This window comes from Arenibacterium halophilum, from assembly GCF_005938225.1.
Classification (GTDB): domain Bacteria; phylum Pseudomonadota; class Alphaproteobacteria; order Rhodobacterales; family Rhodobacteraceae; genus Arenibacterium; species Arenibacterium halophilum.
The window spans coordinates 622586-737928 of sequence record NZ_VCPC01000003.1 but is presented as its reverse complement, the minus strand read 5'-3'; the positions used below and the strand labels follow the sequence as shown (position 1 = coordinate 737928).

Annotated in this window: 98 protein-coding genes and 1 pseudogene (2 of these 99 running past the window's edge); 58 read left to right on the top strand and 41 right to left on the bottom strand. The window is 64.8% G+C overall.

What is annotated here, in order from left to right; genetic code table 11:
• Window positions 1–11: the start of a DUF4864 domain-containing protein gene (locus tag FGK64_RS16770; RefSeq protein WP_138864967.1), read on the bottom strand. Its footprint begins 403 nt before the window's first position; 11 of the gene's 414 nt are visible here — the first part of the coding sequence; its start codon is at window positions 9–11; its stop codon lies beyond the left edge, outside the window.
• Window positions 12–82: 71 nt separating this feature from the next.
• Window positions 83–1657, bottom strand: a complete 1575-nt coding sequence (locus FGK64_RS16765) for a lysine--tRNA ligase (protein WP_138864966.1) — start codon at window positions 1655–1657, stop codon at window positions 83–85.
• Between the two features lie 175 nt (window positions 1658–1832).
• Here FGK64_RS16765 and FGK64_RS16760 point away from each other — a divergent pair, with 175 nt between their 5' ends.
• On the top strand, window positions 1833–2210 hold the full coding sequence (locus tag FGK64_RS16760; protein WP_246057803.1) for a tellurite resistance TerB family protein: 378 nt from the start codon (window positions 1833–1835) through the stop codon (window positions 2208–2210).
• Here the strand turns inward: FGK64_RS16760 and dacB are convergent.
• The gene (gene dacB, locus FGK64_RS16755) at window positions 2207–3712 is read right to left on the bottom strand and encodes a D-alanyl-D-alanine carboxypeptidase/D-alanyl-D-alanine endopeptidase (RefSeq protein WP_171054114.1); all 1506 of its coding nucleotides are present in this window, start codon (window positions 3710–3712) and stop codon (window positions 2207–2209) included. The genes FGK64_RS16760 and dacB overlap by 4 nt on opposite strands.
• 86 nt (window positions 3713–3798) lie before the next feature.
• On the opposite strand from dacB, the gene FGK64_RS16750 reads away from it, so the two are divergent.
• Complete coding sequence (locus FGK64_RS16750) at window positions 3799–4626, top strand: DMT family transporter (RefSeq protein ID WP_138864964.1); 828 nt, start codon at window positions 3799–3801, stop codon at window positions 4624–4626.
• Here the strand turns inward: FGK64_RS16750 and FGK64_RS16745 are convergent.
• On the bottom strand, window positions 4576–5220 hold the full coding sequence (locus FGK64_RS16745) for a nicotinate-nucleotide adenylyltransferase (protein WP_138864963.1): 645 nt from the start codon (window positions 5218–5220) through the stop codon (window positions 4576–4578). The two genes, FGK64_RS16750 and FGK64_RS16745, sit on opposite strands and share 51 nt — an antisense overlap.
• 120 nt (window positions 5221–5340) lie before the next feature.
• Between FGK64_RS16745 and FGK64_RS16740 the strand changes: the two genes are divergently transcribed.
• A complete protein-coding gene (locus FGK64_RS16740; RefSeq protein WP_138864962.1) occupies window positions 5341–6111 on the top strand; it encodes a hypothetical protein in 771 nt (256 codons plus the stop codon).
• Window positions 6112–6183: 72 nt separating this feature from the next.
• A complete protein-coding gene (gene ettA, locus FGK64_RS16735) occupies window positions 6184–7839 on the top strand; it encodes an energy-dependent translational throttle protein EttA (protein ID WP_138864961.1) in 1656 nt (551 codons plus the stop codon).
• A 313-nt stretch (window positions 7840–8152) separates the two neighbouring features.
• On the opposite strand, the gene FGK64_RS16730 is transcribed toward ettA, so the two are convergent.
• The 5 genes from FGK64_RS16730 to FGK64_RS16710 form a co-directional block, all read right to left on the bottom strand.
• Window positions 8153–8374: a DUF4287 domain-containing protein gene (locus FGK64_RS16730; RefSeq protein WP_138864960.1), complete on the bottom strand. Its 222-nt coding sequence runs from the start codon at window positions 8372–8374 to the stop codon at window positions 8153–8155.
• 11 nt (window positions 8375–8385) lie between these two features.
• Complete coding sequence (locus tag FGK64_RS16725) at window positions 8386–8853, bottom strand: SRPBCC family protein (RefSeq protein ID WP_138864959.1); 468 nt, start codon at window positions 8851–8853, stop codon at window positions 8386–8388.
• Complete coding sequence (locus FGK64_RS16720) at window positions 8850–9191, bottom strand: ArsR/SmtB family transcription factor (RefSeq protein WP_138864958.1); 342 nt, start codon at window positions 9189–9191, stop codon at window positions 8850–8852. Before FGK64_RS16720 ends, FGK64_RS16725 begins: the two co-directional genes overlap by 4 nt.
• Before the next feature lie 142 nt (window positions 9192–9333).
• Window positions 9334–10413 (bottom strand): calcium-binding protein, encoded by a 1080-nt coding sequence (locus FGK64_RS16715; RefSeq protein WP_138864957.1) that lies wholly within the window; start codon window positions 10411–10413, stop codon window positions 9334–9336.
• Window positions 10414–10561: 148 nt separating this feature from the next.
• A complete protein-coding gene (locus tag FGK64_RS16710) occupies window positions 10562–11533 on the bottom strand; it encodes a response regulator (RefSeq protein ID WP_171054113.1) in 972 nt (323 codons plus the stop codon).
• A gap of 362 nt (window positions 11534–11895) precedes the next feature.
• Between FGK64_RS16710 and FGK64_RS16705 the strand changes: the two genes are divergently transcribed.
• Both FGK64_RS16705 and FGK64_RS16700 read left to right on the top strand, forming a co-directional pair.
• Complete coding sequence (locus tag FGK64_RS16705) at window positions 11896–12453, top strand: L,D-transpeptidase (protein WP_138864955.1); 558 nt, start codon at window positions 11896–11898, stop codon at window positions 12451–12453.
• A gap of 235 nt (window positions 12454–12688) precedes the next feature.
• On the top strand, window positions 12689–12898 hold the full coding sequence (locus FGK64_RS16700) for a cold-shock protein (protein WP_138864954.1): 210 nt from the start codon (window positions 12689–12691) through the stop codon (window positions 12896–12898).
• Between the two features lie 246 nt (window positions 12899–13144).
• Here FGK64_RS16700 and FGK64_RS16695 read toward each other — a convergent pair whose 3' ends face one another.
• Complete coding sequence (locus FGK64_RS16695; RefSeq protein WP_171054112.1) at window positions 13145–13786, bottom strand: arylesterase; 642 nt, start codon at window positions 13784–13786, stop codon at window positions 13145–13147.
• A 50-nt stretch (window positions 13787–13836) separates the two neighbouring features.
• Between FGK64_RS16695 and FGK64_RS16690 the strand changes: the two genes are divergently transcribed.
• Both FGK64_RS16690 and FGK64_RS16685 read left to right on the top strand, forming a co-directional pair.
• Window positions 13837–14532 carry an ABC transporter ATP-binding protein gene (locus tag FGK64_RS16690; RefSeq protein WP_138864952.1) on the top strand — a complete coding sequence of 232 codons (696 nt, stop codon included), beginning with the start codon at window positions 13837–13839 and terminating at the stop codon, window positions 14530–14532.
• Window positions 14529–17057: an ABC transporter permease gene (locus FGK64_RS16685; protein WP_138864951.1), complete on the top strand. Its 2529-nt coding sequence runs from the start codon at window positions 14529–14531 to the stop codon at window positions 17055–17057. The genes FGK64_RS16690 and FGK64_RS16685 overlap by 4 nt, the downstream gene beginning before the upstream one ends.
• A gap of 9 nt (window positions 17058–17066) precedes the next feature.
• On the opposite strand, the gene FGK64_RS16680 is transcribed toward FGK64_RS16685, so the two are convergent.
• On the bottom strand, window positions 17067–17498 hold the full coding sequence (locus FGK64_RS16680) for an RrF2 family transcriptional regulator (RefSeq protein ID WP_138864950.1): 432 nt from the start codon (window positions 17496–17498) through the stop codon (window positions 17067–17069).
• A 95-nt stretch (window positions 17499–17593) separates the two neighbouring features.
• Here FGK64_RS16680 and FGK64_RS16675 point away from each other — a divergent pair, with 95 nt between their 5' ends.
• Window positions 17594–18166 carry a gamma-glutamylcyclotransferase family protein gene (locus FGK64_RS16675; RefSeq protein WP_138864949.1) on the top strand — a complete coding sequence of 191 codons (573 nt, stop codon included), beginning with the start codon at window positions 17594–17596 and terminating at the stop codon, window positions 18164–18166.
• A 244-nt stretch (window positions 18167–18410) separates the two neighbouring features.
• Here the strand turns inward: FGK64_RS16675 and gltX are convergent, their stop codons facing one another.
• The 3 genes from gltX to wrbA all read right to left on the bottom strand — a co-directional run bounded on the left by gltX (window position 18411) and on the right by wrbA (window position 21811).
• The gene (gene gltX / locus FGK64_RS16670) at window positions 18411–19736 is read right to left on the bottom strand and encodes a glutamate--tRNA ligase (protein ID WP_138864948.1); all 1326 of its coding nucleotides are present in this window, start codon (window positions 19734–19736) and stop codon (window positions 18411–18413) included.
• Window positions 19737–19801: 65 nt separating this feature from the next.
• Window positions 19802–21133 carry an NAD(P)/FAD-dependent oxidoreductase gene (locus tag FGK64_RS16665; RefSeq protein WP_138864947.1) on the bottom strand — a complete coding sequence of 444 codons (1332 nt, stop codon included), beginning with the start codon at window positions 21131–21133 and terminating at the stop codon, window positions 19802–19804.
• A gap of 87 nt (window positions 21134–21220) precedes the next feature.
• Window positions 21221–21811 (bottom strand): NAD(P)H:quinone oxidoreductase, encoded by a 591-nt coding sequence (gene wrbA / locus FGK64_RS16660; RefSeq protein ID WP_138864946.1) that lies wholly within the window; start codon window positions 21809–21811, stop codon window positions 21221–21223.
• Window positions 21812–21964: 153 nt separating this feature from the next.
• Here wrbA and FGK64_RS16655 point away from each other — a divergent pair, with 153 nt between their 5' ends.
• Window positions 21965–22357: a metallopeptidase family protein gene (locus FGK64_RS16655; protein WP_138865035.1), complete on the top strand. Its 393-nt coding sequence runs from the start codon at window positions 21965–21967 to the stop codon at window positions 22355–22357.
• 189 nt (window positions 22358–22546) lie between these two features.
• Here the strand turns inward: FGK64_RS16655 and FGK64_RS16650 are convergent, their stop codons facing one another.
• Window positions 22547–24205, bottom strand: a complete 1659-nt coding sequence (locus FGK64_RS16650) for an NAD+ synthase (protein WP_138864945.1) — start codon at window positions 24203–24205, stop codon at window positions 22547–22549.
• Between the two features lie 163 nt (window positions 24206–24368).
• Between FGK64_RS16650 and FGK64_RS16645 the strand changes: the two genes are divergently transcribed.
• Window positions 24369–25769, top strand: coding sequence for an MORN repeat-containing protein (locus FGK64_RS16645; RefSeq protein WP_138864944.1), 1401 nt, complete (start codon window positions 24369–24371; stop codon window positions 25767–25769).
• Between the two features lie 171 nt (window positions 25770–25940).
• On the opposite strand, the gene FGK64_RS16640 is transcribed toward FGK64_RS16645, so the two are convergent.
• Window positions 25941–27767 carry a sensor histidine kinase gene (locus FGK64_RS16640; RefSeq protein WP_171054111.1) on the bottom strand — a complete coding sequence of 609 codons (1827 nt, stop codon included), beginning with the start codon at window positions 27765–27767 and terminating at the stop codon, window positions 25941–25943.
• Window positions 27768–28186: 419 nt separating this feature from the next.
• Between FGK64_RS16640 and FGK64_RS16635 the strand changes: the two genes are divergently transcribed.
• From FGK64_RS16635 to FGK64_RS16605, 7 genes are all read left to right on the top strand, one after another.
• Complete coding sequence (locus FGK64_RS16635) at window positions 28187–29761, top strand: 2-isopropylmalate synthase (RefSeq protein ID WP_138864942.1); 1575 nt, start codon at window positions 28187–28189, stop codon at window positions 29759–29761.
• 192 nt (window positions 29762–29953) lie between these two features.
• Complete coding sequence (locus tag FGK64_RS16630) at window positions 29954–31000, top strand: rod shape-determining protein (protein ID WP_138864941.1); 1047 nt, start codon at window positions 29954–29956, stop codon at window positions 30998–31000.
• Window positions 31001–31062: 62 nt separating this feature from the next.
• Window positions 31063–31971, top strand: coding sequence for a rod shape-determining protein MreC (mreC, locus tag FGK64_RS16625; RefSeq protein WP_138864940.1), 909 nt, complete (start codon window positions 31063–31065; stop codon window positions 31969–31971).
• Window positions 31964–32503, top strand: coding sequence for a rod shape-determining protein MreD (locus FGK64_RS16620; protein WP_138864939.1), 540 nt, complete (start codon window positions 31964–31966; stop codon window positions 32501–32503). Before mreC ends, FGK64_RS16620 begins: the two co-directional genes overlap by 8 nt.
• On the top strand, window positions 32500–34443 hold the full coding sequence (gene mrdA, locus FGK64_RS16615; RefSeq protein ID WP_138864938.1) for a penicillin-binding protein 2: 1944 nt from the start codon (window positions 32500–32502) through the stop codon (window positions 34441–34443). Before FGK64_RS16620 ends, mrdA begins: the two co-directional genes overlap by 4 nt.
• On the top strand, window positions 34440–35588 hold the full coding sequence (gene rodA, locus FGK64_RS16610; protein ID WP_138864937.1) for a rod shape-determining protein RodA: 1149 nt from the start codon (window positions 34440–34442) through the stop codon (window positions 35586–35588). The genes mrdA and rodA overlap by 4 nt, the downstream gene beginning before the upstream one ends.
• A 20-nt stretch (window positions 35589–35608) precedes the next feature.
• Entirely contained in the window at window positions 35609–36541 is a 933-nt protein-coding gene (locus tag FGK64_RS16605) for a 2-hydroxyacid dehydrogenase (RefSeq protein WP_138864936.1), read from the top strand.
• Between the two features lie 112 nt (window positions 36542–36653).
• On the opposite strand, the gene FGK64_RS16600 is transcribed toward FGK64_RS16605, so the two are convergent.
• From FGK64_RS16600 to FGK64_RS16575, 6 genes are all read right to left on the bottom strand, one after another.
• Window positions 36654–38666 (bottom strand): M3 family metallopeptidase, encoded by a 2013-nt coding sequence (locus tag FGK64_RS16600; RefSeq protein ID WP_138864935.1) that lies wholly within the window; start codon window positions 38664–38666, stop codon window positions 36654–36656.
• Between the two features lie 53 nt (window positions 38667–38719).
• Complete coding sequence (locus tag FGK64_RS16595) at window positions 38720–39763, bottom strand: HesA/MoeB/ThiF family protein (protein ID WP_138864934.1); 1044 nt, start codon at window positions 39761–39763, stop codon at window positions 38720–38722.
• A complete protein-coding gene (gene dut / locus FGK64_RS16590) occupies window positions 39763–40218 on the bottom strand; it encodes a dUTP diphosphatase (RefSeq protein ID WP_138864933.1) in 456 nt (151 codons plus the stop codon). Before dut ends, FGK64_RS16595 begins: the two co-directional genes overlap by 1 nt.
• A gap of 43 nt (window positions 40219–40261) precedes the next feature.
• The gene (gene coaBC, locus FGK64_RS16585) at window positions 40262–41455 is read right to left on the bottom strand and encodes a bifunctional phosphopantothenoylcysteine decarboxylase/phosphopantothenate--cysteine ligase CoaBC (RefSeq protein ID WP_138864932.1); all 1194 of its coding nucleotides are present in this window, start codon (window positions 41453–41455) and stop codon (window positions 40262–40264) included.
• A gap of 72 nt (window positions 41456–41527) precedes the next feature.
• Entirely contained in the window at window positions 41528–42313 is a 786-nt protein-coding gene (locus FGK64_RS16580) for a ChaN family lipoprotein (RefSeq protein WP_138864931.1), read from the bottom strand.
• Entirely contained in the window at window positions 42310–43188 is an 879-nt protein-coding gene (locus FGK64_RS16575; RefSeq protein ID WP_138864930.1) for an RNA polymerase factor sigma-32, read from the bottom strand. The genes FGK64_RS16580 and FGK64_RS16575 overlap by 4 nt, the downstream gene beginning before the upstream one ends.
• Window positions 43189–43290: 102 nt before the next feature.
• On the opposite strand from FGK64_RS16575, the gene cobU reads away from it, so the two are divergent.
• The 4 genes from cobU (at window position 43291) to FGK64_RS16555 (ending at window position 46685) form a co-directional block, all read left to right on the top strand.
• A complete protein-coding gene (gene cobU, locus FGK64_RS16570; RefSeq protein ID WP_138864929.1) occupies window positions 43291–43800 on the top strand; it encodes a bifunctional adenosylcobinamide kinase/adenosylcobinamide-phosphate guanylyltransferase in 510 nt (169 codons plus the stop codon).
• Window positions 43797–44375, top strand: a complete 579-nt coding sequence (locus tag FGK64_RS16565) for a histidine phosphatase family protein (protein ID WP_138864928.1) — start codon at window positions 43797–43799, stop codon at window positions 44373–44375. Before cobU ends, FGK64_RS16565 begins: the two co-directional genes overlap by 4 nt.
• Before the next feature lie 58 nt (window positions 44376–44433).
• Window positions 44434–45114: a glutathione S-transferase gene (locus tag FGK64_RS16560; protein ID WP_138864927.1), complete on the top strand. Its 681-nt coding sequence runs from the start codon at window positions 44434–44436 to the stop codon at window positions 45112–45114.
• 65 nt (window positions 45115–45179) lie between these two features.
• A complete protein-coding gene (locus FGK64_RS16555) occupies window positions 45180–46685 on the top strand; it encodes a YifB family Mg chelatase-like AAA ATPase (protein WP_138864926.1) in 1506 nt (501 codons plus the stop codon).
• Here FGK64_RS16555 and gshB read toward each other — a convergent pair.
• From gshB to rsmI, 3 genes are all read right to left on the bottom strand, one after another.
• Window positions 46682–47626, bottom strand: coding sequence for a glutathione synthase (gene gshB, locus FGK64_RS16550; RefSeq protein WP_138864925.1), 945 nt, complete (start codon window positions 47624–47626; stop codon window positions 46682–46684). The two genes, FGK64_RS16555 and gshB, sit on opposite strands and share 4 nt — an antisense overlap.
• A 61-nt stretch (window positions 47627–47687) precedes the next feature.
• Complete coding sequence (locus tag FGK64_RS16545) at window positions 47688–48062, bottom strand: YraN family protein (protein WP_171054110.1); 375 nt, start codon at window positions 48060–48062, stop codon at window positions 47688–47690.
• Window positions 48059–48919, bottom strand: a complete 861-nt coding sequence (gene rsmI, locus FGK64_RS16540; protein ID WP_138864924.1) for a 16S rRNA (cytidine(1402)-2'-O)-methyltransferase — start codon at window positions 48917–48919, stop codon at window positions 48059–48061. Before rsmI ends, FGK64_RS16545 begins: the two co-directional genes overlap by 4 nt.
• An 83-nt stretch (window positions 48920–49002) precedes the next feature.
• Between rsmI and FGK64_RS16535 the strand changes: the two genes are divergently transcribed.
• On the top strand, window positions 49003–50175 hold the full coding sequence (locus FGK64_RS16535; protein ID WP_138864923.1) for a penicillin-binding protein activator: 1173 nt from the start codon (window positions 49003–49005) through the stop codon (window positions 50173–50175).
• A complete protein-coding gene (locus tag FGK64_RS16530; RefSeq protein ID WP_138864922.1) occupies window positions 50135–52963 on the top strand; it encodes a [protein-PII] uridylyltransferase in 2829 nt (942 codons plus the stop codon). Before FGK64_RS16535 ends, FGK64_RS16530 begins: the two co-directional genes overlap by 41 nt.
• A 152-nt stretch (window positions 52964–53115) precedes the next feature.
• Here FGK64_RS16530 and FGK64_RS16525 read toward each other — a convergent pair whose 3' ends face one another.
• Complete coding sequence (locus FGK64_RS16525; protein WP_171054109.1) at window positions 53116–54153, bottom strand: Hint domain-containing protein; 1038 nt, start codon at window positions 54151–54153, stop codon at window positions 53116–53118.
• A 235-nt stretch (window positions 54154–54388) separates the two neighbouring features.
• On the opposite strand from FGK64_RS16525, the gene murJ reads away from it, so the two are divergent.
• Window positions 54389–55933, top strand: a complete 1545-nt coding sequence (gene murJ / locus FGK64_RS16520) for a murein biosynthesis integral membrane protein MurJ (RefSeq protein ID WP_138864920.1) — start codon at window positions 54389–54391, stop codon at window positions 55931–55933.
• 2 nt (window positions 55934–55935) lie between these two features.
• Here murJ and FGK64_RS16515 read toward each other — a convergent pair whose 3' ends face one another.
• The gene (locus FGK64_RS16515; protein ID WP_246057792.1) at window positions 55936–56622 is read right to left on the bottom strand and encodes a rhomboid family intramembrane serine protease; all 687 of its coding nucleotides are present in this window, start codon (window positions 56620–56622) and stop codon (window positions 55936–55938) included.
• A gap of 91 nt (window positions 56623–56713) precedes the next feature.
• On the opposite strand from FGK64_RS16515, the gene trpS reads away from it, so the two are divergent.
• Complete coding sequence (trpS, locus tag FGK64_RS16510; RefSeq protein ID WP_138864918.1) at window positions 56714–57736, top strand: tryptophan--tRNA ligase; 1023 nt, start codon at window positions 56714–56716, stop codon at window positions 57734–57736.
• Between the two features lie 12 nt (window positions 57737–57748).
• On the opposite strand, the gene dnaE is transcribed toward trpS, so the two are convergent.
• Window positions 57749–61264, bottom strand: a complete 3516-nt coding sequence (gene dnaE / locus FGK64_RS16505; RefSeq protein WP_138864917.1) for a DNA polymerase III subunit alpha — start codon at window positions 61262–61264, stop codon at window positions 57749–57751.
• A 330-nt stretch (window positions 61265–61594) separates the two neighbouring features.
• On the opposite strand from dnaE, the gene xdhA reads away from it, so the two are divergent.
• The 18 genes from xdhA (at window position 61595) to cysG (ending at window position 86258) form a co-directional block, all read left to right on the top strand.
• Entirely contained in the window at window positions 61595–62959 is a 1365-nt protein-coding gene (gene xdhA, locus FGK64_RS16500; protein WP_138864916.1) for a xanthine dehydrogenase small subunit, read from the top strand.
• Window positions 62956–65364 carry a xanthine dehydrogenase molybdopterin binding subunit gene (gene xdhB, locus FGK64_RS16495; protein WP_138864915.1) on the top strand — a complete coding sequence of 803 codons (2409 nt, stop codon included), beginning with the start codon at window positions 62956–62958 and terminating at the stop codon, window positions 65362–65364. The genes xdhA and xdhB overlap by 4 nt, the downstream gene beginning before the upstream one ends.
• A complete protein-coding gene (xdhC, locus tag FGK64_RS16490) occupies window positions 65361–66305 on the top strand; it encodes a xanthine dehydrogenase accessory protein XdhC (RefSeq protein ID WP_138864914.1) in 945 nt (314 codons plus the stop codon). Before xdhB ends, xdhC begins: the two co-directional genes overlap by 4 nt.
• Window positions 66302–67819: an ABC transporter ATP-binding protein gene (locus FGK64_RS16485; protein ID WP_138864913.1), complete on the top strand. Its 1518-nt coding sequence runs from the start codon at window positions 66302–66304 to the stop codon at window positions 67817–67819. The genes xdhC and FGK64_RS16485 overlap by 4 nt, the downstream gene beginning before the upstream one ends.
• 66 nt (window positions 67820–67885) lie before the next feature.
• Window positions 67886–68968 carry an ABC transporter permease gene (locus tag FGK64_RS16480; protein WP_138864912.1) on the top strand — a complete coding sequence of 361 codons (1083 nt, stop codon included), beginning with the start codon at window positions 67886–67888 and terminating at the stop codon, window positions 68966–68968.
• Entirely contained in the window at window positions 68968–69888 is a 921-nt protein-coding gene (locus FGK64_RS16475; RefSeq protein WP_138864911.1) for an ABC transporter permease, read from the top strand. The genes FGK64_RS16480 and FGK64_RS16475 overlap by 1 nt, the downstream gene beginning before the upstream one ends.
• A gap of 132 nt (window positions 69889–70020) precedes the next feature.
• On the top strand, window positions 70021–71106 hold the full coding sequence (locus tag FGK64_RS16470) for a BMP family ABC transporter substrate-binding protein (protein ID WP_138864910.1): 1086 nt from the start codon (window positions 70021–70023) through the stop codon (window positions 71104–71106).
• Window positions 71107–71258: 152 nt separating this feature from the next.
• The gene (locus FGK64_RS16465; RefSeq protein ID WP_138864909.1) at window positions 71259–71843 is read left to right on the top strand and encodes an ANTAR domain-containing response regulator; all 585 of its coding nucleotides are present in this window, start codon (window positions 71259–71261) and stop codon (window positions 71841–71843) included.
• Window positions 71840–73018 carry an ABC transporter substrate-binding protein gene (locus FGK64_RS16460; RefSeq protein ID WP_138864908.1) on the top strand — a complete coding sequence of 393 codons (1179 nt, stop codon included), beginning with the start codon at window positions 71840–71842 and terminating at the stop codon, window positions 73016–73018. The genes FGK64_RS16465 and FGK64_RS16460 overlap by 4 nt, the downstream gene beginning before the upstream one ends.
• A gap of 264 nt (window positions 73019–73282) precedes the next feature.
• Entirely contained in the window at window positions 73283–74650 is a 1368-nt protein-coding gene (locus tag FGK64_RS16455; protein WP_138864907.1) for a CmpA/NrtA family ABC transporter substrate-binding protein, read from the top strand.
• A 111-nt stretch (window positions 74651–74761) separates the two neighbouring features.
• Window positions 74762–75835 carry an ABC transporter permease gene (locus FGK64_RS16450; RefSeq protein ID WP_138864906.1) on the top strand — a complete coding sequence of 358 codons (1074 nt, stop codon included), beginning with the start codon at window positions 74762–74764 and terminating at the stop codon, window positions 75833–75835.
• 5 nt (window positions 75836–75840) lie between these two features.
• Complete coding sequence (locus FGK64_RS16445; RefSeq protein ID WP_138864905.1) at window positions 75841–77535, top strand: ABC transporter ATP-binding protein; 1695 nt, start codon at window positions 75841–75843, stop codon at window positions 77533–77535.
• Window positions 77532–78467: a GAF domain-containing protein gene (locus FGK64_RS16440; protein ID WP_246057791.1), complete on the top strand. Its 936-nt coding sequence runs from the start codon at window positions 77532–77534 to the stop codon at window positions 78465–78467. The genes FGK64_RS16445 and FGK64_RS16440 overlap by 4 nt, the downstream gene beginning before the upstream one ends.
• A gap of 10 nt (window positions 78468–78477) precedes the next feature.
• Window positions 78478–80916, top strand: coding sequence for a nitrite reductase large subunit NirB (gene nirB / locus FGK64_RS16435; RefSeq protein WP_138864904.1), 2439 nt, complete (start codon window positions 78478–78480; stop codon window positions 80914–80916).
• A complete protein-coding gene (gene nirD / locus FGK64_RS16430; RefSeq protein ID WP_138864903.1) occupies window positions 80913–81248 on the top strand; it encodes a nitrite reductase small subunit NirD in 336 nt (111 codons plus the stop codon). Before nirB ends, nirD begins: the two co-directional genes overlap by 4 nt.
• On the top strand, window positions 81248–83893 hold the full coding sequence (locus FGK64_RS16425; RefSeq protein ID WP_138864902.1) for a nitrate reductase: 2646 nt from the start codon (window positions 81248–81250) through the stop codon (window positions 83891–83893). Before nirD ends, FGK64_RS16425 begins: the two co-directional genes overlap by 1 nt.
• Entirely contained in the window at window positions 83890–84882 is a 993-nt protein-coding gene (locus tag FGK64_RS16420) for a glycosyl transferase family protein (RefSeq protein ID WP_138864901.1), read from the top strand. The genes FGK64_RS16425 and FGK64_RS16420 overlap by 4 nt, the downstream gene beginning before the upstream one ends.
• Complete coding sequence (cysG, locus tag FGK64_RS16415) at window positions 84879–86258, top strand: siroheme synthase CysG (RefSeq protein WP_138864900.1); 1380 nt, start codon at window positions 84879–84881, stop codon at window positions 86256–86258. The genes FGK64_RS16420 and cysG overlap by 4 nt, the downstream gene beginning before the upstream one ends.
• Here cysG and FGK64_RS16410 read toward each other — a convergent pair.
• From FGK64_RS16410 to FGK64_RS16400, 3 genes are all read right to left on the bottom strand, one after another.
• On the bottom strand, window positions 86247–86765 hold the full coding sequence (locus FGK64_RS16410; RefSeq protein ID WP_138864899.1) for an HD domain-containing protein: 519 nt from the start codon (window positions 86763–86765) through the stop codon (window positions 86247–86249). The two genes, cysG and FGK64_RS16410, sit on opposite strands and share 12 nt — an antisense overlap.
• Window positions 86766–86913: 148 nt before the next feature.
• Window positions 86914–87786, bottom strand: coding sequence for a glutathione-dependent disulfide-bond oxidoreductase (gene yghU / locus FGK64_RS16405; RefSeq protein ID WP_138864898.1), 873 nt, complete (start codon window positions 87784–87786; stop codon window positions 86914–86916).
• 188 nt (window positions 87787–87974) lie between these two features.
• Window positions 87975–89225 carry a urate hydroxylase PuuD gene (locus tag FGK64_RS16400; RefSeq protein ID WP_138864897.1) on the bottom strand — a complete coding sequence of 417 codons (1251 nt, stop codon included), beginning with the start codon at window positions 89223–89225 and terminating at the stop codon, window positions 87975–87977.
• Window positions 89226–89542: 317 nt separating this feature from the next.
• Here FGK64_RS16400 and ugpB point away from each other — a divergent pair.
• From ugpB to FGK64_RS16380, 4 genes and pseudogenes are all read left to right on the top strand, one after another.
• A pseudogene (gene ugpB, locus FGK64_RS16395) lies at window positions 89543–90850 on the top strand (sn-glycerol-3-phosphate ABC transporter substrate-binding protein UgpB).
• Window positions 90851–90952: 102 nt separating this feature from the next.
• Window positions 90953–91834, top strand: coding sequence for a sn-glycerol-3-phosphate ABC transporter permease UgpA (gene ugpA, locus FGK64_RS16390; protein WP_138864896.1), 882 nt, complete (start codon window positions 90953–90955; stop codon window positions 91832–91834).
• A 23-nt stretch (window positions 91835–91857) separates the two neighbouring features.
• On the top strand, window positions 91858–92694 hold the full coding sequence (gene ugpE, locus FGK64_RS16385) for a sn-glycerol-3-phosphate ABC transporter permease UgpE (RefSeq protein ID WP_138865032.1): 837 nt from the start codon (window positions 91858–91860) through the stop codon (window positions 92692–92694).
• Window positions 92695–92917: 223 nt separating this feature from the next.
• Window positions 92918–93931, top strand: coding sequence for an ABC transporter ATP-binding protein (locus FGK64_RS16380; protein ID WP_138864895.1), 1014 nt, complete (start codon window positions 92918–92920; stop codon window positions 93929–93931).
• On the opposite strand, the gene FGK64_RS16375 is transcribed toward FGK64_RS16380, so the two are convergent.
• Window positions 93928–94719 (bottom strand): SseB family protein, encoded by a 792-nt coding sequence (locus FGK64_RS16375; RefSeq protein WP_138864894.1) that lies wholly within the window; start codon window positions 94717–94719, stop codon window positions 93928–93930. The genes FGK64_RS16380 and FGK64_RS16375 overlap by 4 nt on opposite strands.
• The gene (locus FGK64_RS16370; RefSeq protein WP_138864893.1) at window positions 94716–95315 is read right to left on the bottom strand and encodes a uracil-DNA glycosylase family protein; all 600 of its coding nucleotides are present in this window, start codon (window positions 95313–95315) and stop codon (window positions 94716–94718) included. The genes FGK64_RS16375 and FGK64_RS16370 overlap by 4 nt, the downstream gene beginning before the upstream one ends.
• Window positions 95316–95505: 190 nt before the next feature.
• Here FGK64_RS16370 and FGK64_RS16365 point away from each other — a divergent pair, with 190 nt between their 5' ends.
• The 4 genes from FGK64_RS16365 (at window position 95506) to FGK64_RS16350 (ending at window position 100600) form a co-directional block, all read left to right on the top strand.
• Window positions 95506–96165, top strand: coding sequence for an ABC transporter ATP-binding protein (locus FGK64_RS16365; RefSeq protein ID WP_138864892.1), 660 nt, complete (start codon window positions 95506–95508; stop codon window positions 96163–96165).
• A gap of 316 nt (window positions 96166–96481) precedes the next feature.
• Window positions 96482–98248, top strand: a complete 1767-nt coding sequence (locus FGK64_RS16360; protein WP_425456646.1) for a KpsE/RkpR family capsule polysaccharide export protein — start codon at window positions 96482–96484, stop codon at window positions 98246–98248.
• A gap of 1 nt (window position 98249) precedes the next feature.
• Window positions 98250–99083 (top strand): 3-deoxy-8-phosphooctulonate synthase, encoded by an 834-nt coding sequence (gene kdsA / locus FGK64_RS16355; RefSeq protein WP_138864890.1) that lies wholly within the window; start codon window positions 98250–98252, stop codon window positions 99081–99083.
• Window positions 99084–99103: 20 nt separating this feature from the next.
• The gene (locus tag FGK64_RS16350; RefSeq protein WP_138864889.1) at window positions 99104–100600 is read left to right on the top strand and encodes a phosphomannomutase/phosphoglucomutase; all 1497 of its coding nucleotides are present in this window, start codon (window positions 99104–99106) and stop codon (window positions 100598–100600) included.
• A 50-nt stretch (window positions 100601–100650) separates the two neighbouring features.
• Here the strand turns inward: FGK64_RS16350 and FGK64_RS16345 are convergent, their stop codons facing one another.
• Window positions 100651–102573, bottom strand: coding sequence for an AsmA family protein (locus tag FGK64_RS16345; protein ID WP_138864888.1), 1923 nt, complete (start codon window positions 102571–102573; stop codon window positions 100651–100653).
• 118 nt (window positions 102574–102691) lie between these two features.
• Here FGK64_RS16345 and rimO point away from each other — a divergent pair, with 118 nt between their 5' ends.
• Window positions 102692–104062, top strand: coding sequence for a 30S ribosomal protein S12 methylthiotransferase RimO (rimO, locus tag FGK64_RS16340; RefSeq protein WP_138864887.1), 1371 nt, complete (start codon window positions 102692–102694; stop codon window positions 104060–104062).
• Between the two features lie 63 nt (window positions 104063–104125).
• Here the strand turns inward: rimO and FGK64_RS16335 are convergent, their stop codons facing one another.
• Window positions 104126–104677, bottom strand: a complete 552-nt coding sequence (locus FGK64_RS16335; protein WP_138865031.1) for a YqgE/AlgH family protein — start codon at window positions 104675–104677, stop codon at window positions 104126–104128.
• A gap of 185 nt (window positions 104678–104862) precedes the next feature.
• Between FGK64_RS16335 and FGK64_RS16330 the strand changes: the two genes are divergently transcribed.
• Both FGK64_RS16330 and FGK64_RS16325 read left to right on the top strand, forming a co-directional pair.
• Window positions 104863–105687, top strand: a complete 825-nt coding sequence (locus FGK64_RS16330; RefSeq protein WP_138864886.1) for a protein-disulfide reductase DsbD domain-containing protein — start codon at window positions 104863–104865, stop codon at window positions 105685–105687.
• Between the two features lie 6 nt (window positions 105688–105693).
• Window positions 105694–106158 carry an NUDIX hydrolase gene (locus FGK64_RS16325; protein WP_138864885.1) on the top strand — a complete coding sequence of 155 codons (465 nt, stop codon included), beginning with the start codon at window positions 105694–105696 and terminating at the stop codon, window positions 106156–106158.
• Here FGK64_RS16325 and FGK64_RS16320 read toward each other — a convergent pair.
• The 6 genes from FGK64_RS16320 to FGK64_RS16295 all read right to left on the bottom strand — a co-directional run bounded on the left by FGK64_RS16320 (window position 106155) and on the right by FGK64_RS16295 (window position 113657).
• Window positions 106155–109544, bottom strand: a complete 3390-nt coding sequence (locus FGK64_RS16320; RefSeq protein WP_138864884.1) for an efflux RND transporter permease subunit — start codon at window positions 109542–109544, stop codon at window positions 106155–106157. The genes FGK64_RS16325 and FGK64_RS16320 overlap by 4 nt on opposite strands.
• Before the next feature lie 3 nt (window positions 109545–109547).
• Complete coding sequence (locus FGK64_RS16315) at window positions 109548–111008, bottom strand: efflux RND transporter periplasmic adaptor subunit (protein WP_138864883.1); 1461 nt, start codon at window positions 111006–111008, stop codon at window positions 109548–109550.
• A 108-nt stretch (window positions 111009–111116) separates the two neighbouring features.
• Entirely contained in the window at window positions 111117–111647 is a 531-nt protein-coding gene (gene moaB / locus FGK64_RS16310; protein ID WP_138864882.1) for a molybdenum cofactor biosynthesis protein B, read from the bottom strand.
• Entirely contained in the window at window positions 111647–112264 is a 618-nt protein-coding gene (locus tag FGK64_RS16305) for a LysE family translocator (RefSeq protein ID WP_138864881.1), read from the bottom strand. Before FGK64_RS16305 ends, moaB begins: the two co-directional genes overlap by 1 nt.
• Window positions 112261–112860 (bottom strand): metallophosphoesterase family protein, encoded by a 600-nt coding sequence (locus FGK64_RS16300; protein ID WP_138864880.1) that lies wholly within the window; start codon window positions 112858–112860, stop codon window positions 112261–112263. Before FGK64_RS16300 ends, FGK64_RS16305 begins: the two co-directional genes overlap by 4 nt.
• The gene (locus FGK64_RS16295; protein WP_138864879.1) at window positions 112857–113657 is read right to left on the bottom strand and encodes a uracil-DNA glycosylase; all 801 of its coding nucleotides are present in this window, start codon (window positions 113655–113657) and stop codon (window positions 112857–112859) included. Before FGK64_RS16295 ends, FGK64_RS16300 begins: the two co-directional genes overlap by 4 nt.
• A gap of 117 nt (window positions 113658–113774) precedes the next feature.
• Here FGK64_RS16295 and FGK64_RS16290 point away from each other — a divergent pair, with 117 nt between their 5' ends.
• The 3 genes in view from FGK64_RS16290 to pyrC are tightly spaced (at most 28 nt apart) and all read left to right on the top strand, a layout consistent with a single transcriptional unit that may run on beyond the window.
• Window positions 113775–114716, top strand: coding sequence for an aspartate carbamoyltransferase catalytic subunit (locus tag FGK64_RS16290; protein WP_138864878.1), 942 nt, complete (start codon window positions 113775–113777; stop codon window positions 114714–114716).
• Window positions 114713–115258 (top strand): hypothetical protein, encoded by a 546-nt coding sequence (locus FGK64_RS16285; RefSeq protein ID WP_138864877.1) that lies wholly within the window; start codon window positions 114713–114715, stop codon window positions 115256–115258. The genes FGK64_RS16290 and FGK64_RS16285 overlap by 4 nt, the downstream gene beginning before the upstream one ends.
• A 28-nt stretch (window positions 115259–115286) precedes the next feature.
• A protein-coding gene (gene pyrC / locus FGK64_RS16280) for a dihydroorotase (RefSeq protein WP_138864876.1) crosses the window boundary here: on the top strand, window positions 115287–115343 show its beginning. It continues 1227 nt past the right edge of the window; only the first 57 of its 1284 coding nucleotides appear in the window; its start codon is at window positions 115287–115289; its stop codon lies off the right edge, out of view.

The window sequence follows — 115343 nt, the reverse complement described above, 5'->3', positions numbered from 1 at the left end:
AAATCACGCATTGCGTACCCCCTATATGACAGGGATACGCCGCGCGTGTGCTTGCGGATCACATTTTCCTTGGGGCAGGCGCCTAAGCCAGCTCGCCCGCCAGCGCCTTGTCGATCAGAGCGATGGTTTCCTGCACGCCGTACAGCGCGATGAAGCCGCCGAACCGGGGGCCCTGGCTTGCGCCCAGAAGCACCTCGTAGAGCGCGGTGAACCAGGCGCGCAGCGGGTCGAACCGGTCGCGCCCCACCGAATAGACCACCGATTGCAGCGCCTCGTCGTCCAGCGGGCCGTTATAGGTGGACAGCTCGGCGCGCAGCGCTTCCAGCGCCTCGCGTTCCTGCTCGGTCGGGGCGCGGAACTGGCGCGTGGGTTTCACGAAGTCGTTGAAATAGCGCACGGCAAATCCGGCCGCCTGGTCCAGATCGGGGTGGGTTTCGGCCGAGGCCTCGGGCGCGTAGCGGTTGATGAAGCCCCAGAGCTGCGCCTTGTCCTGCGCACCCGACACCGAGGCGAGGTTCAGCAGCATCCCGAAGGGCACCACCAGCGTGCTTTCGGGCACGTTGCCGCCGTGGATGTGCCACACCGGGTTGTTCAGCTGGGCCTTTACGTCCTGCGTAGGATAGGCGCGCAGCTGCTGGTGATATTCATCGACCGCCTTGGGGATCACATCGAAATGCATCCGCTTGGCCGTCTTGGGCTTTTGATACATGAAATACGACAGGGATTCCGTGCTGGCATAGGTCAGCCATTCGTCGATGCTGACGCCGTTGCCCGAGGATTTCGAGATTTTCTGGCCGTTTTCATCGAGGAACAGTTCATAGGTGAAATGCTCCGGCGCGGGCACGCCCAGCGCGCGGCAGATGCCATCGTAGATCGGCGTGTTGGTCGAGTGATCCTTGCCGTACATCTCGAAATCGACGCCCAGCGCGGCCCAGCGGGCGCCGAAATCGGGCTTCCATTGCAGTTTCACGTTACCGCCGGTCACCGGCAGTATCCATTCGCGCCCGTCTTCGTCGTCAAAGGTGATCGTGCCCTCGGCGGCGTTCACCTCTTTCATCGGCACATACAGAACGCGCCCGGTTTCCGGGTGGATTGGCAGGAAGATCGAATAGGTCTGCTGGCGTTCCTCGCGCAGCGACTTCAGCATGATCTTCATGATGTCGTCATACCGCTCGGCGGCGCGGCGCAGGATCGTGTCGAACTGGCCCGAGCGGTAGAAGTCGGTCGCGCTGATGAATTCATACTCGAACCCGAAGGTATCCAGGAACCGGCGCAGCATGGCGTTGTTGTGGTCGCCAAAGCTGTCGTGGGTGCCAAACGGATCGGGCACCGAGGTCAGCGGCTTTTGCAGGTGCTCGCGCAGCATGTCCTGGTTCGGGACATTGCCGGGCACCTTGCGCATCCCGTCCAGATCGTCCGAGAAACAGATCAGCCGCGTCGGGATGTCGGAAATTTCCTCGAACGCGCGCTTGATCATCGTGGTGCGCGCAACTTCGCCGAAGGTGCCGATATGGGGCAGACCGGACGGGCCATAGCCGGTTTCGAACAGCACATAGCCCTTTTCGGGCGGCGCCTTTTCATAGCGTTTCAGCACCCGGCGCGCTTCTTCGAAAGGCCAGGCTTTGGACGCAAGCGCCGCTTCGCGGGTGTCAGACATGTCGAACTCCGGTACTGATCCGCCGGGCATCGCGCGCGGCGTGACGCCGCTACCTATTGTGCCGGTGCAGCAAGGTCAATATTCAGGCATCATCCGGCTATCGCGACGAAAGGACAGACCCGTGCAAGACGATGACACCCACAGCCTGAGCTATCAGGATTGCCTTGTCGCGCTGATGGTGGCGGTATCGGCCTCTGACGAAACCATCCGCACCTCCGAGCTGGTCGAAATCCAATCTTCGGTCAACCTGCTGCCGGTCTTTGCCAAGTATGACATCGACCGCATGAACCATGTTTCGCAGATGGTGTTCGACCTGTTCGAGCAGGAAGACGGGCTGGATGCGCTGTTTGGTCTGATCCGCGACAACCTTCCGGAAGAGCTGTTTGAAACGGCCTATGCGCTGGCCTGCGATGTAGCGGCATCCGATGGGGTCCTGACCGATCAGGAGCTGCGGATGCTCGAGGAAATCCGGTACGAGCTGCGGATTGACCGGCTGATCGGCGCCGCCATCGAGCGCGGCGCGCGGGCACGGCACTATCTGTATCGGCCCTAACTGCCGTACAGCGCCCCCCAGCGGTCAATCAGCATCTGTTGCAGCCGCTTGGCGCGCCCGTTCCATGCGCGCCCGCCATCGGGGCGCACCCGCTCGGCCCGCGACAGACGCCCTCGCGCAGCGGTGTCGGCGGAAAAGATCGCGAATGCCAGTTCCGCCCCGTTCGGCGCCGTCATGAAACCGCCAAGACCTGAAACGAAATTAAGCGTTCCCGTCTTGGCATCTACCTTCACCGGATGGTTCGTCAGCACCCGGCCGCGGTCGTCGCGCATGGCGATGGGCTTCAGCAGCGGGCGCAGCACGCCCCGGCGATGCACCTCGACCAGCGCGGCGACCAGATCGTCGGGCGTCATGCGCGAGGCATCACCAAGCCCCGAGTGATCGACCAGCGCGGTGTTCTTCATGTCGAACCGATGCGCGGCCCAACGGCTCATCTCGCGCGCAGAGGCGCGCAGCGACTGCGGCGGCTTGCCTTCGCGCCGGGCGCTGGCGGTCATGCCCACCATCTCGGCCACAAGGTTGTTGGAATATTTCAGCATGTCCTGAAGAACCGTCCACAGCCGGTCGCTGCTGTGTTCGGCCACAACAATTGCCCCCGCAGGCGGGCGCGACTCGGTGCGCGCCGGTTTCAGCACGATGCCATGGGCCCGCGCCAAAGTGCGGAACACGTCGCCCGCATAATCGCCCGGGCGCCGCACCGGCAGCCAGCGCGATCCGCCCTTGCCCAGCGCCGCGCTGGCAACTGTCCAATGGTCGCGCCCGTCTCGGTCGGCATAGGTGTAGACCGGGGCGGACCGTTGCACGACCGTCATGACCGAACTGGCGACCTCGGGGCGGTATCGCGCGGTCTCGGCGTCCATCTTCACCGCGTAGCCGCCCTGCGCACGCTTCCATTCGAACCGCACCCGGTTGAAATTCAGCGCGATGCCCGAAACGGCGGGGCTGTAGCCAACGACCTCGGGCTGGTCTTCGTCGATCGAGCGCACGTAGGGCAGTGCGCCATCGTACACGATGAACCGCCCGCGCACCTCGCGCAGGCCGGTGGATTTCAATCGCTGCGCCAAGACGGCCAGCGCATCGGTGTCCAGCGTCGGATCACCGCCGCCAGCCAGGATCAGATCGCCGTTGAGCACGCCGTTCGACATGGTCCCGTCGATCATCACGCGGGTGGTGAAGCGATAGTCGGCCCCCAGCGTTTCAAGCGCGTATAGCGCCGTTACGGTCTTGGCGACACTGGCAGGCGGTTGCGCCTTGTTGCCATTCATCGATTCCAGCCGCTGGCCCGTCGCCACATCGGCCACAGCCCAACAGCTTTCACCGGAAATGCCCGCCTTGCGCAGCACGGTTTCCGGCCCGGCGACCGCGCTGGCCCGCACGGCCCCGTTGCGCAGCACAGGCCGCAGCGACCGTTCCGGCGCAAGCGGCGTGCCCGCCACCGCCCCGGTGGCGATCATCGCGCCAAGGCCCGACAGAAGAGTGCGACGGTTCAACACTGGTTTCATGGCGCCAATTAACCCCAGCCCCGCCCGCCAAACAAGCGGGAACGAACAGCTTCCCCCGCCCTGTTGCCCATGATAGCACGCGGCCCATGCTCAAGCCGATAGTTATCATGTTCATTGCCATGTCGATGATCCCTGCCGGGGACCTGTCGGGCAAACTGATGACCGAAGGCATGGGCGTGCATCCATCGTTCGTGGCCCTGTCGCGGTTCGTTCTGGGGGCGCTGATCGTCGCACCGCTTGCCCCGCATGGCACATGGGCCTTGCTGGCCGACTGGCGCGTGTGGCTGCGGGCCTGTTCTATCGCCTTCGGCGTGCTTGCGATCCAGACCGCGCTGCGCACCGAAGCCTTGGCCGATGTCTTTGCGGCCTTCTTTGTCGGGCCGATCATCAGCTTTGCCCTGTCGGCGCTGTTTCTGCGCGAACCGGCCGGCTGGCTGCGCAGCCTGCTGATGCTGGCTGGCTTCTGCGGCGTTCTGCTGGTGGTGCGCCCGGGTGTAGGTGGCTCTCCGGGGCTGATCTGGGCCTTGGTGGCGGGCAGCTGCTATGGCACCTTCCTGACCACCTCGCGCTGGCTGTCGCATATCGGCTCGCCACTTCAGCTGACGGCAACGCAACTGGTGGCCAGCGCAGTTATCGTGGCACCATTTTCACTGCCGCACCTGCCTGCCTTCACCTGGCCCATCGCGGGGCTGTCGCTGTCCAGCGCGGCGTTTTCCATGGGGGGCAACCTGCTGCTGCTCTATGTCTACGCCCGCGCGGAATCGACGAAAATGGCGCCGCTCGTCTATTTCCAGCTGATCGCGGCCACCGGGCTCGGCTGGCTGGTGTTCAACGAGCTTCCCGATCTTTACACGATCACAGGGCTATTCGTGATTCTTGCCGCCGGTCTGACCTCGGCCAGCTTGCGACGCTGACCAGTCGCCCCGCGCCCGGATCGCCGACGAACTGATCGCGACCATTGGCACATTCACGAAACACCACGCCGGCGCCGTGGCTTGGGCCAGCAGATGGCTGGCGCGCCCCGGAATGCGGTATCGCGCATAGGCCCGCGCCGCTGGCGACATCCGGGCCGAGATACGATCGCCCGGGCGGGCCAGAACGCCCACGGGAACCGTATCCATGATATAGCGCCAGTCCTGCCAGCGGTGGAATTGCGCAAGGTTGTCGGCCCCCATCAGCCAGACGAACCGCACCCACGGATAGCGCTCGACCAGCGCCGCGATGGTTTCAGCGGTGATCCGCGTGCTCAGACGGGTTTCGATATTGGTGACCTGCACCCGCGGGTGCTGCATAATCGCACGTGATGCCCCCATGCGCTGGTCCAGCGGCGCAGGCCCGTGTGCCTTCAGCGGATTGCCGGGCGACACCAGCCACCAGACACGATCCAGACCGAACCGCGCCAGCGCCTGATGGGTGATATGCACATGCCCCCTATGCGGCGGATCAAAGGAACCACCCAGCAGGCCAATGCTCTGCCCTGCCCGTGCAAAGGGAAAATTGTCGCTCATTCCACCCCGGTTCCCGGCCTTGGCCGCAATCGTTGACCTTGTTCTGACCGGGCGGGCTGGATTGTCAATGGCAGCGCGCGTATTCTGGCCCTAACCCTTTGCCCAAAGCGACGATATTCCATGTCTGATACCCTTGCCGACCCGACTGCCCACCAGACCTGCAATGCGCTGGTGGAGGAAATGCGCGCCCTTGCCGGTGAGAATGCCGATGCGGTCGAGGCCATGGTGCGTGATACATTCGCGCTGTATTTCACCGCCAGCCAGCGCAAGCGCGAAGAGCCGGGTATAGCCTCGGTCAAGATCGCCAAGATGGTCGCAAAACAGGCGCGCAAGCAGTTTGGCCTGACCAAACCCGAACCGGCCCCCGCACCAGAACCTGAACCCGCAGCCGAAGCCGATGCCCCCGCAGCCGGGCAGGTCTTGGGGAAAACCGCCGGGGTGGACAGGAAAATCCTGAACGTGTTGGCCGAGGTTTCGGCACACTATGGCACGCCGATCACCGTGATGTCGGGCCAGCGCAGCAAGCGCAATCAGGTCGCGGCGCTTTATGCCAACTGGTACAGCCACCTGCGCAACGGCAAGGATAACCGCTTTCTGGCTGGCAATGAAAAGCTGCGCGTTCAACTGGACGAGTTGAAACGCGACAAGAACAAGGCCAGGTTCACCGACCTGCTGACCAAGAAGGCCGACTGGGCACAGCTCAGCCGCCATATCGACGGCAACGAGGTCGATCTGGCCGCCAATACCGACCCGAATATCATTGCTGCCATTGCGCTGTGCCTGAACCACGAAGCCGGGCGAAACTCGGAAGGGGCGCGCTGCCACCACTTTGACAATTCCCGCGTGGTCTGGCCGATCCTGGAAAGCGTGCGCGCGCGCTGGAAACGCTAGGGCGCGAATTGCAATTCGGAGCGACACACACTAGACAGCCGCCAAACTTTCCCTGACAGCACGGAACGCAAAATGGCTGCCTATCAATACGTCTATCACATGTCCGGGGTGTCAAAAGCCTACCCGGGCGGCAAGAAATGCTTTGAAAACATCAACCTGAACTTCCTGCCCGGCGTGAAGATCGGCGTGGTCGGCGTGAACGGCGCCGGTAAGTCGACGCTGATGAAGATCATGGCCGGCATGGACAAGGATTTCACCGGCGAGGCCTGGTCGGCCGAAGGCGCGCGCGTTGGCTATCTGCCGCAGGAACCGCAGCTGGATGAAAACCTGAGTGTGCGCGACAACGTGATGCTGGGCGTGAAGGCGAAAAAGGACATCCTTGATCGTTATAACGAACTGGCGATGAACTATTCCGACGAAACCGCCGACGAAATGGCCGCCTTGCAAGACCGTATTGATGCGGAAAACCTGTGGGATCTGGACAGCCAGGTGGATGTCTCGCTCGAGGCGCTGCGCTGCCCGCCGGACGAAGCCAATGTCGCGACGCTTTCGGGCGGGGAACGCCGCCGCGTGGCACTGTGCAAGCTGCTGCTGGAAGCGCCCGATATGCTGCTGCTTGACGAACCGACCAACCACCTGGACGCGGAAACCATCGCCTGGCTGCAACAGCACCTGATCGAGTACAAGGGCACGATCCTGATCGTGACCCACGACCGCTATTTCCTGGACAGCATTACCGGCTGGATCCTCGAGTTGGATCGCGGGCGCGGCATCCCCTACGAGGGCAACTACTCTGCCTGGGTCGAACAGAAGGCCAAGCGGCTGGAGCAGGAAGCCCGCGAGGACAAATCCAAGCAGAAGACGCTGGAGCGCGAACTTCAGTGGATGCGGCAGGGCGCCAAGGCGCGTCAGGCGAAATCCAAGGCGCGGATCCAAGCCTATGAAAAGCTGGCAGACCAGTCGATGCGCGAAAAGATCGGCAAAGCCCAGATCATCATTCCGCCCGGGCAGCGCCTAGGCGGCAAGGTGATCGAGGTCGAAAACCTGGGCAAGGCGATGGGCGACAAGCTGTTGATCGAGAACCTGTCCTTCTCGGTTCCGCCGGGCGCCATCGTCGGCGTGATCGGCCCAAACGGGGCCGGCAAATCCACGCTTTTCAAGATGATCACCGGGTTGGAAAAGCCCGATAGCGGCACGATCGAGATCGGCAACACGGTCGATCTGTCCTATGTCGATCAGTCGCGCGACGATCTGAACCCCGGCGACAACGTCTGGGAAGCGATCAGCGGCGGTGCCGAGATCATCGAACTGGGCGATGCCCAGATCAACTCGCGCGCCTATTGCGGGGCCTTCAACTTCAAGGGCAGCGACCAGCAGAAAAAGGTCAGCCTGCTGTCGGGCGGGGAACGCAACCGGGTGCACATGGCGCGGCTGCTGAAATCGGGCGGCAACGTGCTGCTGCTTGACGAACCGACCAACGACCTTGACGTGGAAACGCTGCGCGCGCTGGAAGACGCGCTGTCGGATTTCGCGGGCTGCGCGGTGGTGATTTCGCACGACCGCTTCTTCCTTGACCGGATCTGCACGCATATCCTGGCCTTCGAGGGCGAGGCGCATGTGGAATGGTTCGAAGGCAACTTCGAAGACTACGAGGAAGACAAGAAGCGCCGCCTTGGCGCTGATGCGCTGGAACCCAAGCGCCTGAAGCACAAGAAGTTTTCGCGCTAGTCCTTATGCCCCCGCCCATGACCTGATGGGCGGGGGCTTTCGTTTGGCAAGCCAGACCGGATTCAAGATGCGACTCGGGGCAAAATTTGCTATGGTTCCTGTACGAAGCCAGTCCGCAGCGCCTCATCCCCGGAATCACCCTGTCGACGCGCGCACGAGGATGCTTCAGCCACTGCCACGGGCATATTTCGCGCGTGGCAGTTGGCATGTGCAGGCCTTGATATTCTCCCCTTGTTGTAGCTGAACCGCAATAGATCGCGCTGACGCGCGATGCCTCCGGCGGGGATATTTTTAGCCCAAAGAAGCAGAGTTTTCAGGGCTTCTTCTGCGACAGGACATAGGCCACCAGCGCGTTGGCATGGCCATGTCCCAGCCCGTGTTCGGATTTGAGCAAGGCGACCCTTTCCATGTGTTTCATACCCTCCTGTTCCTCGATCAGGGCAAGCCAATGGTCGATCGGTTTTCCGTAGGTTTTTTCGATCGAGGGAAAGTAGGAGGCCGGCCCTTTCACCGGCTTCTTGTCGCTGGATGTCATGACCACTTCCTTCAGGACAGAGATTGCGCGTAAGTTTCAAGCTGGGTTGCCACTGTGCCCCAGCCGTCGAAGAACCCCATGTCCTTGTGCCGTTTGCAGGCCTCGGCCGAGCGGTGGCGTGCCGTGGCGGTGTACGTGGTGCCCCCCTGCCCGTCGTCGGCGAAATCCAAAATAGCCGTCATGAAGGGATCGGCGGCAGGCACCCAGCCTTCGGTATAGCCATCGGTAAAGACCAGCCGTTCCATCGGGATCACGTCAAGCCAGATGCCCTTGTTATCGTAGAGCGTGCCATCGACGTTCATCACCGTGTTGAACCGCCCGCCCACTCGCAGGTCGATATCGCAGGATTCGATGCTGTGCGGTTTGGGAACAAAAAAATGTTTGATGTGGTCAGGCGTTGTCCAACATTTCCACAGAACCGTGCGCGGAGCGGCAAGGGTGCGGGTAAAGGTCAGGTCCGTCTCGGGATTCAAGTTCATGTGTTACGGTCTTTCGTAAGGTTGAGAACATAGTTGTCGAATTGGTCGAGCCTGGCTTTCCAAAGGTCGCGCTGTTGGTCGAGCCATGACAGGGCAGGCAGAAACGCATCTTCCGCCAATGCGCACTGGCGGGTTCGGCCCTGCTTGGTGGTCACGATCAGCCCGGCCTGCTCCAGCTTTTTCAGGTGTGCCATGAACGACGGCAGCGCCATATCATGCGGCGCGGCCAATTCGCTGACCGTGGCGCTGCCCCGCGCCAGCCGTTGCAGGATCGCCCGCCGCGTGCTGTCGCCCAGCGCGGAAAAGCAGGTATCAAGTTGCGACTCATACTTAGCCATATTGCTAAGTATTAAGTTAATCGGCTCGCCGTCAATCTTTGGCGATTGCCTGGATTGACTTTCGGCAGACCGCCGCCGAACCGACGGAAAGATCGCGCAGAGCCGGGAACCAGAGATAACAGCGTCGCGGGTACACCCGGCGTCAGAACAGGAAGTTGTCCAGGGTAACCTCGGTATCGTTCGTGAAGGTCAGATGATACAGCCGTTCATCGACGACGACCCGGACGATGCCGTTCTGTTCAAACTGAGAGCTGAATTCCACGCTGTCAGCCGTCAGCCCCGTCGCGGTGAAATCCAATGTCTCGGTGGCGGCGTCGAAATCGTGGAACACATATGTTGGAACCGACCAAGCGATCGGCCTGAAGACAAACGTATCAACCCCTGTGCCGCCGTGAATCTCGTCGCCGCCAATCCCGGCCAGGACAATCCGGTCGCGGCCTGCCCCGCCGTGGATGTCGCTTTGCCCATGCGACACGATTTTGTCGCCGTGGCGACCACCTTCCATGATGGCCTGCGCGGTCCCACGGTTTATCAATGTGTCGCGGCCCGCGTTGCCCTGCAGATGGTCGATGCCCTGCTCGGCGAACAGAACATCCCGCCCTGCCCCGCCGCGCAAATAATCGTTCCCGTCGCCGCCTCGGAGGATATCGTCGCCAGCGCCACCAGACAGGGTATCACTCCCCTCGCCTCCCCTCAGCACGTCATCGCCCGCGCCGCCGAACAGACGGTCGGCGCCATCGCGCCCGATCAGCGTGTCATCGCCGCGCCCGCCTTTCAGGATATCGATCTTTTCGGATCCGGCCAGCCGGTCGGCCGTTCGCGTGCCAAAGTGTTCATCGGCATTCAGGTAACGGCTGGCGCCAAAACTGCCATCGCTACGTACCTCGGATTCGATCAGCAAAGTACCATAAGCCGTCACCGGGTCATTCTCGATATAGTATCCACCCAGGGTATCGAACGACCCGGTTCCATCGTCCCACACGGCCGACCCGTCGTGCAGCAGCACCTTGGCGGAGCCGGTCAGCAACTGGTTGCCCACTTCGACCTGGCCGAAGACCACCGTAAAATCAGAAATATCGGTGAGGTGACCCGGAACCATGGCCTCTGGCACGTCGCCATAGACGATCATCTGCCCGAAATACGGCGCCCCTGTCGGCACGCCCGTGATTGGCCAACCAAGGTCCAGCCAGACCGTATCAGACCAAACAGCAAAAGTTGTCATCTGAAAATCTCCGATAAAATGTGCCAAAATCGTATTGGCGCAAAACGATCCGCGCAACGGATCTTTCCGAGATGGTCTTACCCGCCCTATGCACAGCAAAAGGGCGCCCCTGAAGGCGCCCTGTCAAAAGCCGATTGGCCCGTGTTGCCTAGCGGCGCATCCGCGCAGCCATCGAGGCAAACAGCGTTTCCTCGTCCGACAGTTTCGCCTTTGGCAGTTTTTCCTGCTTGGTCAGGAAGGCGTTCAGCGCGTTGCTGGCGGCCATGCCCGACCACAGCCGGTTGCCCGAGACCTCTTGACCCGACAGATCAGGGGCGCGGTCCATGCCGGCTGGCGCGGCATCCCATGCGCCCGACATCTTCGATTCGATCTCGCGGCACAGGCCCTTGATGTCGATCCGCTGACGGCCGTGCTGGACGTAGACGAACATGCCCCGCCCGGCATAGGCGATCTGCGCCGTCGACAGATTGACGCTGTCGACGATCGCGGCCGAAACCTGTTCAAGGTGCTTGCGGAACTGCGGAGGCGTAAGTTGGCTGAACAGCTCGCGCGCGCCTTCGATCTGAATCGCGAACATGCTGAGCGCATAGCAGCCGCTGGTGCTGCGCAGCAGGCCATTCTCGATCGCCAGGAAATCGCTTACCCCGTAGACATTGTTCAGGGTCACGCGATCTTCGAACCCGATGCGGGTCAGCTTGGTGAGCTCTTCCATCGTGTGACGGCTCAACGCTTCGCGGTGCAGGCTGTCGCTCAGCATCGAAGCCAGATTGACACGCGTGCCCAGCTCAAGCGCATCGAACGGCTTGGTCACATAGTCGGTAGCGCCTGCGGCGAACGCGGTCTGCATAAGGTTCGGTTGGCGGCTGGCCGTGATCATGATTACCGGCGTCGCCCGATACTCTGACCGTTCGCGAATGCGCCGACATAGCTCGACCCCATCGATCCCCGGCAGCAGGATATCAAGAAGGAAGGTGTCAAAAGGCTTGCGGGCGCTGTCTATCAGCTCCAGAGCTTCTTCCGAAGAGCCGGCACACGTCAGATCGTCGTACCCCTGAACCGACAGGGCGTCCTTCAACAGATCGTGAATGATCGGATCGTCGTCTACGGCGAGTATTTTCATCAGTGTCTCCATACCACGGCGAAACCGCACTCGCCGTAGGGTTGTTCAAGTCCATCCTAATACTTTGTTAACCTTTATCGGGGCGGCAGTTGGACTCGAATGTGTCCGGAATGGGCCACTGTCCACGAACGGCGACAAATTCTTGCAAAAACTGCAAACCGTTGAGTGAATCAACCCAAGATTGTGTGCGGGCGTCAAGGGTGTGCGCCCAGCAATTGCCTGCAAATGGGCAGACTCACATTGGAAACAGAATCACTCCATCGGCCCGGATGCCCGCCCAAAGCGCCCGTCCCCTCTTGACCCGGAACAATACAGCCACGATCCTTGTTTCATTGATAACGAAACCTATTGACGAGTTCCCGATGCTGACACGACGCCACTTCCTCGCCACGACTGCCGCAGCCACAGCTTTGCCGGCGGTCCTTCAGGCCCAGGCTGCCGGTGAGTTCGACCCGACTCCTCAGTATGTGCGCATCAAAAAAGACTTTCTGCCCGGACAACTGCTGATCCTGCCGCGGTCGTACTATCTTTATTACGTGACCGAGCCGCGCAAGGCGCTGCGCTATGGGGTCGGCGTTGGCAAGGCCGGGCTGGAATTCACCGGAACGGCTGTCATCCAGGTCAAAAAGGAATGGCCCACCTGGCGCCCGACCAACGAAATGATCGAACGCGATCCCCGCGCCTACGCGCGGTTTATCGACAACGATTACATCATGCCCGGAGGCCCCACCAACCCGCTGGGCGCCCGTGCGCTTTACCTGTTCCAAAATGGTGTCGATACCTATTTCCGGATCCACGGAACGACCCAGCCGGAAACAATTGGCCACTCGGCCTCGAATGGCTGCATCCGAATGCTGAACGATCACGTGATCGACCTGTACAGCCGCGTCCCCATCGGGACTGTCGTCACCGTCCTGTAGGTCGGTTGTGTCGCCGGTACCCAGTTCATGATCCGATCGCGCCTTACCATCGGCCTGAACATGCCGTCACACTCGGTTTACCAAATCTTCCTTGCAACGAAGGCGTGAATCGCTCCATATCTCACCCGCGACGTTATGCAATCGACCCCACTGCTCCTTTTTCGGCTCAGTTTTCGATCTATGACTTTGCCACCCTGCCACATGTCGTGGGCAGGATCACTGAAGGAGACAGACGATGGCCAAGGGCACCGTCAAATGGTTCAACGCCACCAAAGGGTTCGGCTTTATCGCACCCGAAGGCGCAAGCAAGGATGTGTTCGTGCACATCTCCGCCGTGGAACGCGCCGGTCTGACCGGTCTGAAGGACAACCAGAAGGTGACCTTCGACATCGAGCCGGGCCGTGACGGCCGTGAAGCCGCGGTCAACATCGCGCTCGCCGACTAAACGTCGCGCCAAAGAATACGATGCGGCCGCCGCCTGGAAACAGGGAGGCGGCCGCATTGCGTTCAGAGGGTCACTCCCATTGATCGCGTTTGCGCGCGATGCCTCCGGCGGGAATATTTGAGACCTTAAAGAAGCAGCGACACCTGTACATTCTTTGGGGTACAAATATCCCGGGGGAGTCCCGAAGGGACGGGGGCAGAGCCCCCCGCGCACTCTCCTCGCCTGGCCCGGGTGCCGATCGCGAACCTAGTCGCCACCAGCCTTTTCCACCAGTTCCAATGCAACCGGCCCGATTGTGTCCACGATGCGCGCGACACCTTCGGCACTGGGATGGATACCATCTTCCTGCAAAAAAGCGCGCGCGGCGGATGGGTCGGTGCCCCCGTCAGTCAGGGCGGACAGAAAGTTTGGAACGAACAAAACACCGTACGCTTCGGCCAGTTCGCTGTAATTTGCCTCGAACGCGGCCTTGTAGTCCGCGCCGAAATTAGCAGGTGCCGGCATTCCGATCAGCAGAACCTCTACCCCGGCGTCCTCGGCACCGCTCAGAATTTTTTCAAGGCTCGTGCGGGTGACGGATGGGTCAATGCCTCGCAAAAGATCGTTTCCGCCAAGCGTGACGATCAGTGCATCCACCTCGGGGGTCAGCGTCCAGTCCAGCCGCGCGGCGCCCCCGACCGAGGTATCGCCCGAAACGCCGGCATTCACCAACACGACATCCGCCCCGTTGTCGCGCAGCCAGCGTTCCAGTTGCGGCACGAACCCATCTGCCTGTGGCAGCCCGTAGCCCTGCGTCAGACTGTCGCCCAATGCGGCCACCGTCACCGGCTCGGCCGTCGCCATCTGGGCCGACAAGATAAAAACAATGCCCGGCAATATCTTGCGCATCACGCCTCGCGCTCCATATGAGGGGTGCACCCACCCGATGAAAGTGACCGATGACACAGCCGATCCTGTCCCTTCAAGATGCGGCTTTGTCGCTGAAAGGCAATGCCGGGCAGGTCGATATCCTGCACGGCATCACGCTAGACGTACATTCCGGCGATACGCTGGCACTGATCGGGCCATCCGGGTCGGGCAAATCCTCGCTTCTGATGCTGATGGGCGGGCTGGAGCAGGCCACCGGCGGGCGCGTCACCGCGCTGGGCCGCGATCTGACCGCGATGGGCGAAGACGATCTGGCCCGCTTTCGCCGCGATCACATGGGCGTGGTATTTCAGTCCTTTCACCTGATCCCGACGATGACCGCGTTGGAGAACGTCGCCACGCCTTTGGAACTGGCTGGCGCACGAGACGCCTATGCGCGCGCCCGGGCCGAACTTGTCGCCGTAGGCCTTGGCCACAGGGCCGATCACTACCCGGCGCAGATGTCGGGTGGCGAGCAACAGCGCGTGGCGCTGGCGCGCGCCTCGGCCCCGCGCCCCGATATCCTGCTGGCGGATGAACCCACCGGCAATCTGGACGAAGCGAATGGCGCCGCGATCATGGACATGCTGTTCGACCTGCGCGACCGGCACGGCGCCACGCTGGTGCTGGTGACTCATTCGGCCGAGCTGGCCGCGCGCTGTTCCCGCGTGATCCGCCTGCGCGACGGGCAAATCGCCGCCCCCGCGCATCAGGATGCCGCGGAATGAGCACAGCGAACGCCTTGCGTCTGGCCCGTCGCGAACTTAGGGGCGGGCTGCGCGGGTTCCGTATCTTCCTTGCCTGCCTCGCGCTTGGTGTGGCAGCGATTGCCGCCGTGGGCAGCATCCGCGCCAGTATCGAGGCCGGGTTGGTGCGCGAAGGTGCGGCGTTGCTTGGCGGCGACGCCGAAATGGAATTCACCTATCGTTTTGCCGATCAGGCGGAACGCGACTGGATGCAGGCCAACGCGCTGCGGGTGTCGGAGATCGTCGATTTTCGGTCGATGGCGGTGGTCAACCGCGATGGCACGACCGAACGCGGGCTGACGCAGGTCAAGGCCGTCGATACGGCTTATCCGCTGGTCGGCACCATGGCGCTGACCCCCGACATGCCTCTGGACACAGCCTTGGCGGGTACCGGCGACACCCCCGGCGCGGTGATGGAACAGGTCCTGGCCGACCGGCTGGGCCTGTCCCCCGGCGATCGCTTTGCGCTTGGCACCCAGGACTTCACCCTGAGCGCGATCATCGTGCGAGAGCCCGACAACGCCTCGGCCGGGTTTGGCCTTGGGCCGCGCACATTGGTGGCGACACCGGCGCTGTCGCAGTCCGGTTTGTTGGGCCCGGGCAGCCTCTATTCCACGAAATACCGGCTTGATCTGCCCCCCGGCACCGACCTTGCCGCCCTGTCGGACAGCGCGCGCGAGATGTTCCGCGACAACGGGATGCGCTGGCGTGACAGTCGCAATGGCGCCCCCGGCGTCGCGCGCTTTGTCGAGCGGCTGGGCGCTTTCCTTGTGCTGGTCGGCCTGTCGGGGCTGGCCGTCGGGGGCGTGGGCGTCGCGGCTGCCGTACGCGCCTATCTTGGCAGCAAGACTGGCGTCATCGCCATCCTGCGCACGGTAGGGGCCGATCGCGCCACCATATTTCAAACCTATTTCTTCCAGATCGCCGCGCTGTCGGTGCTGGGCATTGCCATCGGGCTGATCCTTGGCGGCGGTGTGCCGCTTCTCCTGGCGCCGGTGATCGGGTCACAACTGCCGATCCCGGCGGTTTTTGCGATCTACCCCGCCCCGCTGGCCGAAGCCGCAATCTACGGTCTGCTCACCGCCTTTGTCTTTACCCTCTGGCCTCTGGCCCGAACGGAAGAAGTGCGCGCTGCCACCCTGTTCCGCGATGCGCTGTCGTCGGCCCGGGCGCTGCCGCCACTGCGCTACCTTGTGGCCGTGGGCCTTGGGCTGGCGCTGCTGGTGGGTCTTGCAATGTGGTTCAGCGGCACGGTCTGGCTGACGCTGTGGACAACCGGAGGCCTGGCCGGGGCGTTGCTGCTGCTGGCAGGCGCCGCGCTCTTGGTGCGCCGCCTTGCGCGTGCGGGCACCCTGCCCGCCCGCGGCCGCCCCGCCCTGCGCTGGGCGCTGGCCGCCATTTCCGGCCCGCGCGAGGCCGCCGCCTCGGTCGTGCTGTCGCTGGGGCTGGGCCTGTCGGTGCTGGCCGCCGTTGGCCAGATCGACGGCAATTTGCGCAATGCCATCGCCGGAGAGTTGCCGGATGTCGCGCCCTCGTATTTCTTCGTCGACATCCAGAAGGACCAGATGCAGGGGTTTTCCGACCGGCTCGCCAATGACCCGGCGGTCAGCCGTGTCGACAGCGCCCCGATGCTGCGCGGGGTCATCACCCGCATCAACGGCCAGCCCGCCGAAGAAGTGGCCGGCGGCCATTGGGTCGTGCGTGGCGACAGGGGCATCACCTATGCCGATGCCATGCCCGCCCGCAGCCGCCTGACGGCGGGCAGCTGGTGGGGCGCAGGCTATGACGGCCCGCCGGAAATCAGCTTTGCCGCTGAGGAAGCCGCCGAGCTGGGCCTGTCGCTGGGCGACACGATCACCGTGAACATCCTTGGCCGCGACATCACCGCCGCCATCACCAGCTTCCGCGAAGTGGATTTTTCCAATGCGGGCATCGGCTTTGTCATCACGATGAACGCCGCCGCGCTGGAGGCTGCGCCGCACACCTATATCTCGACCGTCTACGCCGAGCCCGAGGCCGAGGCGGCGATCCTGCGCGATCTCGCCAGCGCCTACCCGAACATCACCGCGATCCGGGTGCGCGATGCCATCGACCGTGTGGCCGAGATGCTGGACGGTCTCGCCGCCGCCACATCCTGGGGCGCGGGGGCAACTTTGCTGACCGGGTTCCTGGTACTGATCGGCGCAGCCGCCGCTGGCGAAGGCGCGCGCACCTATGAGGCCGCGGTCCTGAAAACGCTGGGCGCGCCCCGCCAAAGGATATTGATCAGCTTTGCCCTGCGCGCCGCGCTGCTGGGCGTGGCGGCCGGAGCCGTGGCGATCCTTGCCGGCATTGCAGGCGGATGGGCCGTGGCAACCTTCATTTTCGATACCGCCTACCGCGTCATCTGGCCCTCGGCCATCGGGATTGTCGCGGGCGGGGTGCTGGCAACGCTTCTTGCCGGGCTGATGTTTGCATGGCGCCCGCTTGCCGCTCGTCCGGCGGGAATCCTGCGCGCGCGGGAATAGGAGCCGCAGTCAGGCGGGAATGCGCGCTGGCCCCGCAGCGTTGTTCGCCAGGTCAGCCAGGGTCAGACCATCCAGCGTGGACAGGAATGCCTCGGTCGCGACAAGAAGCGACTTTCGAAACAGACAGGTGGCGATATCCCGGCAGGGCACCGCCGAGTCCTCACGGCAATTTTCCGGCAGAACGGGCTTCGGCTCCAGCGCACGCACGACACCGCCGATGCAAATCTCTTCCGCAGGCCGGCCAAGGGAAAATCCGCCATTGCGTCCGCGCCGCGTGACGATCAGTTCAAGACGCGCCAGTTGCAGCACGATCTGGGCCAGATGGTTGAAAGACAGATCACAGGCTTCGGCCACTTCCGTCTTGGTGACAAGCCTGTCAGAGTGTGCCGAACAGTACATCAGAAGCCGAATGGCCATGTCGGTACGTTTGGTCAGGCGCATTGTATCTCTCCCGCAGGGTTGGCGGTGTATGACACAGGTTGCGAATCCGCTATTTGACCTGCATCAAATGGGCGAAAAAACTTACGGAGCTAATTTTGGCGCAGAAAGACCCCTACTTCTTCGGCTATGGCAGCCTGGTGAACCGCGCGACACATGACTTTCCGGGCGCCGAGAGAGCCCGCCTGCGCGGCTGGCGTCGCCACTGGCGCCACACCAGCAAAAGCAACATCGCCTTCCTGACGGTCGTGCCGGATGAAACCTGCGAAATCGAGGGGCTGATTGCCCGGGTTCCCAATGCCGACTGGGCCGCGCTGGATCTGCGAGAATATGCCTATGACCGGCTGCCCGCCAACGAAGCCGTCAGCCACCCGGTCGAAGGGTCTTTGGACATCGCCGTCTACGTTGTTCCTGAAGACCCGAGCCACGACCCCGCCCGGCTGTTCCCGGTCCTGCTCAGCTATATCGATGTGGTGGTGCAAGGCTTCCTTCGCGAATTCGGCGAAGCGGGCGCGCAGCGGTTCTTCGACACCACCTCAGGCTGGGCTACGCCGATCATCCATGACCGCGCGGCCCCCCGATACCCGCGCCACCAGCAACTGAGCACGGACGAAACCGCACTCGTGGATCATCATCTCGCGGCACTGAACGTCGGCTTCATCGAAGAATGACCAGACCTTAAAGGGGGGCTTTGCCCCCTCTTGGCCTACGGCCAATTCACCCCCAGGATATTTGTAGCCCAAAAAAACAGGGCACCCCAGTTTCACCTTCACGAAAATACTCCGGGGGAGTCCCGCAGGGACGGGGGCAGAGCCCCCTTCTTCCCTTATTGCCGCCTCCCGGCGGTGGGCGGCAGAGCCCCCTCGTTCTTTGATTGGCGTCTCCGGACTGCGCGTTCAGAGTTCCCTGCTCCTGTCAGCCGCGGGCGCGGATCACCTGCATCAGCGGCAGCAGAGCTGCCATTTCCGGACCACGCTCCTGACCTGTGACCGCCTTGCGCAGGGGCATGAACAACTGCTTGCCTTTGCGGCCCGTGGCGTCTTTCACGGCCGAGGTCCAAGTGCCCCAAGTCGTCGCGTCGAACGGCCCCGAAGGCAGCATCGCCATAGCCTGCGCGATGAAATCTGCGTCTTCCGGGGCGATCAGTGGATCGGCGCCGTCGCGGCACAGTGCCCACCACTGGCCAAGGTCACCCAGCGTGGTGATATTCTCGCGCGCCATCAGCCAGAACGGTTCGGCAATATCGTCGGGCACGCCCAAGGCGGCGACATGATCGCGCACCTCGGACAGCGGCAGCGTTTGCAGGTAGTGCGCGGTCAGCGGATAGAGGTCCGCCTCGTCGAACTTCGTGGGCGCCGCACCAAAGCGCGTCACGTCGAAGCCGTCGATCAGCCGCCCCATATCGGTTTGCAGCTCGACCGGATCCGCGGACCCCAGCCGCGCCATCAGGCTCAACAGCGCCATCGGTTCGACACCCTTGGCGCGCAGATCGCGTAGCGACAGCGTGCCCAGCCGTTTCGACAGGGATTCGCCCTGCGGTCCTGTTAGCAGCGAGTGATGCGCGAATTGCGGGTGGCCGTGGCCCAGCGCCTGCATGATCTGAATCTGCGTCGCCGTATTGGTCACGTGGTCCGAGCCGCGTACAACGTGTGTCACGCCCATCTCGGTGTCATCGACCACTGAAGCCAGCGTATACAGCACCTGACCGTCGCCCCGGATCAGCACCGGGTCACTGACGCTGGCCGCATCGATCGAGATGTCGCCAAGGATGCCATCAGCCCAGACGATCCGTTCCCGGTCCAGCTTGAAACGCCACACGCCCTGCCCGCGCTCGGCGCGCAGCTTGTCCTTTTCCGCCTCGGACAGTGCCAGCGCGGCCCGGTCGTAGACCGGGGGCTTGCCCATGTTCAGCTGCTTCTTCCGTTTGAGATCCAGTTCAACCGGCGTTTCAAACGCCTCGTAGAATCGGCCCGCCGCGCGCAGGGCGTCTGCCGCCTCTGCATAGCGGTCCAGCCGAAGCGATTGCCGCTCGATCCGGTCCCAATGCAGGCCAAGCCACGTCAGGTCTTCCTTGATGCCCTCGACATATTCCTCCTTCGAGCGCTCGGGATCGGTATCGTCGATACGCAGGATAAATTCGCCGCCCGATTTGCGGGCGATCAGGAAATTCATCAGCGCGGTGCGCAGGTTGCCGATGTGGATGTATCCGGTCGGGGACGGCGCGAAACGGGTGGTGGTCATCAGGGTTCTCCAGCTTGGGCGCGTGTTGTCACAGGAACCCCGGTTTGTCCAGTTCGTCGGGGCGCTCAGTACCCCGGGTCGGGCCTCACCCGGCTGCCATCGTGGAACCGCGACAGGCGGAACGGCGTCGGGTCCACCACCGGAGCGGTGCCCATAACCATATCGGCCATCAAACAGCCCGCCCCCGGACCGATGCCAAAGCCATGCCCGGAAAATCCGGTGGCGATGAACAGCCCCGGCACCGTATCGACGCCCGAAATGACCGGGACCGCATCCGGAGTCACATCGATCATGCCGGCCCAGCTTTGCACCACATCGGCCTGCTCAAATATCGGGAACGCCCGACGCAGGGCGGCCAGGCTGCGCCGGAGTGCATGCCGAGAGGGCGCCGGGTCCAGCACGCGGCACTGTTCAAACGCCGTCATCTCGTCCGGTCGCCAGCGCCGCGCCTGCGCCGCCTCTTCGCCCCAGCGCGATGACAGCCGAAACCGTAGCGAGCGCCACTCGGCCCGCAGTGCCGGTAGAAAGGCCCGAGCAAGGCGAAAGCTGTCGGGCACGATATCAACCGTGTTTTCATGGCCCGAAGCCACGGAATAGCCCCCGTCGACCCGCTTGCGAAAGGCAAACTCATCCGACCACAGCGCAGTCTCGGGCCCATCGACAGGGGTGGTGCGCATGACGGTGTTCAGCACCTTCAACTGCGGCAGCGCCACCCCGGAATTGCCCGCGAACAGCCGCGACCACGCGCCAGCGGCAAGCACCACCGCATCGGCACGCACGCGGCCTTTCTCGGTCACCACGCCGGCCACCCGCCCGGCCTCAAGGTACAGACTGCGCACGGCGCAACTGGTCATCACCGTGGCCCCGGCCCTACGCGCGGCATCGGCAATAGCAGTGGTCGCCCACTGCGGTTCGGCCCTGCCATCGGTCGGAGAATACAGCGCGCCCTTCAGCGCCAGATTGCGCCCCGGAAGCAGCGTATCCAGTTCTGACCCGCTGACGATGCGCGCATTCACGGAATCGCGCCCTTCCAGATGCCGCGCCCAAGCCCCGTTGTTCTCGACCTCGCGCTCGGACCTGCAACCAAACAGGATGCCAGAGGCGCGATAGCCCGTGCGCTGCCCTGTGCGCGCCTCAAGCCCGTGCCACAGGCGGATCGATTCGATCATCAGGGGAATCTCGCGCGGATCACGCTGCGACAGGCGCACCCAGCCCCAGTTGCGGCTGGATTGCTCGCCCGCGATCTGACCCTTCTCGCAAAGCAGCACGGACTGGCCCCGTTCGACCAGTTCCAGCGCCGTGGACGCCCCCACGATTCCGCCGCCGATCACGACGGTATCGACGCGATCAGGCAGGCGGTGGTCACTCTCAAACGGTGGCAGCGTCGGACCGGGCATAACGGCATTTAGCCAAGCCGCCACAGGCCGGTCCAGTGGGCCGGAGCAGGCTGTACCAGAATGCCCGCGCCTGTGCCCTGGTTACACCTACCCCGAGATTCGGCCTGCCATGTCGATCACCCGGCGTGTCTGATGTGCGACCACCTTCTTGACCGTGTCAGTGGCTTCGCCGGCATTGGCCGAGGCGCCATACGGTGTCCCAAGCTCGAACATCACTTCATCCGTGTAGCCCGGCGCCACGATGACAGCGCCCCAGTGCATGAAGGTCACGTAGAGCCCCAGCAGGGTCGATTCGCGCCCGCCATGCGCGGTCGAGGTCGAGGTCATTGCGCTTGCAACCTTGTCGGCCAACGCGCCCTTCTGCCAAAGCGGACCGAGCGTGTCGATGAAGGCCTGCACTTGCGACGGCACCGAACCATAGCGCGTGGGTGCCGACAACAAGTAGGCATCGGCCCATTCCATGTCATCGGTGGTGACAACAGGAATGTCCTGCATTTTCTCCAGCTGAGCTTTCCACGCGTCCTGCCCGTTTACCACTTCGTCAGGCGCCGTTTCGGCAAACCGGCGCAGTCGGACATCCGCACCCGCCTCGCGGGCGACTTCGGCGGCATGTTCCGCCATCGCATGATTGGTACCATAGGTGGTGTAGAAGGGAATCAGCAGTTTGACAGAGCTCATGGGCGTGTCCTTTCCGTGGGTTGCTTCGTTCTCATGCAACTTAGGTCGCCCACGGCTTTGGTCACTCCAGATCGGCGCACGTCCGCCATGCGCCATTGCACAATGCGCCGCGCCCCCCTTCTGCCTGACCGGCCCGTCGCCTATATCGCTGACATGAGCCGCGACACGTCAGAGCAGTATTTTTATCGCGTGGCGCACACCACGATCAACGCCCTGCCCAGCCCATTCCGACCCCACGCCGCCGAAGTGGCGCTGATCGTGGCCGATTGGCCCGCGCCCGAGATGCTGGCCGAACTCGATATCACCGATCCCGTCGATCTCACAGGCCTCTACGAAGGCATCCCCCTGACCGAGAAATCCGTCTGGGATACGCCCATGGCGCCGGACACGGTCTGGCTGTTCCGCGAACCGATCCTGGCCGAGTGGCGCGGGCGCGGCGATGTCGCGCTGGCCTCGCTGATCGCCCATGTCACGATCCACGAATTCGCGCATCACTTCGGCTGGAGCGACGATGACATCGCCGAAATCGACCGATGGTGGGAATAGCCTCGCCGCGCCCTGATCGCGCGTGCCGCGCGATGCCCCCGGCGAGGATGTTTATTGCCTCAAAAAAGCAGACGTGATCCCCTTCATTATTCCCGAAATACTCCGGGGGAGTCCGCGCAGCGGGCGGGGGCAGAGCCCCCTCTTGTCCTTTTCAGGTTCTCGCCGATGGCGGCAGAGCCCGCATTCACCCTAAGAAGGATCGCGCCAGCGGTTGACGATGGGATAGCGCCTGTCCAGCCAGAAGGCCCCTTTTGTCAGCCGCGCGCCGGGCGCGGATTGGAACCTCTTGTATTCACTCAGGTAAATCAACCGCTCAACCTTTTGCGCCACCTCACGGTCGAAGCCCGCAGCCACGCAATCGGCGATTGACCCGTCGCGGTCCACCAGGATCTCCAGCATTGCGTCGAGGTCGGGATAGTCCGGCAGGCTGTCGCTGTCCTTCTGGTCGGGACGCAACTCGGCCGAAGGCGGTTTGGTGATGATCCGTTCCGGGATCACCGTGCCCTTCGGCCCCATCATCCAGTCGCGGTGGTTTTCATTGCGCCAGCGGCAGGTCTCGAACACGCGGGTCTTGTAGAGATCCTTGATCGGATTGTACCCCCCCGCCATGTCGCCATAGATCGTGGCATACCCCACCGCGACCTCGGATTTGTTGCCCGTGGTCAGCAGCATCTCGCCGAACTTGTTGCTCATCGCCATCAGCAGCAGCCCGCGCAGACGCGACTGGATGTTTTCCTCGGTCAGGTCGGGCTTGGTGCCCGCGAAGATCGGCGCCAAAGTCTCGGTCACCGCCGCGCGGGCCTGCGAGATCGGAACATGGTCATAGGGGCAACCCAGCGCGCGCGCCGCTGCTTCGGCATCCTCCAGCGACTCGGCCGAGGTATATTCCGACGGCAGCATCACACAGCGCACGTTTTCCGGCCCGATGGCATCCGCCGCTATGGTGGCCACAATCGCCGAGTCCACCCCGCCCGACAGGCCCAGCAGCGCCTTCCTGAACCCGGTCTTGCCCATGTAATCGCGCAGGGATTGCACCATCACGCGATAATCCTGCTCCCACTCCGAGGCATGGGCGTGTTCCTCGCCCTGCTTGATCCGCCAGCCGTCAGGCGTCCGATGCAGATCGACATGGGTGATCGCCACATCGAACTGCGGCATCTGAAAGGCCAACGTGCCACCCGGGTTCAACCCAAAGCTTGCCCCGTCGAAGACCTGATCGTCCTGTCCGCCCACCATGTTGAGGTAAATCAGCGGCAGGCCGGTCTCGACCACGCGGGCAACCATGTGGTTCAGCCGCGTATCGTGCTTGCCCCGGTAATAGGGCGAACCGTTCGGTACCAGCAAGAACTCGGCCCCCGTCTCGGCCAGAGTCTCGGCCACATCCTCGTGCCAGGCATCTTCGCAGATCGGCGAGCCGACGCGCGTATTGCCGACCGAATAGGGCCCGCCCAACGGACCGGAGTCGAAAATCCGCACCTCATCGAAGACGGTTTCATTGGGCAGGTGATGCTTCAGCACCGTGTTCGCGATTTGCCCGCCCTTGAGGATGAAATAGGCGTTGTACAGCTGCGTGCCCTCGATCCAGGGTCCGCCGATGGCAAGCGCCGGACCATCGGCACAATCAACCGCCAACTGGCGGATGTGGCTGATCGCATCCAGGTAAAACGCAGGTTTCTTCACCAGATCCTGCGCGTTGTAGCCGGTGATGAACATCTCGGTCATCGCGACCAGGTCGGCCCCCGCATCGCGGCCCTGTTCCCAGGCCTCGCGCGCCTTGGCCGCATTGCCTGCCAGGTCCCCCACGGCGGGGTTGAGCTGCGCCAATGTCACCCGAAACCGATCGCTCATCCGATGCCCGCCCTTCTGCCTGGTTCGCCTTGTCCTTACCCAGATCGGTGGCCGGGGAAAAGGCGATTGCGCCAAAAGACATTGCCCCACGCCGATGGGTCGCCTAGTTTTGCCTCGTCGGCCCGATCCACGCGCCGGCACGAGGAGGCCGACGGACACTCGCATGAAAACAGCCAGTCTTTCCACCGCAGCCGCGCTGACCCTGGCCCTGGCCCTTCCGGCGCAGGCGCAGAATTCGGAAATCCTGACCACGCAGGACGATATCGGCGGCGTCTACGAGGGCACCTTCCGCAGCGGGCTTCAGCACGGCACCGGAACCTATCGGCTGCCCAACGGCTATGAATACAGCGGCGACTGGGTCGACGGCGAAATCCGCGGCAAAGGCATTGCGCGGTTTCCGAACGGTTCGGTGTACGAGGGTGAATTCGCCAAGGGCAAACCCGAAGGCGTGGGCAAGATCACCTTCTCCGACGGCGGCACGTATGAGGGCGAATGGGCCGACGGCAAGATCAATGGAAGCGGGCTGATCGTTTACGCCAACGGCGTGCGCTACGAAGGCGAATTTCGCGACGCCGAACTTCACGGCACCGGCACCATGCGCAGCCCCAGCGGATACGTCTATTCCGGCGACTGGGTGGATGGCGAGAAACAGGGCCAGGGCACGATCACCTATTCCGACGGCGCGGTTTATGAAGGCGGTATTGCCGCAGGCGAGCGCAGCGGCACGGGCAAGCTGACGCTGCCCGATGGCATGATTTACGAAGGCGACTGGGTTGCCGGGCAAAGCGAAGGCCAGGGCAAGCTGATCCAGGCCAATGGCGACATCTACACCGGCGCATTCGCCGGCGGTCGCCGCCAGGGCGAAGGCCGCGTCGACTATGCCAATGGCGATGTCTATGAGGGCAGCTTTACCGATGACCGCCGCGATGGCCAGGGCACGTTCACCGGCTCGGATGGCTATGTCTACACAGGCAGCTGGGTCGCGGGACAGATCGAGGGCCAAGGTCGCGTGACCTATCCAGATGGATCGGTCTACGAGGGCCAGTTCCGCGCCGACCTGCCCGATGGCGCCGGCACGATCACCTATCCCGATGGCTCGACTTATGAAGGCGACTGGGTCGCGGGGGTGATCGAAGGCGAGGGCACGGCGACCTATGCCAACGGCACGGTCTACCAGGGCAGTTTCAAGAACGCGCTGAACGATGGGACAGGCACCTATACCTACCCGGACGGGCGCCGCTACGAAGGCGACTGGGTCGCGGGCCAGCGCGAAGGCAAGGGCACGGCCACCTATGCCAACGGGTCTGTCTACACCGGCGACTTCAAGGCGGGGCAACGCGACGGCATGGGCGAAATCACCTATCCTGACGGGTTCAGATACGTTGGCCAATGGGCCGAAGGTGAAATGACCGGCAGCGGCACGGCGACCTATGCCAATGGCGATGTCTACGAAGGCGAATTCGTGGATGGCAAGCGTCAGGGCCAGGGCACAATGCGCTACACCTCTGGGCAGGAAGCCAGCGGCACCTGGGAGAACGGCGCGCTCAACCGCGACGACGGGTGAGCCCGGCGGCCTCCTGCCGTTTTCGCGCTGCACGCGAAGCCTCCGGAGGGGAAACCTTCATCCCCAGGAAACCGGGCTTCCTCTTCCTTCTTTGGGGCCCAAATATCCCGGGGGAGTCCGCGCGAGCGGACGGGGGCAGAGCCCCCAGCCACGATTTCAACGTGCACTCGCTCAGGCGGGTTCGTGCGCGTTTAGCTTGGCCTGCGACAGACCCGCGTCGGCCTGTAGGGGCAGGCGCATCCGGAAGACCGAGCCTTTACCGAGTACGCTGGTATAGCTGATATCGCCGTCCAGCTCGCGCATGATGCGGCGCGAGATATGCAGTCCGAGGCCCGAGCCGCGGGCGCTGCGGGTTTCGGAATCGTCCACCTGGGTGAAACGGCCGAATACCTTTTCCTCGGCACCCTCCGGAATCCCGATGCCTCGGTCTCGGATCACGACATCCACGAATCCATCGCCCATTTCAAACCACGCAGATACCGCGCCACCGTCCGTCGAGAATTTGATTGCATTGGACAGGATGTTGGTCAGAACCTGCTTCACCCGTTTTGCATCGCCACGCAGGATGATCGGGCTTTCGGGGCGGCGCAGTCCCATCAGGATTGATTTTTGATCGATCTCGCCCTGCAGGCCAGCTATCGCCTCGTCCAGTGTGGCCCCCAGGTCCACCGCATCGCAGCGCAGGTTCAAATCGCCGCTTTCGATGCGCTGGAGATCCAGCAGGTCGTTCACCAGCACGGCCAGCGTTTCCGAATTGCGCACAGCGCGGGCCAGCAACTGGTCTATCTGCTCTGGTGGCAGGTTCTTGGCGTTGGCTTGCAGCAACTTCAGCACGCCCCGGATAACCGTCAGCGGTGTGCGCAGCTCGTGGCTGACGGTTGCAAGGAAATTGGTCTTGGCCAGATCCGCGGCCTGCGCCCGTTCTGCCGCCTCTTGCATCGTACGCGCCGCATTCCGTTGCGCCGTCACATCGGCCAGCACCACGACCCAGCCGACCCGGGCATTACGGGGCCGGAAGTGCAGCGGGTAAATCCGCGGGGCGTAGCTTCGGCTGCCACGTTCGATCAGCGTTTCTTCGGCACGCCGGGTGCCGTCGGCAATCGCGCGAAGTGCCGGACCGGCATCGGGCAAGTCCCAGGCAAGCCCGCCTTTGTGGGCGGCCTCTGCCCCGAAGACAGCGCGCGCCTCGGGGTTGAACTCCTTCACCGTCCCATCCTCGGTTACGATCAGGATCGGATCCGACGACGTGTAAAACAGAAGATCGCGCCCCATGGCACTGCTGTCGATCCAGCGGCCGTCAGCAATCAGCCACATCACCGCCACCAGCGAAAACGAAAAGGCAAAGGATGTCGGATCGGCTGCGAACAGGGTCATGCCGCCGATCAGATAACACAGGTTGGCCACGATCGGCGCCATCGTGACCAGCAACAGCTTGACGTAGAAGCGGCGCAGGATCGGGGCCGCCTGAAGGGTCGCGGCCGTCGCAATCGAGATGCTGGTGACGATCAGAACATAGATGTAGCCAACGGAGATATAGAACAGCGTTTCGTGGTCATAGGACATTGACAGCCGATCACCGCCGGACGTCATGACCGTACCCGGACCATAGAACATCTGGTGCAGAGGGTTGGTCAGGGCCATCGCGCTGATCACGGCGGGCGCGACGATCAACCCAAGCACCCGCAACCGCACAGGCAACCGCCGCGACAGGGCGTTTTCATACAGGAACATCGCCCAGCTTGTGGCCGTTACCACGATGCCGGGCCAGGCGGCGCGGGCCCAGAACACCTTGCAATCCGCGACGGGCGCCGAAATTTCAAACCCCATCGTCAGCAGCCACCAGAACATGCCAACCAGCGAAAAGGCGAACAGGCGATAGCCCGGCATGTCACGATAGCGGCGCACCCAGATCAGCAGGCCGATCAGCAGGCCGCAGATGGCCAGCACCAGTTCCACAGCCGGGTCTGCAGGCGCCAGAGTGGCGCATGTCGTGATCATTACTGCTATGGCCTCTGGCTTTCGCCGTTTCTTGTATGATTCCGGTGGCGCTTGTGGTGCGGCTTTCCGGCACAGACCATAGTTGTAAGCCGCCCATCGGCACGCAAAACCTAAATGCGCGATCTGACTGTGAATAGCGTCACCCTGTTGCCAAGTTGCACAGGTATCGCCTTTGCTGTCGCCAGATCGCGTCTTGGCGAACCTTCGAAAAAACACGCTTTTCATTCGCGGCAGGCCCGGTATAACCTGCGCCCATGACACAGCGCGCCCATATCCCATGCCTGCCTGCCCCCCGGGGCAGTGCCCGCGCGCTTGGCCTACTGTTCCTAACACGCCTCTGAGCGTGCCATCAGGCGCGCCCGCTCAGAGGATGATGCCTGCGCGCCATTGGCTTTAGGACAGATACAGAAAGTACCGACATGACACAGACCACCGACAAAAATCGCGTGCTGATTTTTGACACCACGCTTCGTGATGGCGAACAATCGCCCGGCGCTACCATGACCCACGCCGAGAAGCTGGAAATCGCCGCGCTGCTGGACGAGATGGGCGTCGACATCATCGAAGCCGGGTTCCCGATCGCCTCGGAAGGCGATTTCAAGGCCGTGAGCGAGATCGCGAAGAACTCGGTCAATTCGGTGATCTGCGGGCTGGCGCGGGCGCAGCTGCCCGACATCGACCGCTGCTGGGAGGCCGTGAAACACGCCGCGCAGCCCCGCATCCACACCTTCATCGGCACCTCGCCGCTGCACCGCGCCATTCCGAACCTGTCGCAGGATGAAATGGCCGAGCGCATCCACGAAACCGTGACACATGCCCGCAACCTTTGCGACAACGTGCAGTGGTCGCCGATGGATGCCACCCGGACGGAATGGGATTACCTGGCCCGCGTGGTCGAGATTGCGATCAAGGCCGGGGCCAGCACGATCAACATCCCCGATACCGTTGGCTATACCGCGCCGGTCGAATCGGCCGAGCTGATCCGCCGCCTGATCGCCGAAGTGCCGGGCGCGGACGAGGTGATCTTTGCTACCCACTGCCACAACGACCTTGGCATGGCGACGGCCAACAGCCTTGCCGCCGTGGCCGGTGGCGCGCGCCAGATCGAATGCACCATCAACGGCCTTGGCGAACGTGCCGGCAACACCGCGCTGGAGGAAGTCGTGATGGCGCTGAAGGTGCGCCATGACATCATGCCTTGGCACACCAACGTCGACACCACCAAGATCATGAACATCTCGCGCCGGGTGGCGACCGTGTCGGGGTTCCCGGTGCAGTTCAACAAGGCGGTCGTTGGCAAGAACGCCTTTGCCCATGAATCGGGCATCCATCAGGACGGGATGCTGAAGAACGTCGAGACGTTCGAGATCATGCGCCCCGAGGACGTGGGCCTGACCGAATCCAACCTCGTGATGGGCAAGCACTCGGGCCGCGCGGCGCTGCGCGACAAGCTGAAGCACCTTGGCTTCGAAGTGGGCGAAAACCAGCTGAAAGACGTGTTCGTGCGCTTCAAGGAACTCGCCGACCGCAAGAAAGAGGTCTACGACGACGATATCGTTGCGCTGATGCGCGCCGGCGAAGACCCGGAAAACGATCACATCAAGCTGAAATCGCTGCGCGTGGTCTGCGGCACCTCGGGGCCGCAATCGGCCGATATGGTGCTTGAGATCGGCGGAAGCGAGCAGAAGACCGAACAAACCGGCGACGGCCCGGTCGATGCAGCCTTCAACGCGGTCAAGGCGCTGTTTCCGCATTCGGCGCGGCTGCAACTCTACCAGGTACACGCCGTGACCGAAGGCACCGATGCGCAGGCCACCGTGTCGGTCCGGCTGGAGGAAGACGGGCGCGTCGTGACCGGCCAGTCCGCCGACACCGATACGGTGGTGGCCAGCGTCAAGGCCTATATCCACGCGCTGAACCGGCTGGTGGTGCGGCGCGCGAAATCCGCCCCCGGCGAAGACCGGCGCGAGATTTCATACAAGGACGTGTCGTAAGAGACGCGCCGGGGCGGGCCCTGCCCTGCCCCGGTGCCTGCTGCCGGTTCCTGGCGCGACGACCCAGCGGAATGACGCCAGCCGTCGCGGATTCCCCGCTTTAACCCAATCGGACACGGGCCTATAACGGCATCGCCTGCGGTCATGTTTGAGTCGCGGGCCAAATTGCAGTTCATACAGGGTCAATCTTGGATGGGATTTTTCGATTTTCTCGGCGGCTTGTTCACGGCGGACATGGCGATTGACCTTGGAACGGCCAACACGCTTGTTTACGTCAAGGGCCGGGGCGTGATCCTGAGCGAACCTTCGGTGGTGGCCTATCACGTCAAGGATGGCGTCAAGAAGGTGCTGGCCGTGGGCGAGGACGCCAAGCTGATGCTGGGCCGGACGCCGGGCAGCATCGAGGCGATCCGCCCGATGCGCGAAGGCGTGATTGCCGATTTCGACACCGCCGAGGAAATGATCAAGCATTTCATCCGCAAGGTGCACAAACGCTCGACCTTCTCGAAGCCCAAGATCATCGTCTGCGTGCCCCATGGCGCGACGCCGGTTGAAAAGCGCGCGATCCGCCAGTCGGTTCTGAGCGCGGGCGCGCGCCGCGCCGGGCTGATCGCGGAACCCATCGCGGCAGCCATCGGCGCCGGGATGCCAATCACCGACCCGACCGGCAATATGGTTGTCGACATTGGCGGCGGCACCACCGAGGTGGCCGTGCTGTCGCTGGGCGACATCGTTTATGCTCGCTCGGTCCGCGTCGGTGGCGACCGCATGGACGAGGCAATCATCAGTTACCTGCGCCGCCAGCAGAACCTGTTGGTGGGGGAATCCACCGCCGAACGCATCAAGACCAGCATTGGCACCGCCCGCATGCCCGATGACGGACGCGGCACAAGCATGCAGATTCGCGGCCGCGACCTGTTGAACGGCGTCCCGAAAGAGATTGAAATCAGCCAGGCGCAGGTCGCCGAGGCGCTGGCCGAACCCGTCCAGCAGATCTGCGAGGCGGTGATGACCGCGCTCGAAGCCACCCCGCCTGACCTGGCGGCCGATATCGTCGACCGTGGCGTGATGCTGACTGGCGGCGGCGCGCTGCTGGGCGACCTGGACCTGGCGCTGCGCGAACAGACCGGCCTGGCCGTGTCGATCGCCGATGAATCGTTGAACTGCGTGGCCTTGGGCACCGGCAAGGCGCTGGAATACGAAAAGCAGCTGCGCCACGCGATTGACTACGACAGCTAGGGCGCGCAGGCTTTCCTGCACAGCCCCGGTTGCCACCAACCGGGACGCAAAAGGGCATTCTCTTGGCCAAGGACCGCTCACAGCGCGATGACTATTCCGGCCCGCTGCGGCGCTTGCTGCTGGGGGTCGTCTGCCTGTGCCTGATCGCGATCCTTCTGGTCTGGCGCATCGACAGCCCGCGCGTCGAACGGTTTCGCGCCCAGGTGACCGACAAGGTTGTACCCAATATGGACTGGGCGCTGGTTCCAGTGACCGCCACCATCAACCTGTTCCGTGATTTCCAAAGCTATCAACGCCTTGCGGAACAGAACCGGGAACTGCGCAGCGAATTGCGCCAGATGCAGGCCTGGAAAGAGGCGGCGCTGCAACTGGAACAGGAAAACGCGCGCCTGCTGGATTTGAACAACGTGCGACTTGACCCGCGGCTGACCTTTGTCACCGGCGTGGTGATGGCCGACAGCGGATCGCCCTTTCGCCAATCCGTGCTGCTGAACGTGGGCGCGCGCGACGGGATCGTTGATGGCTGGGCCGCGATGGACGGTATCGGGCTGGTCGGGCGGATTTCGGGCACCGGCGATACCACCTCGCGCGTGATCCTGCTGACCGATGCGGCTAGTGCAGTGCCCGCGATCATCCAGCCTTCGGGGCAATCGGCGCTGATCCGGGGCGACAATTCGATGGCCCCGGTGATCGATTTTCTGGAAAACGCCGAATCCGTGCGCCCGGGCGACCGGGTCACCAGTTCGGGCGATGGCGGGGTATTTCCCGCCGGCCTGCTGATCGGGCAGGTGGCGGCCGCTCCCAGCGGGCAGCTGCGCGTGCGTTTGGCTGCCGATTACGAGCGGTTGGAATACCTGCGCGTGCTACGCCACCACGGCACGGAATCCGTGGCCGATCCGGGCCACGTGGTTGCCCCCTCTGCCCCCGTTGCGCAGGCCGAAAGCACCCAGCCGGACCCGGGCGATGGCTGACTATTCTGCGCCTCATGTCTGGTCACGACGAATCGTGTTCGTGCTGCTGGTGGTGGCGATCATCTTCTTTCACCTGATCCCGCTGGACACCGTGCCACGCCGCTGGGCGCCGCCGGATCTGATTTTGGCCTTCGCCTTTGCCTGGGTGATGCGGAGGCCCGATTACGTGCCTGCCCTAAGCCTTGCGCTGATGATGTTGATGGCCGATCTGCTGTTCCAGCGCCCGCCCGGGCTGATGGCGCTGTTGGTGGTGCTGGGGGCCGAATACCTGAAAAGCCGGGTCTACGCGCCGGGCGACAGCAGCTTTGTGGTGGAATGGATCGCGGTGGCTGCGGTGATGGTGGCCATTGCTGTGCTGAACCGGTTGACGCTGACGTTACTTCTGGTGCCGATGCCCCCCCTTTCGCCCACCGTGATCCAGATGGTATTGACGATTGCGGTCTACCCTCTGGTCGTGTTTGTCAGTCAGACGGTGATGGGCGTGCGCAAACCCACCCCCAGCGATGCCGGGGCAATCGGAGGCCGGGCGTGAAACGCAATCCGAAGGATCAGGAACAATCGCACCGCAAGCTGGGCCGCCGCGCACTGGTGCTGGGCGGTTTGCAGCTGGCCTTTGCCGGAACCCTGGCCATGCGGATGCGGTATATGCAGGTCGAGCAGGCCGACCAGTTCCGCCTGCTGGCCGAGGAAAACCGCATCAACATCCGCCTGATCGCCCCCAACCGGGGCGAGTTGTTCGACCGCAACGGCAAGGTGCTGGCCCGCAACGTGCCGAGCTATCGCATCGTCATGGTACGCGAAGATGCGGGCGACGTGGACAAGGTGATCGGCGATCTGTCGCGGCTTGTGGCCCTGAATCCGGAAGAGCTGGAGCAGGCCATGACGGAAATGCGCCGCAGCGCACCCTTCCTGCCCGTCACGCTTGCCGATCGGGTCAGCTGGGACGATGTCAGCCGCGTCGCGGTGAACGCCCCCGCTCTGCCCGGGGTCACGCCCGAGGTGGGCCTCACGCGGGTCTATCCGCATGGCGCGGATATGGCGCATGTGGTCGGCTATGTCGGCCCGGTCAGCGACTATGACCTGCAACAGATCGAAGACCCCGAGCCGGTGCTGCGGATTCCGCGCTTTCAGATCGGCAAGGTCGGGCTGGAAGCCAAGCGCGAGGATGTGCTGCGCGGCAAGGCCGGGGCCAAGCGGGTCGAAGTGAACGCCACCGGCCGCGTGATGCGCGAGCTGGACCGCCGCAACGGGCAGGCGGGCGCCGATCTGCAGCTGACGCTGGACGCCGATCTGCAATCCTATGTGCAGGCGCGACTGGGAAACGAAAGCGCCAGCGCCGTGGTGATGGATTGCGAAACCGGCGATATCCGCGCCATCGTGTCGTCGCCCAGTTTCGACCCGAACCTGTTCGTTCAGGGGATTTCGGTTGCCGATTACCGCGCGCTGACCAACGACCCTTATCGCCCGCTGGCCAACAAGTCGGTGCAGGGCACCTATCCGCCCGGCTCGACCTTCAAGATGATCACTGCGTTGGCCGCGCTGGAGGCCGGGACCGTCGGCCCCGAGGAAACGGTGTGGTGCCCCGGCCACCTCGAGGTGTCGGGGCGGCGGTTTCACTGCTGGAAGGGCGGCGGGCACGGGCATGTCGACCTGATGAATTCGCTGAAGCAAAGCTGTGACGTCTACTACTATGATGTCGCGATGAAAGTCGGGATCGACAATATCTCGGCCATGGCACAGCGGCTGGGGCTGGGCGTGCGCCACGATCTGCCAATGTCGGCGGTGGCCAGCGGGCTGGCCCCGGACCGGGCGTGGAAGAAACGCGTGCACAATCAGGACTGGCTGATCGGGGATACCGCGAACTCGGCCATCGGTCAGGGCTATATGCTGGCTTCTCCGCTGCAACTGGCCGTGATGACGGCGCGCCTTGCCACGGGGCGCGCGATCGAGCCGCGTCTGGTCCGCTCGGTCGACGGGGTCGAGGAACCGCTGGGTGCGAATGAACCGCTGGGGCTGAACGAAAACCACCTGCGGCAGGTGCGGCGCGGCATGAACGCCGTGATGAACGACCGGCGCGGCACCGCCTATAAATCGCGTATCGTGGCCGAGGGCATGCGCATGGCCGGCAAGACCGGCACCAGCCAAGTGCGCAACATCACTGCCGCCGAACGCGCCGCCGGGGTCATCAACAACCGCGATCTGCCGTGGGAGCGGCGAGATCACGCGCTCTTCGTGGCCTTTGCGCCTGTCGAGGCGCCGCGATACGCGGTATCGGTTGTTGTGGAACATGGCGGCGGCGGATCGACCGCGGCCGCACCCATCGCGCGGGACGTGATGTTGCAGGCGCTTTACGAAGGCACGCCGCCTCTGGAAGCTTACCCCACCGCCGACCGTAATCGCATCAAGGCGCAGCAGGAAAAACTGCAACGCGAACAGGACGAGCGCGCCCCCGTGCGCAGCGACCGCGCATGAGCTATCTTGAGTATAACGTCAAATCCACGCCCAGTGGCCTTCGTAAGGTGCTGTATCTGAACTGGCCGCTGATCCTGCTGTTGTGCAGCGTTGCCGGTGTGGGTTTTCTTCAGCTCTACTCGGTCGCCGGAGGCTCGTTAAGCCCCTGGGCAGAGCCGCAGATGAAACGCTTTATCTTGGGGCTCAGCGTGATGCTGGTGGTCGCCATGGTGCCGGTCTGGTTCTGGCGCAACATGTCGGTGGCCGCCTATCTGATTTCGGTCGTCCTGCTGATCGCGGTCGAACTTGTCGGCATCGAAGGCAAAGGCGCGCAACGTTGGATCGACATCGGGTTCATGCGGCTGCAACCCTCGGAGTTGATGAAGATCACGCTGATCATGCTGCTGGCGGCCTATTACGACTGGCTGCCGGGGCACCGCACCTCGCGCCCGTTCTGGGTGCTGGTGCCGCTGGTGATCATCCTGTTCCCGACCTACCTTGTTCTGCGTCAGCCCGACCTTGGCACCTCGATCCTGCTGATCACGGCGGGCGGCGGGCTGATGTTCCTGGCGGGCGTGCACTGGGCCTATTTCACCGCGGTGATCGCCGCCGGGATCGGCCTGATCACGGCGGTGTTTGAAAGCCGGGGAACGCCGTGGCAGCTGCTGAAGGATTATCAATACCGCCGGATCGACACGTTTCTTGACCCGGCGTCGGACCCGCTGGGCGCAGGCTATCACATCACGCAATCCAAGATCGCGCTGGGATCGGGCGGCTGGACCGGGCGCGGTTTCATGCAAGGCACCCAATCGCGGCTGAACTTCCTGCCCGAGAAACACACCGATTTCATCTTCACCACCCTGGCCGAGGAATTCGGATTCGTCGGGGGCATTTCGCTGCTGGCGCTTTACATGCTCATCATCATCTTCTGTATCGCCACGGCCATGGCGACGCGCGACAGGTTTTCATCTCTGGTCACGCTGGGCGTGGCGATCACCTTCTTTCTGTTCTTCGCCGTCAACATGTCGATGGTCATGGGGCTGGCCCCCGTCGTCGGTGTACCGCTGCCCATGGTCAGCTATGGCGGATCGGCGATGCTGGTGCTCATGGTAGGTTTCGGCCTTGTGCAAAGCGCCCATATCCACCGCCCGCGCGGGCGCAACTGATCCACGAACCCAGGACCTTCATGACTGTCAATATCCTCTTCGCCGCCAAAGAAGAACGCTGGCCAACGTATGAACCGCATCTGCGCCGCGCGCTGGACGATAAGGGGTTGGATTATGACCTGCGCCGCGATTTCGCGCCGGATGAGGTGGATTACATGGTGTACGCGCCCAACAGCGACGTGCAGGATTTCACCCCCTACACCCGGCTGAAAGCGGTTCTGAACCTTTGGGCCGGGGTCGAGGGCATCACCCGCAACGACACGCTGACCGTGCCGCTGGCTCGGATGGTCGACGACGGGCTGACACAGGGCATGATCGAATGGGTTACCGGCCATGTGCTGCGCCATCATCTGGGGATGGATGCCTATATCGTGAATCCGGATCAGGAATGGAACCTGATCGTACCGCCACTGGCGCAGGACCGCAGCGTTGCGATCCTTGGCCTTGGCGCACTAGGCCGCGCCTGCGCGGAAACGCTTGTCGGGCTTGGTTTCAAGGTAAGCGGCTGGAGCCGCTCGCCCAAGGAGATCGCCGGTGTCACCTGCCACCACGGTGAAAACGGGCTGACCGAAACACTAGCCGAGGCCGAGATCCTCGTACTGCTCCTGCCCGACACCCCCGCGACCGAGAATACGCTGAATGCCGAAACACTGGCCGCGCTGCCGCGCGGCGCGGTGATCCTGAACCCCGGACGCGGTCCGCTGATCGACGACAACGCGCTGATCGATGCCTTGAACAGCGGCCAGATCGGCCATGCCACGCTTGATACCTTCCGGATCGAGCCACTGCCCGCCGACCACTCCTATTGGGCGCACCCCAGGGTGACTGTCACACCACATTGCGCCTCGGAAACGAGACCCGCCAGCGCCAGCCGCATCATCGCCGAAAACATCGCGCGCGGCGAATCGGGCCAGCCCTTCCTGTACCTGGTAGACCGTGACAGCGGCTATTGAGGCCGCCTGCTGACAGGTTCGGTTTTGAGTGTTTGAGCCGAAAAGAAGCCAGGACGTTCCACCTTCTTTTCGGTCCAACAACTCTCGCCGGAGGCTTGCGTCGCAGGCGCAATCAGGCCGCGAGACCGCGCCCTTTGAGAAGAGCGTCAACACCGGGCAAGCGGCCTCGGAATTCGGTATAAAGCTCGGCCGCGTCACGGCTGCCGCCGGTCGACAGGATCGTGTCTTCCAGCGAACGTGCCAGCGTCGGGTCAAAGGCGTCTCCCGCCTCCTCAAACGCGGCGAAGGCATCGGCGTCCATCACTTCGGACCACATATAGCTGTAATACCCAGAAGAATAGCCATCGCCCGAGAAGACATGTGCGAACTGAGGCGTTGCGTGACGCATCCCGATCGCATGTGGCATTCCCAGCGAGTCGAGGATTTCCTCCTGCCGTGCCATAGGGTCCACGGGGGGCGCGTTGTCGTGAAATTCCAGGTCGACCAGCGCCGAGGCGACATATTCCACGGTCTGGAAGCCCTGATCGAAATTCGCGGCGGCCAGCACCTTGTCCAGCATCGCCTGCGGCATCGGGGCGCCCGTGTCGACATGGGTGGCAAAGCTGCGCAGCACCTCGGGCACTTCAAGCCAGTGTTCGTAAAGCTGGCTGGGCAGTTCCACGAAATCGCGCGCCACCGAGGTGCCTGACACGCTTTCATAGGTCACATCCGACAGCATCTGGTGCAGTGCGTGGCCGAATTCGTGGAACAGCGTTCGCGCATCGTCATATGACAGCAGCGCAGGCGTACTCTTGGCGAAATTGCAGACGTTGATCACCACCGGAGCCTGGATTTCGGGGAATTTTGCCTGCGACCGCATCGCCGAGCACCACGCCCCCGACCGTTTCGAGCCACGCGCGAAATAGTCCCCGATGAAGACAGCGACGTGTTTGCCGTCGCGCCGTACCTCCCACGCCCGGCAATCGGGGTGGTAGAGCGGCACGTCAAGCTGGTGAAAACTTAGCCCGAACAAGCGGTTGGCGCAGTCGAAAGCCGCCTCGATCATGCGATCCAGCTGGAGGTAGGGTTTCAGTGCCGCCTCGTCTAGGTCGTGTTCCGCCGCGCGACGTTTTTCAGCGTAGTAGCGCCAGTCCCAGGGTTCGAGCGGGCCGTTCACGCCCTCGGCCTGCATCATCGCGGTCAGCACTTCGGCATCGGCCAGCGCACGGGCGCGGGCCGGCTCCCAGACCTGCATCAGCAAGTCGCGCACCCGGTCGGGCGTACCGGCCATTTCGGTGTCGAGCTTGTAGCGCGCAAAGGTATCGTAGCCCAGCAGCTGCGCCCGTTCCTGCCGCAGAGCCAGCGTTTCGGCGGCGATTTCGCGGTTGTCGGTCGCGCCGCCATTGGCGCCGCGCGCGGCCCAGGCCCGATAGGCGATTTCGCGCAGGTCGCGGCGCGGCGAAAACTGCAGGAAGGGCACGATCAATGACCGCGACAGGGTAATTACCGCCCCCGGCGCGCCCTTGTCGCGGCCCGCCGCCTGCGCGGCCTGTACCAGAAAGTCGGGCAGGCCTTTCAGCCCGTCGGCGTCCAGATCCATCGACCAGTCGCGTTCATCCGCCAGCAGGTTCTGGGTAAAGGCGGTGCCCAGCGTCGCCAGCCGCGACTTGATCTCGCGCATCCGCGCATCCTCGGCCCCGTCCAGCGCCGCGCCCGAGCGGACGAACCCGCGATGGGTCAGCATCAGCACACGCGCCTGTTCCGCCGTCAGGTCAAGCCCGTCGCGCCCCTGCCAGACGGCATCCAACCGTGCGAACAGCGCCTTGTTCGATGAAATCCCGGCGTAATGCGCGGCCAGCTTCGGGGAAAATTCCCGCTGCAACTCTTCGCGCTTTGGGGTGCTGTCGGCCCCCGCCAACGTAAAGAACACCGACAGAACGCGATCCAGCGCCGCGCCCGAGGCTTCCAATGCCTCTACCGTATTGGCGAAATCCGGAGCCTCCGGGTTCGTGGCGATGGCGTCGATCTCGGCCAGATGCGCCTCCAGCGCGCGCTCCAGCGCGGGGGCGAAATCATCGTCAGTGATTGTGTCGAAGGGGGCAATCTGGAACGGTGTGGTCCAGTCGGCAAGAATCGGATTGGGCATTGCGGCACTCCTTTGGCGTCACCCTAGACGAGTGGCGGCGCCGGGTGAATTCGTCACGCGGTCGCGGTGCCGCAGATCGGGCAATCGGGCCGTCGTTTCAGCGAAATCCTGCGGCTTTCGCCATATAGCGCATCGTGAATCGCCATGGCTCCCAGCAGAGGAGTGCCCGCCCCCGTCACAACCTTGATCGCCTCGGCAGCCATCATCGCGCCAAGGATACCTGGCAACGGCCCCAACACGCCTGCCTCGGCGCAAGACGGCGCAAGCCCCGGCGCCGGAGCTTCGGGGAAGATGCACTGATAGCACGGTGCGCCACGGGCCGGGTGAAACACCGAAAGCTGGCCTTCCCATTGCGACAGGGCACCGGAAATCAACGGCTTGCCCAACGCCACGGCCGCACGATTGGCCAGATACCGCGTTTCGAAATTATCGGTTCCATCCAGAATGACATCATAATCGGCAAACAGCGCCTCGGCGATGTCTGCCTTTAGACGGCGGTGATACGGGCGCACTGTGATGTGGGGGTTTTGTACGATCATCGCGGCTTCGGCGGAAAATACCTTTGGCACGCCGATATCAGCGTCGCGGTGAATCACCTGCCGCTGGAGGTTGGCATTTTCGACGATGTCGTCGTCGATAACCCCGATCGTGCCGACGCCCGCCGCCGCCAGATATTGCAAGGCAGGCGCGCCCAGACCTCCGGCGCCTATGACCAAAACTTTCGCGCGCTTCAGCTTGGCCTGCCCCGGGCCGCCGATCTCGCGCAGCACGACGTGGCGCGCGTATCGCTCCAGCTCGGTTTCTGTGAACAACCCGGTCGATTGTGAAGGTGCCGCCGTCCCCACGGCGCGCCGACGCAATCTCCGCACACCGTAGGCGTAGACACCAGTCAAGCTGCCCAGCCCCAGCAGGATCAGCCAGGGCGCCACCGAACCGCCCGTCGCCACACGCAGCCCATGCCCATCAGGCAGCACCAGATGGCCCAGGATCACCACCCCCAGCAACAACCCGATCAAAACAAGACGCTGGCGACGCGGCGCTTTCATCAGCGCGCCCAGCCCCCAGAGCGCAGCCGCCAGTGCCAGCACCAACAACATCAGCCGCGCCCGGTCGAGCCAAAACCGCCAGCCCCGCGCGCGGTATCGCCAAGCGTCTCGACCACCTCGAAGCCGGCCTGCACCACCGGCGCCACCACCATCTGCGCGATCCGCTCGCCGTGGGCGATCTCGAACGCCGTATCGCCCGTGTTCAGCACGATCACGCCCACCGGGCCCCGGTAATCGCTGTCGATGGTGCCGGGGCTGTTGATCAGCGTGATCCCATGTTTCAGCGCAAGGCCCGAGCGCGGGCGGATCTGCACTTCGAACCCTTGGGGAATGGCCATGCGCAGCCCGGTCGGCACCAGCGCACGCGCGCCTGGCGCCAACACCACAGCCTTCCCGCCGGGCAGATTGGCCCGGATGTCCGCGCCCGCGGCCCCGGCGGTTTCATAGGACGGCAAGGCAATCGCCCGATCCGCGCCGCCTTCATATTCGATTTCGATCCGCACCATCTTTGCTTCTTCTCGGTCCAAATACTCCCGCCGGAGGCGGTCCCTAGGCCAGCGCCGCCGCGATCCGGTCGGCCAACTGCCGCGCCACCGCGTCCTTGCCCATGCGCGGCCAGCTTTCTGCGCCGTCGTCGGAAATCAGCACCACCGCGTTTTCCGTGCCACCCATGATTCCGGTGGCGGCGCTCACGTCATTGGCCACGATCCAGTCGCACCCCTTGCGCGCGCGCTTGGCAGTGGCGTTTTCAATCACGTCATTTGTTTCGGCGGCAAATCCCACGACCAACCCGGGCCGACCGGTCGCCATCTGGGCCACTCGCGCCAGGATGTCGGGGTTTTCGGCAAACTCCAGCTTGGGCATCCCGTCGCGGGTCTTCTTCAGCTTGCGGTCAGATTGGCTTGCCACGCGCCAGTCGGCAACGGCGGCGGCGAAAACAGCCGCCTCGGCAGGCAGCGCCGCATCAACCGCATCCGACATCTGCTGCGCGGTTTGCACGCGCACCACCTCGACCCCCTCGGGCGGGGCCACATCGGCGGGGCCGGTCACGAACACCACATGCGCCCCAAGCGCCGCCAGCGCGCGGGCAATCGCGGTGCCCTGCGCGCCCGAAGACCGGTTCGCGATATAGCGGACCGGGTCGATGGGCTCGTGCGTCGGACCCGAGGTCACGATGATCCGCTTGCCCGCAAGCGGCCCCGCCCCCAGCATCCCGGCAGCCGCCGCGACAATCTCGTCGGGTTCCGCCATCCGGCCGGGGCCGAATTCGCCGCAAGCCATCGCGCCGTCACCCGGGCCCACCATCTTCACCCCATCCGCGCGCAGCTGTGCCACGTTCCGCTGCGTCGCCGGGTGCTGCCACATCCGCACGTTCATCGCGGGCGCGGCCAATACAGCCGTGTCGGTCGCCAGCAGCAGGGTCGAGGCCAGATCATTCGCCATCCCCTGCGCCATCTTCGCCATCAGGTCGGCCGTCGCCGGCGCCACCACGATCAGATCGGCCGACCGTGACAGCTCGATATGGCCCATCTCGACTTCGTCGGTCAGGCTGAACAGCTCGGTATGGGTTTTCTGCCCCGACAAACCCGACAGCGACAGGGGCGTGACAAACTCGGCCCCCGCCCGGGTCAGAACCGGCGTCACCGTAGCGCCCACCTCTTGGAATTTTCGGATTAGGATCTGCGACTTGAAGGCTGCGATGCCGCCGCCGATGATCAAGAGAATACGCTTGCCTGTCAGCATCGCCCCGCCTTCCCGATTGCTTTGCGCCCGACCATAGGCGCGCCACGGGGCAGAGGCAATCCGCCCCCGGGCCTAGCGGAACGCCGCGCAGGGGTCGGCGCGGTCAACTGGGTCGCCCGGCCAGACCTCGGAAAACAGCCCATCGATCCGGCCCGCCTCGTCCTGCCCGATGGCGTGCAGGCGCACCTCCGGGGCTGCGCGGGCCAAGGAAACCGGCGCGCCCCGGTCAAGACGCACGTGCCCATTTCCCGCGATCACCACGACCGGCCCGCCGGTGTCGTCCAGCGCCTGCAGGGCCGCACGGGCAAGATTGGCATCGCGCATCCGTTGCAGATCGACCATTCCGGGCAGCAGATCGGCCGGGAGCGCGTTGCAATGCGCCGCCATCTGATCAGCCTCGCGTGCGATCTGCTCGTCTTCGGGCAGCGGCTCGGTCAGCCCAAAGCGCGCAGCATCGTCCCCAAAGCTGGCCGCCACGCCGGCCCCAAGCGCCGCGCGCGCAGCATCGCGAGGAATAGCCGCGCCGTAAATGCGCGCACCCGGTGCGGACTGAAAGATAGGGTAATACATCGCAAAATCGGGCCAACCGGACTCGGCCCATTCCAAGGCGGCTTCCAGGGCCGTCGCATCGCCGATCAGGTCAGGGGTCACTCGCTTCGCCTGCTCTTCGGTCAGCATCTCGAAAACGACGGCAGTGGGGCGCAACCGGGCCACCTCGACCGACTGCGCCGCGTGATGACCGGGATTGTCGTGGACCTCGCCGATAAAAACGACTTCAGGCGCGGAATTGGCCCCCGCGCCTTGCGATGCAAAGGCCACCAGAGCGGCAGCCGTAATCCTGCACAACCAGCCTGTCATTGCAGGAAGCCAAGAACCTCCTGGCTTTGCGAGGTCAACGAATGGCGCATCTTCTGAAACGCCCCCACTTCCAACTGGCGCACCCGTTCCTTGCTCAGGCCCAGCTCGGTACCAAGGCTTTCCAGGGTGCGGGGCGCGCCACGCAGCTTGCGTTCTCGGACGATGAACCGTTCACGCTCGTTCAGCGCGTTCATTGCACACAGCAGCCATTCGCGCAGCTGGTCGTTGTCCATCCGGCCTTCGACCAGTTCGGCGGCCTGTGCGCCGTCGTCTTCCAGCACGTCGATCCATTCGCGCCCGTCTTCGTCGGCGGATTGCACCGCGTTCAGCGAAAAGTCAGTGCCCGACAGGCGGCCTTCCATCATCTCGACATCATGCAAGGGTACACCGATCTCGGTTGCCACCATCTGGTTCATATCGGACCGGCTCATCTGCTCACCACGCGCCAGCGCCTCGCGTTCCAACCGGGCCTGCACCCGACGCATGTTGAAAAACAACGATTTCTGAGAAGAGGTTGATCCGGTGCGCACCATCGACCAGTTGCGCATGACGAAATCCTGCACGCTGGCCTTGATCCACCAGACCGCGTAGGTCGAAAATCGCACACCGCGATCGGGGTCGAATTTCTCGGCCGCTTTCATCAGCCCAAGCCCGGCTTCCTGGATCAGGTCGTTCATGGGGGCACCGTAGCGGCGGAATTTCGACGCCATGGAGATTGCCAACCGCATGTAGGCCTGAATGAGCCGGTGCAAGGCGGCCTCGTCCCGGTGGTCGCGCCAAGCGTAGGCAAGCGCCAGCTCGGTTTCGGCGTCCAGCAATTCTGCCTTCATCGCGCGGCGCGACATCGCGCGGTCATAGGTCGTATCCAATGGCATTTCCGGTCCCCCTGACGCTACCCACCCCTTGTCCCTTGTACAGGAGTGCTATGTTAACTACGCAAAACCCCCATGAAAGGTTCACTCGAGAGGCAAAAAAACATGTCTTCCCGAAGCACATTGGTGCTGGGCGGCGCCGCGTCGGGCAAATCTGCCTATGCGGAATCGCTGTTCGATGCCCGAACGGGCCCCTTGACCTATATCGCCACCGCACAGGCCTATGACGCTGAAATGGAAGCGAAAATTCGCATCCACACCGACCGTCGCGGCCCGACTTGGCACACCGTCGAGGCGCCGCTGGACGCGGCTGCCGCGCTTGAGCGGCTTTCGCAGGCGGACCATTGCCTGTTCGATTGCGCAACCATGTGGCTGAGCAACCACCTTCTGGCCGGGTCCGATCTGGCGGCAGAACAGACCCGATTGGTTAACGCAATGACCGCCTGCCCGGCCCGGCTTGTCATCGTCACAAACGAGGTCGGCCACGGGATTGTTCCCGAAAATGCGCTGGCCCGGCAATTCCGCGAGGCGCAGGGCCGGTTGAACATCGCGCTGGCCGCCAGTGCCGACCATGTGGTGCAGGTGATCGCCGGACTGCCGCAGGTGCTGAAATGACGCGGCTGCACCTTGTCCGCCACGGGCCGACCCACGCGCGCGCCATGGTCGGCTGGTCGGACATTCCCGCCGATCTTAGCGACATTGCCGCGCTTTCGCGTCTGTCGGCAGCCCTGCCGGAACGGGCGGTCGTTGTGTCGTCAGACCTGGTCCGCGCCAGCGCCACCGCCGATGCGATTCAAGGGGCACGCCAGCGCCTGCCCCACGACCAGGCGCTGCGTGAACTGCACTTCGGCGACTGGGAGATGCAGAACGCCCGCCAGATCGGCGAAAGCCACCCCATCCTGTCACGCGCCTATTGGGAAACCCCCGGAGATATCGCGCCGCCCAACGGAGAAAGCTGGAATCAGGCGCGCGCGCGTATCGACGCCGTCATTGACCGGCTGTGCGCCGACCACGCCGGCGGGGACATCGTGATCGTCGCGCATTTCGGAATGATCCTGACCCAAATCCAGCGCGCCCGGGGCCAGACGCCCTATCAGGCACTGGGGCAGAAGATCGACAACCTGTCGCTGACTCAGCTGGAGCGGACAGCCCAGGGCTGGCGCGTCGGGGCGATCAATCACTGTCCGTGATCGGGGTGCGAACAAAATCGCGTTATGCGATTTGCGCCATGCGACTTAACCTAACCCCATGACATATGATCTTTTTATCGGCGACCGCATGTATTCCAGCTGGTCGCTGCGCGGCTGGCTGATGTTCGAGACATTCAACATCCCCTGCACGCCCCACATGATCGGCCTATACGCCGGTACGATGGCCGAAGATATGGCCGCCCTTGCCCCGGCGCGACTGGTGCCGGCTATGCGCACGCCCGAGGGCACGGTCGTAGGCGAAAGCTTTGCGATGGCCGAAACCTTGGCCGAACGCCACCCCGACGCCGGTCTGTGGCCGACGGAGGCCGCCCAGCGCGCCACCGCCCGCTGGCTCTGCGCCGAAATGGTCGGCGGGTTTTCCGCCCTGCGCGGCGATTGCCCGATGCAATTGCAACGCTGCTATAGCAAGTTTCAGCCGTCCGAGGCGGTATTGCGTGATATCGCCCGGGTCGAAACCCTTTGGGACTATGCGCGTCAGGTATCTGGCGCGGCAGATGGTCCGCTGTTCGGCGCATGGTCCTTGGCCGACGTTTTTTATACCCCGGTCGCCGCGCGGATCATCGGCTATGGCCTGCCGGTCAGCGACGCCGCGCGCGCCTACTGCCTGTTCCTGTTGTCGACACCGGCGATGCGGGATTGGCGCGCCAAGGCGCAAGAGGTCATCTATGATCCGGAACCATACCTTCTGCCGCTCGACAGCACGCCTTGGCCGGTTTGAGGCCCGCTGTTAACCCTTAATAAACCTTCGCCGCGTTAACCATTTTCCAAGGCGGAGGGTTGGGCATGGTCTCGCGGACCTACACGGTGGCGTTTCAAGGGGTGCAGGCGCGCCTGGTCGAAGTGCAATGCGCGCTGGCACCCGGCCTGCCTGCCTTTTCGGTCGTCGGCCTGCCCGACAAGGCTGTGTCGGAAGCGCGCGACCGCGTGCGCAGCGCACTGGCGGCACTGTCGATTGCGCTGCCGTCCAAACGCATCACCATCAACCTCTCACCCGCCGACCTGCCCAAGGAAGGCAGCCATTTCGACCTGCCCATCGCCGTGGCGCTACTGGCCGCGCTGAATATCGTGCCGCCCGACAAGGTCGAAACGCTGGTATCGCTGGGCGAACTGGCGCTTGATGCCTCACTGGTGCCGGTGCTGGGGGCGCTGCCCGCCGCCATGGCCGCGGCCGAGGCAGGCCACGCCCTGCTTTGCCCGCTGGCTTGCGGGGCAGAGGCCGCCTGGGTCGGGGCGACGGACACCTTTGCCGCACGCTCGCTGGGCGATGCGCTGCGCCACCTGACCGGGCAGTCTCCGCTGACACCCGCGCGCCCCGGTGCGATGATCGCCGGCGGTCTCGGTCCCGACCTGCGCGATGTGAAAGGGCAGGAACGGGCGAAACGGGCGTTGGAGGTTGCCGCCGCCGGGCGCCATCACATTATAATGGTCGGCACGCCGGGCTCTGGCAAATCCATGCTGGCCGCCCGGCTCCCTGGCCTGTTGCCCGATCTCAGCCCGACCGAGGCGCTTGACACCTCGATGATCCACTCGCTCTGCGGTTTGCTGGACAACGGCGGCATCAACCGGCGCCGCCCGTTCCGTGCACCCCACCACACCGCGTCGATGGCGGCGCTTGTCGGCGGCGGGCGCAACGCGCGCCCCGGCGAGATCAGCCTGGCCCACAATGGCGTGCTGTTCTTGGACGAGCTGCCGGAATTCCCGCGCACCGTGCTGGAAACCCTGCGTCAGCCGATCGAAACCGGAGAGGTGATGATCGCTCGGGCAAATGCGCATGTGCGCTATCCCTGCCGGTTCATGCTGGTGGCGGCGGCAAACCCCTGCAAATGCGGCTATCTGAGCGATGCGGCCCGCGCCTGTTCGCGGGCACCCACCTGCGGAGAGGATTACATGGGCCGAATCTCGGGGCCCTTGATGGACAGGTTCGACCTGCGCCTTGAGGTTCCGCCCGTGGCCTTCCGCGACCTTGACCTGCCGCCCTCGGGCGATGACACCGCCACGGTCGCCGCGCGCGTCGCCGCCGCGCGCGAGGTGCAGCAGGCCCGGTTTTGCGACGTTCCCGGTACCGAACTGAACGCCGATGCCGAGGGCGCGCTGCTGGAACAGATCGCGACGCCGGATGCCGAGGGGCGTGACCTGCTGCAACGCGCGGCAGAGCGGTTCGGCCTGTCGGCGCGCGGCTATCACCGGGTGCTGCGCGTGGCCCGCACCATCGCCGACCTCGACAACGACCCGAATGTGCGCCGCCCGCATGTGGCCGAAGCCATCGCCTTTCGCGTCAGCGGCGCCTAGGCCATCGCTGCCACGCGAGCCTCGATCGCTTCCCAGACCTTTTCTGCGATGTTCACCCCGTCGAATCGCTCAAGCTCCTGGATGCCGGTCGGCGAGGTCACGTTGATTTCGGTCAGGTAGTCGCCGATCACGTCGATCCCCACGAAGACCTGCCCCTTTTCGCGCAGCAGCGGGCCGATGGCGGCACAAATCTCGCGGTCGCGCGCGCTCAATTCGATCTTTTCGGGCCGCCCGCCCACATGCATGTTCGATCGAGTCTCGCCTTCGGCGGGCACCCGGTTGATGGCGCCAACCGGCTCTCCATCAACCAAAATCACGCGCTTGTCGCCCTTGCTGACGGCAGGCAGGAATTTCTGAACGATCAGAGGCTCGCGCGAAAAGCCGGTGAACAACTCGTGCAAAGACGACAGGTTGCGGTCGTTTTCGTCCAGACGAAACACGCCGGCGCCGCCGTTGCCGTACAGCGGTTTGAGGATGATATCGCCATGGCGCGCCTTGAATTCCCGGATCACCCCAAGGTCGCGCGCGATCGTCGTGGGCGGCGTCAGTTCGGGGAAATCCAGCACCAGCAGTTTTTCGGGGTAGTTGCGCACCCAGAACGGGTCGTTCACCACCAGCGTGGTGCCCGCCAGCCGGTCCAGAAGATGCGTCGAGGTGATGTAATGCATGTCGAACGGCGGGTCCTGCCGCAGCCAGACAACATCGAAATCCGCCAGATCAACCTCGCGCCGCGGGCCGAGCTTTGCCGGATCGCCTTTGACGCGCTGCACCGTCATATCATGGCCGCGCGCCATGATTCGCCCTTCCTGAAACGACAGGTCGTCCGGGCTGTAATAAAACAGATCGTGTCCGCGCGCCTGTGCCTCTTCCGCCAGCCGGAATGTGCTGTCGGCGTCGATATTGACCCCGGTAATCGGATCCATCTGAAAGGCGATTTTCATGGCTACCCTCGCAATGCTGTGCCCGATACATGGCGCAGCACGGCAGGGGGTTCAATGGCGATCAGGCATAAGCCAAGGCATTCTCGACAATGCGGAACGCGCCATGACCATTCACCAAAGCCACATCAAAGCGCATATCCGTATCCATGCCGCGCGGTTCGCCCGCCAGAAATTCAAGCGCGGCGTTCTGCAATCTCCCGATCTGGCGCGGCTGCAGCCGTTCGGCGGCACGGTCGAAATCGCGGGCTTTCTTGACCTCGACAAAGATCACCGCGTCCCCCAGACGCATCACAAGGTCAATTTCGCCAGACCGGCCGCGCCAGCGCCGGTTCACAAGCGAATGTCCGGTGTCGCGATAATGCCGTTCGATCCGATCTTCAGCGGCCTGCCCATCGTGATAGGCCACCTGCCCGCGAATTGCCCGCTGTGCCGTCATGGTCGCCCCATCTGCAATGCCATCTGATACACGTCGCGCTTTGGCAGGCCGTGAATTTTTGACACGATTTCCGCCGCATCGCGGACTGAGTGCGTTTCAAGCGCCGTCCGCAAATCGTTTTCTAAGTCCAATTCACTAATTTTTTCCGAACCCGCGCGATCCACCACCACCACGATTTCCCCTTTTGGATCGGGGGCATCGGCCATGCCGGCGACAAGATCTTGAAGTGTACCGCGCCGAACGTCTTCAAATTTCTTCGTGATTTCCCGGCAAATCGCGGCCTGTCGCTCGCCGCCCAGGGACTCGGCCATATCTGCCAATGATGCGCGCAGCCTCTTCGGTGATTCGTAAAATACAAGCGTTCCGGGGATCTGCGCCAAGTCCATCAGTCGTGTTTGTCGCGCGGCGCTCGCGTTTGGCAGAAACCCGGCGAAAAAGAAGGAGTCGGTGGGCAGCCCTGCCAGAACCAGCGCCGCGGGCACCGCCGAAGCGCCCGGCGCCACCGTCACCATCTGTCCCGCCGCCGCCATCGCCCGGCCCAATTCGAACCCGGGATCCGCGATCAGCGGCATTCCCGCCTCCGAGGCATAGGCCACGGATTTTCCCTGCACCGCTTCGGCCACCAGCCGATCCTGCACCGAGGCGCCACTATGGTCGTGGTAGGCGATGATCCGCCGCCCCGACAGCGGCACGCCATGAATGTCCATCAGGTGCCGCAAGCTGCGGGTATCTTCCGCCGCAAGCACATCGGCCGAGGCCAGCGTGTCCAGCGCCCGCAGCGTGATGTCGCGTGCCGTTCCGATGGGCGTGGCAACAAAATGCAACCCCGGGGCCAATCTCACCTGTTTGTAATTCAACGCTGGACCCGCCTTGTCTGAGGATTATTATCGGCAGGAACCACAGGCGCGCCGTTCCGCCGCATCGAGGAGATACAGCGACCATGTTTGCCGTTTTCGCACGGGCCCGCAAGGCAGCCCAGGCCCTGACGTTTCTTGCCGCCACAGCTGCTTTGGCAGCCTGCGATGTCGTTCCGTCGACCGGCGGGCCATCCATCGACACGTCTAAACCGGTCCCCGTGGCCTTGCTTGTGCCGCGCGGATCGGCCCAGCCGGGCGATGCTGTTCTGGCGCAAAGTCTTGAAAACGCGGCCCGCATGGCGATGGCCGACCTTCAGGGCGTCCAGATTGATCTGCGCGTCTATGACACTGCCGGCAACGCCGCCACAGCCGCGTCGGTTGCGTCGCAGGCCGTGTCCGACGGCGCGCGTATCATCCTTGGCCCCGTCTATGGCGAAGCTGCCAATGCTGCCGGGCTGGCCGTGGCCGGACAGGGCGTGAACGTTCTGTCTTTCTCGAACAACGCCTCGATCGCGGGCGGCAACGTCTTCGTCCTTGGGCCGACCTTTGACAACACCGCCCAGCGACTGGCCAGCTTTGCCGCCTCGCAAGGCAAGCGCAACGTGCTGATCGTGCACAGCAGCGATCTGGCCGGGCAATCCGGGCGCGACGCCATCCAGTCGGCCCTGGTGCGCAGCGGCACCAGCCTGGCCGGTGCCGTGTCCTATGACCAGTCGCAGCAATCGGTGATCGCTTCGATCCCGACGATCAAGAGCACCGTCGACAGTTCGGGCGCCGATGCGATTTTCCTGACCGCGAACAGCGCGGGCGCCCTGCCCCTGCTGACCCAGTTGATGCCAGAGGCCGGGATTTCTCCGACCACGACCCAGTTCATCGGTCTGACCCGCTGGGATATCCCGCCGCAAACGACGGCATTGCCGGGCGTTCAGGGCGGCTGGTTCGCCCTGCCCGATCCGGGCAAGGCCGGCCAGTTCAGCGCGCGTTACACCTCGGCCTATGGGGCCGCGCCCCACCCGATCGGCGGCTTGGCCTACGACGGGATCGCCGCCATCGGCGCATTGGTCGGCAACGGCCAATCCAATGCGCTGACCGGTGCGGCCCTGACACAGGGCGCCGGATTCCAAGGGGTTGGCGGCATTTTCCGCCTGCGCCCCGACGGCACCAACCAACGCGGCCTTGCGGTTGCGACCATTCAGAACAGACAGGTGGTTGTGATTGACCCTGCCCCAGCAAGCTTCTCCGGCGCCGGTTTCTGAACCGACGCCGCCCGAGTCCCTGGCGCCGCTGGCGCCCGGGCCTCTCGTCTGCCCCTCGGAAGAGATTTTTGACGCCGCCGCCATCAGCGCGCGGATCGACTCGCTTGTGTCTGAGGGCCTGAACGACGCAAAGCTGCGCGCCGAAACGGTGCGCCTGTTGCGCGAAGCAAATTCCGCCGGGCGCCTGGCGATTGAGACCGCCTTTGCCGCCGCGCCGTTTGATGCGCGCCCACTGACGCGTGCCTATTCCTTCCTGACCGACGGGTTGGTCACAACTGCACTGCATGTCGCCAGCCAGCACTTGCATCCCCTACCGAACCCGACCAAGGGCGAACGCATCGCGCTGATCGCCGTCGGCGGCTACGGCCGAGGCGAAATGGCGCCGTTTTCAGATGTCGACCTGCTGTTTCTGACGCCCTACAAGATCACCGCCTGGGCCGAGAGCGTCATCGAATCGATGCTCTATATCCTGTGGGATCTGAAGCTGAAGGTCGGCCATTCCAGCCGCACCATCCGCGATTGCATCCGGCTTGGCTCGGAAGATTTCACAATCCGTACCGCCCTGCTGGAACACCGTTTTCTGGCCGGCGACGCTGACCTGGCCGCCAGCCTCGACACCCGCCTGCGCAAGGAGTTGTTTGCCAGCGGAGAGCGCGATTTCATCGAAGCCAAACTGGACGAACGCGAAAAGCGCCACCGCAAGCAGGGCCAGCGGTATATGGTCGAGCCCAATGTGAAAGAGGGCAAAGGCGGATTGCGCGACCTGCAATCCCTGTTCTGGATTGCAAAGTACATCCACCATGTGCAGGACAGCGCCGAACTGGTGCCGCTGGGCGTGTTCCGGCCCGATGAATATGCGCGTTTTCTGAAGGCCGAGGAATTCCTCTGGGCGGTGCGCGCCCATATGCACCTGGTGGTGGGCCGCGCCACCGAACAGCTGACCTTCGATCTTCAGGTCGACGTGGCCGAACGCATGGGCTACCGCGACAAATCCGGCCGCCGGGGCGTTGAATTCTTCATGCAGGAGTATTTTCTGCACGCCACCGCCGTGGGCGATCTGACCCGCATTTTCCTGACCAAGCTTGAAGCGATCCACGTCAAATCCGAACCGCTGCTGGAACGGTTCTTTCGCCGCCGCAAGAAGGTGAAAGACGGCTATATCGAGGTGAACAACCGCCTTGGCGTGGCGGACCCCAAGGCATTTGTGCAAGACAAGCTGAACCTGCTGCGCATCTTCGACGAGGGGTTGCGCACCGGTATGCTGATCCACCCCGACGCGATGCGCCTTATCACCGCGAACCTCGACCTGATCGACGATGCGATGCGCAACGATCGCGAAGCGCAGCAGATTTTCCTGAACCTGCTGCTGCGTCACGGCAACCCCGAGCGTGCGCTGCGGCGCATGAACGAATTGGGCGTGCTGGCAGCCTTCTTGCCGGAATTCGAACCGATCGTCGCTATGATGCAGTTCAATATGTATCACAGCTATACGGTCGACGAACACACGATCCAGTGCATCAAGAACCTTGCCCAGATCGAAAAGGGCGACTTGGTGGAATCCCTTCCCATCGCTTCGGGCATTCTGGCCGAGGGCGTGAACCGCAAGGTTCTGTATGTCGCCCTGTTGCTGCACGACATCGGCAAAGGCCGCCCCGAAGATCACTCGATGCTGGGCGCCCAGATCGCGCGCCGGGTGGCGCCCCGGCTTGGGCTGAACAAGGCCGATTGCGAAACCGTCGAATGGCTGGTGCGCTATCACCTGCTGATGTCGGATATGGCGCAGAAACGCGATATCGCCGATCCACGCACCGTCCGCGATTTCGCCAAGGCGGTACAGACTGTGAAACGGCTGGATTTGCTGACCGTGCTGACGGTCTGCGACATCCGGGGCGTCGGGCCGAACGTGTGGAACAACTGGAAGGCCGCGCTGCTGCGCGCGCTCTATCGCCAAACCCGCAAGGCGATGGAAACCGGCATGGAAGACCTGAACCGGGAAAATCGAGGCACCGAGGCCAAGAAGCTGCTGCGCGAGGCGCTGCCGGATTGGTCCAAGGCCGATCTGAAACGCGAAACCGCCCGGCATTACCCTCCCTACTGGCAGGGCCTCCATGTCACCGCGCATGTCGATTTCGCCTGGATGCTGCGAGACATCGAACAAACCGACGGGCCGGGGCAAATCCGGATTCACCTGCACCCGGATGAAGACCGAGACGCCACCCGCGCCTGTTTTGTGATGCCCGACCACCCCGGCATCTTTGCCCGGCTGGCGGGGGCGCTGGCGCTTGTGGGGGCCAACGTGGTGGATGCGCGCAGTTACACCACCAAGGACGGTTTCGTGACCGACGCGTATTGGATACAGGACGCCGACGGCACACCCTATGAGGCCTCGCGCCTGCCTCGCCTTGCCCAGATGATCATGAAGACCCTGAATGGCGAAGTAATCGCGCAGGAGGCCCTGAAATCGCGCGACAAGATCAAGAAACGCGAAAAGGCCTTCGACGTGCCGACCCATATCACCTTCGACAACGACGGGTCCGATATCTACACGATCATCGAGGTCGACACCCGCGACCGCCCCGGCCTGCTCTACGACCTGGCGCGCACGCTGGCGAACAGCAACGTCTATATCGCCAACGCGGTGATCGCGACCTACGGCGAGCAGGTGGTCGATACCTTCTACGTGAAGGACATGTTCGGGCTGAAATACTATTCGGAGAGCAAGCAGCGCACCTTGGAAACACGTCTACGCGCTGCAATCACCGACGGGGCATTGCGCGCGGATCGGTAGACGGACCGGATGAAAAAAGGAGGCCCTGCCCCCGTCCCTGCGGGACTCCCCCGGAGTATTTTCACGATGGTGAATCGGTAAAGGGCGCCCTGCTTCTTTGGGGTCCAAATATCCCCGCCGGAGGCATCGCGCGTTAGCGCGATTGTTTGACGTCAGGCCGCGTGATGGAGTAGCGCGACCCGCTTATCTGAAACACATAGTCGTGCGCTGGGTGTGGAGCGGCCGGCGTCGAAAGACAGCAATGCGCGGGCCTCGGTGGCCGAGGGGTGATCGGATTCGATGTCTCCAAGCAGGCTTTCGCTGGCCAGGCCGTCCGACCAGATCACCTCGTGCCGGTCGAGAAGGATGTGGTGGTAGGTCACGTCGGTCAGCGAGTCGTCGCGCAAGATCGAGGTGCCGTTGATCAGTTTCTTGATCGGCACCAGCACCTCGGATTCGCCGAACAGCAGTTCGCTCTGGCTCCCGCGTGCCAGAACGCGGTGTTGCGGAGACAGGCGGATATCGCGATCAGGGCAGCCGGGACCAAAGGCATCGCGGCGCACGATAATCGGGCGGTAGTCCGCGTGATCGACCAGCGCCACGCGGGGGAGTCGGCAGCGTCCGATCCAGCGGATCGTCTGAAAGCCGTTGTCCATGGTACATAGTCGGTCGCCCGCGGCAAGATCGGCCACATCCATTGCACCGCGTGGGGTGACCATCTGGCAGCCGGTGGTGAAGCAGGGCGGCGCGGCCATGTCGGAATAGAGATAGCCGGGGTAGTCGCTGGCCGAAATTACCGTCAGCGGTGTGCCCGGCGGGGGGAAGCCCGAGGGATCGCCCACGAAGGCCAGGCCTTCGATCGTCGAATAGGACGCACCGCCGCCGCCTTCGTTGATGTTGAAGCCGATCATCGTGTAGGTCGTGCCGTCGGGCCCCTGCACCTGAAATTCGTACTCTGCCTCGACGCGCGCGCTGTCCTGGAACGTCTGACCATCAAAGGCTTGTTGCCCGTCAAGCTTCTGGTTGCCGTCATTATCGCCAAAGTAGTCGTCGTCATCCTTGATCCGGATGCTTGACCAGTCCTGGGATCCCAGGGTGATCGTCTTGCCGACAAGCTGGCTGCCGTCGCCCTGACCCTTGTTCGACAGGCTCTCTCCTCCCGAGATGCTGACCTGAGACGCGCCCAGCGCGTAGATTGTTTCCGTCGTCATTCCTGCAGGCCCCACCTCACCCCGCATCGAAGGTGGCGGCGAAATTGGTTCAAATTGTGGTTAACTTTTTATCAAATCGGGATGATTTTGCGGCCGGGTCGCGGATTGTTTCGCGCCAGAGCGGGCGTGGCAGCCCGTGATGCGGCATCTTTCCGAGCGTTCCGCAACGCGGTATGGTCGCGCCAATCGGGCCGGGCATCACCGGCCGGGCGGGCAGAAACGGCAGGCAGAACAGATGAAACCGATCCGGCTGATGTCCGGCTTTCTGACAGTGGGCGGCTGGACGCTGATGTCGCGCGTCCTGGGCTTTGTGCGCGACGCGATGATCCTTGCGTTGCTGGGCACCGGCCCCCTGTATGAGGCCTATGTGGTGGCCTTTCGCCTGCCCAACATGTTCCGCCGCTTCTTTGCCGAGGGCGCATTCAACACCGCTTTCGTACCGATGTTTTCCAAGCGGGTCGAAGCAGGCGAAGATGCGCGCGCCTTTGCCGAGGATGCGCTGGCGGGGCTGGCCTCGGTCCTGATCGTGCTGACGCTGGTGGCGCAGCTGGCGATGCCCTGGATGATCCTGGGGCTGGCCAGCGGGTTCGCGGGCGAGGAACGGTTTGATCTGGCGGTCGAATTCGGCCGCATCGCCTTTCCCTATGTGCTGTTCATCTCGGTCGCCGCGTTGCTTTCGGGGGTGCTGAACGCGACAGGGCGGTTTGCAGCGGCGGCGGCGGCTCCGGTTCTGCTGAACGTGCTGCTGATCTCGGCGATGGCGGCGGCTTCGGCCCTTGGCGGATCGGTGGCGCTGGCGCTTGTCTGGGCGATCCCGGTAGCCGGTGTGGCTCAGCTGATCCTTGTCTGGGTGGCGGCATCGCGTGCCGGGTTCGGCCTGCGGCTGAAACGCCCGCGCTGGACACCCGAGCTGCGGCGTCTGGTGCGCGTTGCGGTGCCTGCTGCGCTGGCCGGGGGCGTCGTACAGGTCAACCTGCTGATCGGGCAGCAGGTCGCCAGCTATTTCGACAAGGCGGTGGGTTGGCTTTACGCCGCTGACCGGCTGTACCAGCTGCCGCTGGGCGTGGTGGGCATTGCCATCGGCATCGTGCTGCTGCCCGATCTGTCACGCCGACTGTCGGCGGGGGACGATGCCGGGGGGCGCGATGCGCTGTCGCGCGCGGCCGAGGTGTCACTGGCATTGACCATTCCCAGCGCGGTGGCGCTGATCGTGATTCCACTGCCGCTGGTGTCGGTTCTGTTCCAGCGCGGCGCGGCGACCGCAGCGGACAGCGCAGCCATTGCAATGGCGGTGGCGATCTATGGCGCGGGTCTGCCCGCCTTCGTCATGCAGAAAATCCTGCAACCGCTGTTCTTTGCGCGCGAAGATACCCGCAGCCCGTTTCGTTACGCGCTGATTGCCATGGCGGTGAACCTTGTCGCGGCCATAGGGCTGGTGCCGTGGTTCGGCTGGTTGGCCCCTGCGGTGGCGACAACGCTGGCCGGCTGGGCTATGGTTGGCTTTCTGTGGCAGGGTAGCCGGGGCATGGGGCTGGCCGCCACATTCGACGACCGGTTCCGCCGGCGGATCTGGCGTATCTGCGCGGCCTCTGTGTTGATGGGCGCCATGCTGTTCGGGCTGGTGCAGGTGCTGGAACCGGCTTTGAACACAGCGGGCCTGCGGTATCTGGCGCTTATGGGCGTGGTCGCCGCAGCGATCGTGTTCTATTTCGGCGTGGGGCAGGTGATCGGTGCGTTCCGGCTGGCCGAATTCCGCAATGCGATGCGCCGACGCCGCTGACGTCAGCCTTGGCGCAACCGCGCCAGAAGGCGCGCCCAGCCGCCCGGCACCAACACGATGGTCAGCGCGAATCCGGCAGCAAACCCGCCCAGATCGGCGACCCAATCGGGCTGCACGTCGATGAACACCGCGAAGATCAGCTGGATCGCCATCAGGAAGCCGATCAGCGTGAAGGCGCGGGCCTGATTTTCACCGACCGCCGACAGGCGCAGCCACAGCAGGTAGGTAAAGGCTCCGATCAGCCCGTAGACCGGCGGAAACGCCCCGACCAACGGCACCGGACTGTTTGTGAACACCGCATAGGCAAGCGCCCCCGCGACCGAGGACACGAAGAACACCGCCAGCATCGCCACGGCGCCGCAGGTTTCGGCGACCATCTTGCCCAGCGCCAGCAGCATCACGCCGGAAAACAGCGCCTGCGTGAAACTGACGTGGATGAACGGATAGCTGACGAAGCGCAGCAGGTGTTCCAGCGGCCACTGCCCCGTGTCCCACATCCAGCGCAGGATATCGCCGGAGAACGCATAGCGTTGCAGCGCGGCAAGCCGCCAGCCCACCGCCTCGGGGCCGCCGACAAGGCCGCGCGCGCCCAGCTGGAACCCGATTTCCACCGCGACGATGGCGGCGAACAGGATGATGACGACAACCGGCAAGGGATTGACGGCCTGGACGGGGTGTTGACTGCTCATGTTGATTATCGGCCTTTCCGGGCTTCTTGACGGCACCTGATGGCATGGGTATGCGAAACCGGCGATTTTTTCCAGCCGGAGTTTCCGAACAATGAGCGACAAGACATTCGCGCCGCGCATCTTTTCCGGCATCCAGCCGTCGGGCAACCTGCACCTTGGCAACTACCTGGGCGCGCTGAAACGGTTCGTCGACAAACAGAACGAAGGCACCTTTGAAACGGTGTACTGCATGGTCGACATGCACGCGATCACCGTCTGGCAGAACCCCGCCGATCTGAAGCATTCGACCCGCGAACTCTGCGCCGGGTTCATCGCCAGCGGCATCGACCCGGAAAAATCCATTCTCATCAACCAAAGCCAGGTGCCCGAGCACGCGCAGCTGGCCTGGGTGTTCAACTGTGTCGCGCGTATGGGCTGGATGGGCCGCATGACCCAATGGAAGGACAAGGCGGGCAAGAATGCCGAAGCGGCCTCGCTTGGACTGTTCGCCTACCCCGCGCTGATGGCGGCCGACATCCTGGTCTACCACGCGACCCATGTGCCCGTGGGCGAAGACCAGAAACAGCATCTTGAGCTGACCCGCGACATCGCGATCAAGTTCAACAATGATTTCGGCGTCGATTTCTTTCCGGTGACCGAGCCGGTGATCGAAGGCGCGGCCACGCGGGTGATGAGCCTGCGCGACGGCACCAAGAAGATGAGCAAGTCGGACCCGTCGGATGCCAGCCGGATCAACCTGACCGACGATGCCGACACCATCGCCAAGAAGATCCGCAAGGCCAAGACCGACCCGGACGCCCTGCCCTCGGAAGCTGCCGGGCTGGCGGAACGCCCCGATGCGCGCAACCTGGTGAACATCTATGCCGGGCTGTCGGATCAGACCGTCGATCAGGCGCTGGCCGAGGTGGGCGGGATGCAGTTCGGCGCCTTCAAGCCGAAGCTGGCCGAACTTGCGGTCGAACGGCTGGCCCCTATTTCAACCGAGATGTCGCGCCTGATGGACGACACCGCCGAGATCGACCGCATTCTGGCCCGGGGCGCCCTGCGCGCGCGCGAAATCACCGCGCCGATCCTGCGCCAGACCTATGACATCATCGGGATGGTGGGGGCGTAAGCGCCCCCTCCGCTAAACGTCCTCGACGGCCATCACGCCATCAAGGCTTTTGATCGCGCCCTTGATTTCAGGGTTGATCGCGAAATCCTGGCCTAGGTCCATGTCGACCTCGCCGGGCAGTTCGGGCGACATCAGGCACAGGTAAACCTGCCCGCGCGTTGCGGCGCGCACGGCCTTTTGCGCGTTTTCCAGCACGGTCGCCACAGTGGCCACCGCTTCGGGCGCGTCGATATAGACCTTCAGCGCCATTGCCCCCGCGTTCGCCACTGCCACGTCGATCGGCGCGACGGACCGGCCCAGCAGCTTCAACTGGTCGCTTTCCATCGTCGCCTCGACCGTCACGACAACCTTAGACCCGGTTTCCAGATGTTCGCGCGCGGTTTCCAGCGTGTCAGAGAACAGCGTGACCTCGTAGGCGCCCGTGGTATCGGACAGCTGAGCAAAGGCAAAGCGGTTGCCACGCGCCGATTTGCGTTCCTGACGCCCCGCGACCACACCGGCCAGCTTTGCAACCAGCGGCCCACCCATCGCCTTTTCGCGCAGCTCGTCCAGCGTGACGACGCCCTTGCGCTTCAGCGGCGGCATGTAATCGTCCAGCGGGTGCCCCGAGAGGTAGAAGCCGATGGCCTTGAATTCCTCGCTCAGACGTTCGGCAGGCAGCCAATCGGGCACGCCGGGCATCCGCGGTTCGGGCAGATCGTCGCCCGCTTCGCCGAACAGCGAGACCTGGTTGCTGGATTTCTGTTCATGCACTGCCGCCGAATAGGCCACCAGCGCGTCCAGCCCCTCGAACACGCGGCGGCGGTTGGAATCCAGCACGTCAAAGGCCCCGGCGCGGGCCAGCATCTCCATCGGGCGCTTGCCCACGCGCTTCAGGTCGGCGCGGCGCGCCAGATCATAGAGCGTGGCAAAGGGCTTGTCGGTCCCATTCACCTTGCGCGCCTCGGTGATCAGCTTCATCGCTTCCAGCCCGACGTTCTTCAACGCCCCCAGCGCGTAGATCAGCGTGCCATCCTGCACGTCAAAGCTGGCTTCCGACCGGTTCACGCAGGGCGGCGCCCAGGGCAGATCCAGCCCCTTGCGGACCTCTTCGAAATAGACGCCCAGCTTGTCGGTCAGGTGGATATCGCAGTTCATCACCCCGGCCATGAATTCAACCGGGTGGTTCGCCTTCAGCCAGGCGGTCTGATAGCTGACGACCGCATAGGCGGCGGCGTGCGATTTGTTGAAGCCGTAGTTGGCGAATTTCTCCAGCAGGTCGAAGACCTCGCTGGCCTTCTTCTTGTCAACGCCATTCTCGCCTGCGCCCTTTTCGAACTTGGGGCGCTCGGCGTCCATCGCCTCTTTTATCTTCTTGCCCATGGCGCGGCGCAGCAGGTCGGCGCCGCCAAGGCTGTAGCCCGCCATGACCTGCGCGATCTGCATCACCTGTTCCTGGTAAACGATGATGCCCTGCGTCTCGGCAAGGATATGGTCGATCGAGGGATGCACGGATTCGATCTCGCGCAGGCCGTTCTTGACCTCGCAATAGGTCGGGATGTTTTCCATCGGGCCCGGACGGTACAGCGCCACAAGCGCCACGATGTCCTCGATACAGGTGGGCTTCATGCGCTTGAGCGCATCCATCATGCCCGAGCTTTCCACCTGGAACACCGCCACCGTCTTGGCGCTGGCATAAAGCTTGTAGGTCGCCGTATCGTCCAGCGGGATCAGGTTCATCTGGTTCTCGGCGCCCTCGGCCGGCTGGTACAGCTCGGTCCCGTCGGCGGCCACATGCAGCGGACGACCCGATTTCAGGATCAGGTCCAGCGCGTTCTGGATCACCGTCAGGGTTTTCAGGCCCAGAAAGTCGAATTTGACCAGACCGGCCTGTTCCACCCACTTCATGTTGAACTGGGTCGCGGGCATATCGGATCGCGGATCCTGATAGAGCGGCACGAGCGCATCCAGCGGCCGGTCGCCGATGACCACCCCGGCGGCGTGGGTCGAGGCATTGCGCAACAGCCCTTCGACCTGCTGGCCATAGGTCAGCAGCCGGTCCACGACTTCCTCGTTGCGGGCCTCTTCGCGCAGGCGGGGTTCGTCGATCAGCGCCTTTTCGATGCTGACGGGTTTCACCCCTTCCACCGGGATCATCTTCGACAGCCGGTCGACCTGCCCATAGGGCATCTGCAACACGCGGCCGATATCGCGCACGGCGGCCTTGGACAGAAGCGCACCGAAGGTGATGATCTGCCCCACCTTGTCACGGCCGTATTTGTCCTGAACGTAGCGGATCACCTCTTCGCGGCGGTCCATGCAAAAGTCGATGTCGAAGTCGGGCATCGACACCCGTTCCGGGTTCAGGAAGCGTTCGAACAGCAGCGAATAGCGCAGCGGATCAAGGTCGGTGATCGTCAGCGCATAGGCGACAAGACTGCCCGCACCCGAGCCCCGGCCCGGCCCCACCGGAATGTCGTGATCCTTGGCCCATTGGATGAAGTCGGCCACGATCAGGAAGTAGCCGGGAAAGCCCATGCCTTCGATGATGCCCAGCTCGAAATCCAGCCGCTGCTGGTATTCCTCGACACTCACGGCATGGGGGATCACCGCCAGCCGCGCCTGAAGCCCCTCGTTCGCCATGCGGCGCAGCTCGGCCACCTCGTCGTCGGCGAATTTCGGCAGGATCGGATCGCGGCGATAGGCCATGAAGGCGCAGCGTTTCGCGATTTCCACCGTGTTTTCCAGCGCCTCGGGCAGATCGGCGAACAGCACGCACATTTCCTGCGGCGACTTGAAGCTGTGTTGCGGCGTCAGACGGCGGCGCGGCTGCTGCTGATCGACATAGGCGCCCTCGGCGATGCAGATCAGCGCATCGTGGGCTTCGTACATCTTGGCATCGGGGAAATAGACATCGTTGGTCGCGACCAGCGGAATCCCCTTGTCATAAGCGATTTCGACATGCCCGCGCTCGGTCAGCCGTTCCGCTTCGGGGGCGGTTCCGTCTTCGCCCGCGTGGCGTTGCAGCTCGATATACAGCCGATCGCCAAAGGCCGCGTGCAGCCTGTCAACCAGCGCCTCGGCCGCCGGGCGCTGACCGGCCTGCAACAGCATCCCCACTGGCCCTTCGGGGCCGCCCGACAGGCAGATCAGCCCGCCCGACAGCGCCTCGAGTTCGTCAAGCGAGACCTGCGGCAACTGCCCGCCCTTGTCGATATAAAGGCAGCTGTTCAGCTTCATCAGGTTTTCGTAACCCGCTTCGGACTGGGCCAGCAGGACGATGGGCGCCGGGTCTTTCGGTTTCTCGCCCGGCTGCACGGCGACATAGGCCAGATCGACCTGGCAGCCGATGATCGGCTGAATCCCCGCGCCCGCCAACGAAACTGACGCCTCGAGCGCGGCGAACATGTTGTTCGTATCGGTCAGCGCCACCGCGGGCATCCCCGCCTTCTTGCAGAGATCGGGCAGCTTTTTCAGCCGCACGGCCCCTTCCAGAAGCGAATATTCGGTGTGAAGGCGAAGGTGGATGAATCGGGTCGGGCTGCTCATGGGGGCACCCTACCCCCGCCCGATGGGCCGGGCAATCGGCCAAGGCGCGCCAGGCCTGCACAAATGCAGGGCAGGTATTTGCGCGCGAAATTTGAAGCTGTTTCAAACCGCTGGCGCTTTGACGGGCGTATCAGGCGGCTTGGCGGTGCTCAGCGCGTCGAAAGATGGGGCAAACCGGTGGATCGGGTCAAAAGCAAGCCAGCTTTTGCTTGCCATGAGGGCCTGCGGCTTTCTAACCTTTGGCGAACAGGACAAGGTCCGCCGTTTCCTTACGTCGCATCGGGGAAGGGCACAATCGGGCCAAACAGGGGTAAGGCGACGGGTTTCTACATGAACATCGGTTTTCTTCTGAACGGAGAGGCGGTGCAGCTGACGGGCGCGGATCCGACGCGCCCTCTGCTGGATTGGCTGCGCGAGGGGCGCGGGCTGACCGGCACCAAGGAAGGCTGCAACGAGGGCGACTGTGGCGCCTGCACGGTGATGGTGTCGGACGGCGACGGGCCGCGCGCGCTGAACGCCTGCATCCTGCTGCTGGGGCAGCTGGACGGCAAGGCGATCCGCACGGTGGAAGGCGTGGAAGACGGCGGCACGCTGCATCCGGTGCAACAGACGATGATCGACCATCACGGCAGCCAATGCGGGTTCTGCACGCCCGGGTTCGTGATGTCGATGGTGACGGCCCATGCCACGGGCGCCACCGATCACGACGACCAGCTGGCGGGCAACCTGTGCCGCTGCACCGGCTATGCGCCGATCATCCGCGCCGCCCGCGCCGCCGAGGCACTGCCCGTGCCCGGTTGGGTCGCCACTGATTGCGCGGGCGATGCGCCGCACAACGCCGAAGTGGCCGCGCCGGAAAGCGCGGACGCGCTAGCCGCCTTGTACGACGCGCGCCCCGAAGCGACCTTGGTCGCAGGGGCCACCGATGTGGGGCTGTGGGTCACCAAGGGGCTGCGCGACATATCGCCCACGATTTTCCTGAACCGCTGCGCCGATCTGAAAGTGATCGAAGACACGCCGGACGGACTGCGTATCGGCGCCATGGCTGACATGAACCGCGTGCGCGCGGCGATTGCACCGCTGTTTCCGTCCTATGCCGAGATGATCCGCCGCTACGGCTCGACCCAGGTGCGCAATGCGGCGACGATTGGTGGCAATATCGCCAACGGCTCGCCCATTGGCGACAACCCGCCCGCGCTGATCGCGCTGGGAGCGCGGCTGCATCTGCGCAAGGGGGATACGCGGCGTGAGATCGCCATCGAAGATTTCTTCCTCGAGTACGGCAAGCAGGACCGCGCCCCCGGCGAATTCGTCGAGGCGGTCACCATCCCACGTCAGCCCGACACGCTGGGCTGCTACAAGGTGTCGAAACGGTTCGATCAGGACATCTCGGCTTTGTGCGGCTGTTTCAACATCACGCGCGAAGGGGGCCGGGTGAGCGCGGCACGGATCGCCTTTGGCGGCATGGCGGGCGTGCCCAAACGCGCGCGGGCGGTCGAGGCGGCTATGGTTGGCCAAGAGTGGACCGCCGAAACCATCGCCGCGGCGCAGGCAGAGTTTGCCCGCGATTTCGAACCGATGTCCGACATGCGCGCCTCGGCCAGCTATCGGCTGGCGACGGCGGCGGCGCTGCTGGGGCGGTATTTCGACGAAAGCGAAGGCGCGGGGCTGACGGTGCTGGAGGTCGCGCCATGAGTGTCGCCAAGCCCCTGCCCCATGATTCCGCGCGCCTGCATGTGACGGGCGCGGCGCGCTATGTCGATGACATGCCGGTGCCGGCGGGCTGTCTGCACCTGGCTTTTGGCCTTTCCGAGTTTGCCTGCGGCGATATCCTGTCGATGGACCTGGAAGCCGTGCGCGCGGCGCCGGGCGTGGTGATGGTCCTGACGGCTGCGGATCTGCCTTTCGCCAACGATGTCTCGCCTTCTGCCCATGACGAGCCGTTGCTGGCCGTGGACCGGGTGGACTACCTTGGCCAGCCGCTGTTTGCGGTGGTGGCGACCAGCCATGTGGCGGCGCGCCGAGCCGCGCGGCTGGGCAGGATCGCGCACAAGGCCCGCCCTGCCCTGCTGACAATCGAGGCCGCGCTGGCGGCGAACAGCCGCTTTGAAGACGGCCCGCGCATCTACACCATGGGCGACCCCGCAGGCGCCATCGACGGGGCCGACCACCAGGTGACGGGCCGGATCGACATGGGCGGGCAGGAGCATTTTTACCTTGAGGGTCAGGCGGCGCTGGCCTTGCCGCAAGAGGCGGGGGACATGCATGTGATATCGTCCACCCAGCATCCGACCGAGATCCAGCACAAGGTGGCCGAAGCCCTGGGCGTACCAATGCATGGCGTACGCGTCGAAACGCGGCGCATGGGCGGCGGGTTTGGCGGCAAGGAGAGCCAGGGCAATGCGCTGGCCGTGGCCTGTGCCGTGGCGGCGCGGGCGACCGGGCGGGCCTGCAAGATGCGCTATGATCGCGACGACGACATGGTGATCACCGGCAAACGCCACGATTTCCGGATTGACTATCGCGCCGGATTCGATGCCGGAGGGCGGATTGTTGGGGTGGAGTTCGTGCAATACGCACGCTGTGGCTGGGCGCAAGATTTGTCGCTGCCAGTTGCGGATCGGGCGATGCTGCACTCCGACAACGCCTATCGGTTGCCGAATGTGCGCATCGAAAGCCACCGGCTGAAAACCAACACCCAGAGCGCCACCGCCTTTCGCGGGTTTGGCGGGCCTCAGGGGATGCTGGGCATCGAGCGGGTGATGGACCACGCCGCGAGGGTGCTGGGGCTGGACGGGGTCGAGATTCGGCGGCGCAATTACTATGACGAACGGGTGGAGGGGGGCTCTGCCCCCCGGCCTGCGGCCGCCCCCCGGGATATTTCCGTCCCAAAGAATGAGGATTTGGCCTCGCGCGGGGCGGAGGTATCGGAGCCCGGCGACGCGGCGGCGCCCGAGGGCGCACAGGTCACGCCCTATGGCATGGAGGTGCGCGATTTCATCCTGCACGGGATGACGCGGCAATTGCTGGAGAGTTGCGATTACGCGGCGCGGCGGGCGGCGGTGGACGATTGGAACGCGCGCAATGCGACGATCAAGCGGGGGATTGCCTTTTCCCCGGTGAAGTTCGGGATTTCCTTTACGCTGACCCATCTGAACCAGGCCGGGGCGCTGGTGCATGTGTATCAGGATGGCTCGGTTCATCTGAACCATGGTGGCACGGAGATGGGACAGGGGTTGTTTCGCAAGGTGGCTCAGGTGGCGGCGCAGCGGTTCGGGATTGCGCCCGAAGACGTGCGGATCACCGCGACCGATACGGCGAAGGTGCCCAATACCTCGGCCACGGCGGCCTCATCCGGCAGCGATCTGAACGGGATGGCGGTGCAGGCGGCCTGTGACATCATTCGCGACCGCATGGCGGCGCATCTGGCCGAGCAGCATCAGGCGGCGCCCGGGGATGTGCGGTTTGAGGGCGGGCGGGTTTACGTCGGCGGGGCCGAGTATTCCTTCGCCGAGGCGGCGCAGATGGCCTATGTGGGGCGCGTGTCGCTGTCGGCGACCGGGTTCTACAAGACGCCGGGGCTGGCCTGGGACCGGATCGAGGGGCGCGGGCGGCCGTTTTTCTATTTCGCCTATGGCGCGGCGGTGAGCGAGGTGGCGGTGGACACGCGCACCGGCGAGAACCGCATCCTGCGCGCCGATATCCTGCATGATGCCGGCGCTTCGTTGAACCCGGCGATCGACATCGGGCAGGTCGAAGGCGGATACGTGCAGGGCGCGGGCTGGCTGACGACCGAGGAGTTGGTGTGGGACGATGCCGGGCGGCTGCGCACCCATGCGCCCTCGACCTACAAGATCCCGGCCTGTTCGGACCGGCCGGATGTGTTCAACGTGGCGCTCTGGGACGGCGCGAACCCCGAGGCGACGGTGTACCGGTCGAAAGCCGTGGGCGAGCCGCCGTTCATGCTGGGGATTTCCGCGTTTCTGGCGCTATCGGATGCGGTGGCGGCCTGTGGGCCGGCCTATCCGGCGCTGAATGCGCCCGCGACGCCCGAGGAGATCTGGCGCGCGATTGCTCGCGCGCGGGGAGAGGCGCGATGAGTTTCGACCTGGACGCCTTGCGCGATGCGGTGGCCGCGCAGGGCCGCGTGGTGCGCGTGGTGATTGCCGCGATCCGCGGGTCGAGCCCGCGTGAGGTGGGCGCGGCGATGCTGGTCTGGGAGGGCGGGCAATTGGGCACCATCGGCGGTGGGGCGCTGGAATTCGCGGCGGCGCGGGCCGCGCGGGCGCTGACGCAGGATCGGGTGACGCAGCATCCGCTGGGCCCGGCGCTGGGGCAGTGCTGTGGTGGGGCGGTGACCCTGCTGAGCGAGGTCTACGATGCGGCGCGATTGGCGGCGACGGATGCCGACATCGGGGTGATCGCGCGCGCGGTTGGCGGCGCGGATCAGATGCCGCTGGCGGTGGCGCGGCTGCTGGCGCGGGCGCGCGACCGGGGGCAACAGCCCGAGGCGCAGCTGATCGACGGATGGATGATCGAGCCGGTGCATCGCCCGGCGCGCGAGATCTGGGTCTGGGGGGCTGGGCATGTGGGGCGCGCCATCGTGGGCGTGCTGGCCCCCCTGCCCGACATCGCGCTGACCTGGGTCGATACCGCGCCCGAGCGGTTTCCTGAGCAAGTGCCCGCAGGCGTGACGGTTCTGCCTGCAGCCCGGCCCGAGGTTCTGGTGCCACGCGCGCCGAAAAACGCGGAACATCTGATCCTGACCTATTCCCACAAGCTGGATCTGGACCTATGCCATGCGCTGCTGTGCCAAGGGTTTGCCTTTGCCGGGCTGATCGGCTCGGCCACGAAATGGGCGCGGTTCCGGGGGCGACTGGCCGATCTGGGGCATGGGGCCAACCGGATCGCGCGGATCACCTGCCCGATTGGCGACCCCGCACTTGGCAAGCATCCGCAGGCCATTGCGCTGGGGGTTGGCGCGGCGCTGTTGCGCCCCGGACGGGTCGAGGCGACGGAACTGAAGGAGGGCCTCGCATGAGCGAGATGCTGTTGCGGATCGAGGGGCTGACCAAGGCCTATCCCGGCGTTGTCGCCAATGACCATGTGTCCTTTGACATTGCCGAGGGGCAAGTTCACGCGCTGCTGGGCGAGAATGGTGCCGGGAAATCCACGCTGGTCAAGATGATTTACGGGCTGGTGAAACCCGACAGCGGGCGGATGCTGTTGCGGGGCAAACCCTATGCCCCGGCCGAGCCGCGCGCCGCGCGGGCCGATGGCATCGCCATGGTGTTCCAGCATTTTTCGCTGTTCGACGCTTTGGATGTGGCCGAGAATATCGCGCTGGGGATGGAGACGCCGCCGCCGATGCGCGACCTGGCGCGCCGCATCCGCGAGGTGAGCGAGACCTATGGGCTGCCGCTGGACCCCTTCCGCACGGTGGGCGACCTGTCGGCTGGCGAGCGGCAGCGGGTCGAGATCATTCGCTGTCTGTTGCAGGATCCGAAGCTGCTGATCATGGACGAGCCGACCAGCGTGCTGACGCCGCAGGAGGTGGAGATATTGTTCCAGACCCTGCGCAAGCTAAGCGCCGAGGGCACGGCGATCCTGTATATCTCGCACAAGCTGGAAGAGATCCGCACGCTGTGCGACCACGCAACGGTGCTGCGGCTGGGCAAGAACGTGGGCGAATGCGTGCCGCGCGAGACCTCCGCGAGGGATATGGCCGAACTGATGGTGGGCAGCACGCTGAAGACGCCCGAACGGGTGGCCAAGGCGCCGGGGCCGGTCGCGCTGGAGCTGACCGGGCTGTCGGTGGCGTCGCCGTCTGCTTTTGGAACCGCGTTGAAGAATGTCTCGGTGCAGGTGAGCCAGGGCGAGGTGCTGGGCATCGGCGGCGTGGCGGGCAACGGGCAGGACGAGTTGCTGGCGGTGCTGTCGGGCGAGATCCGCGCGCCGCGCGATGCGGTGAAGCTGGACGGCAAGGGCATCGGCACGCTGGGCCCGACGGCGCGGCGCGCGCTGGGTCTGCTGAGCGCGCCGGAAGAGCGGCTGGGCCATGCCGCCGCGCCCGACATGAGCCTGACCGAGAACGCGATGCTGACCGGATCGGTACGCGAGGGGCTGGAGCGGCGCGGGTTCCTGAAATGGGGCGCGGCACAGGCCTTTGCCGAGCGCATCATCAAGGATTTCGACGTGCGCACGCCGGGGCCCGGCAATGCCGCACGGGCGCTGTCGGGGGGCAATCTGCAGAAATTCGTGATCGGGCGCGAGGTGTTGCAGCGCCCGCGTGTCCTGGTGGTGAACCAGCCGACCTGGGGCGTGGACGCCAGCGCCGCCGCCGCGATCCGGCAGGCGATCCTGGACCTGGCCGATGGCGGCGCTGCGGTGATCTGCATCAGCCAGGACCTGGACGAGTTGATGGAGATTGCCGACCGCTTTGCCGCGCTGAACGAAGGCCGGCTGACCGCGCCGCGGCCCACCGCCGGGCTGACGATTGACGAAATCGGGCTGATGATGGGCGGCGCCCACGGCATGGAGGTCGCGCATGTGTGATCGGTTGCCCCGAAAGACCGCCTCCGGCGGGAGTATTTTGACCGAAAAGAAGCAGGGGTGCGGGGAATGATCGTGCTGGAGAAGCGGCCGCAGCCATCGCAGTTCTGGTCGCTGGCGACTCCGATTGCCGCAGTTGTCGCCACGATGATCTTTGGCGGGCTGCTGTTTGCCGTGCTGGGCAAGAACCCGGTCGAGGCGATCCGCACGATTTTCTGGGATCCGCTGCTGGGGGAATTCGCGTTTTATTACCGCCCTCAACTGCTGATCAAGGGCGCGCCTTTGGTGCTGATCGCCATCGGGCTGTCGCTTGGGTTCAAGGCAGGCATCTGGAACATCGGCGCCGAGGGGCAGTACATCATCGGCGCGCTGACCGGTGCCGGTGTCGGGCTGGCGTTTTACCCGATGGAGTCCTGGATCATCTTTCCGCTGATGGTGCTGGCGGGCGCGCTGGGCGGCTGGGCTTGGGCGATGATCCCGGCGCTGTTGAAGGTGAAGTTCGGCACCAACGAAATTCTGGTGTCGCTGATGCTGGTCTATGTGGCCGAGCAATTGCTGGCCTCTATGTCGCTGGGATTGTTGAAGAACCCCGAGGGCTTCGGCTTTCCGGGCAGCCGCAACCTGCAACAGTATGACAGCGCCCATAACGCCGAGCTGATTGCAGGTTCGGGGATGCATTGGGGCGTGGTGGCGGCGATGATCACGGTGATCTTTGCCTATGTGCTGCTGAACCGGCACATGCTGGGCTTTCACATCCGCCTGACCGGCGATGCGCCCCGTGCGGCGCGGTTTGCCGGTGTGAACCCGGCGCGGCTGATCCTGTTCTGCCTTGGCATTTCCGGCGCGCTGGCCGGGCTGGCGGGGTTGTTCGAAGTCGCGGGCCCGGCGGGGCAGATCAGCATCGATTTCAACACTGGCTATGGGTTTACCGCGATCATCGTCGCCTTCCTGGGGCGGCTGCACCCGATCGGCATCCTGCTGGCCGGGCTGCTGATGGCGCTGACCTATATCGGCGGCGAAATCGCGCAAAGCCAGATGGGCCTGCCCGCCGCCGCAATTCAGGTGTTCCAAGGAATGCTTCTGTTCTTTCTGCTGGCGCTGGACGTGCTGACCAATTTCCGAATTCGCCTGAAAACGCGCGAGGTGGCCTGATGGATCTGTCGCAAATCAATCCCGTCCTGCTGATTGCCTCGCTCATGGTGGCGGCGACGCCGATCCTGCTGGCGGCCATCGGAGAGCTGGTCGTCGAACGCGCGGGCGTGCTGAACCTGGGCGTGGAGGGGATGATGATCACCGGCGCGATCTGCGGCTTTGCGGTGGCGGTCGAAAGCGGCTCTCCGCTGTTCGGGTTTGTCGCGGCCGCTGTGGGTGGCGCGGTCCTGTCGCTGCTCTTCGTGCTGCTGACACAGGTGGCGCTGGCCAATCAGGTGGCGTCTGGTCTGGCGCTGACGCTGTTCGGGCTGGGGCTGTCGTCGCTGCTGGGGCAAGGCTATGTCGGGTTGAAACCGCCGCCCACCCCGCGTCTGGACATTCCGGTGCTGAGCGATCTGCCGGTTGTGGGGCCGATCCTGTTCTCGCATGATCCGGTGCTGTATTTCGGCATCGTGGTCGTGGCGGCCACATGGGCGCTTCTGAAATTCACCCGCGCCGGGCTGATCCTGCGGGCGGTTGGCGAAAACCACGATGCCGCCCATGCGCTGGGCTACAAGGTGGTGCGCATCCGCGTGCTGGCGATCCTGTTCGGGGGCGCCTGCGCCGGGCTGGGCGGGGCCTATATCAGCCTGATCCGCGTGCCCCAATGGACCGAAGGCATGACGGCGGGCGTTGGCTGGATCGCGCTGGCGCTGGTGGTCTTTGCCAGCTGGAAACCGTGGCGCGTGCTTCTGGGGGCCTATCTGTTTGGGGGGCTGACGGTGTTGCAGCTGAACCTGCAGGCCGCGGGCGTGGCGATTCCGGTCGAGTACCTGGCAATGTCGCCCTATGTCATCACCATCGTCGTGCTGGTGATCCTGTCGGCCGACAAGAGCCGCGCGCCTGCCGCGCTGGGCCGGGTGTTTCATGCCACGCGATAGCGCGATGTGAGCGCCCAATAATTCACCAGCTTCGCCGCATAAACGGGCATCTGCCCGCGGCGGGCCTTGATACCGGCGGCACGACCATGAAAGATGCCGCCAGCCAAACACCACCAATAAGGGGATAACAGGATGACGATACTTCGCAGAACGCTGCTGGCGACTGCCGCCGCCGCAACCGCGCTGGGGCTGGCCGGGGGCGCCATGGCGCAGGACAAGACCAAGGTCGGCTTCGTCTATGTCGGGCCGGTCGGCGATGGCGGCTGGACCCACGAACATGACATGGGCCGCAAGGCTGTCGAGGCGGAATTCGGCGACAAGGTCGAAACCGTCTACGTCGAGAACGTGGCCGAAGGCCCGGACGCCGAGCGCGTGATGACCCAGATGGCGCTGAACGGCGCCGATCTGATCTTCACCACCTCGTTCGGGTTCATGGATCCGACGATCAACGTTGCCAAGAAATTCCCGGACGTGAAGTTCGAGCATGCCACCGGCTACAAGCGCGCCGACAACGTCAGCACCTACTCGGCCCGCTTCTACGAAGGCCGTGCCGTACAAGGCGTGATCGCCGGGCATATGACCGAATCGAATATCGTCGGCTATATCGGGTCCTTCCCGATCCCCGAGGTGATCCGCGGCATCAACTCGGCCTATATCCATGCCAAGAAGGTCAACCCCGACGTTCAGTTCAAGATCGTCTGGGCCTACACATGGTTCGATCCGGCAAAAGAAGCCGACGCCGCCAAGGTGCTGATCGAACAGGGTGCCGACGTGATCCTGCAGCACACCGATTCCACCGCGCCCCATGCGGCAGCGGCTGAAAAGGGTGGCGTGATCACCTTTGGTCAGGCGTCGGATATGGCGGAATACGCGCCCAGCCCGCGCGTCAGCTCGATCATCGACAACTGGGCGCCTTATTACATCGCGCGTACCAAGGCCGTGATGGATGGCACCTGGGCAAGCATGGACACCTGGGACGGCATCGGCCCCGGCATGGTCGGCATCGGCGAGATCACCGACACGGTGCCTGCCGAGGTGAAAGAAGAAGCCATGGCGCTGAAAGAGTCGATTGCTTCGGGCGAATACCACCCCTTCACCGGCCCGCTGAAAAAGCAGGACGGGTCCGACTGGCTGGCCGAAGGCGAAACCGCCGATGACGGCACGCTGGCGGGCATGAACTTCTACGTCGAAGGCATCGAAGGCGACATTCCGCAGTAACCTGTTCTGCGCGACGGACCTGAACGGCCCTGCCCCACGGCGGGGCCGTTTGCGTTTGGTCCTGCCCGTTTGCGCGCCACGCCATGCGGCGCCCCGACGCGCCCGATGCGCCGCCCCTTGCGCCTGCAGCAAATGTGATGTTGCAATGCAGCATGGCCGAGCCACTTTCCATTGTTGTCGTCGAATCCGACCGCGAGCGCGCCTTGCTGATCGTCGACAGCCTGCGCGAGGCGGGCGACTACAAGATCACCGTCGTGGGCGAAGTCACCGGGTTGGCGCGCCGGATCAGCGAGCAGAACCCCGACGTGGTGCTGATCGACATCGCCAATCCTTCGCGCGACACGCTGGAAGAACTGGCGCTGGCCTCGGGGCCGATGGACCGGCCGGTGGCAATGTTCGTCGACCGCTCTGGCGCGGGGCTGACCACCTCGGCGATCGAGGCGGGCGTGTCGGCCTATGTGGTGGACGGGCTGCGCGCCGACCGGCTGAAGCCGGTGCTGGATGCGGCGGTGGCACGGTTTCACATGTTTCGCCGGATGCGCACCGAACTGGCCGCGACGCGCCGCGCGCTGGAAGAACGCAAGGTGATCGACCGCGCCAAGGGGTTGCTGATGAAGGCGCGCGGGCTGGACGAAGATGCCGCCTATGCCCTGCTGCGGCGCACCGCGATGGAACAGAACCGCAAGATTGTCGACGTTGCCGAGGCGTTGGTGACGGCCGCGGGGCTGTTGTCATGAGCGCAACGGGGTTGTCGGTCGGCTTCATGCCGCTGGTCGATGCCGCGCCGCTGATCGTCGCGCGCGAGATGGGGTTCGCCCGCGAGGAAAGCATCGAGCTGGAGCTGAAGCGCGCGCCGTCCTGGTCGGGTATTCGCGATATGCTGGCGTTTGGCCGGGTCGATGCGGCGCATATGCTGTCACCCGTGCCGATTGCGCTGGCCTTGGGTTTGGGCGGCGGCGGCGCGCCGCTCTCGGCTGTGTCGGTCCTTAGCGTGAACGGAGATGCCATCGGCGTCAGTCAGGCAGTCGCCAACCGGCTGCGCGACGCGGGCTTTGCGTTCGATTTCGCCGATGCCACGGCGGCCGGCAAGGCGCTGATCGCGGCGGCGCAGGGGCGGCTGCGCATTGGCGTACCCTTCCCTTTCTCGATGCACGCCGAGCTGCTGTATTACTGGCTGAACGCGCTTGGCCTGCCCGCGCCGCAAAGCGTGGAAATCCACACCGTGCCGCCGCCGCTGATGTCCGATGCCATCGCCGCCGGAGAAATCGACGCCTTCTGCGTGGGTGAACCCTGGGGCTCGATGGCCGTGGAAAACGGTCTGGGAGAGTTGCTGCTGCCCGGCAATGCGATCTGGGCCTTTGCGCCGGAAAAGGTGCTGGCCGTGCGCACCGACTGGGCCGAAACCGAACCCCAGCTGCTGGGCCGCCTGATGCGCGCCGTCTGGCGCGCCGGGCGCTGGCTGGCCCAGCCCGACAGCCACACCGCCGCGTCCGAGCTGATGTCGCGCCCCGAATATCTGGACGTGCCGCCCGAGATCATCGACCGCGCGCTGGTCGGGCATCTGACCATCGCGGCCAATGGCGAACAGCGCCGGGTCGAGCGGTTCCTTGAATTCCACCATGGCGCGGCAACCTATCCGTGGCGGTCGCAGGCCGCGTGGATCGGGCGGCAGCTGGCCGCGCGCACCGGGCTGGACCGGGCCGAGGCGATCCGCACCGCCCGCGACGTGTTCCGCACCGATATCTATCGCCGGATGCTGCGCGACGTGGGCGCCGAATTGCCCGGCGCCTCGGACAAGATTGAAGGCTCGGTTCTGCACGAGGCACCCGTCGCCTCGGAATCAGGGCGCCTGACCCTGCTGCGCGATTCGTTTTTTGACCGCCGCATTTTTGACCCCAAGCGCCCGGACTGACCACATTTTCGGCAACGCAGCGCACGGCACGCCGCATTGCGGCAAAACCACCCCCCAAAAGATGACTTTTCTTTGACGCCGCCCAGCAGCGTTCGGTAAACAGAAACTGTTCAAGGCAATGGCGCCCAGAACACCGATTTCTCCCAATGACTGGGTTCGATGAGCAAAGCCGCTCGACACTCTGCGTCCTCCGCAGGGATTGTCAGCGGCTGTTTTTTTGTCGCCCAGGTCACAAAGCCCCTGGGCCCGGATGAGAGACGACACATGAAAAAGATACTTGCCACCCTCGCTGCCTCCACCGCCCTGGCCGGGCCGCTGTCGGCCGAGATGCTGGACCTGGAAAAGGACGAACTGACCTTCGGCTTCATCAAGCTGACCGATATGGCCCCGCTGGCCGTGGCCTATGAACAGGGGTTCTTTGATGACGAAGGCCTGTTCGTCACGCTCGAGGCACAGGCCAACTGGAAGGTGCTGCTGGATGGCGTGATTTCCGGCACGCTGGACGGGGCGCACATGCTGGCCGGACAGCCGCTGGCCGCCACCATCGGGTATGGCACCGAGGCGCATATCGTCACCCCCTTCTCGATGGATCTGAATGGCAACGGCATCACCGTATCGAACGAGGTCTGGGAGATGATGAAACCCAACCTGACCATGATGGACGATGGCCGCCCGCAGCACCCGATCTCGGCCAGCGCGCTGGTGCCTGTGATCGACAGCTTCCGCAGCGCCGGCAAGCCGTTCAACATGGGCATGGTGTTCCCCGTGTCCACGCACAATTACGAGTTGCGCTACTGGCTGGCTGCCGGCGGCATCAACCCCGGCTACTACAGCCCCGAAAACGTGACCGGCCAGATCGGCGCCGATGTGTTCCTGTCGGTGACCCCGCCGCCGCAGATGCCCGCAACGCTCGAGGCCGGCACCATCAACGGCTACTGCGTGGGCGAGCCGTGGAACCAGCAAGCCGTGTTCAAGGGCATCGGCGTGCCGGTGATCACCGATTTCGAAATCTGGAAGAACAACCCCGAGAAAGTCTTCGGGATGACGGCGGAATTTACCGAGCAGAACCCAAACACCACGCTCGCCGTGACCAAGGCGCTGATCCGCGCGGCCATGTGGCTGGACGAAAACGACAACGCCAACCGCGAGGAGGCGGTCGAAATCCTGTCGCGTCCTGAATACGTGGGCGCCGACGCCGAGGTGATCGCCAACTCTATGACCGGCACCTTCGAATACGAAAAGGGCGACACCCGCGAGGTGCCCGATTTCAACGTATTCTTCCGCTACAACGCGACCTACCCGTTCTATTCGGACGCCGTCTGGTACCTGACCCAGATGCGCCGCTGGGGCCAGATCGCCGAGGCCAAGCCCGACAGCTGGTACGACGAAGTGGCGAAATCGGTCTACAAGCCCGAGATTTACCTCGAGGCCGCGCGCCTGCTGGTCGACGAAGGTCTGGCCGACGAGGCCGATTTCCCCTGGGACAGCACCGGCTACAAGGCACCGACCCCGGCCGATGACATCATCGACGCGATCCCCTTCGATGCGACGGCGCCCAACGCCTACCTCGACAGCCTTCCGATCGGCCTGAAGGGCGACCAGAAAGTCGTCGGCAACGAAGTGCAGGGCTGATCCCGGCACACCACCCTACGGGACGGCGGGCGGGGCGATGCTCCGTCAGGAGCGAGCGGCGCTCGCCGTCCCCCCCCTCCGCCCGACCGCCCGCACCAAGGACACCCGGACATGACCGCCATCGACCCGACCAGCCTCGACGCCGACGCCCGCCGCGCGCGCCGGTTCACCCGCATCAACGCCGCCGACAAATGGTTCCAAGTGCTTGGCCTGGCCTGGATCACGCCGATCCTGCGCGCGGCCGCCGGCGACAACCCCCGCGCCCAGATGCGCGACCTCTGGCGCCTCGCCGGGGTGCCCATGCTGGCCATCCTCTGCTTCCTCGCGCTCTGGGGCGTGCTGGCCCCGCAGGTGCAAACCTCGCTGGGCGCGATCCCCGGCCCGGTGCAGGTTTGGAACGAAGCAGTTACCTTGCACCAGGACGCCGCGCAGAAGGCCGAACAGCGCGCTGACCACTACGCCCGCGTCGACGCCCGCAACCAGCGTTTCATCGACCGGGGCCAGCCCGAGCGCGTGAAAGACATCCCCTTCACCGGCGCGCCTTCCTATTACCAGCAGATCGGCACCTCGATCCTGACGGTCTTCTTCGGTTTCCTGCTGGCCTCGGTCGTCGCGATCCCGCTGGGCATCGCCGCCGGCCTGTCACCCACCGCGAATGCGGCGCTGAACCCGCTGATCCAGATCTTCAAGCCGGTCTCGCCGCTGGCCTGGCTGCCCATCGTCACCATGGTCGTCGCCGCCGTCTACACCACCAACGACGGGCTGTTCGCCAAGTCGTTCCTTGTCTCGGCCATCACCGTCACGCTCTGTTCGCTCTGGCCGACGCTGATCAACACTGCCCTTGGCGTCGCCTCGATCGACAAGGATCTGGTCAACGTCTCGAAGGTGCTCAAGATGACCACCTGGACAAAAATTACCCGCCTCGTGTTGCCCTCGGCCCTGCCGCTGATCTTCACCGGGCTGCGCCTCTCGCTGGGCGTGGGCTGGATGGTTCTGATCGCGGCCGAGATGCTGGCCCAGAACCCCGGGCTCGGGAAATTCGTCTGGGATGAATTCCAGAACGGCTCCTCCAGCAGCCTCGCGCGCATCATGGTGGCCGTCTTCACCATCGGCATCATCGGCTTCCTTCTCGACCGGGTGATGTTCGCGCTGCAATCCCTGTTCACATTTACCAACAACCGGTGACCGTCATGAGCATTCTCGATTTCAACGGCGTGTCCAAGACCTTCGGCGAAGGCACCCACGCCAACCCCGTCCTGAAAAACATCGATCTCTCGGTGCAGGAGGGCGAATTCCTGGTCCTTCTGGGTTTCTCCGGCACCGGCAAGACGACGCTGATCAACCTGATGGCTGGGCTGGAACAGCCCACCAAGGGCAGCGTCACCTTCAAGGGCAAGCCGATCACCGGCCCCGGGCCCGAGCGCGGCGTGATCTTTCAGAACTACTCGCTGATGCCCTGGCTCACGGTGAACGGCAACGTGGCGCTGGCGGTCGATACGGTGTTCCCGAAGATGCCCGCCGCCGAACGCGCCGCCAAGGTCGATACCTACGTCAAGATGGTCGGCCTGGCCCATGCCGCCAACCGCCGCCCGGCGGAACTGTCGGGCGGGATGCGCCAGCGGGTCAACGTGGCGCGTGCGCTTGCGATGACGCCGGAAATGCTGCTGCTGGACGAACCGCTGTCGGCGCTGGATGCGCTGACCCGCGCCAACCTCGCGGACGAGATCGAAGCGATCTGGGCGCGCGAGAAACAGACCTGCGTGCTGATCACCAACGACGTGGACGAGGCGATCCTGCTGGCCGACCGCATCATCGCGCTGACACCCGATGGCCGGATGGGCCGCGAATTTCCCGTCGCCTTGCCCCGCCCCCGCGATCGCAGCGCGATGAACCACAACGAGGCGTTCAAACGCCTGCGCGCCGAGGTCACGACATACCTGATGGACATCGGGATCGAGGCGCGTGTCGAAGGCACCCGTGCCCTGCCCGATGTGACCCCGATCCACGGTCTGCCCACCGCCGTGGCCCAGGCGCAGGACGGGCTGATCGAAGATCGATTCCTCGACTTCAGCCAGCTGCACAAGGTCTACCCCACGCCCAAGGGGCCGCTTACGGTCGTCGAGGACTTCAACCTCAAGGTCAATCGCGGCGAATTCATCTCGCTCATCGGGCATTCGGGTTGCGGCAAATCCACGGTGCTGACCATGGCCGCCGGGCTGAACGACATTTCCAAGGGCGCGATCAAGCTGGATGGCCGCCACGTCGAAGGCGCCGACCCGGAACGCGCTGTTGTGTTCCAGTCGCCCAACCTGTTCCCTTGGCTGACCGCGCGCGAAAACGTCGCCATCGGGGTCGACAAAGTCTATCCCCGCGCCAGCCAGGCCGAGCGGCAGGAGGTGGTGGAATACTACCTTGAACGCGTCGGCCTTGGCGATGCGATGGATCGCGGCGCCGCCGACATGTCGAACGGGATGCGCCAGCGTGTCGGCATTGCCCGCGCCTTCGCACTCTCGCCCAAGCTGCTGCTGCTGGATGAACCCTTCGGGATGCTCGACAGCCTGACCCGCTGGGAACTGCAAGAGGTGCTGATGGAGGTCTGGTCGCGCACCAAGGTGACCGCCATCTGCGTCACCCATGACGTGGACGAGGCGATCCTTCTGGCCGACCGCGTGGTCATGATGACGAACGGCCCGCAGGCCACCATCGGGCGCGTGCTGGATGTCGATCTGCCCCGCCCGCGCACCCGCAAGGCATTGCTGGAGCACCCCGATTACTACCTCTACCGCGAGCAGGTTCTGAACTTCCTTGCCGAATACGAACACGGCGCCACCCCCAAGAGCGCGACCAGCCCCACCGAAACCCCCGCCAAGAAGGAAGCCGCATGATGGACGTTGCAGTCGATACCCCGGTCAAGACCTTCATCCAGGTGTCCGAAGTCTGGGTCCCCAGGGATGGACGCCTTGTGCTGGCCGAAGGCGATTACGGCACGCTTGACGCCTTCGCCGAAGCCTCGCGCCACGCCAGTTTCGCCAAGGGCGAGGGCCTGCCGGGCAAGGCCTGGGCCGATCAGCGCCCCGTGGTGCTGAAAGGCTTTGACGGGTCATACTTCAAGCGGATCGAAGCCGCCGCTGAGGCCGGGCTGACCAGCGCCGTCGCCATTCCGGTCTTTGACCTCGACGAGTTGAAGGCGGTTCTGGTGGTGCTGTGCGGTGATGACGACAACCGCACCGGCGCCATCGAGATCTGGCGCGAGAGCGACGATCTGCTGATGCTGGACGATGGCTATTACGGCGCCGCCAAGCATTTCGAATGGATCAGCCAGCACACGCATTTTCCGCGCGGTCAGGGGTTGCCCGGGGCGGTCTGGGCCTCGCTTACGCCGATCCTGATGCGCGACCTTGGCTCGGGCTATCGTTTTATCCGGGCCGACAGCGCGGGCAAGGCCGGGCTGACCACGGGGCTGGGGCTGCCTGTGCCCTCGCCCTCGGGCGAAACCTGCGTGCTGACGCTGCTGTCGGCGCGGGGCACGCCCATCGCGCGACGCTTTGAAATCTGGGATGCCCGGCCCGCCCGCGTGGGCAAGACCGGCGGGGCCGAGCTGATCGACGGGATCTGCGCGCGCGAAGGCCGGTTGTGGGACGAAGACAACCCGCGCAAGGCCGCCGCCTGGCAGGGCCACATCGGGCGCGTTCTTGGCACCGGCCTGCCGCTGGCCGAACGCGGCGGCCCCGGTCTGGTCGCCGGGTACGATTCCATTGTCGCCCTGCCCGTCCATTTGAACGGCCACCTTTCGCACATCGTCGCCTGGTATTGCTGAGGATACGCCCATGAAACGCAAGCTTGTCATCATTGGCGCCGGAATGGCCTCGGGCCGGGCGCTGGAACACCTGCTGGAGGCGGACGCCGACGGCTTTGACATCACCCTGTTCAACGCCGAGCCGCGCGGCAACTACAACCGCATCATGCTGTCGCCCGTGCTGTCGGGCGAAAAGAGTTACGAGGAAATCGTGACCCATGACGCCGATTGGTACGCGGCGCACGGCGTCACCTGCCGGTTTGGCGAAAAGGTGCTGCGGGTGGATCGCGACCGCAAGGTGGTGGTCGGTGAAAACGGCGAGGTGCCCTATGACCAGCTGATCTTCGGCACCGGATCTTCGGCCTTCATCGTCCCGGTTCCGGGGCACGACCTGCCCGGCGTCGTTGCCTTCCGCGATCTGGAAGACACAACCGCCATGACCAATGCCAGCGGCACCCCCGGTGGGCGCGCCGTGGTGATCGGCGGCGGGCTTCTGGGGCTCGAGGCCGCCGCCGCGCTGCGGATGCGCGGGATGGAGGTGACGGTGCTGCACATCGCCAGCCACCTGATGGAACGTCAGCTGGACCCGGCCGCCGGCTACCTGCTGAAGAAGGATCTGGAGCGGCGCGGCATCACCGTCCTGCTCGAGGCCTCGACCAAAGAGATCGTCGGCGAAGGCCGCGCGCAGCAGGTCAATCTGGCCGATGGCACCGAACTGCCCTGCGACATCGTGGTGATGGCGGTGGGCATCCGCCCCGCCGTCGCGCTGGCACAGGACAGCGGGCTGGACTGTGGCCGCGCGATCAAGGTCGACGCGCAGATGCGCACCAGCGACCCCAACGTGTTCGCCGTGGGCGAATGCGTCGAATTCAACGGCAACCTCTTCGGCCTTGTCGCGCCGCTATATGATCAGGCCAAGGTGCTGGCCGCCACGCTGACCGGGGCCGAGGCGACATTCGCCATGAAAGAGCTGTCGACCAAGCTGAAGGTCACCGGCTGCGACCTGTTCAGCGCGGGGGACTTTGCCGAGGGCGACACCCGCGAGGATATCGTGTTCCGCGATCCGGGCCGGGGCATCTACAAGCGGCTGGTGATCGAAGGCGACCGGCTGATCGGCGCGGTGATGTACGGCGACACCGCCGACGGCAACTGGTTCTTCGGGCTGATCAAGGACGGCACCGACATTTCCGAGATGCGCGAAACGCTGATCTTCGGGCCCGCCTTCCAGGGGGGTGCCCCGGTGGACCCTATGGCGGCCGTTGCAGCATTGCCGCCTGAGGCGGAGATTTGCGGCTGTAACGGCGTATGCAAGGGCACCATCACGCAGGCCATCGCAGGCGGCGCAACCACGCTGGACGACATCCGCGCCACCACCAAGGCCAGCGCGTCCTGCGGAACCTGCACCGGGCTGGTCGAACAGGTGCTGGCGGTGACGTTGGGCGATGATTTCGTGATCCCTGCGGCCAAGGGCATCTGCGGCTGTACCGACCTGACCCACGAGGACGTGCGCCGCCTGATCAAGTCGCAGGAACTGAAAAGCCAGGAGGCCGTCTGGCAGGAGCTGGGCTGGTCCACGCGCAACGGCTGCCACGTCTGCCGCCCTGCGATCAACTTCTACCTGCTGGCCGACTGGCCACTGGATTACAAGGACGACCGCCAGTCGCGGTTCGTCAACGAAAGGAACCACGCCAACATCCAGAAGGACGGCACCTATTCCGTCGTGCCGCGCATGTGGGGCGGGGTGACGACTCCGGACGAGCTGCGCGCCATCGCCGATGCCGCCGACAAGTACAACGTGCCGATGGTCAAGGTGACGGGCGGCCAGCGCATCGACCTGCTGGGCGTGTCAAAGGACGATCTGCCCGCCATGTGGGCCGATCTGAACGACGCCGGGCTGGTGTCGGGGCATGCCTATTCCAAAGGGCTGCGCACCGTGAAAACCTGTGTCGGCAGCCAATTCTGCCGCTTTGGCACGCAGGATTCCACGGGGCTGGGCATCCGGCTGGAGAAAATCCTCTGGGGGTCGTGGACGCCGCACAAGGTAAAGCTGGGCGTGTCGGGCTGCCCGCGCAACTGCGCCGAGGCGACCTGCAAGGATGTCGGCATCATCTGCGTCGACTCTGGCTTTGAAATCAGCGTCGCGGGAGCGGCGGGGATGGAGGTGAAGGAGACCGAACCCCTTGCCAAGGTCGCGACCGAGGACGAGGCCGTGGAATACACCACCGCCTTTGTCCAGCTCTACCGCGAACACGCGCGTTACCTGGACCGGCCCTATAAATGGGTCGCCAAGGTGGGGCTGGACTGGGTGGTTGACCAGATCGCCGATGCCGCCGCCCGCCGCGCGCTGGTCGACCGGTTCGAGATCTCGCAATCGGTCTATCGCACCGACCCCTGGGCCGAACACGCCCGCCCGTCCGAGCGGCCCGCCTGGCAGCCGCTTGCCGATCTTACCCTGGAGGCTGCGGAATGAGCTGGATCGACATTGGTCACATAGACGACATCCCCCTGCGCGGCGCGCGCACGGTCAAGACGCATTCGGGCTGCATCGCCGTGTTCCGCACCAGCGACGCCGAGGTCTTCGCCACCGGCAATGCCTGCCCGCACAAGGGTGGCCCCCTGTCCGAGGGCATCGTGCACGGCACCCGCGTGACCTGCCCGCTGCACAACATGGTGTTCGACCTGGCCACCGGGCAGGCGCAGGGCGCCGACACCGCCACCATCGCCACCTACCCGGTCAGGATCGAAGAGGGCCGCCTGCTGCTGGACGCCGCCGCGCTGTCGCCGTCACAGGCGGCCGCGTAATGGCTCCGGCCACGGCCCGGCCCGAGGTTCGCACCACCTGCGCCTATTGCGGGGTTGGCTGCGGCGTGCTGGCCCGCCCTGACGGCCGGGGCGGGCTGGCCGTATCGGGCGACCCGGCGCATCCCGCGAACCTTGGGCGGCTGTGTTCGAAAGGCTCGGCGCTGGGCGAAACCGTGGGGCTGGAAGATCGTCTTCTGCACCCAATGATCGGGGGCGCGCGCGCCAGCTGGGACGAGGCGATCGGATTGGTGGCCGACCGGTTCCGCGCCACGCTCGCCGAACACGGGCCCGGCTCGGTCGGGTTCTATGTCTCGGGTCAGATGCTGACCGAGGATTATTACGTTGCCAACAAGCTGATCAAGGGCTTCATGGGCAGCGCCAATATCGACACGAATTCAAGGCTCTGCATGGCCTCGACCGTGGCCGGGCACAAACGCGCCTTTGGCACCGACACCGTGCCCGGCACCTACGAAGACCTAGAGCTGGCCGATCTGGTGGTGCTGGTGGGCAGCAACCTCGCCTGGTGCCACCCGGTGCTGTACCAGCGCCTGGCCGCCGCCAAGGCCGCGCGTCCCGAGATGCGCGTGGTCGTGATCGACCCGCGCCGCACCGCCACCTGCGACATCGCCGACATGCACCTTGCGCTGGCACCGGGCAGCGATGTGGCGCTGTTCAACGGGCTGCTGGCGCGGCTGGCCGATCTGGGGGCTGTCGCTGAGGGCATGGACACGCGCGTGGAAGGGTTCGAGGAGGCAATTGCCTCGGCCCGGGCCGACGATCCAGCGGCGACCGGGCTGTCGCCTCAGGACCTCGAGGCGTTCTGGTTCCTGTTCGCCGGCACCGAAAAGGTGGTCACCGTGTTCAGCCAAGGCGTCAATCAATCCGCCCGGGGCAGCGACAAGGTGAACGCGATCCTGAACTGCCACCTTGCCACGGGTCGTATCGGGCGCCCCGGCATGGGGCCGCTGTCGGTCACCGGGCAACCCAACGCAATGGGCGGGCGCGAGGTGGGCGGGCTGGCCAACATGCTGGCCTGCCACATGGACCTGGAAAACGCCACGCATCGCGCCGCCGTGCAGGAATTCTGGCAATCCCCCGGCCTGCCCACGAAACCGGGGCTGAAGGCGGTCGACCTGTTCCGCGCGGTCGAGTCGGGCCAGATCAAGGCGCTGTGGATCATCTGCACCAACCCCGCCGTGTCGATGCCCGATGCCGACCGGGTGCGTGCCGCGATTGCCGCCTGCGACTTCACCGTGGTCAGCGACCTGACCGCGCGCACCGATACCGCGCGGCTGGCCGATGTGCTGCTGCCCGCCACCGGCTGGGCCGAGAAGGACGGCACCGTCACGAATTCCGACCGCACCATCAGCCGCCAGCGCGCCGTGCTGCCGCCCCCGGGCGAGGCGCGGCACGATTGGGACATCCTGGCCCGCGTCGGGCGGCGCATGGGCTGGTCCATTGCCTTTGATTACCAGTGCCCGGCCGAGATTTTCCGCGAACATGCCGCGCTGTCGGGGATCGCCGGGCGCTTTGGTCTGGACTTCGACATCTCGGGCTTCGCCGATCTGTCGGATGCCGGGTACGAACGCCTGCAACCAACCCGCTGGCCCGTTGCTGCCGCGCGGCAGGGCGGGCGGTTCTTTGGCGACGGGGCGTATTTCACGCCCTCGGGCAAGGCGCGGATGCTGGCGCTGACGCAGCAGCCCCCCGAAACCCGGCTCGAGCCGCGCTATCCACTGCGGCTGAACACGGGCCGGGTGCGCGACCAGTGGCACACGATGACGCGCACGGCCCGCGCACCGCGCCTGAACCGTCATATCGCCGAGCCGTTCCTTGAAATTCACCCCGCCGATGCCGCCGCGCGTGGGCTGGCGCCCGCGGAACTCGCCCGTGTCGACAGCCCGCACGGCAGCGCCGTGCTGCGCGTTCTGGTGACCGAGCGGGTGCAGCCCGGCACGCTTTTCGCGCCGATCCACTGGACGGGCGAAACCGCTCCCACCGGCCGGATCGACGCGGTTGTGGCCCCGGTCGTCGATCCCGTCTCGGGCCAGCCCGACAGCAAGGCCAGCGCCGTCGCGGTCGCGCCCTTCAACGCGGCGTGGTACGGGTTTGCCGTGTCGGTCGCGCGGCCCGAGCCAAACGCGCCCTATTGGGCGCGCGCTGCCTGCGATGGCGGCTGGCGCACCGAACTGGCCGGGCTGGAAGCCCCAGATGACTGGGCAAGCGCCGCGCGCGATCTGTTCGGGCTGGAACCCGAGGCCGAGGCGCTGTCGGTTCAAGACCCGGCGCGCGACCTCTTTCGCGTGGCCTTCCACCGCGAGGGGCAGTTGATTGCCGCGCTCTTCGTGGCATCGACCCCGGTCGCCGTGGCGCGCGATCACCTTGTCGGGCTGCTGGGCGGCGACCCCGCGCTGGCGCTGTCGGGGCGGCCCGGCGCCGATCAACCCGATCCGGGGCCCGTCATCTGCGCCTGCCTGAACGTGGGCGTCAACACCATCCTCGGCGCCATCGAGTCGGGCCGCGCCCTGAGCGTCGAGACGATCGGCGAGGCCCTGGGCGCGGGCACCAATTGCGGCTCCTGCCGGCCCGAGATTGCGGCTATACTTGCGCGCGCCACCACCCCAACGCGCGAGGCCGCCGAATGACATCGCTTGCCCCTTACGTCCGTATCCTGGCCCAGGGAAAGGGCCGCGCCCGGTCGATGACGCAGGACGAGGCCGAAAGCGCCATGGCGTTGATGCTGTCGGGCGCCCCTGCCCCCGAGGCGGTGGGCGCAATCCTGATGCTGCTGCGGATGAAGGGCGAAACCGCGCCGGAAATCGCAGGCTTCACCGCCGCCGCGCGCGGGGCGCTGCCGGGCGGCTGGCCCGGGCCGGCCCCCGACCTCGACTGGCCCAGCTATGCCGCCGGGCGCACGCGCGGTCTGCCGTGGTTCCTGCTGTCTGCGCGGCTGGTCGCGCGGCTGGGCCATCGCGTGCTTCTGCATGGCTGGAACAGCCACCAGTCGGCCCATGCCTCGGTCCGCGCCTCGTTGGGCGATCTGGGGATCCCCGTGTGCCAGACCACTGCCGCCGCCGTGCAGGCGTTGCAGGCCCGGAACATCGCCTACCTGCCGCTGGAAACGCTGTCGCCCGCATTGATGCGCCTGCTGGGACTGCGCGAGGTGCTGGGCCTGCGGTCCTGCGTGAACACCGTGCTGCGGATGCTGAACCCCGGCAGCGCGCCCGCCGCCGTGCAGGGCGTCTTTCACCCGCCCTACCGCGAATTGCAGGCCGATGCCGCGCAGCTTCTGGGCCAGCCCGCGCTGAGCGTACTGAAAGGCGGCGGCGGCGAGTTCGAACACCACCCGACCAAGGACATCGCCATTTTCGGCCTAAGGGACGGCGCGCCTTGGACCGGCACAACCGGCATTCACGCCGACGGACGCCGCCGTCTGGCCGAAACGCTAAGTGACCCGGCCGATCTGGCCGCGATCTGGCAAGGCCGCAAAACGGACGATTTCGCCGAGGCCGTGGTGATCAGCACCGCCGCGCTGGCGCTGGACACCCTTGGCGTGGCCGACCCCGAGGCCACCGCCGCCCGCGCCTGGGCTGCGCGCCACGACACCCCTGCACAGCCCGAGTTCACGCCATGAAAAGTTTCCCGATGTTCATCCGCACCAGCGGGCGCCGCGTGGTGATCGCAGGCGGCGGCGAACAGGCCGCGCAAAAGGCCCGTCTGATGCTGAAAACCGATGCGCGCCTTGTGCTGCTGGCCGACAGGCTCGACCCGGAGCTGGCCGATCTGGTTGCCTCGGGGCGTGCCACCCATGCCACCACGCCCGAACAGGCCGATTTCGCCGATACCGCGATGGTCTTCATCGCCACGCCCTGCCCTGCGCTGAATCATGCGCTGCACGGGCTGGCCAAGGCCGCCGGCGCGCTGGTCAACGTGGTCGACACGCCCGAACTCTGCGACATGACCACCCCGTCCATCGTGGACCGCGACCCGGTTGTCGTCGCCATCGGAACCGAGGGCACCGCGCCGGTGCTGGGCCGCCGCCTGCGCGCCCGAATCGAAGAACTGCTGGACCCAGGCCTTGGCCGTTTTGCCGCGCTGGCCGGGCGGCTGCGCGGCGCGGTGGCGCAATCCGTGCCGCTGGCTCGCCGCCGCGCCTTCTGGGACTGGGCCTTTACCGGCGCGCCGATGGCCGCCCACGCCCGTGGCGCGGAACGCGAGGCCGCCGCGCTGCTGAAAACCGCGATCGCCTCGGGCGGGCAGGATTGCCCCGAGCAAGGCCATATCGCACTGGTTGGCGCAGGCCCCGGCGCGCGCGATCTGCTGACGCTGCGCGCGGTCGAACGGCTGCAATCGGCGGATGTGATCTTTTACGACCGGCTGGTCGACGCCGACATCCTCGACATCGCCCGCCGCGACGCCGAACGCATCGACGTGGGCAAGCAGGTTGGCGCCCACGCCTGGCCGCAAGAGGCGATCAGCGCGCGCATCGCCGCCGAGGCCGCGCGGGGCCACCGCGTGGTGCGGCTGAAATCCGGCGATCCCTCGGTCTTTGGCCGCGCGGCCGAAGAACTGGCCGCCGCCCGCCGCGCCGGGGTACCGGTAGAGATCGTCCCCGGTATCACCGCCGCCAGCGGGGCCGCCGCCGCAATGGCGCGCCCGCTCACCTCGCGAGGACTGTCCGATACGCTGGTGCTGACCACGGGCACCTGCCGCGACGGTGACGACACCCCCGACTGGGCGCAGCACGCCCTGCCCGGCACCACGATGGTGTTCTACATGGCGACCCGTCAGGCCGCGCGCATCACCGCCACGCTAATGGCGCGCGGGCTGCCACCGGATACACCCGTGTCGGTGGCCCGCGCCGCCACCTGCCGGGACGAGCTGCTGCTGGAAACACCGCTGTCCGCGCTTCCGGGCGCGCTGGCCGAGAATGCCATCGACGGCCACACGCTGATCATGCTCGGCCTACCAAAACAGGCCACCTCTGCCCCCGCCCTCTCAGTCGCCTGAGCGCGCCCGAAACAGCGCCACCGCCGCCCGGAATTCGGCCATCGCGCCCTGGGGCACCGGCGGCAGGGCGTCCACCACTTCGCAGCCCCAGGTGACATAGGCGGCCTTGCGCGCCTCGGGCCAATCCGGCGGCGTCAGCGTGACCGAGCGGATGTTCGAGGTCTTGTCGCCGCATTTCACCAGCGCGGCCCGCGCGCTTTTGCCCGGCGCATTGACCACCTGCATCCGCTTGCGTTCCGCCTTGGGCAACGCCTTGTCGTCGGTCAGCTCGGCGACCACGGCGGCCACCGTCTCTCCGAACCGCTGCACCAGGTCGCCGTGGCTGACGGCCGTATCCTCGACCGTATCGTGCAGCCAGGCGGCGGCAATCGCGATCTCGTCGCCGCCATGGCGGGTCACGAAATCGGCCACCTCGGCCAGGTGGGTGTCATAGGGGCGCGCGCCTTCACCCTTGCGGATCTGCCCCGCATGGGCCTCGCGCGCAAAGGATTCCGCCAAACGGATCATCGCGTGTCTCCAGTCATGTTGCTTGGAAGGTGTGGCGTCACGCGGGAACCCCGCGGCGGCCACATGGCGCACCCGTTCACCGGGCGCGACACGGGAAGGGTAAGGCACCCGCGCGGCCTTGCAACCGCGCGGATTGTCGCAGCTAGAGCTATTCCGCCGCGTTCAGCTTGTCCTGCGTCTTCGTCTCGAAATCGCTGGCGTCGTGACGCTCGTGCAGCTGCGTCTTGGGGTCGCCGAAGGCGCGGTTCACCATGCGGCCGCGTTGCACCGCCGGGCGCGCGTCGATCCGCTTGGCCCATTCCTGAACCTTCTCATAGCTTTCCACATCCAGGAATTCGCCCGCCTCGTAGAGCCGCCCCAAAGCCAACTGACCGTACCACGACCACACGGCCATGTCGGCGATGGTGTATTCATCGCCCGCCAGCCAGGGCGCCTCGGCCAGCCGCCGCTCCAGCACGTCCAGCTGGCGCTTGGCCTCCATCGCGAAACGGTCGATCGGATACTGCCACTTCTCGGGCGCATAGGCATAGAAATGCCCGAACCCGCCGCCCAGATAGGGCGCGCTGCCCATCTGCCAGAACAGCCACGACATGCACTCGGTCCGCGCCGCCGGATCGGTCGGCAGGAACGCCCCGAATTTCTCGGCCAGATACAGCAGAATCGAGCCTGACTCGAAGACCCGCTGCGGCGGGCTCACCGAATGATCCATCAACGCCGGGATCTTGGAATTCGGGTTCACCGCAACAAACCCGCTGGAAAACTGGTCGCCCTCGCCGATGTTGATCAGCCAGGCGTCATATTCGGCACCCGCATGACCGGCGGCCAGCAGTTCCTCCAGCAGCACGGTCACCTTCACGCCATTTGGCGTCGCCAGCGAATACAGCTGGAACGGATGCGCGCCCACCGGCAGATCCTTGTCATGGGTCGGCCCGGCGATGGGGCGGTTGATGGAGGCAAACCGCCCGCCGCCCTCCTTGTTCCAGGTCCAGACCTTGGGTGGAGTGTAGCTGTCGTCGCTCATGTCGGGATGCCCCTTGTGACCAGAATGAATGAAATCCGGGCATCAAGGTAAACGCCCCGGCCCACGCGCAACCTATGCCCTTGGCAGACGGATTCAACCCAAAGCCAACCCACCCCTTCTTTGGGATACAAATATCCCGGGGGCACCCCGCAGGGGTGGGGGCAGAGCCCCTTGCTCGCGCGCCGCCCTCACTCCGCTTCAGACAACAGCACCATTCCCGAAGCATCACGATACCAACGCGCCAGAACCTGCCGTTCCTCTGGCGTTATATAGGATACGTTCGCCGGGGGCATCGCGCCGGAAATCGCCGCCTGCACGTAGATCTGCCGCGCGGCGGCAGCGATGTCGGCGTCGGTTTCAAGGTAGACTCGTTTCGGCGCCCACAGGATACCCTCGTAGAACGGTTCGCGCGCGTGGCACATTGAACAGCGCCCCAGCACGATGTCGCGGGCCTGCTCGAAATGCGCGTCCTGGGCGAACCGCTGTTGCGTCGGGGTCATCGCCACCTCGTCCTCGGCACCGCCGGGTCGAAATCCGGCGCTCGACAGCCAGACGATCAGGATGAACAGGATCGCGGTCACCGCCCATGTCCAGTTCGGCGCGGCCTTATGGGCGTGGGTGGTGTTGAAATAATGCCGGATCGTCACGCCCATCAGGAACACCAGCGCGGCGATCAGCCAGTTGTACTGCGTCGCAAAGGCCAGTGGGTAATGGTTCGACAGCATCAGGAACACCACCGGCAGCGTCAGATAATTGTTATGCGTGCTGCGCAGCTTGGCGATCTTGCCGTATTTCGGATCGGGCGCGCGGCCCGCCTTCAGGTCGGCCACCACGATGCGCTGGTTGGGCATGATGATGAAGAACACGTTCGCCGTCATGATCGTCGCCGTGAACGCCCCCAGGTGCAGCATCATCGCGCGCCCGGTGAACACCTGGTTATATCCCCAGCCCATCGCCACCAGCAGCACGAACAGCAGCACCATCAAGACGGTCGGATGATTGCCCAGTGCCGATTTGCACAAGGCATCATAGATCAGCCAGCCCACACCCAGCGACAGCGCCGAAATCGCGATGCCCTGCCACAGAGCCAGATCGGCCTTGGCCGCGTCGATCAGGTACAGCTCGCCTCCGACCCAGTAGACCACCATCAGCATCGCCGCGCCCGACAGCCATGTGGAATAGCTCTCCCATTTGAACCAGGTCAGATGCTCGGGCATCGCCTCGGGCGCGACCAGGTACTTGCGGATGTGATAGAACCCGCCGCCATGCACCTGCCATTCCTCGCCATGGGCGCCTTTGGGCAGATCGGGCGCCTTGCGCAGCCCAAGATCCAGCGCGATGAAATAGAACGACGATCCGATCCATGCGATCGCGGTGATCACATGCAGCCAGCGCACCGCAAAGGCGATCCATTCCCAGAAAATGGCCAGGTCGAACATCGCAGGCTCCCGTTGGTTACGGCCTTGATCCTAGCGCGCAATCCTCGGCCCGATCCATCGCTTTGCACCATCATGCAGCTTCAAAAATTCACGAAGAATGCGCGGAATATTCGCCCCACTCACCGGAAATTTCGCGAAAATGCGAAATTTCGACATGAAAAGCGGCATTCAATCTGCGCCTGCTAATACATTGAGCACAAAAAGAATTCCTCTTGCGCAGATTTTCATCACCCTGTCACATAGGCCAAGCAGTTTGCGAGAATCGAGCAAGGCTGACTATGCTCGGAAAATTGGCAGAAAAGTTGGGAGACTTTCATATGACCATCCGAACCCTATTTGGCCTCGCAACGGCCAGCATGGCTCTGGGCACCGCAGCCCAGGCGCAGACCGAAATCGAATGGTGGCACGCCTTCACCGGCCGCCTTGGCTAGCTGGTGGCCGAGCAGGTTGAAACCTTCAACGCCAGCCAAAGCGATTACAAGGTTGTTGCCACGCACAAGGGTAACTATTCCGAAACGCTGAACGCCGGTATCGCGGCCTTCCGCGCGGGCGAGCAGCCCGAGATTCTGATGGTCTTTGAAGTTGGCACCGCCACGATGATGGCCGCCAAGGGCGCGATCAAACCGGTTTACGAAGTGATGGCCGACTCCGGCGCCGACTTCGACTCCGACGCCTATATCGGCGCGGTCAAAGGCTATTACACCAGCACCGATGGAGAGATGCTGTCGCTGCCCTTCAACTCGTCCACGCCCGTTCTGTGGGTGAACCGCGACGCGCTGAAAGACGCCGGTGTTGATCCCGACAGCGACCTGTCGACATGGCAGAACGTGGGCGCCGTGCTGGACCAGCTGAAAGAAGCCGGTCACGAATGCCCGCTGACCACCGCGTGGCAAAGCTGGATCCACCTCGAAAACCTCAGCGCCTATCACAACGTGCCGTTCGCCAGCCAGGAAAACGGCTTTGCCGGTGTCGATACCGAGCTGCAACTGAACGGCCCCGTGCAAGTGAAGCATATCGACCAGATGGGCCAATGGGCAAAAGACGGGAAATTCGTCTATAAAGGCCGTCGCAACGAAGGCGGCGCCGATTTCCGTGGCGGCACCTGCGCGCTGTTCACCGAAAGCTCGGCCGGCTACGCGGGCATCAAGTCGGAAGCACAGTTCGAGTTCGACGTGCGCCCGCTGCCCTACTGGGAAGGTGTCGAAGGCGCGCCCCAGAACACCATCATCGGCGGGGCCTCGCTCTGGGTGATGGAAGGCCATACGGACGAGGAATACAAAGCCGTTGCGGCTTTCCTGAACTTCCTGTCCAGCGCCGAGATCCAGGCCAAGTGGCACCAGGACACCGGCTATCTGCCGATCACCTCGGCCGCCGGCGACCTGACCCGCGAACAGGGGTTCTATGACGAAAACCCCGGCACCGACATCGCCGTCAAGCAGATGACCACGAACGAGCCGACAGCGAATTCGAAAGGTCTGCGTCTGGGCAGCTTTGACCAGATCCGCGGCATCATCGACGAAGAGCTGGAAGCCGTCTGGGCCGGTGACAAGGACGCACAGGCCGCGCTGGACAGCGCCAAGCAGCGCGGCGATCAGCTGCTGCGCCGTTTCGAAGCCGCGAACTAAGCCGCCTTTGATACCAATGTCGCGCGCCCCGGGGGAAATCTCCGGGGCGCGTTGCCCTTCCCCAAGACGCCCGAGCGATCGGTTCAAAATGAACAGGCCCCCATGGAAAAACGCGTAACCTTCAAGGGTTGGCTTTTGCCGCTGCTCTTGCTTCTGCCGCAGGTGATCATCACCGCAGTGTTCTTTTTCTATCCGGCGGGCCAGGCGATCTATCAGTCGCTGTTCATCCCCGATCCCTTTGGGCTGTCGATGCGGTTCGTGGGCCTGGGCAATTTCGAATTCCTGCTGTCTGACCCCTATTACCGCGCGTCCTTTGTGACGACGGCGGTGTTTTCCATCCTTGTCACCGTGGTGTCGATGGGGGCCGCGCTGTACCTGGCAGTTCTGGCCGACCGGCTGATCAAGGGGTCTGGCACCTATCGCACGCTGCTGATCTGGCCCTATGCCGTGGCCCCGGCCGTGGCGGGCGTGCTGTGGATGTTCATGTTCAACACGCGCGTTGGCGTGGTGTCATGGTATCTGGGCCTGCTGGGGTATGACTGGAACCACGTCCTGAACGAGGGCGAGGCGATGGGCCTTGTCGTCGTCGCCTCGGCCTGGGGACGGGTCAGCTATAACTTCCTGTTCTTCCTTGCCGGGCTTCAGGCGATCCCGCGTTCGGTGATCGAGGCGGCCGCCATCGACGGCGCGCATTTCTGGACCCGCTTCCGCACCATCGTGTTTCCGCTGTTGTCGCCCACTACGTTTTTCCTGCTGGTGGTCAATATCGTCTACGCCTTCTTCGAAACCTTCGGCGTGATCCACACCATCACCGCAGGCGGGCCGCAACAGGCGACGACCATTCTGGTCTACAAGGTCTATGCCGATGGCTTCGTCGGGCAGGATCTGGGCAGTTCCGCCGCGCAATCTGTGATCCTGCTGCTGGTGGTCGGGCTGCTGACGATCATCCAGTTCAAATTCATCGAACGGCGGGTGCACTACTGATGGCGAAACTTCCTGACAGCGGCATGGTCGAACGGCGCGGCGCCGGGTTGTGGATCACTCATGCCGGGCTGATCCTTGGTGTGCTGGTGATCTTCTTTCCGATCTGGCTGGCCTTTGTCGCCTCCACCGTCAGCCAGCCCGAAATCGTACGCCCGCCGATGCCGCTGCTGCCGGGCGATCAGTTTCTTGAAAACTACCGCAAGGCGCTGGTGTCGGGCATCAACGCGCCCGTTGCGCTGATGCTGCTGAATTCGGCGATCATGGCCATTGGCATTTCGCTGGGCAAAATCGTGATTTCCCTGCTGTCGGCCTTTGCCATCGTCTATTTCCGCTTTCCGGGGCGGCGGCTGTTCTTCTGGCTGATCTTCCTCACGCTGATGCTGCCCGTCGAGGTGCGGATCGTGCCGACGTATGAGGTGGTCGCCGGGTTCGGGATGCTCAACAGCTATTCCGGGCTGATCTTTCCGCTGATCGCCTCGGCCACGGCGACCTTCCTGTTTCGCCAGTTCTTCATGACCGTTCCGGACGAACTGGCCGAGGCCGCGCGCGTCGATGGCGCGCGCCCGATGCGGTTCTTCTGGGATATCCTGTTGCCCATGAGCCGGACCAACATCGCCGCGCTGTTCGTGATCCTGTTCATCTATGGCTGGAACCAGTACCTCTGGCCGCTGCTCATCACCACGGATCCGTCGATGAACACCATCGTGATGGGCATCAAGCAGATGTTCCCCAGTGGCGATGACGTGGCCGACTGGCCGGTGATCATGGCGACATCGATCCTTGCGATGCTGCCGCCGGTCATCATCGTGGTGTCGATGCAGAAACTGTTCATCCGCGGGCTGGTGGACAGCGAGAAATGATGTTCGCCTTCACGCCCCCCAACATCAACCAATGGCCCGCCCGGCGGCACGCCGGGCCGCGCCCGACCCTCCCCCCGGGAGGGCGCCTTGGTGCCGTCACGCCTCACCTATGGTTTGCGTCCCCCGGCTCTGTCCGAACTCCACGACTAACCTGGGATGCGCCCACCCAGGCTCGGGCGCGTCCCTTATCCCAACATTCCGACCGACTTCGCAGGACCGATCCATGGCAACGCTGACCCTTACCTCTGTCAAGAAATCATTCGGCCCGACCGAGGTGATCCACGGCGTCGACATCGACATTGCCGAGGGCGAATTCATCGTGATCGTCGGGCCCTCGGGCTGTGGCAAATCCACGCTTCTGCGCATGGTGGCGGGTCTGGAAACTGTTTCGGGCGGCACCATCGCGATTGACGGGCGCACCGTGAACGATGTCGAACCGATGGACCGCGACATTGCCATGGTGTTTCAGAACTATGCGCTTTACCCGCATATGTCGGTGTTCGAAAACATGGCCTATGGGCTGAAGATCGCGAAGACGCCCAAGGCCGAGATCGACGCCCGCGTGGCGGTGGCCGCCAAGATGCTGCAACTGGAACCCTATCTTCAGCGCAAGCCGCGCGAGCTGTCGGGCGGGCAGCGGCAGCGGGTGGCGATGGGCCGGGCCATCGTGCGCAAGCCGTCGGTGTTCCTGTTCGACGAACCGCTGTCGAACCTGGACGCCAAGCTGCGCGTGCAGATGCGGCTGGAGATCAAGGCGCTTCAGAAAGAGCTGGGGATCACATCGCTGTACGTCACCCACGATCAGGTCGAGGCGATGACGCTGGCCGACCGGATGATCGTGATGAACGCGGGACGCGCCGACCAGATCGGCACACCGCTGGACGTATACGAAAACCCGGCGACCGAATTTGTGGCCGGCTTCATCGGCTCGCCCGCAACGAATTTCTTTTCGCCCAGTGCCGCCTTTGGACGCGCGCCGACTGTCGCCCGCATCGGCGTACGCCCGGAACACGCGCAACTGGCGGCGCCGGGGCAAGGGCGCGCGCAGGGCAAGCTGCTGTTCGCCGAAGCCCTGGGGGCGGAAACCCTGCTGCACATTCGCCTGAACACGGGCGAGATGTTCACCCTGCGCCAGGACGGCACTGCGCCTGTTCCAGTGGAAGGGGCAGACTGCGGAATCGACTGGCCCGCCGAGCGCGAGCTGGATTTCGACGCCGAAGGTCGCCGCCTGCCCTAGCGCAGGATCGGCGGTTTGCTTGGGTCGCTGCCCGGCGCGCTTGGTGTGCGCGGGCTGGGCCGTTCGGGTTCGGGCAGATCAAAGCGCAGCCCGGCGCGGGCAAGGCTGGCCGCCATCGGATCGGTGGCGTCAAAGAACCCCACGTCGAGCATTCCGGCCTCGATCCCCGAAAACGTCAGCGCCTCGCCCACCGCACCCGCCAGTGCTGGACGCGCGGCCTCGACCGCATCGACAAAGGCCAGCATGTGACCCTTGGCGCCGCTGTCGTATTCGACACCCGCAAGGTAGGCGCATTTGGCCAGCCCCCCCGCCGTTGCCAGTTTCGCATCCAGCGCGGTCACAAGGCTCTCGGGCAGACCACGCGGCGGGATGACGGCGGCAATCCGCGCTTCCACCTCGGAGGGCGCATTGGCGACCGTATCGGCCAGCCATGCCATCGCCTCGGGCGGCAGCAGGGTGGCCGAGGGGGCGACATCAAGGTTCACGCCCAGCCCGATCCCCTGCCCCGCCAACATCCCGGCCAGCACCCGCCCCGGCATCGCCACATAGGGCGCAGTGCGGCCCACGAACTGCGCCAGCCGTTCCTCGCGGTCAAAGGCCAGAACAAAGGTGCCATCGGCAATCTCGAAGGTCTCCGGGTCGATCTGGTCGCCCTTGGGCTCGGTTGTCAGCAGCAGGAACAACTCGCCATCGGCAAGGCGGGCGTAGAACCCAAGCCGCGCGGCATCATCCGCGGGGGCGGCTTCCATCGCGGCATGGGCGGTATCCAAAGGGGTGATTTCGGTCATGTCGGCTCCAGAACCTCGCGCACGCGCGATTGCAGGACCGGCAGAAGATCGGCCTGAAACCACGGGTTTTTCTTCAGCCACCCGGTATTGCGCCACGACGGATGAGGCAAGGGAAAGACGCGCGGCGCATGGGCGCGCCAATCGGCAACCGTGGCGGTGACAGGCGCGCGCGTGCCCATGTGCCAGCGGTGCGCGTGCCCACCCACCAGCACTGTCAGCGGCATCTCACCCAGTTCTGCCATCACCCGCGCGTGCCATGTTCGCGCGCAGATCGGCGGCGGCGGCAGGTCGGCCCCGCGCGCGTCATACCCGGGAAAGCAGAAGGCCATTGGCACAATGGCAACCTTGGATTGGTCATAGAACACATCTTCGTCGATCCCCAGCCAGTCGCGCAATCTGTCACCCGACGGGTCGGTGAACGGCCGCCCCGAGGCATGGACCCGCGCGCCCGGCGCCTGCCCCGCAATCAGGAGGCGCGCGCCGGGGCGAAACCATGCCACCGGGCGTGGCGCATGGGCCGTGGCGGTGGCGGCAAAGCGATCCGCGCACAGCCGACAGGCGCGGATTTCATCAGCGAGATCGCCCGTTTCGGTCATGTCCCGCCACCCTGGCGGCCACGATATTTTCGGCCTTGGACTATTGTTTTCATTTCCGACATAATGTGAACAATATCGGTCCATAAAGACGCTTCAACCATCGTTAAGACCAACCGGTTATTAACGGGATACAGAGGCAGCAGGGGATAGGGGCCGGTCCATCGGGCAGGGATCGGACTCGGCTAGGGCAATGTTGGAATTCAACAACGTCAGCAAATCGTTCTGGACGGGCACGCAGCGCAAGGTGATCCTTGACCGCGTGTCGTTCCGCGTTGAGCTGGGCCGTAGCCTTGGCATCCTGGCCCCCAACGGCACCGGCAAGACAACGCTGATCAACATCATGGCCGGGCTTGAAAAACCCGACGAAGGCGAGGTGCGGCGCACCTGCAACGTGTCCTTCCCGCTGGGCTTCATGGGCGGCGTGGTCTCGCGCGTGTCGGCGATGGAAAACAGCCGCTACATCGCAAAACTCTACGGGATGGATCCGGATTACGTTGAAAGTTTCTGTCGCTGGCTGTGCAGCCTTGGCGAATATTTCGACCAGCCGATCGGCACGTATTCCGCCGGGATGCGGGCGCGGTTTTCCTTTGCGCTGATGCTGGCGCTGGATTTCGATATCTACCTGATCGACGAAGGGATGCCCGGCACCACGGACGTGGAATTCAACAAGAAGGCCGGGGCGATCCTGGAAGAGCGGCTGCGCACAACGACGATCATCATCGTCTCGCACCACGCGCATATCCTTGAAAAATTCGCCCGCTCGGCCGCGGTTCTGCGCAACGGACGCCTGCATATGTTCGACACCTTGGAAGAAGCGAAGCAGCTCTATGACTACGAAACCCAAGGCTAGGAAATTCCGCATCCGGCGCAGTCCGGCCGCGGGCGCCCCGGCCGAGGAGTCGGGGCCTGCAACGGCGCGCCCGGTGCCGGGTCCTGCGACCGCGCACCCCGTACCGGGGCCTGCGGCTGCACGCCCTGTGGCGGGCCCGAAACCCGTGCCCGATGCGCCCCATTCCCCCGCGCCTGCCGCTGTTGAGCCGATCTCTGCCCCAAAGAATGCTGCCCCCGATGCCGCGTCTCAGGACACGGGCAAGCGCGTCCCATTCTCGCAGCGATTGAAAGAACGTGCGCGCCAGATCGAGGCGGACAAGGCTGCCGGCGCTGGCGTGACCAAAGCTTCGCCCGCGAAGGCCACTCAGGATCGAACCGAACCGGAAAAGCGCACCGAAAAGCCCGAGACAGCAGAAGCCCAGACGCCCGCGGCCCAAAAGGCCGAGCCCGCCAAGGCCGAGCCCGCAAAACGCGAGGTTGCAAAGCCCGAGCCTGCGGCAAAACCGGCCGAGCTCCGCCAAGACGCGCCGAAACAACCAGAGCCCCCCAAGACGCCCGAACCCGAAGCCAAGCGGCCAACGCCGCCCGTTCGCGAAGGCCAGGTGTCGTCGCGCGCGGAAAACGCTGCCGACTCCGAGATCGAAGTGATCAAGGCCGAGGGGCTGACCGGGCGTCAGCTGCGTATGGCGCGCCGGGTCGCCCAGAAACATAACCTGCCCGCCACCTCGGATTACGACGCGGTGCGGCTGCTGCGGAAACAGGGCATCGACCCGTTCGCGCGGTCGAACATGCTGGAACTTGTGGTGCCGCAGGGCGGGGCCGACGCCCACGAAGGCGGCGCGCCCGATGCCTTTGCCGCCGCTTCTGCCGCAGCGCGGCCCGGGCGCGTGCAACTGCCGCAAACGGTGCCCGACCGCGAAACGCTGCCCTCGACCGAGATGAGCCCGGCGCAGCGCCGCGATTTCGAGATCAGCCAGATCCAGCGCGACATCATGAAGCGCCGCCGCCGCAAGATGGCGCTGCTGCTGACGCGGCTGGCATTCTTCGTGCTGCTGCCCACGGCCATCGTGGGGTATTATTTCTACAACGTCGCCACGCCGATGTACGCGTCGAAATCGGAATTCCTGATTCTTCAGGCCGATAACGCGGGCGGCGGGGGCTTGGGCGGGTTGCTGACCGGAACACAATTCGCCACCAGTCAGGATTCCATCGCCACGCAATCCTACCTGCAATCCAAGGACGCGATGTTGCGGCTGGATCAGGATGTGGGGTTCAAATCGCATTTCACGCAGGATTGGATCGACCCGATCCAGCGGCTGAACGCCGACCCCACCAATGAAGAGGCCTATCGCACCTATTCGCGCAACGTCACCATCGGGTACGATCTGACCGAAGGTGTGATCCGGATGGAGGTTGTGGCCGCCGACCCCGAGGTGGCCAGCGAATTCTCGCGCCGCCTGATTTCCTATGCCGAAGATCGCGTGAACAACCTGTCGCAGCAGAAGCGCGGCGACCAGATGCGTGATGCGCTGGCCGGGTTCGAAAACGCCGAAGCCGAGCGCCGCCGCGCGCAAGAGGCGCTGGTACAGCTGCAACAGCAGGGCGCGATCCTGGACCCCGAAGGCGTGATCGCGGGCCTGCGCGCGCAGATCAACAACATGGAATTGCAACTGCAGGAGAAAGAGCTGCAACTGGCCGCCCTGCTGGACAACGAGCGCCCCAATCAGGCCCGCGTCGATGGCGTGCAGGGCGATGTGCAGCGGATGAAGAACATGCTGGCCGATCTGAACGCCCGCATGGTCGATGCGTCCAAGGGCGAAAACTCGCTGGCGCAGCTGACGGTGCGCATCCAGATGGCGCAAGCCGATCTGGCGACGCGCGACATGATGCTCCAATCGGCGCTGCAACAGGTCGAACAGACCAGGATGGAGGCGAACCGGCAGGTGCGTTACCTCACCACCTCGGTCCGGCCCGTCGCCAGCCAGGAACCCAGCTATCCGCGCCGGTTCGAGAATACGATATTGGCCTTCCTTGTCTTTTCCGGCATCTACCTCATGTTGTCGCTTACCGCGTCCATCCTCCGCGAACAGGTTACGTCTTGATATGAAACACGTTGAAGTCGCCGGTCTGACCATCGGCAACGATTGCCCGCTTACGCTTATCGCAGGCCCCTGCCAGCTGGAGAGTCTGGACCACGCCCAGATGATCGCGGGCACCATGAAAGAGGCCTGCGAGGCCGCCGGTGCGCAATATGTTTTCAAGGCCAGCTACGACAAGGCCAACCGCACCTCGCTGTCGGGGCGGCGCGGCATGGGGATCGAGGCCGGGTTGCAGGCGCTGCAATCGGTGCGCGATGCCATCGGCGTTCCGGTGCTGACCGATGTTCATACCGAGGCGCAATGCGCCATTGCCGCCGAGGTCGCCGACATCATCCAGGTGCCCGCCTTCCTGTGCCGCCAGACTGATATGCTGCTGGCCGCCGGCAACAGCGGCGCGGTGGTGAACGTGAAAAAGGGCCAGTTTCTGGCGCCTTGGGAAATGGTCAATGTCGTCGACAAGATCGAAAGCACGGGCAACACACGCATCCTGCTGACGGAACGCGGCGTGTCCTTTGGCTATAACACGCTGGTCGCCGACATGCGCAGCCTGCCGGAAATGGCGAAAACGGGGTACCCGGTGGTGATGGACGCGACCCATTCAGTGCAACAGCCCGGCGGGCGCGGCGGTTCCTCGGGCGGGCAGCGCGAGTTTGCCCCCGTCATGGCGCGCGCCGCCGTGGCCGTGGGCGTGGGCGCCGTGTTCATCGAAACCCATGACGACCCCGACAATGCGCCCAGCGACGGGCCGAACATGATCCACCTGTCCGACATGCCAGAGCTGATTGCCACGCTGATGCAGTTCGACGCTGTCGCAAAGTCCCATCCCGTTAAAATCTGAACCAAATTCACGAGATTTCGATGACCAAACCTGCCGCCACAGTCACGCCCAACACCTGGGAATTCCTCCGCGATCCGATGATCACGCCCACGGGGTTCCGCGAATATGACGCGCGCTGGAAATACCCCGATGAAATCAACCTGCCTGGCATGACCGCGCTGGGTCTTGGCATCGGCACCCAGATGCACAAGCGCGGGGTCGAGCCTGTGATCGCCGTCGGCAACGACTATCGCGACTATTCGCTGACCATCAAGAACGCGCTGATCATCGGGCTGATGCAGGCGGGCGTGAAGGTCAAGGACATCGGCCCTTGCATCACGCCGATGGCCTATTTCAGCAGCTTCCACCTGGGTGTGCCGGGCGTTGCAATGGTGACCGCCAGCCACAACCCCAACGGCTGGACCGGGGTGAAGATGGGCTTTGCCATGCCGCTGACCCACGGACCCGATGAAATGGCCGAGCTGAAGGACATCGTGCTGAACGGCAAGGGCGAGCCGCGCGATGGCGGCGGCTATGAATTCGTGTCGGGCGTGTGGGATGCCTACATGGACGACCTCGTTGGCGATTTCAAAATGTCGCGCAAGCTGAAGGTGGTCTGCGCCACCGGCAACGGCACCGCGGCAGCCTATGCCCCCGCGCTGTTCGAACGCATGGGGGTCGAGGTGGTCGAGAGCCACAACACGCTCGACTACACCTTCCCCAACTACAACCCGAACCCCGAAGCGATGGAAATGCTGCACGACATGTCCGACTCGGTCAAAGCGTCGGGCGCGGATTTCGCGCTGGGCTTTGACGGCGACGGCGACCGCTGCGGCGTGGTCGACGACGAGGGCGAGGAGATTTTCGCCGACAAGGTTGGTGTCATCATGGCGCGCGACCTGTCGCGCCTGCATCCCAACGCGACCTTCGTGGCCGATGTGAAATCGACCGGGCTGTTTGCCTCGGACCCGGAATTGCAGGCCAATGGCGTGACGGCCGATTACTGGAAAACCGGTCATAGCCACATGAAACGCCGGGTGCATGAGCTGGGCGCGCTGGCCGGGTTCGAGAAATCGGGCCACTACTTCCTGGCCGAACCCATCGGGCGCGGCTATGACGACGGGATGCGCGTCGCGGTCGAAATCTGCAAGCTGATGGACCGCAACCCCGACAAATCCATGTCGGATCTGCGCAAGGCCCTGCCCCGCACCTGGAGCACGCCGACCATGTCGCCCTATGCCGCCGACACGGAAAAATACGATATCCTTGAACGGCTTGTCGCCAAGCTGGTCGCCAAGGCCGAGGCGGGCGAACAATTTGCGGGCCGCGCGATCAAGGAAGTCGTCACCGTGAACGGCGCCCGCGTCATCCTGGACAACGGGTCCTGGGGGCTGGTGCGCGCGTCGTCGAATACACCAAACCTTGTTGTGGTCTGTGAAAGCAGCGAGACCGAGGCGGAAATGCGCGCCATCTTCGCCGATATCGACGCCGTCATCCGAACCGAGCCGGGTGTGGGCGATTACGACCAGACAATCTGATACTGCTCTCTCTGGGGCAGCGGGGGTCGCTTTCGGGCGGCCCCCATTTTTTAGTCGCGGCCCAACAGCTTCATCAAACCCCGCTTGGCCTCCTCCTCGATCTTGTCCTTGATCGCGTCCTCGACGTTCTGTTCCTCGCCAATGTTCAGCCGCTCGCGCAGCTTGTCGCGCGCCTTCTGCTCCAGCCGGTCACGTTCCACGCCCGCGCGCGCCTTCAACACGGCCTCAAGATCGGGATACAGCCGCAGCGCCGACCACGGCCCCTTGATCCGCACCGGCACGGCCAGCCCCTGCCCGCCGCGCGCGCGCAGCGCCGTGGGTGTCAGCAGGTAATCCATGTCGCGCGCGCCCAGCCCGATCCGCCCCGCCCCCGTGGTTCGATAATTCGGCAAGCTCACCAGCAGATCGTCGTTCGTCAGCGTGCCACCCGCGATGGTGAACCCGGCGGTCAGCGAATCGAACACCGTGGTGCCGCCGGTGCTTTGCCCGTCGTTCATCAGCGCGTTCAGATCCAGCCCGCGCAGCCGCCCCTGTTCCATCGAAATTGCCCCGGTGCCCGAAAGGCTGCGCATGATCGCATCGACGCTGGCGCCCACGCCCAGGAACTGCATCCGCGCCTGCGCCGGGCCAGACAGCCGGTCGCTGCCCGCCAGATCGCCCAGCAGCTGCGCCATCTCGACATCGCGCGCGGCCAGATCGCCGCCCACGGACAGCCCCTTGCGGTTGTTGGCCACCAATTGCCCCGACAGCGTGCCGCCAAAGGCTTCGGCGCGGGCCACATCCAGCACCGCGCGTGACCGGTCGATGGCCAGCACCGCCTGCACCGCGCCCAGCGTCACATCGCCCGTGCGCAGCCCGGTCAGGTTCAGTGCGATATTGCCGTTGATGCGCCCAAGCGCGCTGGCGTCGATCGGCGTGGCCGACCACCCTGGCGAGGTCTGCGCAGGCGCCGCCTGTGCACCTGGCGTCGCGTCCAACCCGGACAGATCAAGCGTCGCCCCGGCCAGCTGCGCCGTCACCGACAGCGGTTCGCCAAACCCGATATCCGCCGCGCCGCGCAGGTGGTTGTCGTCCAGCGTCAGCGACAGCTCGCGCAGCGACAGCCGCCCATCGGCGGTATAGGTCGCTTCGGTCACCACATCGGCCGACTTGCCCAACCCGCGCGGGATGGTCACCGCTGGCCCGCCCAGCGCCGCCAGCAGGCGCGCGGTGTCGGTCGCCTTGACGGTCACATGACCCTTGGCCTCGCCCGCCGTGCTGGCATGGCCAACGATGGATACCGTGCCACCCAGCGCCGCGATTTCGCCTGTCACACGCGACACATCGCCATCAAGAAACGCGCCGAAATCTGCGATGCGCAACCCGGCGCGGATGCGCTCGGCCACGGGCGAAAACGCCAACGATATATCGGCCATTCCGTTCGGATCGGGCCAGTCCAGTGTCAGGTCGACGTTGCTGTACTCTACCGGCCTGCGCCCTTCGTCCGCAAAGGCGAGCCGCGCCCCCGTCAGAACCAACCGTTCCAGCGTGACCGCGCCAGTGCCTGAGGACGCCCCGCCCTCTCCGATAGCGGGCGCGGCCGCGGGCTTCGGGTTGAAGTCCCAGTTCGCGCGCCCATCGGCGCGGCGCGCCAGGTTCAGCTCGGGGCGATGCGCCGTCAGCTCGGTCACCCGGATGCGCCCGCGCAGCAGATCGGAAGCCGACAGCCCCACGGTCATCGTACCGGCCCGCAGCATCGGCGCTTCGCCCGCCCAGGACGTGTTGCCCACCGCAACAGGCCCCGTCGTGGCCCCGACCACCGGCCAGAACCGCAGACTCACCGGCCCCTCGATTGTCACGCTGCGCCCGGTCTGTGCCGCCAGCTGATCCGCCGCAATCCTGGCAATCCGCTCTCCGGGCAGAAAGAACAGCGCTCCCACCGCGACAACGGCGGCCAGCACCAGCGCCGCCAACATCCTGAAAATCCACCGCATCGGCCTGCTCCGCCTCTGGTTTGCCTATACCCTAGCGCCATCGCGCAGGCACGCAAAGCCTTTGCACCGCAGCCCCATCCGGCCTATATGCCCCACCAGACCGCGCCACAGGACAACCATGACCACCAATCCTCCCGATCTGCGCCCCGACCTGGCCCCGCGCGCCAAGATCGGAGACACCCCCCGCCCCGGCCAGCCGACCATCGGCATGGTGTCCCTTGGCTGCCCCAAGGCGCTGGTCGACAGCGAACGTATCCTGACCCGGCTGCGCGCCGAGGGCTATGGCATCTCGCCCGACTACAAGGGCGCCGATGCGGTGATCGTGAACACCTGCGGCTTCCTTGACAGCGCCAAGGCCGAAAGCCTCGACGCCATCGGCGAGGCGCTGAGCGAAAACGGCCGGGTGATCGTGACCGGCTGCCTTGGCGCCGAACCCGAATACATCACCGGCGCCCACCCCAAGGTGCTGGCCGTCACCGGCCCGCATCAATACGAACAGGTGCTGGATGCCGTACACGGCGCCGTGCCCCCCGCGCCCGACCCATTCGTCGACCTGCTGCCCGCCAGCGGCGTCAGCCTGACCCCGCGCCACTACAGCTATCTCAAGATTTCCGAAGGCTGCAATCACCGCTGCAAGTTCTGCATCATCCCCGACATGCGTGGCCGCCTTGTCTCGCGCCCGGCCCACGCCGTGGTGCGCGAGGCTGAACGCCTGGTCGAGGCCGGAGTCAAGGAGCTGCTGGTCATCAGCCAGGACACCTCAGCCTATGGCGCCGACCGCAAGCACGACACCGAGCGCGGCATCCGCACCCATATCGACGATCTCGCCCGCGAACTTGGCGGCTTGGGCGCCTGGGTGCGGCTGCACTATGTCTACCCCTACCCGCGCGTGCGCCAGCTGATCCCGATGATGGCCGAGGGGCTGATCCTGCCCTACCTCGACATCCCGTTCCAGCACGCCCACCCCGAAACGCTGAAACGCATGGCGCGCCCGGCGGCGGGCATCCGCACGCTCGATGAAATCGCCGCTTGGCGCGACATCTGCCCCGACATCACCCTGCGCTCGACCTTCATCGTCGGCTACCCCGGCGAAACCGAAGAGGAATTCCAGACCCTGCTCGACTGGCTGGACGAGGCTCAGCTGGATCGCGTCGGCTGCTTCCAATACGAAAACGTCGCCGGCGCCCGTTCGGCCGATCTGCCGGACCACGTCGCCGAGGATGTGAAACAGGACCGGTGGGACCGCTTCATGGCCAAGGCACAGGCAATTTCCGAGGCGAAACTGGCGCAGAAGGTCGGCCAGCGGATCGAGGTCATCGTGGACGAGGTCGACGCCGAAGCCGCCACCTGCCGCACCAAGGGCGACGCGCCGGAAATCGACGGCAACCTCTTCATCGACGAAGGCTTCGAAGCCCTCTCACCCGGCGACATCGTCACGGTCGAGGTGGACGAAGCAGGCGAGTACGATCTCTGGGGCCGTCTCGTCTAGGCCCCTTGTTCTTTGGGCTCCAAATATCCCGGGGGAGTCCCGCAGGGACGGGGGCAGAGCCCCCTACGCCCGCCCCGCGCTGGCTGAAAGGCCAAGGGGGTCGACCCCGATGGAATTCAGCGCGGCAGCCCATTTGGCATCGTCAGGCATATCATAGACCAACTCGGGCGCGGCATCGGCCGTCAGCCACCCGTTGCGCGAAATTTCATCTTCCAGCTGGTCGGGCCCCCAACCGGCATAGCCCAGCATCATCAGCGCGCGCTGAGGGCCGGTGCCCGCTGCGATATCTTCCAGAATATCCAGCGTGGCCGTCATGCAGAATCCGCCGGGAACGGCCAGCGTGTGCAGGCGAGACGCGTATTCCGCCGAATGCAGCACGAACCCGCGCACCCCGTCTACCGGGCCGCCGAAATGCACCGGCATCTCGGGGCGTGCCGCCCCTCCGATGTCAAGTTGATCCAAAAGGTCCGACAGGCGCACGTCGCGCGCGGGTTTGTTCACGATCAGCCCCATGGCGCCGTCCTCGGTGTGGCTGCACATGAACACCACCGAATGTTCGAACCGGGGATCGCCCATGCCTGGCATTGCGATCAGAAGTTTACCGGTCAGGTCCATGGCATCGGCCCCTTTTGCCGCTTGCGTCAGGCACGGCCCCAAGGCGCCGCGCGTCGCCAGCATGGCCGCGCGTGTCGTGAAGGGCAAGGCCGGTTCGTGCCCCGGGCGCCACCCCGAGGCGCAGTCGGCCCAACTGACCGCATCGTGACTTTTCATTACAGCCAAAGCGCGCCATTCAAGGCGTCATGATCCGGAAACTGCGCCCTCTCCTGTCCTGCCTCTGCTTCGCACTCGCGCTGCTGCTATTGCGTGGGCCGGTGCAGGCCCAGCCCGATCTGGGCGCCATCGTGCGGATCGATGTGCTGGATGGCGGACAACAGGGCGATGGCACGCACCTGGCCGCGCTGCGCCTGACGCTGGCCGACGGCTGGAAAACCTATTGGCGCGCGCCGGGCGATGCTGGCATCCCGCCCAGCTTCCGCTTTGCCCGCTCTGGCAACATGGCCAGCGCCGCGCCGGTCTGGCCGACGCCCGAGGTTTTTGATCTGAACGGCATCCGCACCATCGGCTATCGCCATCAACTGGTGCTGCCGCTGGTGATCCAGCCACGCGCACCCGGTCAGCCCGTGCGGCTGCAGGGCGAGATCGACTTTGGCGTGTGCAGCGATGTCTGCATTCCAGCCCGGCTGAGCTTTGACGGCGCGCTGGATCCGGCTGCGCCGCGCAACCCGGCCATTGCCGCTGCACTTGCCGCGCGCCCCTACAGCGCGACCGAGGCCGGAGTGCCTCCGGCGCGGTGCCGCATCGCGCCCACGGCCGACGGGCTGGCGGTGACCGTGCGCATGACGATGCCCTCGGCCGGGACACCGGAAACCGTGGTGATCGAACCGCCCGCGCCCGATCTTTGGGCGTCAGAGACCGAAACCACCCGCGCCGGAGGGGTGCTGACCGCCCGGGCCGAGCTGTCACGCGCCGATGGCAAGCCCTTTGCGCTGGACCGTTCTGGCCTGCGCATCACCGTGCTGGGCACACGCCGCGCGGTTGACATTCGGGGCTGCACCGCCGAGTGATCGCGCATGGATGCGCCTGCGACCCCACCCCGGGACCTGCCCCAATCTGCCCCGCGCCGCCCTCTCCTGGGCGCTTTGGCGGTGGTCCTGCACGAGGGCCACGCCCTGCTGGTGCAGCGCGGCAAGGCCAGCGGCTATGGCTTGTGGGGCTTTCCGGGCGGGCACGTCGAATGGGGCGAAACCGCGCAGGCGGCCGCCATTCGTGAGTTGCACGAGGAAACCGCGCTGCGGGCCGAACCGCTGGGGTATCTGACAAACGTCGATTTCATCAGCGCTGGCGCGGATGGCCAGCCCGAGGTTCATTACCTGCTGGCCGCCGTGCTCTGCCGGTACACAGGTGGCACGCCCGTCGCAGGTGACGATGCCGCCGCCGTGGCCTGGGTGCCTTTCGACGATATCGCGAAGCGAACGTTGCAGATGAGCGATCGCGTGCCCGACGTTCTGGCCGCTGCACTGGAACGCCTGGGTTAGACCGCCCCGCGCGAACGCCGCAACGCCAGTGCGCCCAAGCCATATCCCAGCGAAACGACCACGGCGCTCCCCACCAGAAAGGCCAGCGTGGCGGCAGGCATTGCGGCCATGCCGCCGGGCGTCAGAGCAGCCAACCATACCGGCAGCGCGCCCGACACAGCCGTCCACACCATCGTCAGCCCAACCCAGACCAGCACCAGCGCCACTACACCGCCCAGTACCCTGCGCAGGGCGGCATCGGGCGCGCGCAGCCCACGCCGCAACGCCGCTGCAGGGCGGGCCAGATCGCCCTGCACTGCCAAAAGCGCAGGCACCACCAGAAGAACGATCACCATGCCGAACCCCAGCCCGTAGACCAGCGTGATCACCGTGGGCTTCAGGAACTGCGCCTGTTGCGAGCGTTCGTACAGCAGCGGCGCCAGCCCAAGCACCGTGGTCAGCGTGGTCAGCATCACCGGGCGCAGCCGGTCGGTGGTGCCGTCGATGATCGACGGGATCAGCCCGCGCTGGCGCGAATAGTCATCCACCGTACTGATCAGCACGATGGAATCGTTGATGATGATGCCTGTCATGCCCAGCAGACCGACGACCGTGAACATCGACAACGGCGTGTCCCATATCCAGTGCCCGTAGATCGTACCAACAAGCCCGAAGGGTATGATGGCCATCACCACCAGCGGGCGCGTCCAGCTGGAAAACACCCATGCCAGCGTCAGGTAAATCCCGGTAAGGCACAGGATCAGCCCGGTCAGCGCCTCGGTCAGGAATGCGTTTTCCTGCTCGGCCAGCCCCGCCATGTCCCATTCGACCTGATAGGTATCGGCGATTTCGGGCAGCAGCACGGTTTCCAGATCGGTGCCGATCTGCTCGGCGCGGGCCGGGTCGTCTTCGGAGATGTCGCCCATGACGCTGATGGTACGCACGCCGTTTTCCCGGCGCACAGCGGCAAACCCGCTGCGTTGAGTGACTGACACCACATCCGACAGGGGCACATATTCGCCCGACGGCGTGCGGATCTGCATCCGGTCCAGAAAATCGGCGGTCAGCTCGCTTTCGGGCAATTCCACGCGAATCTCTGCGCTGCGCGGTCCATCAGGGTAGGTCGCCGCCTCGATCCCGTTCAGCTGAGAGCGCAGCACCCGGCTGAGCGTGTCGGCCGTCAGTCCCAGTGCCTGCCCCTGCTGGGTGAGGTCCAGCACCAGCTCGTCCTTGTCATAGGCAAGATTATCCTCGACGGCCGAGACCTCGGGATAGCGCAGCAGTGCGGTTTTCAGCGCCTCGCTGGCCTGTTTCAACACATCGGCCTCGGCGCCGTAGAATTCGACATCCAAGGCGTCGCCACCCGGCCCCGACCGCCACGACCGGAACGAGACGACCTCGGCCATGGGATGCTGTTGCACCCGGCCCTGCAACTCGGCGACAAATTCGAAACTGGAATAGGGACGCAGATCGGCATCGATCAGCTCGATGCTGATGGCTCCAAGCAGATCGGCGTCCTTGGTATCGACACCCGACAGGCCGCGCCCCGAGTTACCACCGATTTCGGCGATGACATAGGCCAGCGGGTTTACCCCGTAACGATCTTCGTATTCGGCACCCAGTTCGTTGGTGGCGCGCTGCAACTCGTGCATCATGGCCAGCGAATCCTCGCGCGTGGCGCCTTCGGCCATGGCGAAGTTGCCGCTGACCGAGCCGCGTTCGGGCGCATTGAAGAAACGCCATTGCACGTCGCCGGTGATGAACAGCGCTGCCTGGCTTGCCAAAACGACCAGCGCACCGGCCAGAACCGCATACCGTGCCCGCACCACCAGCCCCATCAGCGGGCGGAAGGCGCGGTCGCGCACCCACTTGAACCCGGCGTTCACCTTGCGGTTGGGCCAGTCGTACCAATGTTCCTTCGCGGTATGGCTCAGCGCGTGGCTCAGGTGGTTGGGCAGGATCAGGAAGCATTCCACCAGCGATGCGATCAACACCACGATCACCGTAAAGGGAATATCCCCGATCATTTCGCCAAAACGCCCGCCAATCGCCATGAGCCCGAAGAAGGCGATCACCGTTGTCACAGTAGATGCCGCGACCGGTATCGCCATGCGCCGGGCCGCGTTTTCAGCTGCCACAACCGGGTGTTCGCCCAAGCGGCGCGCGCGAAAATCCGCATGTTCCCCCACCACGATAGCATCGTCCACAACGATGCCCAATGTGATGATCAATCCGAACAGCGAGATCATGTTGATCGTCAGACCAAAGGCATACATCAGCGCGATAGCGGCCATCATCGCCGCCGGAATGCCCGCAGCGACCCAGAAAGCAATGCGCGCGTTCAGGAACAGGAACAGCAGGATCACGACCAGACCCAGCCCCATCAGCCCGTTGTCGACAAGAATATCCAGCCGCCCGGTGATTGCTTCGGCCCGGGTGCGGATCAACTCGACCGTAGTGCCCTGCGGCAGCACGGCCTGAAACTCGGCCGTTACCTCTTCGACCAGGTGCTGGATGCCGATGGCATCGCCTTCGTCCGACCGGTCGACTCGTAACGTAATCGCCGGGTTGTCGCCCACGAAATAGCTGCGTTCGCGGGTCACGCCCTCGACGCGGATTGTGGCGATGTCGCCCACCGTCAGGGTCGAGCCGTCAGCGTTTGACCGCAATACGATCCCGGCGATCTGCTCGGGCGTGCGTTTGGCCGTGCCTGTGCGGACGCGGGCGTTGGCCCCGGTCACATCGCCCGCGGGGTCGGCATCGGCCTCGGCCGCGATGGCGGCGGCAATCTCGCTCAGCGAGACATCATTGGCGACCAGCTGCATCGAGGGCACTTCGATGACCGTTTCCGGCGCGGCCACACCTTGAATAGTGGTGCGGGTGACCCCAGCGGCAAACAGGCGGACGACCAATTCATCGGTGAATTTGGCCAATTGGGCGGCGTCGATCGGCCCGGTGATGACCACATCGGTCACCCGGTCACGCCAGACGCCGCGCCGCACGACAGGATCATCCATATCTTCGGGGAAGGTCGTGATGGCGTCGACCGCGTTGCGCACATCCTCGGCGGCGCGCGTCATATCATAGCCAGGTTCAAATTCCAGCGTGACCGAGGCGCGGCCCTCGCGCGACATGGCCGAAGCGGTTTCAACCCCGTCCACCGCCAGAAGCGAGGGTTCCAGCACCTGCACGATGGCATTGTCCACGTCTTCGGGGCCCGCGCCTTCCCAAGTGGCCGAGACGGTGACCGTATCGACCACCACATCGGGAAAAAACTGCGTGCGCATGTTGGGGATCGCGGCGATGCCCAGCGCCAGCAGCATCACCAGCAACAGGTTCGCTGCGGTGCGATGGCGGGTGAAATACGACAGGATACCGCCAGCGGCGGGCGGAAGATGGCGCGCCATAGGTCAGCCCCCCATGCGGGATTCGATTCGCTGCACCAGATTGGCGGGCACCTGGTCGCCCCCCAGTTGGGTCAGCACGCGTTCCTTGACCTCGGCGGGCATCCGGTTGTTGGCTTCGACCATGGCGACCAATTGCGCGCGGCGTTCGCTGCTAAGCGTCAGCATCTCGTCAGTCGGGGCCGGTGCGGGGGCCGCGCCCTGGCTCTGGGGCCGCACCTGAATGCCTGCGCCCAGCAGCGGCGTGCGCCCGATCACCACATCGCGGCCTGCCAACCCCTCTCCGCGCAGCAACACGTCGTCGCCCTGACGGCGCACCAGCGTGACGGGCAGCCGTTCCAGACGATTATCCTCGCCCACCACCAGCACAGTTCCGGCGGCATCCAGCGCTGATGCTGCGACGCGTATCACATCGTCAATCGCCGGTTCGCGCACGTCGACGGTGACAAAGTCACCGGGTTTGAAACCGCGCGGCGTATCAAGCCGGGCATAAACCATCCGCCCCGACAGCCCTTCGCCGATTTCGGCGCTGTCCCGGCTGATGGTTCCGGTGGCGCGCAGATCGGCGCCACCCACATCCAGCCGCGCCTGCACCGGCAGGTTCAGCAGGTCTCCCGAGGCATCCAGCAGGCGCGCGTATTGCCCGGTCGACACGCGAAAGGCGACTTCAAGCGCGCGCGGATCGACCAGAACGGCCAGCTTTTCGTTGGCCGAGACAAGCCGTCCGGTCACCAGCGACACATCGCCCAACGTGGCATCGAACGCCGCCGTGATGGTGGTTTCATCCAGTCTGCGGCGTGCATCCGCCACAGCGATCTGCGCCCGGGTCAGCCCCGTCGCGGCCTGATCCACCCGCGCTTCGGCCTGCGCCAACGCGCGGCGTGACGACACAACAGCCTGCCGCGCCGACGCGGCGGCCAGTTCAGCGGTTTCCAGCGTGGCCGCCGTGGCCACGCCGCGATCCGACAGCCCCTGTTGCCGCTGGAACGCGCGGTCGCGCACATCGGCCTGTTCCTGTGCGGCGGCCAGTTCATCACGCGACAGCGTCAGAGACCGCTCGGCATCGCGCTGTTCGGCTTCGGCATCCAGCAGATCGTTTTCAACCCGCTCAACCTCGGCACGGGCATCGGCCGGATCAATCTGTACCAGCACCTGCCCGGCCTGTACGCTGCCGCCTTCGACAAAGCTGTCGGCCAGGTCGATCACGCGTCCCTGTACGGCGGCGCGCAGTTCCAGCGTGCGGCGGCTCTGGATCTGGCCAAAGGTGTCCAGCACAGGTTCCACCGTGCCCGGTTGGGCCCGCACGACATTCACCGGGAACACCCGTTCGCGGGCGCGGGGCGGTTCTACCACTGTCGACAGCCGCGTCTGAACCGCGCCGGCGACAATCTGCACGGCATAGACCAGCAGCGCCAGCGTCACCGCCGCCAGCAAAACCCCCAGCAGGCTTTGTCGCAGAAATCGCATCCGTTTTACCTTTCACGCCGCAGCGCGGTATTCGCGCGCAACAATAGTCGCCCGGCGCAAATCCACCAAGCCACGTATGGGTTACGACACTCCAAACGGCGCGGATTGTTATTTCCGTCGCTGGTTTTCGGTCAATCGCGGAAAGATTTCGACAAAGTTGCAGGGTTTGTGCCGGTAATCGAGCTGATGGACGAGGATTTCGTCCCATGCGTCCTTGCAGGCGCCGGGGCTTCCGGGCAGCGCGAACAGATAGGTCCCCCCTGCCACGCCACCCGTGGCGCGTGATTGCACGGCGCTCGTGCCGATCTTCTTCATCGAGACGATTGTAAACACCGTGCCAAAAGCGTCGATTTCCTTTTCGTAGACATCGCGATGCGCCTCTACCGTGACATCGCGCCCAGTCAGCCCGGTGCCGCCGGTGGAAATCACCACGTCCACGTCCGGATCGGCGATCCATGCGCGCAGTTTGTCGGCGATGTCGGCGCGTTCATCCGGCAGGATGGCGCGGTCGGCCAGTTCGTGGCCTGCTTCGGCCAACCGGTCAACCAGCACCTGCCCCGAGCGATCCTCGGCCAGCGTGCGGCTGTCAGAGACTGTCAGCACCGCGATGCGGACAGGGATAAATTCGCGGTCGGCCATCAGCCTGCCCTTTCCAGAAATGCCAGCCGCAAGGCCAGCGCGGCAAAGATTGCCCCACTGATCCGGCCCAGCCACGCCTGCGCGCGGCCCGATCCGGCCAGCCGCTTGCCCGCGCCGCCGGCAAAGATGCCCACCGCGCCATTGATGAAGAACCCGCCCACCGCCAGAACCGCGCCGAAGATCAGGAATTGCGCCAGAACCGGGCGGGCCGGGTCGACGAACTGCGGAATGAAGGCCAGAACGAACAGGATCACCTTCGGGTTGGTCAGGTTCACGATGAAGCCTGACCGGAACGCGCGGCGCGGCGCAACGGGAGAAGGTGCCTTGGCCGTTCCAGCCCGGATCGCCCCGATGGCGAGATACAGCAGATAGCCAACGCCGACCCAGCGGATCACGTCGAACAGCCACGGCAACGCATTGATCGCCGCACCAAGGCCCAGACCCGCGATGGTGACGTGCACCAGCGCCCCGGCCGAGATACCCGCACTGGCCGCCAGCGCCGCGCGCGGACCCGAGCGCAGGCCCTGCCCAAGGCAAAACATCATATCGGCGCCGGGCGTGAAATTCAGCGCCAGCGCGGCAGGGATGAACGCCAACAGGATCAGCGGGTCAATCACGGGGTAACCTCGAACCAGTTCACGGTGGGGCCAAGGTTGGCGACATGGCTGGCGCCTATCTGTCCGCGCGTGCCCCAGCAATCGTGGATATGCCCGAACACCGCCAGCTTGGGCTGGATACGTTCGATGGCCGCAAGGATCGAGGTGGAGCCAAGCGACACACCCTGCGACGTCAGATCACCCAGACCCTTGGGCGGCGAGTGCAGGATCAGGATGTCGGCGGCCTCGCACGGGGCCAGCATCTGCGCGGCGGTGTCCTCGGACAGGTCGAACGACCACGCGCCAAAGGGCGTTTCCGGCACCGCGCCGCCCAGCCCGAACAGGCTCAGCCCCGCGACGGTTGCCCCCTGCCCGTGCAGCACATGCCAGTGCGCGGGGGCGGCGGCCACCAGTTCCTCGGCGCTTTCAGCGTTGCCCGGAACGGCGACGACGGGCGCGGCGATGCCCGCCAGCATCTCCATCGCCTGATCCAACCCCTTACGCGCGTTGCAGAAATCGCCCGCCCCGATCACAAGGTCCGCTTCGGCTGCGGCGGCGACCAGATCGGCGGCGCGGGCGCGGGCCAGATGCAGGTCGGAAAAGGCCAATATCTTCATGTCTTGGCTTTCAGGTGGGCGCGAACCTCCAGCAGATCGGCCCAGGCAAGCCGTTTCTCGGTCGGTTGGCGCAGCAGGTAGGCGGGGTGGAACATCGGCAGCGCCGGGCGGCCCCAGACGGTGGCCCATGTGCCGCGCAGCCGCGTGATGCCGCGTTTGCCCAGCAGCGCCTCGCAGGCGACATTGCCCATGACGATCAACACCTTGGGATCGGCCAGCGCGACGTGGCGCTCCAGAAACGGCAGCATCATCGCAATCTCGGCGGCGTTGGGTTCGCGGTTTTCCGGCGGGCGCCACGGCAGCACGTTGGCAATATAGACCGAACTTTCGCGCGAATGTTCGATCGCGCCCAGCATCCGGTCCAGCAGCTGCCCGGCACGGCCCACAAACGGGCGGCCCTGCCTGTCTTCGTCGCGGCCCGGCGCTTCCCCCACCACCATGATCGGCGCACCCGGCACGCCGTCCGAAAAAACCAGATTGCGCGCGCCCTTCTTCAGCTCGCAGTGCTCGAACGCGGCCATGGCGGTGCGCAGATCGTCCAACGTGCTGGCCCCGGCGGCGGCGGCACGGGCGACTGCCACGGGGTCAACCTCGGCCTGGGGCACGATGGCGCCGGGCGCGGCAGGCGAAGCGGTGGCGCGGGCCTGTTCGGCGCGCAGCGCGCGGGCCGATCCCGGCATCGCGTCCGGCAGGTCATAGCAATTCACCGGTGCGTCGCCGATCGCCTCGGTCGCGCCAAGTTCGATCTGCCAGTCCAGCAGCGCGCGTGCGGTGTGATACTCAATCGCCGATTCCATACGCCGGACCCTATGGCCTGACGGCAACCCGCTTCAAGCCTTGGCGCGTTCACGCCGCGTGTTGCCCCCGATTGCGCCGCTTCCTATAAAGCCCCCATCCTGACAGGAGCCCGCGACATGACATTTGCCCATCGCCACCTTCTGGGGATCGAACACCTCGCCCCGTCTGACATCACGGCGATCCTGGATCTGGCCGACACCTACGCCGATCTGAACCGCCAGAGCGACAAGCACGGCACCGCGCTGGCCGGGCTTACCCAGATCAACATGTTCTTCGAAAACTCGACCCGTACACAGGCCAGTTTCGAACTGGCCGGGATGCGGCTGGGTGCGGATGTGATGAACATGTCGATGCAAACATCGAGCGTGAAGAAGGGCGAAACCCTGATCGACACGGCGATGACGCTGAACGCGATGCACCCTGATCTGCTGGTGGTGCGCCATCCTCATTCTGGCGCCGTGGACCTGCTGGCGCAAAAAGTGAACTGCGCCGTGCTGAACGCGGGCGACGGGCGGCACGAACACCCGACACAGGCGCTGCTGGATGCGCTGACGATTCGGCGCGCCAAGGGGCGGCTGCACCGGCTCAACATCGCGATCTGCGGCGACATTGCCCACAGCCGGGTGGCGCGGTCGAACATCCTGCTGCTGGGCAAGATGGAAAACCGCATCCGCCTGATCGGCCCGCCCACGCTGATGCCCGCCGGAATCGCGGATTTCGGGGTCGAGGTTTATCAGGACATGGCCGCCGGGCTGGAGGGCGTGGACGTGGTGATGATGCTGCGCTTGCAAAAAGAACGGATGGACGGCGGGTTCATCCCATCCGAGCGCGAATATTACCACCGCTACGGGCTGGACGCGGAAAAGCTGGCCTGCGCGCGCGAGGATGCCATCGTGATGCACCCGGGGCCGATGAACCGGGGCGTGGAAATCGACGGCACGCTGGCGGATGACATCAACCGATCCGTGATCCAGGACCAGGTGGAAATGGGCGTGGCGGTGCGCATGGCGGCGATGGACCTGCTGGCGCGCAACCTGCGCAACCGGGCCGCCGCATGAGCCGCCGCGTGCCCCTGACGGTGCCCGCCGGCGAACGCGGCGTGCTTCGGCTGTTCGCGCTGGACATGCCGCGCGAACAGGTGCGGTTCCTGCGCGACGAACCCGCCGCGCTGGCCGACAAGCTGGGCCTGAGCGACATCGCGCTGAGCCATGTCGATTTCATCCGCCCCGAGGACTTGGGCGAATTGGGCCTGTCGGGATACCTGATCGACGGCTGCGGCGTGCCGGCCGAACAGATCGCGCCCGACCGGACCTATCTGGCCGAACGCGAAGGGCCGGTGATCGTGGTGCTGAGCCGCGCATTCGGCGGCGCGGCGGTCACCCTCAAACCGGGCTCGGGCGTGGTGCCCTTTGCCAGCTACACCCGCTCCGGCACCGATTGGAGCGGCGACGCCCCGACCAGCGAGGCCGCGCTGCCCGGATCGGGGCCCGCGCCGCAATCGCCCCGCGCGGCCCGTGCGCGTGCCCGACGCATCGGTGGCGGGCTGTTCGCCATCTGCATGATCCTTATCGCGCTGGGCCTTTGGGCGCTGTTCGGGTGAGACACATCATTTTCGGCAAGGACAGGCCATGACCATTCTTTTCACCGACGCGCGGCTGATCGACCCCGAGGCAGAGGCCGAAACG

Bases quoted from the DNA above. Each gene is read 5' to 3' on its own strand.
- gshB (WP_138864925.1), bottom strand. From the start codon at position 47,626: ATGAAAATCGCCTTTCAGATGGATCCGATTACCGGGGTCAATATCGAC.
- FGK64_RS16470 (WP_138864910.1), top strand. From the start codon at position 70,021: ATGACGATACTTCGCAGAACGCTGCTGGCGACTGCCGCCGCCGCAACC.
- FGK64_RS16685 (WP_138864951.1), top strand. From the start codon at position 14,529: ATGAGCACAGCGAACGCCTTGCGTCTGGCCCGTCGCGAACTTAGGGGC.
- moaB (WP_138864882.1), bottom strand. From the start codon at position 111,647: ATGGCCGACCGCGAATTTATCCCTGTCCGCATCGCGGTGCTGACAGTC.
- FGK64_RS16300 (WP_138864880.1), bottom strand. From the start codon at position 112,860: ATGAAGATATTGGCCTTTTCCGACCTGCATCTGGCCCGCGCCCGCGCC.
- cysG (WP_138864900.1), top strand. From the start codon at position 84,879: ATGAAAAGTTTCCCGATGTTCATCCGCACCAGCGGGCGCCGCGTGGTG.
- FGK64_RS16665 (WP_138864947.1), bottom strand. From the start codon at position 21,133: ATGCCCGGTCCGACGCTGCCACCGTTTGAGAGTGACCACCGCCTGCCT.
- FGK64_RS16535 (WP_138864923.1), top strand. From the start codon at position 49,003: ATGTTTGCCGTTTTCGCACGGGCCCGCAAGGCAGCCCAGGCCCTGACG.
- FGK64_RS16365 (WP_138864892.1), top strand. From the start codon at position 95,506: ATGTTGGAATTCAACAACGTCAGCAAATCGTTCTGGACGGGCACGCAG.
- FGK64_RS16425 (WP_138864902.1), top strand. From the start codon at position 81,248: ATGGCTCCGGCCACGGCCCGGCCCGAGGTTCGCACCACCTGCGCCTAT.
- rimO (WP_138864887.1), top strand. From the start codon at position 102,692: ATGACCACCAATCCTCCCGATCTGCGCCCCGACCTGGCCCCGCGCGCC.
- FGK64_RS16465 (WP_138864909.1), top strand. From the start codon at position 71,259: ATGGCCGAGCCACTTTCCATTGTTGTCGTCGAATCCGACCGCGAGCGC.
- FGK64_RS16460 (WP_138864908.1), top strand. From the start codon at position 71,840: ATGAGCGCAACGGGGTTGTCGGTCGGCTTCATGCCGCTGGTCGATGCC.
- FGK64_RS16345 (WP_138864888.1), bottom strand. From the start codon at position 102,573: ATGCGGTGGATTTTCAGGATGTTGGCGGCGCTGGTGCTGGCCGCCGTT.
- FGK64_RS16650 (WP_138864945.1), bottom strand. From the start codon at position 24,205: ATGAGCGATCGGTTTCGGGTGACATTGGCGCAGCTCAACCCCGCCGTG.
- FGK64_RS16420 (WP_138864901.1), top strand. From the start codon at position 83,890: ATGACATCGCTTGCCCCTTACGTCCGTATCCTGGCCCAGGGAAAGGGC.
- FGK64_RS16580 (WP_138864931.1), bottom strand. From the start codon at position 42,313: ATGACAGGCTGGTTGTGCAGGATTACGGCTGCCGCTCTGGTGGCCTTT.
- yghU (WP_138864898.1), bottom strand. From the start codon at position 87,786: ATGAGCGACGACAGCTACACTCCACCCAAGGTCTGGACCTGGAACAAG.
- FGK64_RS16555 (WP_138864926.1), top strand. From the start codon at position 45,180: ATGGTCTCGCGGACCTACACGGTGGCGTTTCAAGGGGTGCAGGCGCGC.
- kdsA (WP_138864890.1), top strand. From the start codon at position 98,250: ATGAAACACGTTGAAGTCGCCGGTCTGACCATCGGCAACGATTGCCCG.
- coaBC (WP_138864932.1), bottom strand. From the start codon at position 41,455: ATGCTGACAGGCAAGCGTATTCTCTTGATCATCGGCGGCGGCATCGCA.
- ettA (WP_138864961.1), top strand. From the start codon at position 6,184: ATGGCTGCCTATCAATACGTCTATCACATGTCCGGGGTGTCAAAAGCC.
- FGK64_RS16705 (WP_138864955.1), top strand. From the start codon at position 11,896: ATGCTGACACGACGCCACTTCCTCGCCACGACTGCCGCAGCCACAGCT.
- xdhC (WP_138864914.1), top strand. From the start codon at position 65,361: ATGAGTTTCGACCTGGACGCCTTGCGCGATGCGGTGGCCGCGCAGGGC.
- FGK64_RS16740 (WP_138864962.1), top strand. From the start codon at position 5,341: ATGTCTGATACCCTTGCCGACCCGACTGCCCACCAGACCTGCAATGCG.
- FGK64_RS16380 (WP_138864895.1), top strand. From the start codon at position 92,918: ATGGCAACGCTGACCCTTACCTCTGTCAAGAAATCATTCGGCCCGACC.
- FGK64_RS16455 (WP_138864907.1), top strand. From the start codon at position 73,283: ATGAAAAAGATACTTGCCACCCTCGCTGCCTCCACCGCCCTGGCCGGG.
- FGK64_RS16765 (WP_138864966.1), bottom strand. From the start codon at position 1,657: ATGTCTGACACCCGCGAAGCGGCGCTTGCGTCCAAAGCCTGGCCTTTC.
- dnaE (WP_138864917.1), bottom strand. From the start codon at position 61,264: ATGAGCAGCCCGACCCGATTCATCCACCTTCGCCTTCACACCGAATAT.
- nirD (WP_138864903.1), top strand. From the start codon at position 80,913: ATGAGCTGGATCGACATTGGTCACATAGACGACATCCCCCTGCGCGGC.
- FGK64_RS16710 (WP_171054113.1), bottom strand. From the start codon at position 11,533: ATGAAAATACTCGCCGTAGACGACGATCCGATCATTCACGATCTGTTG.
- FGK64_RS16485 (WP_138864913.1), top strand. From the start codon at position 66,302: ATGAGCGAGATGCTGTTGCGGATCGAGGGGCTGACCAAGGCCTATCCC.
- FGK64_RS16325 (WP_138864885.1), top strand. From the start codon at position 105,694: ATGGATGCGCCTGCGACCCCACCCCGGGACCTGCCCCAATCTGCCCCG.
- FGK64_RS16680 (WP_138864950.1), bottom strand. From the start codon at position 17,498: ATGCGCCTGACCAAACGTACCGACATGGCCATTCGGCTTCTGATGTAC.
- FGK64_RS16285 (WP_138864877.1), top strand. From the start codon at position 114,713: ATGAGCCGCCGCGTGCCCCTGACGGTGCCCGCCGGCGAACGCGGCGTG.
- gltX (WP_138864948.1), bottom strand. From the start codon at position 19,736: ATGACCACCACCCGTTTCGCGCCGTCCCCGACCGGATACATCCACATC.
- FGK64_RS16655 (WP_138865035.1), top strand. From the start codon at position 21,965: ATGAGCCGCGACACGTCAGAGCAGTATTTTTATCGCGTGGCGCACACC.
- rodA (WP_138864937.1), top strand. From the start codon at position 34,440: ATGAGCTATCTTGAGTATAACGTCAAATCCACGCCCAGTGGCCTTCGT.
- FGK64_RS16725 (WP_138864959.1), bottom strand. From the start codon at position 8,853: ATGAACTTGAATCCCGAGACGGACCTGACCTTTACCCGCACCCTTGCC.
- FGK64_RS16480 (WP_138864912.1), top strand. From the start codon at position 67,886: ATGATCGTGCTGGAGAAGCGGCCGCAGCCATCGCAGTTCTGGTCGCTG.
- wrbA (WP_138864946.1), bottom strand. From the start codon at position 21,811: ATGAGCTCTGTCAAACTGCTGATTCCCTTCTACACCACCTATGGTACC.
- dut (WP_138864933.1), bottom strand. From the start codon at position 40,218: ATGGTGCGGATCGAAATCGAATATGAAGGCGGCGCGGATCGGGCGATT.
- FGK64_RS16695 (WP_171054112.1), bottom strand. From the start codon at position 13,786: ATGCGCAAGATATTGCCGGGCATTGTTTTTATCTTGTCGGCCCAGATG.
- FGK64_RS16410 (WP_138864899.1), bottom strand. From the start codon at position 86,765: ATGATCCGTTTGGCGGAATCCTTTGCGCGCGAGGCCCATGCGGGGCAG.
- FGK64_RS16760 (WP_246057803.1), top strand. From the start codon at position 1,833: ATGGTGGCGGTATCGGCCTCTGACGAAACCATCCGCACCTCCGAGCTG.
- cobU (WP_138864929.1), top strand. From the start codon at position 43,291: ATGTCTTCCCGAAGCACATTGGTGCTGGGCGGCGCCGCGTCGGGCAAA.
- FGK64_RS16330 (WP_138864886.1), top strand. From the start codon at position 104,863: ATGATCCGGAAACTGCGCCCTCTCCTGTCCTGCCTCTGCTTCGCACTC.
- FGK64_RS16635 (WP_138864942.1), top strand. From the start codon at position 28,187: ATGACACAGACCACCGACAAAAATCGCGTGCTGATTTTTGACACCACG.
- FGK64_RS16630 (WP_138864941.1), top strand. From the start codon at position 29,954: ATGGGATTTTTCGATTTTCTCGGCGGCTTGTTCACGGCGGACATGGCG.
- FGK64_RS16350 (WP_138864889.1), top strand. From the start codon at position 99,104: ATGACCAAACCTGCCGCCACAGTCACGCCCAACACCTGGGAATTCCTC.
- FGK64_RS16445 (WP_138864905.1), top strand. From the start codon at position 75,841: ATGAGCATTCTCGATTTCAACGGCGTGTCCAAGACCTTCGGCGAAGGC.
- FGK64_RS16745 (WP_138864963.1), bottom strand. From the start codon at position 5,220: ATGAGCGACAATTTTCCCTTTGCACGGGCAGGGCAGAGCATTGGCCTG.
- FGK64_RS16320 (WP_138864884.1), bottom strand. From the start codon at position 109,544: ATGGCGCGCCATCTTCCGCCCGCCGCTGGCGGTATCCTGTCGTATTTC.
- FGK64_RS16620 (WP_138864939.1), top strand. From the start codon at position 31,964: ATGGCTGACTATTCTGCGCCTCATGTCTGGTCACGACGAATCGTGTTC.
- trpS (WP_138864918.1), top strand. From the start codon at position 56,714: ATGAGCGACAAGACATTCGCGCCGCGCATCTTTTCCGGCATCCAGCCG.
- FGK64_RS16440 (WP_246057791.1), top strand. From the start codon at position 77,532: ATGATGGACGTTGCAGTCGATACCCCGGTCAAGACCTTCATCCAGGTG.
- FGK64_RS16715 (WP_138864957.1), bottom strand. From the start codon at position 10,413: ATGACAACTTTTGCTGTTTGGTCTGATACGGTCTGGCTGGACCTTGGT.
- FGK64_RS16565 (WP_138864928.1), top strand. From the start codon at position 43,797: ATGACGCGGCTGCACCTTGTCCGCCACGGGCCGACCCACGCGCGCGCC.
- ugpA (WP_138864896.1), top strand. From the start codon at position 90,953: ATGGAAAAACGCGTAACCTTCAAGGGTTGGCTTTTGCCGCTGCTCTTG.
- FGK64_RS16475 (WP_138864911.1), top strand. From the start codon at position 68,968: ATGGATCTGTCGCAAATCAATCCCGTCCTGCTGATTGCCTCGCTCATG.
- FGK64_RS16640 (WP_171054111.1), bottom strand. From the start codon at position 27,767: ATGATCACGACATGCGCCACTCTGGCGCCTGCAGACCCGGCTGTGGAA.
- FGK64_RS16515 (WP_246057792.1), bottom strand. From the start codon at position 56,622: ATGAGCAGTCAACACCCCGTCCAGGCCGTCAATCCCTTGCCGGTTGTC.
- FGK64_RS16335 (WP_138865031.1), bottom strand. From the start codon at position 104,677: ATGGACCTGACCGGTAAACTTCTGATCGCAATGCCAGGCATGGGCGAT.
- FGK64_RS16690 (WP_138864952.1), top strand. From the start codon at position 13,837: ATGACACAGCCGATCCTGTCCCTTCAAGATGCGGCTTTGTCGCTGAAA.
- FGK64_RS16295 (WP_138864879.1), bottom strand. From the start codon at position 113,657: ATGGAATCGGCGATTGAGTATCACACCGCACGCGCGCTGCTGGACTGG.
- FGK64_RS16720 (WP_138864958.1), bottom strand. From the start codon at position 9,191: ATGGCTAAGTATGAGTCGCAACTTGATACCTGCTTTTCCGCGCTGGGC.
- FGK64_RS16605 (WP_138864936.1), top strand. From the start codon at position 35,609: ATGACTGTCAATATCCTCTTCGCCGCCAAAGAAGAACGCTGGCCAACG.
- FGK64_RS16645 (WP_138864944.1), top strand. From the start codon at position 24,369: ATGAAAACAGCCAGTCTTTCCACCGCAGCCGCGCTGACCCTGGCCCTG.
- FGK64_RS16315 (WP_138864883.1), bottom strand. From the start codon at position 111,008: ATGCGATTTCTGCGACAAAGCCTGCTGGGGGTTTTGCTGGCGGCGGTG.
- nirB (WP_138864904.1), top strand. From the start codon at position 78,478: ATGAAACGCAAGCTTGTCATCATTGGCGCCGGAATGGCCTCGGGCCGG.
- xdhB (WP_138864915.1), top strand. From the start codon at position 62,956: ATGAGTGTCGCCAAGCCCCTGCCCCATGATTCCGCGCGCCTGCATGTG.
- dacB (WP_171054114.1), bottom strand. From the start codon at position 3,712: ATGAAACCAGTGTTGAACCGTCGCACTCTTCTGTCGGGCCTTGGCGCG.
- FGK64_RS16290 (WP_138864878.1), top strand. From the start codon at position 113,775: ATGACATTTGCCCATCGCCACCTTCTGGGGATCGAACACCTCGCCCCG.
- FGK64_RS16545 (WP_171054110.1), bottom strand. From the start codon at position 48,062: ATGACGGCACAGCGGGCAATTCGCGGGCAGGTGGCCTATCACGATGGG.
- FGK64_RS16375 (WP_138864894.1), bottom strand. From the start codon at position 94,719: ATGACCGAAATCACCCCTTTGGATACCGCCCATGCCGCGATGGAAGCC.
- FGK64_RS16595 (WP_138864934.1), bottom strand. From the start codon at position 39,763: ATGTTGTTGGTGCTGGCACTGGCGGCTGCGCTCTGGGGGCTGGGCGCG.
- FGK64_RS16450 (WP_138864906.1), top strand. From the start codon at position 74,762: ATGACCGCCATCGACCCGACCAGCCTCGACGCCGACGCCCGCCGCGCG.
- FGK64_RS16730 (WP_138864960.1), bottom strand. From the start codon at position 8,374: ATGACATCCAGCGACAAGAAGCCGGTGAAAGGGCCGGCCTCCTACTTT.
- FGK64_RS16525 (WP_171054109.1), bottom strand. From the start codon at position 54,153: ATGACGACGGAAACAATCTACGCGCTGGGCGCGTCTCAGGTCAGCATC.
- FGK64_RS16750 (WP_138864964.1), top strand. From the start codon at position 3,799: ATGCTCAAGCCGATAGTTATCATGTTCATTGCCATGTCGATGATCCCT.
- FGK64_RS16560 (WP_138864927.1), top strand. From the start codon at position 44,434: ATGACATATGATCTTTTTATCGGCGACCGCATGTATTCCAGCTGGTCG.
- FGK64_RS16600 (WP_138864935.1), bottom strand. From the start codon at position 38,666: ATGCCCAATCCGATTCTTGCCGACTGGACCACACCGTTCCAGATTGCC.
- FGK64_RS16400 (WP_138864897.1), bottom strand. From the start codon at position 89,225: ATGTTCGACCTGGCCATTTTCTGGGAATGGATCGCCTTTGCGGTGCGC.
- murJ (WP_138864920.1), top strand. From the start codon at position 54,389: ATGAAACCGATCCGGCTGATGTCCGGCTTTCTGACAGTGGGCGGCTGG.
- FGK64_RS16575 (WP_138864930.1), bottom strand. From the start codon at position 43,188: ATGCCATTGGATACGACCTATGACCGCGCGATGTCGCGCCGCGCGATG.
- FGK64_RS16370 (WP_138864893.1), bottom strand. From the start codon at position 95,315: ATGACCGAAACGGGCGATCTCGCTGATGAAATCCGCGCCTGTCGGCTG.
- FGK64_RS16700 (WP_138864954.1), top strand. From the start codon at position 12,689: ATGGCCAAGGGCACCGTCAAATGGTTCAACGCCACCAAAGGGTTCGGC.
- ugpE (WP_138865032.1), top strand. From the start codon at position 91,858: ATGGTCGAACGGCGCGGCGCCGGGTTGTGGATCACTCATGCCGGGCTG.
- xdhA (WP_138864916.1), top strand. From the start codon at position 61,595: ATGAACATCGGTTTTCTTCTGAACGGAGAGGCGGTGCAGCTGACGGGC.